Annotated in this window: 104 protein-coding genes (2 of these 104 only partly in view); 62 read left to right on the forward strand and 42 right to left on the reverse strand. The window is 73.0% G+C overall.

Annotated features, from left to right (window positions below; genetic code table 11):
* Both H958_RS0105925 and H958_RS0105930 read right to left on the reverse strand, forming a co-directional pair.
* Positions 1-109, reverse strand: the start of a protein-coding gene (locus tag H958_RS0105925) for a sugar phosphate nucleotidyltransferase (RefSeq protein ID WP_196807234.1). It extends 596 nt beyond the left edge of the window; 109 of the gene's 705 nt are visible here — the first part of the coding sequence; it begins with the start codon at positions 107-109; the stop codon falls past the left edge of the window.
* A gap of 10 nt (positions 110-119) precedes the next feature.
* The gene (locus H958_RS0105930; RefSeq protein ID WP_231379177.1) at positions 120-1,445 is read right to left on the reverse strand and encodes a GHMP family kinase ATP-binding protein; all 1,326 of its coding nucleotides are present in this window, start codon (positions 1,443-1,445) and stop codon (positions 120-122) included.
* Here H958_RS0105930 and H958_RS0105935 point away from each other — a divergent pair.
* Positions 1,329-1,676, forward strand: a complete 348-nt coding sequence (locus H958_RS0105935) for a GtrA family protein (protein ID WP_231379178.1) — start codon at positions 1,329-1,331, stop codon at positions 1,674-1,676. The two genes, H958_RS0105930 and H958_RS0105935, sit on opposite strands and share 117 nt — an antisense overlap.
* A 128-nt stretch (positions 1,677-1,804) precedes the next feature.
* Positions 1,805-3,376: a hypothetical protein gene (locus tag H958_RS0105940; RefSeq protein WP_156027725.1), complete on the forward strand. Its 1,572-nt coding sequence runs from the start codon at positions 1,805-1,807 to the stop codon at positions 3,374-3,376.
* Positions 3,377-3,385: 9 nt separating this feature from the next.
* On the opposite strand, the gene H958_RS42860 is transcribed toward H958_RS0105940, so the two are convergent.
* Positions 3,386-4,390, reverse strand: a complete 1,005-nt coding sequence (locus H958_RS42860) for an FkbM family methyltransferase (protein WP_156027726.1) — start codon at positions 4,388-4,390, stop codon at positions 3,386-3,388.
* A 9-nt stretch (positions 4,391-4,399) separates the two neighbouring features.
* Here H958_RS42860 and H958_RS48120 point away from each other — a divergent pair, with 9 nt between their 5' ends.
* Positions 4,400-4,624 (forward strand): hypothetical protein, encoded by a 225-nt coding sequence (locus H958_RS48120; RefSeq protein ID WP_156027727.1) that lies wholly within the window; start codon positions 4,400-4,402, stop codon positions 4,622-4,624.
* Positions 4,625-4,677: 53 nt separating this feature from the next.
* Here H958_RS48120 and H958_RS0105950 read toward each other — a convergent pair whose 3' ends face one another.
* On the reverse strand, positions 4,678-5,280 hold the full coding sequence (locus tag H958_RS0105950; RefSeq protein WP_028057994.1) for a class I SAM-dependent methyltransferase: 603 nt from the start codon (positions 5,278-5,280) through the stop codon (positions 4,678-4,680).
* Positions 5,277-5,435 carry a hypothetical protein gene (locus H958_RS45950; RefSeq protein WP_156027728.1) on the reverse strand — a complete coding sequence of 53 codons (159 nt, stop codon included), beginning with the start codon at positions 5,433-5,435 and terminating at the stop codon, positions 5,277-5,279. Before H958_RS45950 ends, H958_RS0105950 begins: the two co-directional genes overlap by 4 nt.
* A gap of 383 nt (positions 5,436-5,818) precedes the next feature.
* Between H958_RS45950 and H958_RS0105960 the strand changes: the two genes are divergently transcribed.
* From H958_RS0105960 to H958_RS35330, 3 genes are read left to right on the forward strand one after another with little or no spacing between them, the layout of a single operon-like run.
* A complete protein-coding gene (locus H958_RS0105960; protein WP_081685645.1) occupies positions 5,819-9,961 on the forward strand; it encodes an FkbM family methyltransferase in 4,143 nt (1,380 codons plus the stop codon).
* A gap of 19 nt (positions 9,962-9,980) precedes the next feature.
* On the forward strand, positions 9,981-11,216 hold the full coding sequence (locus tag H958_RS42865) for an ABC transporter ATP-binding protein (RefSeq protein WP_051323876.1): 1,236 nt from the start codon (positions 9,981-9,983) through the stop codon (positions 11,214-11,216).
* Positions 11,213-12,073, forward strand: a complete 861-nt coding sequence (locus H958_RS35330) for an ABC transporter permease (protein ID WP_051323877.1) — start codon at positions 11,213-11,215, stop codon at positions 12,071-12,073. The genes H958_RS42865 and H958_RS35330 overlap by 4 nt, the downstream gene beginning before the upstream one ends.
* On the opposite strand, the gene H958_RS35335 is transcribed toward H958_RS35330, so the two are convergent.
* The gene (locus tag H958_RS35335) at positions 12,070-12,963 is read right to left on the reverse strand and encodes a glycosyltransferase family 2 protein (protein WP_051323878.1); all 894 of its coding nucleotides are present in this window, start codon (positions 12,961-12,963) and stop codon (positions 12,070-12,072) included. The two genes, H958_RS35330 and H958_RS35335, sit on opposite strands and share 4 nt — an antisense overlap.
* Before the next feature lie 73 nt (positions 12,964-13,036).
* Between H958_RS35335 and H958_RS42870 the strand changes: the two genes are divergently transcribed.
* Together H958_RS42870 and H958_RS35345 are read left to right on the forward strand one after the other, a co-directional pair.
* Positions 13,037-15,073, forward strand: coding sequence for a glycosyltransferase (locus H958_RS42870; protein ID WP_051323879.1), 2,037 nt, complete (start codon positions 13,037-13,039; stop codon positions 15,071-15,073).
* Positions 15,070-16,836: a glycosyltransferase family 4 protein gene (locus H958_RS35345; RefSeq protein WP_051323880.1), complete on the forward strand. Its 1,767-nt coding sequence runs from the start codon at positions 15,070-15,072 to the stop codon at positions 16,834-16,836. The genes H958_RS42870 and H958_RS35345 overlap by 4 nt, the downstream gene beginning before the upstream one ends.
* Before the next feature lie 14 nt (positions 16,837-16,850).
* Here H958_RS35345 and H958_RS0105990 read toward each other — a convergent pair whose 3' ends face one another.
* Positions 16,851-19,229 carry a hypothetical protein gene (locus H958_RS0105990; protein ID WP_156027729.1) on the reverse strand — a complete coding sequence of 793 codons (2,379 nt, stop codon included), beginning with the start codon at positions 19,227-19,229 and terminating at the stop codon, positions 16,851-16,853.
* A 109-nt stretch (positions 19,230-19,338) separates the two neighbouring features.
* Between H958_RS0105990 and H958_RS35350 the strand changes: the two genes are divergently transcribed.
* The 6 genes from H958_RS35350 (at position 19,339) to H958_RS0106020 (ending at position 24,855) form a co-directional block, all read left to right on the forward strand.
* Complete coding sequence (locus H958_RS35350) at positions 19,339-20,091, forward strand: glycosyltransferase family 2 protein (RefSeq protein WP_051323881.1); 753 nt, start codon at positions 19,339-19,341, stop codon at positions 20,089-20,091.
* The gene (locus H958_RS35355) at positions 20,091-20,510 is read left to right on the forward strand and encodes a DUF2304 domain-containing protein (protein WP_051323882.1); all 420 of its coding nucleotides are present in this window, start codon (positions 20,091-20,093) and stop codon (positions 20,508-20,510) included. Before H958_RS35350 ends, H958_RS35355 begins: the two co-directional genes overlap by 1 nt.
* Position 20,511: 1 nt before the next feature.
* Entirely contained in the window at positions 20,512-21,576 is a 1,065-nt protein-coding gene (locus tag H958_RS35360; protein WP_051323883.1) for a glycosyltransferase family 2 protein, read from the forward strand.
* A gap of 98 nt (positions 21,577-21,674) precedes the next feature.
* The gene (locus tag H958_RS0106010) at positions 21,675-23,087 is read left to right on the forward strand and encodes a DUF2142 domain-containing protein (protein WP_028057997.1); all 1,413 of its coding nucleotides are present in this window, start codon (positions 21,675-21,677) and stop codon (positions 23,085-23,087) included.
* 16 nt (positions 23,088-23,103) lie between these two features.
* A complete protein-coding gene (locus H958_RS0106015) occupies positions 23,104-23,760 on the forward strand; it encodes a hypothetical protein (RefSeq protein WP_028057998.1) in 657 nt (218 codons plus the stop codon).
* Positions 23,761-24,855, forward strand: a complete 1,095-nt coding sequence (locus H958_RS0106020; RefSeq protein WP_028057999.1) for a glycosyltransferase family 4 protein — start codon at positions 23,761-23,763, stop codon at positions 24,853-24,855. It abuts the gene before it with no gap.
* On the opposite strand, the gene H958_RS35365 is transcribed toward H958_RS0106020, so the two are convergent.
* Positions 24,845-25,675, reverse strand: coding sequence for a hypothetical protein (locus H958_RS35365; RefSeq protein ID WP_156027730.1), 831 nt, complete (start codon positions 25,673-25,675; stop codon positions 24,845-24,847). The two genes, H958_RS0106020 and H958_RS35365, sit on opposite strands and share 11 nt — an antisense overlap.
* A 39-nt stretch (positions 25,676-25,714) precedes the next feature.
* Here H958_RS35365 and H958_RS0106030 point away from each other — a divergent pair, with 39 nt between their 5' ends.
* On the forward strand, positions 25,715-26,893 hold the full coding sequence (locus H958_RS0106030; RefSeq protein WP_028058000.1) for a glycosyltransferase: 1,179 nt from the start codon (positions 25,715-25,717) through the stop codon (positions 26,891-26,893).
* Here the strand turns inward: H958_RS0106030 and H958_RS42875 are convergent.
* The 3 genes from H958_RS42875 to H958_RS0106045 are packed head-to-tail and all read right to left on the reverse strand — an operon-like array spanning position 26,886 to position 30,060.
* Positions 26,886-27,497, reverse strand: a complete 612-nt coding sequence (locus tag H958_RS42875; RefSeq protein ID WP_051323885.1) for a class I SAM-dependent methyltransferase — start codon at positions 27,495-27,497, stop codon at positions 26,886-26,888. The two genes, H958_RS0106030 and H958_RS42875, sit on opposite strands and share 8 nt — an antisense overlap.
* Entirely contained in the window at positions 27,494-28,591 is a 1,098-nt protein-coding gene (locus H958_RS35375; protein ID WP_051323886.1) for a glycosyltransferase family 4 protein, read from the reverse strand. The genes H958_RS42875 and H958_RS35375 overlap by 4 nt, the downstream gene beginning before the upstream one ends.
* Positions 28,588-30,060, reverse strand: a complete 1,473-nt coding sequence (locus H958_RS0106045) for an oligosaccharide flippase family protein (RefSeq protein ID WP_028058001.1) — start codon at positions 30,058-30,060, stop codon at positions 28,588-28,590. Before H958_RS0106045 ends, H958_RS35375 begins: the two co-directional genes overlap by 4 nt.
* A 131-nt stretch (positions 30,061-30,191) precedes the next feature.
* On the opposite strand from H958_RS0106045, the gene H958_RS35380 reads away from it, so the two are divergent.
* The 8 genes from H958_RS35380 to H958_RS0106085 all read left to right on the forward strand — a co-directional run bounded on the left by H958_RS35380 (position 30,192) and on the right by H958_RS0106085 (position 37,715).
* Complete coding sequence (locus tag H958_RS35380) at positions 30,192-31,004, forward strand: WecB/TagA/CpsF family glycosyltransferase (protein WP_081685650.1); 813 nt, start codon at positions 30,192-30,194, stop codon at positions 31,002-31,004.
* 161 nt (positions 31,005-31,165) lie between these two features.
* On the forward strand, positions 31,166-31,777 hold the full coding sequence (locus tag H958_RS0106055) for an FkbM family methyltransferase (RefSeq protein WP_028058002.1): 612 nt from the start codon (positions 31,166-31,168) through the stop codon (positions 31,775-31,777).
* A 14-nt stretch (positions 31,778-31,791) separates the two neighbouring features.
* Positions 31,792-33,036, forward strand: a complete 1,245-nt coding sequence (locus tag H958_RS0106060; protein ID WP_028058003.1) for a nucleotide sugar dehydrogenase — start codon at positions 31,792-31,794, stop codon at positions 33,034-33,036.
* Complete coding sequence (locus tag H958_RS35385) at positions 33,033-33,980, forward strand: DMT family transporter (RefSeq protein ID WP_051323887.1); 948 nt, start codon at positions 33,033-33,035, stop codon at positions 33,978-33,980. Before H958_RS0106060 ends, H958_RS35385 begins: the two co-directional genes overlap by 4 nt.
* Positions 33,977-34,948 carry an NAD-dependent epimerase/dehydratase family protein gene (locus H958_RS0106070; RefSeq protein ID WP_028058004.1) on the forward strand — a complete coding sequence of 324 codons (972 nt, stop codon included), beginning with the start codon at positions 33,977-33,979 and terminating at the stop codon, positions 34,946-34,948. Before H958_RS35385 ends, H958_RS0106070 begins: the two co-directional genes overlap by 4 nt.
* A gap of 21 nt (positions 34,949-34,969) precedes the next feature.
* Entirely contained in the window at positions 34,970-35,503 is a 534-nt protein-coding gene (locus H958_RS0106075) for a hypothetical protein (protein WP_156027732.1), read from the forward strand.
* Positions 35,504-36,460 (forward strand): GDP-mannose 4,6-dehydratase, encoded by a 957-nt coding sequence (gene gmd, locus H958_RS0106080; RefSeq protein ID WP_028058006.1) that lies wholly within the window; start codon positions 35,504-35,506, stop codon positions 36,458-36,460. It begins immediately after the preceding gene.
* Between the two features lie 10 nt (positions 36,461-36,470).
* A complete protein-coding gene (locus H958_RS0106085) occupies positions 36,471-37,715 on the forward strand; it encodes a nucleotide sugar dehydrogenase (protein ID WP_051323888.1) in 1,245 nt (414 codons plus the stop codon).
* Here H958_RS0106085 and H958_RS0106090 read toward each other — a convergent pair whose 3' ends face one another.
* The 3 genes from H958_RS0106090 to H958_RS0106100 are packed head-to-tail and all read right to left on the reverse strand — an operon-like array spanning position 37,716 to position 40,189.
* Positions 37,716-38,531: a hypothetical protein gene (locus tag H958_RS0106090; RefSeq protein ID WP_028058008.1), complete on the reverse strand. Its 816-nt coding sequence runs from the start codon at positions 38,529-38,531 to the stop codon at positions 37,716-37,718.
* A gap of 27 nt (positions 38,532-38,558) precedes the next feature.
* On the reverse strand, positions 38,559-39,662 hold the full coding sequence (locus tag H958_RS0106095) for a glycosyltransferase family 4 protein (protein WP_028058009.1): 1,104 nt from the start codon (positions 39,660-39,662) through the stop codon (positions 38,559-38,561).
* A gap of 14 nt (positions 39,663-39,676) precedes the next feature.
* Complete coding sequence (locus H958_RS0106100; RefSeq protein WP_051323889.1) at positions 39,677-40,189, reverse strand: cupin domain-containing protein; 513 nt, start codon at positions 40,187-40,189, stop codon at positions 39,677-39,679.
* Between the two features lie 139 nt (positions 40,190-40,328).
* Between H958_RS0106100 and H958_RS42880 the strand changes: the two genes are divergently transcribed.
* The 5 genes from H958_RS42880 to H958_RS0106130 all read left to right on the forward strand — a co-directional run bounded on the left by H958_RS42880 (position 40,329) and on the right by H958_RS0106130 (position 46,984).
* Entirely contained in the window at positions 40,329-41,981 is a 1,653-nt protein-coding gene (locus tag H958_RS42880) for a glycosyltransferase (protein ID WP_196807237.1), read from the forward strand.
* A 121-nt stretch (positions 41,982-42,102) separates the two neighbouring features.
* On the forward strand, positions 42,103-43,230 hold the full coding sequence (locus tag H958_RS0106115) for a glycosyltransferase (RefSeq protein WP_037409311.1): 1,128 nt from the start codon (positions 42,103-42,105) through the stop codon (positions 43,228-43,230).
* Entirely contained in the window at positions 43,227-44,300 is a 1,074-nt protein-coding gene (locus H958_RS42885; RefSeq protein ID WP_051323891.1) for a glycosyltransferase, read from the forward strand. The genes H958_RS0106115 and H958_RS42885 overlap by 4 nt, the downstream gene beginning before the upstream one ends.
* A 13-nt stretch (positions 44,301-44,313) precedes the next feature.
* Complete coding sequence (locus tag H958_RS0106125) at positions 44,314-44,922, forward strand: hypothetical protein (RefSeq protein WP_028058012.1); 609 nt, start codon at positions 44,314-44,316, stop codon at positions 44,920-44,922.
* Positions 44,897-46,984: an O-antigen ligase family protein gene (locus tag H958_RS0106130; RefSeq protein WP_028058013.1), complete on the forward strand. Its 2,088-nt coding sequence runs from the start codon at positions 44,897-44,899 to the stop codon at positions 46,982-46,984. The genes H958_RS0106125 and H958_RS0106130 overlap by 26 nt, the downstream gene beginning before the upstream one ends.
* Before the next feature lie 13 nt (positions 46,985-46,997).
* Here the strand turns inward: H958_RS0106130 and H958_RS35400 are convergent, their stop codons facing one another.
* From H958_RS35400 to H958_RS0106150, 4 genes are read right to left on the reverse strand one after another with little or no spacing between them, the layout of a single operon-like run.
* On the reverse strand, positions 46,998-47,585 hold the full coding sequence (locus tag H958_RS35400; protein ID WP_051323892.1) for a class I SAM-dependent methyltransferase: 588 nt from the start codon (positions 47,583-47,585) through the stop codon (positions 46,998-47,000).
* A gap of 13 nt (positions 47,586-47,598) precedes the next feature.
* Positions 47,599-49,074 carry a DUF4153 domain-containing protein gene (locus tag H958_RS35405; RefSeq protein ID WP_051323893.1) on the reverse strand — a complete coding sequence of 492 codons (1,476 nt, stop codon included), beginning with the start codon at positions 49,072-49,074 and terminating at the stop codon, positions 47,599-47,601.
* A gap of 37 nt (positions 49,075-49,111) precedes the next feature.
* Entirely contained in the window at positions 49,112-50,125 is a 1,014-nt protein-coding gene (locus tag H958_RS0106145; protein ID WP_028058014.1) for a sensor histidine kinase, read from the reverse strand.
* The gene (locus tag H958_RS0106150) at positions 50,122-50,799 is read right to left on the reverse strand and encodes a response regulator transcription factor (protein ID WP_231379179.1); all 678 of its coding nucleotides are present in this window, start codon (positions 50,797-50,799) and stop codon (positions 50,122-50,124) included. The genes H958_RS0106145 and H958_RS0106150 overlap by 4 nt, the downstream gene beginning before the upstream one ends.
* A gap of 131 nt (positions 50,800-50,930) precedes the next feature.
* Here H958_RS0106150 and H958_RS0106155 point away from each other — a divergent pair, with 131 nt between their 5' ends.
* Positions 50,931-51,686: an MBL fold metallo-hydrolase gene (locus H958_RS0106155; protein WP_028058016.1), complete on the forward strand. Its 756-nt coding sequence runs from the start codon at positions 50,931-50,933 to the stop codon at positions 51,684-51,686.
* Positions 51,687-51,694: 8 nt separating this feature from the next.
* Here the strand turns inward: H958_RS0106155 and H958_RS0106160 are convergent, their stop codons facing one another.
* The 3 genes from H958_RS0106160 to H958_RS44850 are packed head-to-tail and all read right to left on the reverse strand — an operon-like array spanning position 51,695 to position 54,468.
* Positions 51,695-53,221 (reverse strand): sugar transferase, encoded by a 1,527-nt coding sequence (locus H958_RS0106160; RefSeq protein ID WP_231379180.1) that lies wholly within the window; start codon positions 53,219-53,221, stop codon positions 51,695-51,697.
* A 57-nt stretch (positions 53,222-53,278) separates the two neighbouring features.
* The gene (locus H958_RS0106165) at positions 53,279-54,220 is read right to left on the reverse strand and encodes a UDP-glucuronic acid decarboxylase family protein (protein WP_028058018.1); all 942 of its coding nucleotides are present in this window, start codon (positions 54,218-54,220) and stop codon (positions 53,279-53,281) included.
* Positions 54,221-54,255: 35 nt separating this feature from the next.
* On the reverse strand, positions 54,256-54,468 hold the full coding sequence (locus H958_RS44850; RefSeq protein WP_081685653.1) for a hypothetical protein: 213 nt from the start codon (positions 54,466-54,468) through the stop codon (positions 54,256-54,258).
* Between H958_RS44850 and H958_RS0106170 the strand changes: the two genes are divergently transcribed.
* Together H958_RS0106170 and tenA are read left to right on the forward strand one after the other, a co-directional pair.
* The gene (locus tag H958_RS0106170; RefSeq protein WP_028058019.1) at positions 54,467-55,000 is read left to right on the forward strand and encodes a ferritin; all 534 of its coding nucleotides are present in this window, start codon (positions 54,467-54,469) and stop codon (positions 54,998-55,000) included. The two genes, H958_RS44850 and H958_RS0106170, sit on opposite strands and share 2 nt — an antisense overlap.
* Positions 55,001-55,079: 79 nt before the next feature.
* Positions 55,080-55,778 carry a thiaminase II gene (gene tenA, locus H958_RS35410; RefSeq protein ID WP_051323894.1) on the forward strand — a complete coding sequence of 233 codons (699 nt, stop codon included), beginning with the start codon at positions 55,080-55,082 and terminating at the stop codon, positions 55,776-55,778.
* On the opposite strand, the gene selB is transcribed toward tenA, so the two are convergent.
* Positions 55,732-57,207, reverse strand: a complete 1,476-nt coding sequence (gene selB, locus H958_RS35415; RefSeq protein WP_037409314.1) for a selenocysteine-specific translation elongation factor — start codon at positions 57,205-57,207, stop codon at positions 55,732-55,734. The genes tenA and selB overlap by 47 nt on opposite strands.
* A gap of 249 nt (positions 57,208-57,456) precedes the next feature.
* On the opposite strand from selB, the gene ilvB reads away from it, so the two are divergent.
* Entirely contained in the window at positions 57,457-59,127 is a 1,671-nt protein-coding gene (gene ilvB / locus H958_RS35420; RefSeq protein ID WP_037409317.1) for a biosynthetic-type acetolactate synthase large subunit, read from the forward strand.
* An 8-nt stretch (positions 59,128-59,135) separates the two neighbouring features.
* On the opposite strand, the gene H958_RS42890 is transcribed toward ilvB, so the two are convergent.
* Together H958_RS42890 and selA are read right to left on the reverse strand one after the other, a co-directional pair.
* On the reverse strand, positions 59,136-59,906 hold the full coding sequence (locus H958_RS42890) for a G1 family glutamic endopeptidase (RefSeq protein WP_051323895.1): 771 nt from the start codon (positions 59,904-59,906) through the stop codon (positions 59,136-59,138).
* 41 nt (positions 59,907-59,947) lie between these two features.
* Complete coding sequence (gene selA / locus H958_RS0106195; protein ID WP_028058020.1) at positions 59,948-61,234, reverse strand: L-seryl-tRNA(Sec) selenium transferase; 1,287 nt, start codon at positions 61,232-61,234, stop codon at positions 59,948-59,950.
* 23 nt (positions 61,235-61,257) lie between these two features.
* Here selA and H958_RS0106200 point away from each other — a divergent pair, with 23 nt between their 5' ends.
* The 4 genes from H958_RS0106200 to H958_RS0106215 are packed head-to-tail and all read left to right on the forward strand — an operon-like array spanning position 61,258 to position 69,081.
* Positions 61,258-62,883: an acyl-CoA mutase large subunit family protein gene (locus tag H958_RS0106200; RefSeq protein ID WP_028058021.1), complete on the forward strand. Its 1,626-nt coding sequence runs from the start codon at positions 61,258-61,260 to the stop codon at positions 62,881-62,883.
* Between the two features lie 14 nt (positions 62,884-62,897).
* Positions 62,898-64,883 carry a RecQ family ATP-dependent DNA helicase gene (locus tag H958_RS0106205; RefSeq protein ID WP_028058022.1) on the forward strand — a complete coding sequence of 662 codons (1,986 nt, stop codon included), beginning with the start codon at positions 62,898-62,900 and terminating at the stop codon, positions 64,881-64,883.
* Positions 64,884-64,927: 44 nt separating this feature from the next.
* Positions 64,928-67,501 (forward strand): hypothetical protein, encoded by a 2,574-nt coding sequence (locus H958_RS0106210; RefSeq protein WP_156027733.1) that lies wholly within the window; start codon positions 64,928-64,930, stop codon positions 67,499-67,501.
* Positions 67,502-67,512: 11 nt separating this feature from the next.
* Positions 67,513-69,081, forward strand: a complete 1,569-nt coding sequence (locus H958_RS0106215) for an acyl-CoA carboxylase subunit beta (RefSeq protein WP_028058024.1) — start codon at positions 67,513-67,515, stop codon at positions 69,079-69,081.
* On the opposite strand, the gene H958_RS45955 is transcribed toward H958_RS0106215, so the two are convergent.
* The gene (locus H958_RS45955) at positions 69,078-69,233 is read right to left on the reverse strand and encodes a hypothetical protein (protein ID WP_156027734.1); all 156 of its coding nucleotides are present in this window, start codon (positions 69,231-69,233) and stop codon (positions 69,078-69,080) included. The two genes, H958_RS0106215 and H958_RS45955, sit on opposite strands and share 4 nt — an antisense overlap.
* A 239-nt stretch (positions 69,234-69,472) precedes the next feature.
* On the opposite strand from H958_RS45955, the gene H958_RS0106225 reads away from it, so the two are divergent.
* Positions 69,473-70,465 (forward strand): Dyp-type peroxidase, encoded by a 993-nt coding sequence (locus H958_RS0106225; RefSeq protein WP_028058025.1) that lies wholly within the window; start codon positions 69,473-69,475, stop codon positions 70,463-70,465.
* Between the two features lie 10 nt (positions 70,466-70,475).
* Positions 70,476-71,531: a non-homologous end-joining DNA ligase gene (gene ligD, locus H958_RS0106230; RefSeq protein ID WP_028058026.1), complete on the forward strand. Its 1,056-nt coding sequence runs from the start codon at positions 70,476-70,478 to the stop codon at positions 71,529-71,531.
* An 8-nt stretch (positions 71,532-71,539) separates the two neighbouring features.
* Here the strand turns inward: ligD and H958_RS0106235 are convergent, their stop codons facing one another.
* Together H958_RS0106235 and H958_RS35430 are read right to left on the reverse strand one after the other, a co-directional pair.
* Positions 71,540-71,767 (reverse strand): hypothetical protein, encoded by a 228-nt coding sequence (locus tag H958_RS0106235; RefSeq protein WP_028058027.1) that lies wholly within the window; start codon positions 71,765-71,767, stop codon positions 71,540-71,542.
* A gap of 62 nt (positions 71,768-71,829) precedes the next feature.
* Positions 71,830-72,672: a lytic transglycosylase domain-containing protein gene (locus H958_RS35430; RefSeq protein WP_051323896.1), complete on the reverse strand. Its 843-nt coding sequence runs from the start codon at positions 72,670-72,672 to the stop codon at positions 71,830-71,832.
* Between the two features lie 461 nt (positions 72,673-73,133).
* Here H958_RS35430 and H958_RS0106245 point away from each other — a divergent pair, with 461 nt between their 5' ends.
* Positions 73,134-73,547 carry a hypothetical protein gene (locus H958_RS0106245; protein WP_028058028.1) on the forward strand — a complete coding sequence of 138 codons (414 nt, stop codon included), beginning with the start codon at positions 73,134-73,136 and terminating at the stop codon, positions 73,545-73,547.
* Positions 73,548-73,551: 4 nt separating this feature from the next.
* On the opposite strand, the gene H958_RS0106250 is transcribed toward H958_RS0106245, so the two are convergent.
* Positions 73,552-74,709 (reverse strand): alpha/beta fold hydrolase, encoded by a 1,158-nt coding sequence (locus H958_RS0106250; RefSeq protein WP_081685654.1) that lies wholly within the window; start codon positions 74,707-74,709, stop codon positions 73,552-73,554.
* A 131-nt stretch (positions 74,710-74,840) separates the two neighbouring features.
* Between H958_RS0106250 and H958_RS0106255 the strand changes: the two genes are divergently transcribed.
* From H958_RS0106255 to H958_RS0106265, 3 genes are read left to right on the forward strand one after another with little or no spacing between them, the layout of a single operon-like run.
* A complete protein-coding gene (locus H958_RS0106255) occupies positions 74,841-75,623 on the forward strand; it encodes a hypothetical protein (RefSeq protein WP_028058030.1) in 783 nt (260 codons plus the stop codon).
* A 25-nt stretch (positions 75,624-75,648) separates the two neighbouring features.
* The gene (locus H958_RS35435; RefSeq protein WP_051323898.1) at positions 75,649-77,343 is read left to right on the forward strand and encodes an alkaline phosphatase D family protein; all 1,695 of its coding nucleotides are present in this window, start codon (positions 75,649-75,651) and stop codon (positions 77,341-77,343) included.
* The gene (locus H958_RS0106265; RefSeq protein WP_028058031.1) at positions 77,340-77,537 is read left to right on the forward strand and encodes a hypothetical protein; all 198 of its coding nucleotides are present in this window, start codon (positions 77,340-77,342) and stop codon (positions 77,535-77,537) included. Before H958_RS35435 ends, H958_RS0106265 begins: the two co-directional genes overlap by 4 nt.
* Before the next feature lie 140 nt (positions 77,538-77,677).
* On the opposite strand, the gene H958_RS0106270 is transcribed toward H958_RS0106265, so the two are convergent.
* Positions 77,678-78,250 carry a histidine phosphatase family protein gene (locus H958_RS0106270; protein WP_028058032.1) on the reverse strand — a complete coding sequence of 191 codons (573 nt, stop codon included), beginning with the start codon at positions 78,248-78,250 and terminating at the stop codon, positions 77,678-77,680.
* Between the two features lie 11 nt (positions 78,251-78,261).
* Between H958_RS0106270 and H958_RS0106275 the strand changes: the two genes are divergently transcribed.
* The 4 genes from H958_RS0106275 (at position 78,262) to H958_RS35445 (ending at position 84,509) form a co-directional block, all read left to right on the forward strand.
* On the forward strand, positions 78,262-80,019 hold the full coding sequence (locus H958_RS0106275; protein WP_028058033.1) for an acetyl/propionyl/methylcrotonyl-CoA carboxylase subunit alpha: 1,758 nt from the start codon (positions 78,262-78,264) through the stop codon (positions 80,017-80,019).
* 76 nt (positions 80,020-80,095) lie between these two features.
* Positions 80,096-81,388, forward strand: a complete 1,293-nt coding sequence (locus tag H958_RS35440) for a M20/M25/M40 family metallo-hydrolase (RefSeq protein WP_051323899.1) — start codon at positions 80,096-80,098, stop codon at positions 81,386-81,388.
* Between the two features lie 170 nt (positions 81,389-81,558).
* Positions 81,559-84,180: a M1 family aminopeptidase gene (locus tag H958_RS0106285; RefSeq protein WP_028058034.1), complete on the forward strand. Its 2,622-nt coding sequence runs from the start codon at positions 81,559-81,561 to the stop codon at positions 84,178-84,180.
* Positions 84,181-84,284: 104 nt separating this feature from the next.
* Positions 84,285-84,509: a DUF1059 domain-containing protein gene (locus tag H958_RS35445; protein ID WP_037409318.1), complete on the forward strand. Its 225-nt coding sequence runs from the start codon at positions 84,285-84,287 to the stop codon at positions 84,507-84,509.
* Between the two features lie 62 nt (positions 84,510-84,571).
* Here H958_RS35445 and H958_RS35450 read toward each other — a convergent pair whose 3' ends face one another.
* The 4 genes from H958_RS35450 to pdxR form a co-directional block, all read right to left on the reverse strand.
* On the reverse strand, positions 84,572-85,420 hold the full coding sequence (locus tag H958_RS35450) for a putative metal-binding motif-containing protein (RefSeq protein ID WP_037409320.1): 849 nt from the start codon (positions 85,418-85,420) through the stop codon (positions 84,572-84,574).
* A gap of 10 nt (positions 85,421-85,430) precedes the next feature.
* Entirely contained in the window at positions 85,431-86,633 is a 1,203-nt protein-coding gene (locus tag H958_RS0106300; protein WP_028058035.1) for an MFS transporter, read from the reverse strand.
* Between the two features lie 113 nt (positions 86,634-86,746).
* The gene (locus tag H958_RS0106305) at positions 86,747-87,766 is read right to left on the reverse strand and encodes a substrate-binding domain-containing protein (protein WP_028058036.1); all 1,020 of its coding nucleotides are present in this window, start codon (positions 87,764-87,766) and stop codon (positions 86,747-86,749) included.
* The gene (gene pdxR, locus H958_RS0106310; protein ID WP_028058037.1) at positions 87,763-89,196 is read right to left on the reverse strand and encodes a MocR-like pyridoxine biosynthesis transcription factor PdxR; all 1,434 of its coding nucleotides are present in this window, start codon (positions 89,194-89,196) and stop codon (positions 87,763-87,765) included. Before pdxR ends, H958_RS0106305 begins: the two co-directional genes overlap by 4 nt.
* A gap of 54 nt (positions 89,197-89,250) precedes the next feature.
* On the opposite strand from pdxR, the gene H958_RS0106315 reads away from it, so the two are divergent.
* Both H958_RS0106315 and H958_RS45960 read left to right on the forward strand, forming a co-directional pair.
* The gene (locus H958_RS0106315) at positions 89,251-90,237 is read left to right on the forward strand and encodes a hypothetical protein (RefSeq protein ID WP_028058038.1); all 987 of its coding nucleotides are present in this window, start codon (positions 89,251-89,253) and stop codon (positions 90,235-90,237) included.
* On the forward strand, positions 90,234-91,154 hold the full coding sequence (locus H958_RS45960) for a DMT family transporter (protein WP_028058039.1): 921 nt from the start codon (positions 90,234-90,236) through the stop codon (positions 91,152-91,154). The genes H958_RS0106315 and H958_RS45960 overlap by 4 nt, the downstream gene beginning before the upstream one ends.
* On the opposite strand, the gene H958_RS0106325 is transcribed toward H958_RS45960, so the two are convergent.
* Positions 91,151-91,933 (reverse strand): MBL fold metallo-hydrolase, encoded by a 783-nt coding sequence (locus H958_RS0106325; protein WP_028058040.1) that lies wholly within the window; start codon positions 91,931-91,933, stop codon positions 91,151-91,153. The two genes, H958_RS45960 and H958_RS0106325, sit on opposite strands and share 4 nt — an antisense overlap.
* 10 nt (positions 91,934-91,943) lie before the next feature.
* Entirely contained in the window at positions 91,944-92,624 is a 681-nt protein-coding gene (locus H958_RS0106330; protein ID WP_028058041.1) for an HAD-IA family hydrolase, read from the reverse strand.
* 77 nt (positions 92,625-92,701) lie between these two features.
* Here H958_RS0106330 and H958_RS0106335 point away from each other — a divergent pair, with 77 nt between their 5' ends.
* The 4 genes from H958_RS0106335 to sucD are packed head-to-tail and all read left to right on the forward strand — an operon-like array spanning position 92,702 to position 96,039.
* The gene (locus H958_RS0106335) at positions 92,702-93,151 is read left to right on the forward strand and encodes an NfeD family protein (protein WP_028058042.1); all 450 of its coding nucleotides are present in this window, start codon (positions 92,702-92,704) and stop codon (positions 93,149-93,151) included.
* Positions 93,148-93,996 carry a slipin family protein gene (locus H958_RS35455; RefSeq protein ID WP_196807238.1) on the forward strand — a complete coding sequence of 283 codons (849 nt, stop codon included), beginning with the start codon at positions 93,148-93,150 and terminating at the stop codon, positions 93,994-93,996. The genes H958_RS0106335 and H958_RS35455 overlap by 4 nt, the downstream gene beginning before the upstream one ends.
* Before the next feature lie 14 nt (positions 93,997-94,010).
* Positions 94,011-95,150: an ADP-forming succinate--CoA ligase subunit beta gene (gene sucC / locus H958_RS0106345; RefSeq protein ID WP_028058043.1), complete on the forward strand. Its 1,140-nt coding sequence runs from the start codon at positions 94,011-94,013 to the stop codon at positions 95,148-95,150.
* A 1-nt stretch (position 95,151) separates the two neighbouring features.
* Positions 95,152-96,039 (forward strand): succinate--CoA ligase subunit alpha, encoded by an 888-nt coding sequence (sucD, locus tag H958_RS0106350; RefSeq protein WP_028058044.1) that lies wholly within the window; start codon positions 95,152-95,154, stop codon positions 96,037-96,039.
* Positions 96,040-96,110: 71 nt separating this feature from the next.
* On the opposite strand, the gene H958_RS0106355 is transcribed toward sucD, so the two are convergent.
* Positions 96,111-97,772 carry an Ig-like domain-containing protein gene (locus H958_RS0106355; protein WP_156027735.1) on the reverse strand — a complete coding sequence of 554 codons (1,662 nt, stop codon included), beginning with the start codon at positions 97,770-97,772 and terminating at the stop codon, positions 96,111-96,113.
* Positions 97,773-97,870: 98 nt separating this feature from the next.
* Here H958_RS0106355 and H958_RS0106360 point away from each other — a divergent pair, with 98 nt between their 5' ends.
* On the forward strand, positions 97,871-99,175 hold the full coding sequence (locus H958_RS0106360) for a hypothetical protein (protein ID WP_231379182.1): 1,305 nt from the start codon (positions 97,871-97,873) through the stop codon (positions 99,173-99,175).
* On the opposite strand, the gene H958_RS0106365 is transcribed toward H958_RS0106360, so the two are convergent.
* Positions 99,153-100,460, reverse strand: coding sequence for a pyridoxal phosphate-dependent decarboxylase family protein (locus tag H958_RS0106365; RefSeq protein ID WP_196807239.1), 1,308 nt, complete (start codon positions 100,458-100,460; stop codon positions 99,153-99,155). The genes H958_RS0106360 and H958_RS0106365 overlap by 23 nt on opposite strands.
* Before the next feature lie 11 nt (positions 100,461-100,471).
* Between H958_RS0106365 and H958_RS0106370 the strand changes: the two genes are divergently transcribed.
* From H958_RS0106370 to H958_RS0106390, 5 genes are all read left to right on the forward strand, one after another.
* On the forward strand, positions 100,472-101,572 hold the full coding sequence (locus H958_RS0106370) for an aminotransferase-like domain-containing protein (RefSeq protein WP_407641130.1): 1,101 nt from the start codon (positions 100,472-100,474) through the stop codon (positions 101,570-101,572).
* Entirely contained in the window at positions 101,556-102,227 is a 672-nt protein-coding gene (locus tag H958_RS35460; RefSeq protein ID WP_037409322.1) for an alpha/beta hydrolase family protein, read from the forward strand. Before H958_RS0106370 ends, H958_RS35460 begins: the two co-directional genes overlap by 17 nt.
* Entirely contained in the window at positions 102,218-103,483 is a 1,266-nt protein-coding gene (kynU, locus tag H958_RS0106380) for a kynureninase (protein ID WP_028058049.1), read from the forward strand. The genes H958_RS35460 and kynU overlap by 10 nt, the downstream gene beginning before the upstream one ends.
* A gap of 265 nt (positions 103,484-103,748) precedes the next feature.
* Positions 103,749-104,027: a DUF6597 domain-containing transcriptional factor gene (locus tag H958_RS45965; protein WP_028058050.1), complete on the forward strand. Its 279-nt coding sequence runs from the start codon at positions 103,749-103,751 to the stop codon at positions 104,025-104,027.
* A 35-nt stretch (positions 104,028-104,062) separates the two neighbouring features.
* Positions 104,063-104,905: a YihY/virulence factor BrkB family protein gene (locus H958_RS0106390; protein WP_028058051.1), complete on the forward strand. Its 843-nt coding sequence runs from the start codon at positions 104,063-104,065 to the stop codon at positions 104,903-104,905.
* Between the two features lie 153 nt (positions 104,906-105,058).
* On the opposite strand, the gene H958_RS0106395 is transcribed toward H958_RS0106390, so the two are convergent.
* A complete protein-coding gene (locus H958_RS0106395; RefSeq protein WP_028058052.1) occupies positions 105,059-106,138 on the reverse strand; it encodes a calcium:proton antiporter in 1,080 nt (359 codons plus the stop codon).
* Positions 106,126-106,794, reverse strand: a complete 669-nt coding sequence (locus tag H958_RS0106400; RefSeq protein ID WP_037409324.1) for a haloacid dehalogenase type II — start codon at positions 106,792-106,794, stop codon at positions 106,126-106,128. Before H958_RS0106400 ends, H958_RS0106395 begins: the two co-directional genes overlap by 13 nt.
* Between H958_RS0106400 and H958_RS0106405 the strand changes: the two genes are divergently transcribed.
* Positions 106,793-109,141, forward strand: a complete 2,349-nt coding sequence (locus H958_RS0106405; RefSeq protein WP_051323901.1) for a beta-glucosidase family protein — start codon at positions 106,793-106,795, stop codon at positions 109,139-109,141. The genes H958_RS0106400 and H958_RS0106405 overlap by 2 nt on opposite strands.
* Positions 109,141-110,013 carry a LysR family transcriptional regulator gene (locus H958_RS0106410; RefSeq protein ID WP_028058054.1) on the forward strand — a complete coding sequence of 291 codons (873 nt, stop codon included), beginning with the start codon at positions 109,141-109,143 and terminating at the stop codon, positions 110,011-110,013. The genes H958_RS0106405 and H958_RS0106410 overlap by 1 nt, the downstream gene beginning before the upstream one ends.
* Here the strand turns inward: H958_RS0106410 and H958_RS0106415 are convergent.
* The 3 genes from H958_RS0106415 to H958_RS0106425 form a co-directional block, all read right to left on the reverse strand.
* Positions 110,010-112,130, reverse strand: coding sequence for a heavy metal translocating P-type ATPase (locus H958_RS0106415; RefSeq protein WP_051323944.1), 2,121 nt, complete (start codon positions 112,128-112,130; stop codon positions 110,010-110,012). The genes H958_RS0106410 and H958_RS0106415 overlap by 4 nt on opposite strands.
* 55 nt (positions 112,131-112,185) lie before the next feature.
* Positions 112,186-112,386, reverse strand: a complete 201-nt coding sequence (locus H958_RS0106420) for a heavy-metal-associated domain-containing protein (protein ID WP_028058056.1) — start codon at positions 112,384-112,386, stop codon at positions 112,186-112,188.
* Between the two features lie 73 nt (positions 112,387-112,459).
* On the reverse strand, positions 112,460-112,774 hold the full coding sequence (locus H958_RS0106425; protein WP_028058057.1) for a thioredoxin family protein: 315 nt from the start codon (positions 112,772-112,774) through the stop codon (positions 112,460-112,462).
* Positions 112,775-112,897: 123 nt separating this feature from the next.
* Between H958_RS0106425 and H958_RS35465 the strand changes: the two genes are divergently transcribed.
* The gene (locus H958_RS35465; RefSeq protein ID WP_196807241.1) at positions 112,898-113,689 is read left to right on the forward strand and encodes an arsenate reductase/protein-tyrosine-phosphatase family protein; all 792 of its coding nucleotides are present in this window, start codon (positions 112,898-112,900) and stop codon (positions 113,687-113,689) included.
* A protein-coding gene (locus H958_RS0106435) for a VOC family protein (RefSeq protein ID WP_028058058.1) crosses the window boundary here: on the forward strand, positions 113,682-113,706 show its 5' end (the start). It continues 359 nt past the right edge of the window; the window shows 25 of its 384 coding nt (coding positions 1-25); the start codon lies at positions 113,682-113,684; its stop codon lies off the right edge, out of view. The genes H958_RS35465 and H958_RS0106435 overlap by 8 nt, the downstream gene beginning before the upstream one ends.

The following is a 113,706-nucleotide window of genomic DNA, read 5'->3' on the forward strand; positions in this document are numbered from 1 at the left end:
AGCGTAGTTGGTGGTCGGCGAACGGCTTGCCGGCGACGGACAGCAGCGCCTTCGGGATCGTCTCGGTCGCCGGCCGCATGCGGGTGGCCAGGCCGCCGGCGAGGATCACGCACTGCATGTCAGTTGCGGACGATGACGGTCGAGCCGTCGTGGTCGAAGGTGAAGCGCGTCTCGGTCAGGCCGTGTCCGCTCATCGCTGCCCGCAGCGCGGGCGGATCCGCCGCGTAGAACATCAGGAAGCCGCCGGTGCCGGCGCCGACGAGCTTGCCCCCGATCGCACCGTTGCTCACGCCGGTCGCGTACCAGCGGTCGATGTCGTCGTTCGTCATGCCGGAGGAGCGCGCGCGCTTGCGCTGCCAGTGCTCATCCATCATGCGGCCAAAGTCCTCGGGCCGCCCGGCCTCGAGCGCCTCGCGGATGCGGAGCCCCAGTTGCTTTGTCTGTCGCAGGTTCTCGAGCATCTGCGCATCGCCGCGCTCCGAACGCGTCCGCTGGTCCGCGAGGATCGAGCCGGCCGAGCGCGAGTAACCGGTGAAGAACAGCAGCAGGCGTTCCTCGAGATCGTGCACGGTCTCTTGCGAGACGGCGAGAGGGCTGACCGCCACGCTGTCGTCCGCGCGGAACTCGAAGCACGTCAGCCCGCCGTGGGCAGCGATGTACTGATCCTGCTTGCCCACCGGCTCGCCCAGCACGTCGATCTCGATCCGCGCCGCCTCCTCGGCCAGCGCCTCGGCCGCGATGTGCTCGCGCTTGTGTGCGTACACGGCGCGCAGCAGGCCGACCGTGAACGCGCCCGACGAACCGAGGCCGGTGCCGGACGGGATGTCGGCTAGGGAGACCATCTCGAGGCCGGGCTCGAGATCATGCGCCTCGAACACGGCGCGCACGATCCGGTGCTCGATGTCGGCCACCGAGCGGCGCCGCTCCAGTTGCGAGTACTTGATCAGGTAGTCGTCGGTGAACGTCCGATTCAGCCCGATGAACATGTATTTGTTGATCGCGGCCGAGATCACGAAGCCGTCGCACTCACGGTAGAAGGACGGCAGGTCGGTCCCTCCGCCGCCGATCGAGATCCGTAGCGGTGTGCGGGTGATGAGCATGCGCGGGAGGACGGCGGGCGAGAGCGATCGTGGGCCCGGCACGACCGAAGGCGGGAATCCTAGCGGCCTTCGTCCCGCGGATTCGCGGTGCGCAGGAGCCCCTAGACTTGGGCACCACAGATGGCAGGACTGCCCGCCAATCCTCCTGCGCTGGCTCGATTCGTGCTGGCTCGGCCCGAAGCTCGGTTCCTGATCACCGGCGGGGCCGTCGCGGTCGTGTACATCGGGTTGACGCTGCTGCTGTCGACCGTCGCCGGACTGCCGATGCCAGCGGCGGTTGCGATCGGCTACGCACTCGCGGTCGTCCTGCACTTCTCGATGCAGCGATGGTTCGTCTTCCGCCACGTGGAGAGCTTCGCCTTGCGTCCACATCGCCAGGTCCTCCGGTACGCGATCGTGGGTGTGATCCAGTACGCAACGACATTGGCGGCGACTGAACTGCTTGCGCCGAGCCTCGGTATCTCGCCGCAGATCGCGTTCCTGGGCGTTGTCGCGGTGACGTCGACCACGGGGTTTCTGATGCTCCGCCACGGGGTCTTCCACGCCGAGTCGGAGCCCGCCGGAGACACCGCGTGACCGACCTCTCGCTGCGCGAGCGCCCAACGCGGCGTCCGTCCGCGCTGACGGAGCGGGTCCCGCAGGTCGTCGCCTTCGCGCCCCGGCTCGGCCTCCCTACCGCCATCGCGGTCGTCGTGGCGTCCGTCGTGGTCGTGACCTGGCGCGCATTGGAGCACGGAGGGCCCTTCTTCGAGGACTGGAGGCTCCGAGCGATCGGGCTGTACAACGGGGGGCCCGAGCGGCTCGGGTTCTTCCACTGGTGGGACGGCATCTACTCGGTCTCGCAGTACCGGCCCCTCAGCGTGCCGTATGTGATGGTGTGGGTCGGATTCGTCGGAGACAGCCCGTTCCGTCACCAGCTCTGGGTGTCCGTGTTCCTGGCCCTCACCGGCTTCGCGTTGTTTGCGGCCCTGCGTGTCGCGCGCTTTCCATGGCTGTTCGCGGTCGTCGCGGCGACGCTCTTCGTCGCGTTTCCGTTCACTTCCTCGGCGAAGTTCTGGTCGACGGGATCGATCTTCGACTTTGCCGACGCGCTGGTGCTGGCAGGGCTCGCGCTCGGCGGGATCGTCCTGCGCCACTGGCCGGCGCGCAGGCGCTGGGGCCTGCTCGCCGCCTCGGTCGTACTGTTCGCCTTGACCGCCGGCTTCTACGAACTTCCCCTCCCGCTGCTGGCTTTGGCGCCGATCTATTACGCCGCGGCATGCGACGGGTGGCGGCGCGCGGTCTTCGTGAAGACCGGGGCGGACATCCTGGCGGCGGTCGTGATGCTGGCGGTCTTCAGGACCCAAGGTCGGACCGAGACGTCCGCGGCGGATACCTGGTGGCCGCATGCACGGCAGATCGTCTCCGAGGCCTGCCGGCTATTCTTCGACGCGCTCACGCCGTCGGGGCGCTGGGACATCGCGATCGTGGTCATTCTCGTTGCGATCGCCGCAGGCCTGGGTCTGCGATTCGTCGTCGAGCGAGAGGCAACGCTTCGCGACCTCCGGGATGCCCGGCCGCGATTCGCGCGGTACGCGGTCGTCGGCCTGCTCGGGCTAGTCGCCGCGCTGCTCGCCTATCTGTTCCTCGTCCCAGCTCTGTGGTACCGGCCGCTGATGCCCGGGCAGGGCGACCGCAGCAACGCGGCGGCCGCCATCGGCTACGCGGTCGCGTATACGGCGCTCCTCGCAGTGCTCGCGACGCTCGCCGCCTGCGCCGTCCCAAAGCGGCGGGCGGCGATCGCGGGCTTTGCCACCATGAGCGCGCTGGCACTCGTGTACGCCGGTGCGTTCGCGGCTCAAAGCCGCGGGCAGGGCGACCTCTACATCAAGGCTTGGCAGGGCTCACACAAGCTCGAGCAGGCTATGCACGCGACGCTGCGGACACCGCTGCCGCCGGGCACGCTCGTGCTCAGCTTCGGGTCGACCATGTACGTGGCGCCGCTGATCAACCAGATCGGCGACTACAACGACTTTGACGCCGCGGTGAAGTTCGCGGTGGACAACGGCACCGTGCGCGGCGCGGCAATCTTCGCGCCGCAGCCGGTCGTCTGCGGTCCGACGAAGGTCGAACTGCCGCGTCGGCCGGGTATCGGGCCGCTCTTCGGACCCGCCTGGAGGGCGCGGTACGGCAAGGTCATATTCATGCAGCCGTACGAGCACCGGACCGAGCGCATCGACTCTCAAGCCGGCTGCCAGGCGGCGCTCACGCGGTTCACACCTGGCCCGCTGGCCTGAGGCGAACCGCTACGGCTCCAGCAGGAGCGTGACGAAGCCGCCGAACGGCGCCGGACGCTGATCGACGCGCGCTACGAGTTCCTCGTCGGCGACCGCGTCGAGCTCAGACGCCTCGAGCACGCGCAGGCGGTATCCAAGCTCGCGGTAGAGGTGCAGCGCATCGAGCGGGTCGTCGCCGAGCTCGCGGATCCCTGCTGGCCAGAACTCGGTCAGCACGACCGGTCGGCAGCGCTCGAGCACGCGCCTTGCGCCGCACAGCGCGACGTGCTCCGTCGCCTGCGTGTCGAGTTTGAGGACGTCGACCTGGGTGTCGCCGAGCACCTCGTCCAGGGTGAGTGCCGGAACCTCCAACCACGGCCGCTCCTCGAGTACAGGACCGACACGATGGTCCCCGGTGTTGGTGGCGCACGCGGACAGCTTCACGGCTCCGGATCGATCCCACGCCGCGCCGGCGACGACGTCGACGTGCGCGAGTCCGTGGCGAGCGACGTTGGCCCTCAGAAGCCGCAGGTTGTCAGGATGCGGCTCGATAGCGACGACGCGTCCCTCCCGTCCGACGATGCGCGCACCGAGAAGCGTTACATAGCCGACGTTCGCGCCGACGTCGACGAGCGTCGCACCAGGGCGAAGGACGTTGCGCAGCGCCTCTGTCTCGTCGGAGTCCCAGCCGCCGCGGTCTCGGAGGATCGGCGTCACGACCTCGTCCTCGGCGTGTAGGTACATGCGGCCGACATCCGTCGCGGCGTCGGTCGCGGGAGGCAGGCCCCTGCGCCGGCCGGCCGAACCGAGGCGCTTCGCCGGGACACCACCGACGACCGTGCCCGCGGCGACGTCCCCAGTCACCACGGCACCAGCCGCGACCACGGCGTCAGCGCCGATCCGGCACGGGCCGAGCACGACCGCCCGGCTAGAGACCGATGCGCCGCTCTCGATCACCACGTCGCGGCCGGCCGCCAGGATCGCGCCGCTCCCGGCGAAACCGACCTCCGCGATGTCGTACGCGCCCGTGAGCACGGCTACGCCATGGCCGAACAACGCATGCGCCTTTACGGTGATGGTCCCGGACACAGTGTTGAACAGCGCGTCGTTGACCTGCGCCGTCGGATCGACGCTCAGGCGCTCGGTCGGACCGAAAACCTGCGGAACGCGCAGCGCGTCGTGCCGCACGCGCTCGGCGACCTGAGCCTCGATCGCCGGGAGCCGGCGAGCGAGGCGCTCCTCAACGCGGCTGTCGATGAGGGCGTGTAGGCGCCGGCCGAGCGCTGCCCGAGCGGGCCGGAGCACGCGGGAGCGCGCGAGGCTCACGACGCGTGGCGGCGGAAGCGGAGCAGGCGCAGGCCGCCCCAGGCGACCTCGTTGCCGTCGGCGTCCGGCTGGTCGGGCGAGGAGTCCACAGAGACCAGGCCCGCATCCACCAGCGTCGGATGGCGGCGGACAGCGTCGTCGATCGCCTCGCGGACTTCGAAGTAGTGGGCGTCGTGGAAGACCAGATGCGCTTCTTCGGCGAGCGTCGGCAGCGTTGCCTCGATGTCGCGCTCGACCCCGGCGCGTGTGTGGTCGCCGTCGATCAGCGCGAAGTTGAAGCCGGCGCCCGCCACCTCGGCGGCGCTCGCCAGCGCTTCCGGCGAGGGTTCGGCGACCATCGTCGCGCGGTGCTGCACGCTGTCCCAGTCCTCCGGGGCCACGCGCGGGTTCGGATCAACGCAGACGATCCTGCCGTCGGCGTCCAGATCGTCCAGCGCGGCGCACATCACCAGCGTCGAGCCGCCCTTGAAGGTCCCGATCTCCACGATCCGCTGCGGCTGGAGCCCAGCGACGAGGCCGTACAGCAGGACCCGCTCGTGCATGGACATCCACGCCGGCGTGGTGTGGACGATGTGGAAGCGCTGCGCGAGAAAGGTCACGTGCGCCCAGCCGCGTCGCGGACGCGATCCCTGGCCGCTTGGGCGACGATCCCGAACTCGGGAGACAGGCCGTTCTGCCAACGCTCGGTCACGACCTCGATCCGGTCGAAACCGGCCGACGCACGTAGCGCCGACAGCGACTCGGGGGTGTACATCGCGAAGTGGTGCTCTCCTGAATAGTCCTGCAGGCGGAAGGTGACCGCTTCAGATCGGCATAGGCGAACCCGCCTGCATTGAGTTGCTCGATCATCACGGCCCAGTTCGGGGAGATGATACGAGCACGCCATCGGGTGGCGCGGACCTGAGCTGGTCCTGCGAGCCCTCTTCCAAGTCAGTCGGCGCCGACGACCACGTCCACCGGGGCATCGGCGGACAGAGCCACGCGACTGCGCACCGCCATTCGTGATTCGCGGGGCGCCGCGACGCCGGCGCGCCGCGTCCCAGGTCGGCCGAACACGGCAGCGAAGGCCAGCAACTGGCCCTTCGAGCGGCGCGATGGCACTTTCTATGATGCGGGCTCCCCACGGGAGGTTCTCGCTTGCGCGTCAGCGTCGTCATCGCCACAGCCAACCGGGCGCCGAGCCTTCGTGTGACGCTCGACGCCCTCCGTCATCAGACCTACACGGACTTCGAGGTGATCGTCGTCCAGGGCCCGTGCGAAGACGAGACGCCGGAGGTGCTCGCTCGCTACGCCGGCCAGGTCAAGGTCGCGTCGAATTCGGAGCGGAATCTCTGCAAGTCGCGCAACCTTGGGATCGACCTCGCGTCCGGAGATGTAGTGGCGTTCATCGACGACGACGGGATCCCGGAGCCTCGCTGGATCGAGGATCTCGTCGCCGCATACGACGACGAGCGGGTCGGCGGCGCCGGCGGCCTCGTGTACGACCAGACCGGCGTCAACCTGCAGTACCGCTACGCGGTATGCGACCGCGTTGGCCGTACGGACTTCGACCGGCAGCCTCCGTTCGACGAGTTCACCGTCCCGGGCGCCGATCCGTTCCTGTATCTGCAAGGAACGAACATGAGCTTCCGGCGCCAGGCGCTCGAGGGCATCGGCGGCTTCGACGAGAACATCGAGTACATCTGGGACGAATCCGACCTCGCGCTGCACCTGATCGACGCGGGCTGGACGCTGCGCCCGCTCGACGGCGCCGTGGTCCACCACAAGATGCTCCCGAGCCATCTGCGGCGCAGCAAGGGACTGGTCACCGATCCGTACGTGCCGGTCAAGAACCGCAGCTACTTCGCGGTCCGCAACGGAAGCGGCCATCGCCCGATGGAGGAGATCTTCCGGAGCCTCACCGAGTACGTCGACATGCAGCGCCACTGGGCGGCCGACTGCGAGATCCACGGCCGTTTCACCTCGGGCGAGGCGAGCCGGTTCGTCGAGCGCGTCGCCGAGGGCTTCGAGGCCGGCCTCCTGCAGGGCATGGAGCAGCCACGTGCGGGCCGCGCGCTGGCCGCCAAGGACCCGGACGCGTTCCTGCCGTACCCGGTGATCGCGCCCGAGGGCGAGCGGATGTCGCTTTGCCTCGTGTCGCTTGACTATCCCCCCGCGCCGATGGGCGGCATCGCCCGCTACACCGCCGACCTCGCCCGTGGACTCGCCGCCGTCGGCCACGACGTGCACGTCGTCACGCGTTCGCAGCCGCCGTTCCGTCTCGACTACGAAGACGGCGTCTGGGTGCACCGCCACCCGGAGGGCGAGCGGCTACTGCCGCACCTCGACGGCCATCCGCTGCGAGACAACCTCGCGCATGTGACGGCCGTCTGGCAGGCCGTCCGCACCGTGCACGAGCGGTTCGGCGTCGACGTCGTCGCCGGCAACGTCTGGCTGGCGGAGACCCTCCTCTGCGCGGTCGACCCGCGCTGGCCCACCGTCATGACCTGCAGCACGCCGATCCGGACGATCGCGTCGACGCAGCCGGCAGTCGCCGCTAAGAGCCACACCGCGTGGCAGGTCAAGCTCGAGGACGCCGCGCTCGTGCGCGCGCAGCATCTAATGCCGGTGTCGCACGCGAACCTGCAGACGCTGCGCGCGGCGACGCCCGCGGCCGCGGACGTGCCCGCAACGGTCGTCTGGCACGGGATGGTCGACCGCGCGGGAGGTCCACTCCCACCCGCATCGGAGGACGGCGAGACGGAGATCCTATTCGTCGGCCGGCTCGAGCCGCGCAAGGGGATCGACACGTTGCTCGACGCCGCCATCGAGCTGCTGCGGGAGCGCCCGCAGGCTCGCCTGCGGATCGCCGGCGCGGACAACCCGTACGCCGCCGAGGACGCGCGCAGCTACCGCGAACGCGTCGACGAGCGGCTGGCGAACGAGCCGGGGATCCGCGACCGGATCGTGTTCGAGGGCGAGGTCAGCGATGAGGTCCTCGATCAGCTCCTGCGCGACTGCCACATCTTCTGCGCGCCGTCGCGCTACGAGTCGTTCGGGCTCATGAACCTCGAGGCGATGATGTTCTCGCGCCCCGTCGTCAGCACCACGGCCGGCGGCATCACCGAGGTCGTCGCCGATGGCGAGACGGGTGTGCTCGTCGGCGTCGACGATGTCGCGGCCCTGCAGCGCGCGCTGCGAGAGCTCGTCGACGATCCGGAACGGCGCGCGCGCATGGGTGCGGCAGGGCGGGCCCGGTTCGAGCGGGAGTTCGACAACGCCGTCGCAGTTGCCCGAACCCTGGCGGTCTACCGTGCCATCGCCGGCCAGGGCGGCGCGGTCGACGGCGAAGCAGCCGTCCGCGCGGGACTTCGCGACGTCATGCGGGAGTTGGGAGACGTCGCCGACCCGGAGGCGGCGACGGACGAGTTGCTCGTTCCCCACGCGTTTCCTCATGACTATCTGGCGGCCTTCGAACGGCTCGCCCGTGCGCCCGCGCGCGACTTTGTATCCGGGCTCTACGACGCGATCCTCCAGCGCCCGGCCGAGCTGCAGGGGCTCGACACCGCGACCGAGCGGCTCCTCTCGGGCGCGGTCACGCGGGAGCAGTTCACGCGTGAGCTCGCGACCAGCGACGAGGCCAGGATGCTCGGCGTCGATCCTCGCTTCCTCGACACCATCGGATCAGGTGTGCCGCAAGAGCTGGAGCGCCGCGTTCGCGATGCGTTCTGGCGTGACGACGCCACGTTCGCACGCCTGCTCGCGGGGTCGCTGCTCGGCGACGACCGCGCAGCGGCAAGCGCACCGGAGATCGTCGCCGCCCTGGCGAACGGCTGCGACCGGCACGACGTCCTCAGGAAGCTGGTTGCCGACGACGAGGTCCGGGCGCGCGTGCCGGGAGCCGGCAAGCTGCTGGAGTTTCGGTTCCTGTCTCCCCGGGAGCTGCACGAGGAGCTTCTGTCACTCAGCAAGGCCGACGACGCCGAATTCGTCGCCGGCGCCTACCGGCTCCTCCTGGGCCGCGAGCCCGACCCCGCGGCCGCCGGCAACCTGGCACGCCTCCGGAGCACCCCGCGCAGGCGCGTCCTGGCTGACATCGCGTCTGCACCGGAGGCGGCGAGCCGAGGCATCGACGCCGTCGTGGTCGACACTCAGGCCGCGACGATCTCGAGCCTGGGCCAGGCACCGCAGGGCAGGGTCACCCGGATCCCCGGCCTGCGCCGGGCGCGCGGAGTCGGCCACAGAGTCCTACGCGACCGGCGCGTCGGCGGTCTCCAGCGCTCGTTCGAGCAGCTCCGCGCGGAATCGAACGAGCTGTCGGCGCGGACTGCCAGGATCGTGGACGCGCAGGTGAATCAGGAGCAGGCGATCGGTCGCTTGGAATCGCAAGGGCGAAGCCTGGAGCGCCTGATCGACGAGCTCCGCGACGAGATGCACCGCGGTCTCCGCGACCTCGAGGGCTGGCTCGAGGCGATCGGGCAGCGGCTCGACGGGATGCCCTCCGAGGGGACGCACGGGGCCTACCTGGGCGACGGGAAGGTCCTCGTCAACACCGTCTGGGGCGGGAAGCTCCTGCTCGCCGCCGACGACCGCAGCCTCACTCCTGAGCTGGTCGCCAACGGCATCTATGAGGCACCGTTCTCGCGCTACCTGCTGCGCAGGCTGCAGGAGGGCCAGAAGGCCGTCGACATCGGCGCCAACATGGGCATGCACACGGTGCTGATGGCATCCCGCGTCGGCGACTCGGGTCATGTCTTCGCCTTCGAGCCCAATCCTCGGGTGCGCGAGTTCCTCGAAGAGAACCTGACGCTCAATTGGATCCGCAACCGCGTCACCGTCCATGCGGCGGCCGTGGCGGACCTCCAGGGCAAGCTCACGCTGCACGTGACCGAGCGCTACATGGGCAACAGCTCGCTTCGACCGCTCGACGCGAGCTACACGCGCGACGTGCCGAGCGACACGGTCAGCGACATCGAGGTCGAGGTCGAGCCACTCGACGCCCGCTCCAGCGAGCTGGGACACGTGGACCTCGTCAAGATCGATGTCGAGGGGAGCGAGCACCGCGTCTTGAAGGGGATGGCCGGCATGCTCGACCGCAACCAGATCGACGTCGTGACGTTTGAGGTCTTCAAGGACCGCATGGGCGACGAGTGGACGCCCTTCTGCGACCTTCTCCGCGGCTACGAGAACGGCGGCTGGCGATTCAACGACGTCAACGACGACGGGGTGCTCAAGCCCCTGCGACTGGACGACATTCTCCGAGTAGGGAGGTCCGCCCAGGTGGTCATGACCCGCAGTTGAGGCTGCCATCATGGACGCAATGAGCGCACCGGCGATCGTCGTCGACGGCGTGAGCAAGCACTTCCGCCGCCCGCACGAGCAGATGCATACGTTCAAGGAACGTGCGCTGCATCCGTTCCGTCGCCGGAGCCATGACGAGTTCGTCGCGGTCCGCGGTGCCAGCTTCACCGTCGAGCGCGGCGAGTTCTTCGGCATCGTCGGTCGCAACGGCTCCGGTAAGAGCACGCTGCTGAAGCTCATCGCCGGGATCTATAAGACTGACGGCGGCGAGATCTGGGTCAACGGCCGCATGTCGACCTTCATCGAGCTGGGCGTTGGTTTCAATCCCGACCTCGCGGCTCGCGACAACGTCATCCTCAACGGCATCATGCTGGGGCTGACGCCCGGCGAGGCGCGGGCGCGCTACGAGCGCGTGATCGACTTCGCCGAGCTGCGCGAGTTCGAGAACCTGAAGCTGAAGAACTACTCGTCAGGCATGCACGTGCGGCTGGCCTTCGCCGTGATGGTCCAGGTGGACGCGGACGTGCTGCTGGTCGATGAGGTCCTCGCGGTCGGGGACGCCTCGTTCCAGCAGAAGTGCTTCGACGAGTTCAACCGCCTGCGCGACGAAGGCAAGACGATCATCCTCGTCACGCACGACATGAGCGCCGTCCGGCGTTTCGCGCACCGTGCGATGCTGATGGAGCGCGGCGACGTGGTCACCGTGGGCGACCCGGAGCTCGTCGGCAATCAGTACCTGCAGATGAACTTCAACCGCGACACGGGCAGCGGGACGCCGGCGCCGACCTTGCGCTTCGGCAACGGGCGTGCGCAGATCACCGACATCTGGATCGAGGACGCCGGCGGGAACACGACGAACGCTATTCCGCATGGCGAGGAGATGACCGTTCGCGCGCTGATCGACTTCCGCGAGCGGATGGAGCACCCGACCGTCGGCCTGGCCGTCGAGACGCATGAGCAGGGCACGGCGTTCGCCACGAGCACGCTCTGGGCGGACGAGTACACCGGCGTCTTCGAGGCCGGCGAGAGCGCCACCTTGACCGTCCGCTTCCGGAACGTGCTCTCGCCAGGGCACTTCTATCTCTCTCCGTCGGTCTCGTCGCGCGGAGGGCTCGAACTGGCCGACCATCGGCCCAGGACGCTCCCGTTCTACTCCACCGGCACGCTGTCGACGGGTGGGTTCGTGGATCTCGACCACGAGCTGCGACTCGAGCACGGTGTGACGGCCCGTCCGGCCGCCGAGATCGCGTCGTGAGCACGGATATCGAGGCGATCGCCGCTTCCGGCGGCGAGCGCATCACCGGACCGGGGGCGCTCAGCGGCGGCTGGCGCCGGATGCTGCACCTCGCGTGGACGCTGGCGTACCTCGAGTTCCGCCTCAAGTTCTTCGGCTCTGCGCTCGGCTACATCTGGCAGCTCGCCCGTCCGCTGCTGCTCTTCGGTGTCTACTACATCGTCTTCACGCAGTTCGTCCAGCTGAGCGCGGGCGTCAAGTACCACCCGCAGCTGCTGCTGATGGGCATCATGCTCTACCAGTTCTGGGTCGAGGTCACGGCAGGCTCCGTGCGAGCGGTGCTCGACCGCGAGAACCTCGTGCGCAAGATCCACTTCCCGCGCATCGTGATCCCGGTCGCCGTCACGATGACGGGACTGCTGAACCTCGCAGTGAACCTCATCGCCGTGGTCGTCTTCATGATCATCGCCGGCGTGCCGTGGACCGTGCGGTTCCTGGAGTTCATCCCGCTCCTCGGCTTCCTCGTGGTTTTCGCGTTCGGCCTGGCGATGCTCCTGTCCGCGCTGTTCGTGCGCTACCGGGACATCCAGCCGATCTGGGAGGTGGTGACGATGGCAGCCTTCTACGCCACGCCGATCATCTACACGCTCGAGGTCGTCAAGATCGATTGGGCGCGGCAGCTGATCATGTTCAACCCGCTCGCCGTCGTGATCCAGCAGACACGCCACGCGCTCTTCGATCCGAGCGTGCCGAGCGCGAAGGACGCGATCGGCGGGGTCACGCATCTGCTGGTTCCGATAGCGATCGTCCTCGGCACGGCGGTCGTCGGCTTTTGGTACTTCAACCGCGCCGCCCCGCACGTCGCCGAAGAGCTCTAGACCCCGGGCCAGCGCGAGCGTGACCCGGCCGCCGCGGTGACGGCGCGTCCGGCGTGGTAGACGAGCGAGCGCCACGACTCGGCGCCGAATCCGCGCTCGCGGGCGTAGCGGCGGTCGGCGCGGACCTGGGCGCGCACGTGCCCCGCGAGCCGGCGCGGGTGCGCGTCCGCGACGTGGCCGAAGACCTCGCGCAGCGCGCGAAACTCGTCGTAGTGGCGGCGCATCTGCTCGAGCGCGCCGTAGCGGTGCGAGTGCAGGACGGCAGCCTCCGGCACGAAGGCCTTCGCGTACCCGGCCCGCAGTACGTCGAGTGCGAGCAGCTGGTCCTCCGCGTACGGCACGGCGCGGAACGGGACCTCGCGCCAGACCCCCTTGGCGAGCGCGCCGTCGGCGTCGGAGTGATAGGTCGCCAGGCCGGGGCGCGGCGGCTCGCCGGCGTCCGCCAGCCGGTAGACGCGCGGGCCGCCGGCCAGCGCGTCGAACATCTCCGTCAGCTCGCGCCGGACGGGGAGCGGAGCGTCGGGCCGCGGCAGGTACGGGCCGGTGACGAGCGCGACGTCGTCGGCCAGCTCGAAGCCGCCGAGCAGCGCCGCGAGCCAGCCGTCGTGCGCCGGCGTCGCGTCCTGGGTCAGGAACGCGACGTGCTCGCCGCGCGCCTCGGCGGCGAGCAGGTTGCGGGTGCCGCCGTGGGAGAACTCGCCGCGCGCGATGCGCAGGACGCGGGCGCCGGCGCGCTCGGCCGCCTCGGCGCTGCCGTCGGTCGAGCCGGAGTCGCAGACGAGCAGCTCGACATCGCGGTCGAGCCGCTGCGCGTTGACGGCGGCGAGCACCTCCAGCAGCAGCGGGCCGCCGTTGAGCACGGGGATCGCGACGGTCACGGCGGCGGCCACGGGCCGGGCAGGATAGATCGCCGGCCTCGCTAGAGTCTTGCGCTCGCCGGGGGCGGTCCGGCCTCTCGTCTCAATGCTGCCGACCGTTGCTTACGCACTTCGCCGCCTGCGCCGGCTGTTCGCCGGGCTACCGCGGCGCGCCTACCTGACCTACCGCTACCACGGCCCGCGCGAGTTCGCGTTTCGAGTTGTCACCTTCCCGCTGCGGCTGACGCCGGTCGGCGCGCGGCTCGGGCTCGCGGCGCGGATGTCCGACCCGTCGGCGCCGGCACGCCGCTGGTATCGCGAGAACGCCCGCCCGGTCGCCGTCGTGATTCCGACCTTCGGCGACCCGGCGGTGACCCGCAAGGCGGTCAAGAGCCTGCGGCGGACGACCAACCGCCACCGCGTCCGCATCATCGTCTCCGACGACGGCTCGGGGCCCGAGCATCTTCCCGGGCTCCGCGAGCTCGAGTCGCGCTTCGGCGTCGAACTGGTGCTCGGCGACGCGCAGCGCGGCTTCGCCGGCAACTGCAACCGCGGCATGGCCGCGGCGCGGCCCGAAGAGGACGTCGTGCTGCTCAACTCCGACGTGATCGCGCACGCCGGCTGGCTCGAGGTCCTCCAGCACACCGCCTACACGTGCGACGCGGGGGTCACCGGCGGTCAGCTGCTGTATCCGGACGGGACGATCCAGTTCGCCGGCATGGTCCGCAACCCGTATCACCCGGAGTGGTTCGACCACCGCTACCGCGGGCGCCAGGGCGACCTCGGCGAGGCCGCCGTGACGCAGGCGACGCTGGCCGTCACGGGCGCGTGCATGTACGTGACGCGGCACACGCTCGACGACCTCGGCCTGCTCGACGAGGGCTACGAGATGGCCTTCGAGGACGTCGACTACTGCCTACGCGCGTGGGAGCGCGGCCACCGCGTCCTCTACGCCCCGGCGGCGGTGCTCACGCACGCCGAGTCCAAGACGCGCGGGCTGATGCAGGGCCCCCGCGAGCTGCGCTCGCAGGCGCGCTTCTGGTCGCGCTGGGGTGACGTCTTCGACCGCCGCGAGGTGCGCACCGAGGACGGCGCGGTGAGGATCGTCTACGTGACGCTCGACACCGGCGTCGGTGGCGGCCACCGTGTGATCTTCACGCACCTCAACGGCCTCGCCGAGCGCGGGCACGACGTCGAGCTGTGGACGCTCGCCGCATCGGGCCCGGACTGGTTCGACCTGCAGGTGCCGGTGCGGACGTTCGAGGACCGCGAGGCGCTGATCGAGGCGCTGTCGCCGCTCGATGCGGTCAAGGTGGCCACGTGGTGGGAGACGGCGGACTGGGTCTTCGAGGCGTCGATCCTGCACGGCGTCCCGGTCTACTGGGTGCAGGACATCGAGACGTCCTACTACCGCCATCACACCGACCGCGCGCGCGTACTCGCGTCCTACCGGACGGAGTTCCGCTACTTCGCCGGCTCCGAGTGGATCCAGGATCAGCTTTCGCGCATGGTGCCGTCCGACGTCACGACCTTCACGCCCGGGATCGACGTCGAGCGCTTCCGCGAGCTGGAGGGCGTCGAGCGGCGCGAGGACGTGGTGCTCGCGCTCGGCCGCAGCAACCCGCTGAAGGACTTCCCCCTCACGCGCTCGACCTACGAGGCGCTGCCGGAGCCGGTCCCGGAGCTGTGGCTGTTCGGCATCGAGCCGGAGCTGGCGGAGGGGCTCGGCCCGCGCGCGAGCTACATCGAGCGGCCCACCGACGAGCGCGTCAACGAGCTCCTCAACGAGGCGACGATCCTGCTGCAGACCTCCAAGCACGAGGGCTTCTGCCTGCCCGTGCTCGAGGCGATGGCCGCCGGCGCCGCCGTCGTCTGCACCGACGCCCACGGCAACCGCGACTTCTGCGAGCACGGGGAGAACTGCCTGATGCCGCCGGACCGCTCGCCCGCGGCGCTGTCCTACGCCATCCACCAGCTGCTGGCCGATCCCGCGCTGCGCGAGCGGCTGGTCGCCAATGGCCGCGTCACCGCACGGGCCTACGCCTGGCCCGCCAAGCTCGACGAGCTCGACCGCCACTATCGCGCGCTTGCCGAGCAGGCCGCCAGCGGCACGCGCGAGCCGGTCCCGCAAGACCTCGCATGAGTCGCGCGCGCCGGATCGCCCTGCGCGCCTACCTCACCGCACGCCACCCCGGGACGGCCGCGTGGCTCGAACGCCGCCTGGCCGCACGAATGCCGAGCAGCGCGTGGGCGCAGCGGCGCGAGCGCGAGCGGCGCCGGCACGACCTCGCGGTCCAGGCGCGCGAGTGGTATCGGCGCTCGGCCCGGCCGGTCCTCGTCGCCGTCGTCGGGCCGGGCGCGGACGCGCGCGCCACCGCTCGGGCCGCCCGGCGCACCACGGCGGCGCCGGTCACCCGAACGGTCGTCGTGCCGGATCCGGCCGCGGCGCGCACCGCGCTGCGCCCCGGCGAGGACCTCGTGCTGCTGCGCGCCGGCGTACGGCCTCGAGCCGGCTGGTTGCCACCGCTGCAGCTCGCCGCACACCAAGCGAGCGGGAGCGTCGTCGGGCCGCGGCTGCTGGACGCCGACGGCACGCTCGCGTCGGCCGGCGTGGCGCTCACGCCGGACGGTCCCGAGCACCGCTGGGCCGGGCGCCCGGCTAGCTGGCCACCGGCAGCGCCGCTGCAGCCGGCGCTCGCGCTCGACGGCGCCTGCCTCTACGTGCGCGGCGACGCGGTCGCGGCGTTCGCAGGCGCGTTCGCCGGCACGCTCGACGACGCCGCCGAGGCGCTATGCGCGCAGGTCTGGGCCGGCGGCCGCCGGGTCCTGCTGGCGCCTGCGTCGTCGGTCGTCGCCCGGCCGGCGCCGCCGCGCGCGAAGCCGACCGAGCCGCGCGGCACTCAGAAGATCGTCTATGTGACCCAGGACACCGGCATCGGTGGCGGGCACCGCGTCATCTACACGCACCTCAACGGCCTCGCGGCGCGCGGGCACGACGTCGAGCTGTGGACGCTCGCCCCGTCGGGGCCGGACTGGTTCGCGCTGGACGCGACCGTCCGCCGCTTCTCCGACTACCCGACGCTTGCGGCGGCGCTCGCGCCGCTGGACGCGATCAAGGTCGCGACCTGGTGGGAGACCGCCCCCTGGGTCTGGGAGGCGTCGCGCACTGCCGGCGTGGCCGTCTACTGGGTGCAGGACATCGAGACGTCGTACTACCCGAACGACGTCGCCGCGCATGCCGACGTGCTCGCCTCCTACCGCCCGGAGTTCCACTTCTTCGCCGGCTGCGAGTGGATCGCCGGTCAGCTGCGCGAGCTCGGCATCCGCGACGTGACGGCGTTCACGCCGGGCCTCGACGAGCGCGCGATCCGGCCGCTGGAGGGCATCGAGCGGCGCGCAGACGTCGTGCTCGCGCTCGGTCGCAGCAACCCGCTGAAGGACTTCCCGCTCACGCTCGCCACGTACCAGGCGCTCGGCGACCTCGCTCCCGAGCTGTGGCTGTTCGGCATCGAGCCACAGCTCGTCGATGGCCTCGGCCCGCGCGCCCGCTACATCGAGCGCCCCAGCGACGAGGAGGTCAACCGGCTCCTCAACGAGGCGACGATCCTGCTGCAGACCTCCAAGCACGAGGGCTTCTGCCTGCCCGTGCTCGAGGCCATGGCCGCGGGCGCCGCCGTGGTCTGCACCGACGCCCACGGCAACCGGGACTTCTGCGTCCACGGCGAGAACTGCCTCATGCCCGCCGACCGCTCGCCCGCCGCGCTGGCATCCGCCATCCACCAGCTGCTCGCCGACCCCGCCATGCGCGAGCGCCTCAGCGCCAACGGCCGCGCCACCGCCGCCGCATACGCCTGGCCCGCCAAGCTCGACGAGCTCGACCGGCGCTACCGCGAGATCGCAGGCTAGACGCCCGCGGCGGGCTACTGGACGCGCTCGATCCAGTCCCACGCCCGTCCGCACAGACGGCGCGCGTCGTGGGCATCGACGGTGACCAACCGGGGTTCGGCCGGCACAGGTTGAAAGACGAGGCGCCCGATGATGCCGGGGTTCCCGTCGCCCGGCGCCAGGCCGCCGCCCGGTCGGCGCAGGACGACGGTGTGCCGGCCGGGCGTCAAGGTGACCGTACCCGCCGGGAGGAATTGGCCGGGCGTATTGACGCCGCTCGCCCTTCCGACGACGCGGCCGTCGACCGAGACCGTGAGCGGCCGCTCTGCGCTCCCCCGGATCCAGGCCTCGTAGCGCCCACCGGAGAAGGGCAGCTCCGCTCGGATCAACCCCTCGCTGCCCGGGATCAGCGCGTCCGGAACCGGAGCCCTGCCCCAGCCGCGCGGCGTGTAGCGCGGGGACGGCACGTCGAGCGTCGGCGCCGCCGGCGCCATGGCGGCGACCAGCCGCTGGCGGCCCCGCGTCCGCCGCGCTATCGCGGTCACGGCCTCGCAGCTCGGGCGGCCTCCGAGCGCGCCTGCGGAGCCGAGGGGAAGGTGCTCGAGCACCGCCGGCCGTCGCGGATCCCGCCGCCACAGCTCGTAGTAGGCGTTCTCGTAGATCTTGCTGAAGTTCAGGGGCGGGCGGGACGCCACCGGGGAACGCCTGACGACGAGTCCGCCGAAGTGCTCGAGGTAGCCCAGGGTGACTTCATCGACATCGAAGCTGCGGTTGAAGATCGCCCCAGGAGAGCGCAGTTGCGGATAGGTGACGTATCCCTCGGGCCCCACGTCGAGGTCGATGTCGCGTCCGATGAACTTCGCGTACTCCTCCCATTCCGACAGCATCCAGGTTCCGGAGCCCGTGTGATGGAGGGCGTCGTCGAGCGCCTCGAGCCTCCCCGTTGGAGCGATCTGGGTGTAGTGGTAGGCCATCGCGTCCGTGCCGAGCACCCCGGCGGCCAGCACCGCCGCCGCCACCCACCCCGCAGGCCGGAAGCGCCGGATCAGCCACCAGGCGCCGACGGCGGCGGTGAACACCGCCATCGGCGACAGGATCACCAGCATCTTGGCCTGCCCGTACGGAGACAGCAGCGACGCGGTGGCGAGCGCGACCGCGAGCGTCGGCACCAGCGCGAGCGTGGCGCCCCAGCGCCGGGAGTGGACCTCGCTCGCGATCCCCGTGATGATGAGCGCGGCGGCGACGATAAGCAGCACGACCGTCAGCGTCTTCAGCGGGCCGGGCTCCAGCGGATAGCGATAGTCGTCGCGAAGCCAGATGCCGAGCGACTGGGTGAGCGGGAGAGGCCGGAGGAGCTGGCCGAGCACGGACGGCGAGTTGGTGGTCCCGCTGCCGTACTGGTCGCCGGCAGCTTGGCCGAAGACGATCGTCTCCTTGAGGAACGGCGCCATGGCCACGAGCAGCACGCAGCCTCCTACGAGCGCCGCCCGGGCGATCGTGCGGGTGTCAGGGCGCCGCTCGCCTGCGAACGACGTGATCAGCAACACGAGCGCGAGCGCGGCCGCGTACCCCGCCGCGACGGCCGAGATGATCGCGATCGCCGCTGCGAGCGAGATCGCGATAAGCGAGACGGTCCCAGCGTGCAGGCGGGCGTCGAGCGCGACCCGGGCGAGTCCGGCCGCGGTGGCGATGCACGCCACGACGGCGATCTCCTTAAACGCCCCCTGGAGCCCGTAGTTGTAAGTAAGGCCAGCACCCAGGGCGAGAACCGCGGCCCCGACGGCCGCCCACGCCGGCAGCTTGCATGCGCGCCCGAGCTCGGTGAAGGCCATCGCGGCGGTCCCAGCGAGGAAGGCGATGTACGGCTGGTAGGCGGCGGGCAGCGTCACCGGAACCAGCCAGTCGAACGTCGCGAGCAGGCTATGGACGCCCAGCGGATACGACACGCCCAAGGTCCCCTTGATCACCGCATGCGCCGTCGACAGCGGCCCACTCACCGCGCTGTCGCCGGAGTGCGCGATGTGGTCGGTCATCAGCATGTTGACCGACGGGTCGTTGACGAAGTTGTACCCCGTCCACGTCCAGTGGCCGGTGAGCAGCACCGGCGCGAGGTAGAGCAGGTAGACCAACAGCGCGGCGAGCGCGGCGGGGGTGGTGACCGGGCGAAGTGGGTTCGCGCGGGCGGCGATGTAGCCCGCCGCCGTCACGACCACGAAGAGCAGGGCCGGCGCGGGGGCGCCCGCTCCCAGGAGGTAGAACGGAAGCCCGAGCAGGACGAGCACGCACGTTCCGACAGGGACGATCAGACCATTGGGAAGATGGGCTCCGCTGACGGTCTCGGCAAGCAAGCCAGTCCCGCCGGCTCCTACGAGCAGGGCGAACGGAAGCAGCACCCATGCGGCGAACGTCGCCATGCGGCGGACCACGTTAGCCGAGGGTCGGGCCGGCTCCGGGAACCGCGACGCTAGCCTACGGCGGGACCTGCACCGCAACTTCCGCGGGTCATCTTCGTCTGCTTTCACGATGAACCGGCATCTCGCCATCGTTCCCGCCTACAACGAGGCCGGCGCTATCGCCGCCACGATCGCCGACGTCCTGGCGCACACCGACTTCGACGTGCTAGTGGTCGACGACGGCTCGACGGACGGCACCGCCGCGGCTGCCGCGGCCGCCGGCGCCACGGTGCTGTCGCATCCGTTCAACCTCGGCATCGGGGGAGCGGTCCAGTCCGGGTACCTCTACGCCCTCCAGCACGGCTATGACGTCGCGGTCCAGGTCGACGGCGACGGGCAGCACGACGCGCGCCACATCCCTGAGCTGCTCGCGCACCTCGAGGACACACGCGGACTGAACATGGTCACGGGCTCGCGGTTCATCGAGCGCGTCGACGGCGCGTATCGCTCCTCGGCCTCGCGCCGCCTCGGCATCCGCGTGTTCGCGACGATCCTCTCGCGCGTGACCGGCCGGCGGATCACCGATCCGACGTCGGGCTTCCGGATGGTCGACCGGCGCGGCATCGAGCTGTTCGCCCGCGACTATCCGCACGACTACCCCGAGGTCGAGGCGGTTCTGCTGCTGCACTTCCACAAGCTCGACGGCGCGGAGCTGCCGGTTCGCATGCGCGAGCGCCGGAGCGGCATCTCGTCCATCAACGCGCAGCGCTCGATCTACTACATGATCAAGGTGCTGCTGGCGATCTTCGTCGGGCTCCTGCGCGCGCGGCCGGCGGTCGAAGCGGGTGATCGCGCACCGGTGACGGCGGAGTCGACGATCTGATGGAGACGCGGATCCAGATCGTCGCGATCCTGGTCACGGCCGGGTTGTTCGTCACCGTCTTCGAGCTGGTGCGCCGCCGCGCGCTGATGGAGCGCTACGCCCTCCTGTGGCTGTTCGCGTCGGCACTCCTGCTCGGGCTCGCGGTCTGGCGCAACCTGCTGGAGAGGATCGCGTCGGCGGTCGGAATCTTCTACGCGCCGTCCGCGCTGTTCGTGATCGCGTTCGGCTTCGTGCTGGTCATGCTGCTGCACTTCTCGCTCTCGACGTCGCGGCTCGCTGAGCAGAACAAGGTGCTCGCCCAGCGGCTCGGCCTGCTGCAGCAGCGGGTCGAGGAGCTGCTCGCCGCGAACGAGGAGCCCGGCGTGGACCCGCGCGAGGAGAAGGACGCCCCCGAGCGGGCGAAGATTGCGGCACCCTGAGATGGCGTCGGCCGCGCTCGCGATCGTCATCGTGACCTATGACAGCGCGGGGCACATCGGTGCGACGCTCGATGCCCTGCGCCCGCAGCTTGAGCCGGGCGACGAGCTGTGCGTCGTGGACTGCGCGTCGCCGGCGGGACCGCCGACGGCCGAGGTCGCGCGCCATGCACCCACCGCCCGGCTGATCGCGCTGGCCGAGAACGCGGGCTTCGCGGGCGGCGCGAACGTCGGCGCGGCAACGACGACCGCGCCGCTGATCCTGCTGCTGAACCCGGACTGCGTCGCGCAGCCGGGGGCCCTCGCGGCGCTGCGCGCGTCCGCCGAGGCGCAGCCGCGCTGGGGCTGCTGGCAGGCGCTCGTGACGCTCCCCGGAGGCGGCGAGATCAATACCTCCGGCGGCATCACCCACTGGCTCGGCTTCGGCTGGACAGGCGAGTACGGCGCCGCCGTCCCCCCGGCGGGCGCGGCGCTTCGCGAGGTGTCGTTCGCGTCCGGCGCCGCGTGCGTCGTGCGGCGCGAGGCGTGGGACGCCGTCGGCGGCTTCGACCCGGACTACTTCATGTACGCCGAGGACGTGGACCTGTCGTTCCGGCTGCGGCTGGCCGGGTGGGGCGTCGGCGTGGTCCTGGACGCGCGCGTCGAGCACGACTACGGGTTCACCAAGGGCGATTACAAGTGGTTCCTGCTCGAGCGCAATCGCTGGTGGACCGTCCTTGCGACGTATCCCTCGGCGCTGCTGTGGCCGCTCCTCCCGGCGCTCCTGGGAACCGAGCTGGTGGTGCTCGTCGTGGCGGCGCGCAGCGGCTGGCTGCCGGCGAAGCTTCGCGCGCAGGCCGCGGTGCTCCGGAGCCTGCCGCGCGCGCTCGCGCGCCGGCGCCGTGTCCAGGCGACCCGCCGCATACCGGCGAGTGCGTTCGCCGGGTACCTGAGCGCCCGCCTCGACTCGCCGTTCCTCGACGCAGCGGCGGCTGGACGCCTTCCGCAGACGTTGCAGGCCGCCTATTGGCGTGTCGTCGTGCGCTGGGCGGAGCGGTCGCCTAATAGCCTGGCTCGCCGATCCGCATGACCGCATCACCGACCGGAACCACGGTCGGCCGGCCGGCGTCCGCGCCTTCGGCGACCGCTACGAGCCGGCGACCACGTCTGACGCCGCTCGCCGCCGTGATGATCGCCGCGCTGCTGCTGGGCCTGACGTGGGTGTTGGTCACCCCGGCCTTCCAGGCGCCCGACGAGAACGCCCACTTCGGGTACGTGCAGTCGCTCGTCGAGAGCGGCGACCTGCCGGGCGACGTCGCCAAGCCGCCGTACTCGAGCGAGCAGGAGGCCGCGATGACGGTCTCGAACTCGAACCAGACCGCCGCCGTCCTGGCCACGAAGATGGAATGGAGCCGGCGGACCTGGGAGCGGTGGCTCGACCGCGGCGACCCGTCGTTCGGGCACGCCGGGCGCGCCGATACCGGCGGACCGAACCCGGCGGCGTTCAACCCTCCGCTCTACTACGTCTACGACAGCCTCGCCTACCGCGCCACGTCGAGCGGCAACCTGTTCTCCCGGCTGACGGCGATGCGCATGCTCTCCGTGCTGTGGCTGCTCGTCACCGTCGCGGCGGCGTGGCTGCTGGCGGGCGAGATCTTCAACCGGGACAAGCTGCTCGGGCTCGCCGCGGCGGGACTCGCCGCGTTCGCGCCGATGGTCTCGTTCGTATCTGCGTCGGTCTCGCCGGACGCGATGCTGCTCGCGACGTGGACCGTCGCGCTGTGGCTCGGGGTGCGGATCCTGCGGCGCGGGATCACGGCGGCCAACGCGGCCGTGTTCTTCGCCGTGGTGGGCGCGGCCACGATCGTGAAGGCGACCAGCTTCGCGCTGCTGCCCGGTGCGCTGCTGGTGCTCGCCATCGGCCTCCACCGCCGCCGGCCTCTCCCGCTCCAGCGTGCGGCGCGCCTGGCCGGAGCCGCCGCCGGCGCGCTCGTCGTCACCGCCGGCGCGTGGTTCGCCGTCGCGCACGCGCTCTCACGCCCTGCGGCGGCGCAGGTCAGCAGCGCGTCGACGACGGCCGGCACGAGCATCCGCGAGCTGTTCTCGTACGTGTGGCAGTACTACCTGCCGCGGATCCCGGGCCAGAACGACTTCCCGACGGCGGCGCACACGCTGCCCGCCTACGACATCTGGTTCAAGGGCGTCTGGGCCTCGTTCGGCTGGACCGAGGTGGTCTTCCGCAACCGCGTCTACATCGTGCTGCTCGCGTTGACGCTCGTCGTGATCGTCGCCGCGTCGTCGGAGCTGTGGCGGACCCGCACGACCGCCGACCGGGCAATCGGCGCGTTCCTCGCGCTCGTGACGCTGTCGCTGCTCGCCGGCCTGCACTGGAGCGACTACCGCATCATCAAGGGCGGCGGGTCGTTCAACCAGGGGCGTTACCTGCTGCCGCTGATCGGGGTCGCCGGGCTCGTGCTCGCGCTCGCCGTCCGGAGGCTCGCTCCGGCACGGCGGCCGCTCGCCGTGGCGGGCGTCTTCGGCGGTCTGATGCTGCTCCAGGTGCTCTCGATCGCGCTGATGGTCCAGAGATACTATGCGTAGGCCGATCGCAGTCCTGGTGGGAATCTGCGCAGCGGCGGCGCTCGTGCTCGTCGTGCTGGCGGCGACCACGAACGAGCGGCGCGCGTTCACGCTCGGCGTGGTACCGGCCGGCCCGGTCATGAGCCTCGCCCCGACCGGCGAGGTCTGCCAGGCGCCGGTCGCGCTCCCCGACGGCGAGTCGGACTTCGACCGCGTCGCGTTCGTCGTCGGAACCGTCGGCGGCCGCCCGGGACCGCAGCTCGACGTCACACTCGCCACCACCGGCGGCACGCCCGTCGCGCACGGCCGCGTGCCCGGCAGGTATGCGTTCTCCACCCGCCCGATCCCGGAGGCGGTGTCGGTGGGTCACGTGACGTCGCGCGAGCCGTTGCGTGTATGCCTGCGCAACGCCGGCAGCTCGACGGTCGCCATCTTCGGCAACGGCGACCTCGCCTCGCGCACGTCGACCGCCGCGCTCAACGGCAAGCCGCTCGGCATCGACGTCGCTCTCAGCTTCGAGCACGCGAAGCCGCGCTCGGCGCTGTCGATCCTCCCGGCGCTGTTCGACCGCGCGGCGCTGTGGCGCGCCGGCTGGATCGGCGGGTGGACGTACTGGCTGCTCGGCGCCGTCGTCCTGCTCGCGGTGCCGGCCCTGATGGTCGTCGCGCTGCGCGGCGCGCTCGACGATCACTAGATGCATCTCGGCCTCGACCTGCTGTTCCTCGTGCCCGCCGAGACCGGCGGACGCGAGGCCTACTCGCGCGAGCTCCTGGCGGCGCTACGGGCGGCGGAGCCGGGGCTGCGCGTGACGACCTTCCTCAACCGTGAGACCGCGCAAGCCCCGGGCTGGTGGTCCGACGCAGCCGACCGCGCGGTCGTGCTGCCGCGCGTGTGGGCGCGCAGGCCCGCCGGGTGGGCGCTCGGCGAGGCCGTCTCGCTCGGACGCGCGGCCGCTGCCGCGCGCGTGGAGGTGCTGCACTCGCCGGCGAACTTCGGCACGGCGTGGGGCCCCTTCGCGCGCGTAGTCACGCTGCACGACCTGATGTACCGCGGGAGCCCGGGCCTCGTGACGCGCGCGACGCGCCTCGGTACGGACGCCGTCCTCGTGCCCGCCGCCCGCCGCGCGCACCGGCTGATCACGGCCACCGAGGTCTCGCGCGCGGAGATCGCCGACGGCCTCGGCATCGCGCCCACGCGAATCTCTGTCGTGCGGCACGGGGTCCACCCGCCGCCGGAGCGCACCGCGCGTCCCGTCGACACCGGCGGCCGGCGGCTCGTCCTCGCCGTCGGCACGAACGTCCCGCACAAGAACCACGAGGCGCTCCTCGCCGGGCTCGCACGCCGCGAGCAGCGCCCGCTGCTGGCGATCGCCGGGCACGGGACCGAGGCGCTGGCGCCGCGCGCCGCCGAGCTCGGCGTGAGCGACGACGTGAGGCTCTACGGCGCGGTGGACGCCGACACGCTCGAGGACCTCTACGCCGCCGCGGACACGTTCATCACCGCGACGCGGCACGAGGGGTTCGGACTGCCGGTGATCGAGGCGATGAGCCGCGGCGTGCCGGTAGCCGCATCCGACATCCCCGTCCTGCGCGAGGTCGCCGGCGAGCTCGCGACCTGGTTCGACCCCCACGATCCGGACGCGGTCGCCGCCGCGCTCGGACCACTGCCCGACCGCGCCGCCGCCGGGCGCGCGCGCGCAGCGCGCTACACGTGGCCGGCGACCGCCGAGGCGACGCTCGAGGTATACGCGCAGGCGCTGGCGGCAAAGGCGAGCGGGCTCACCACGTGAGCTCGTACGTGTCGCCGCGGTTCGGATGGCGCTCCGCGAAGAAGAGACTCGCCTCCTCTGGCGACAGCCTCTGCATCGGCTCCAACTCGGCGTTCCACGGCAGCCGCTCGAGCCGGTCCGCACGACCGAGGTAGCCGCGCTGGTAGGCCTCCTCCGGCGTCAGCGCGGCACCGCCCGCGCGCTCCGCCGGGACGAGGAACGCGTTGTTGTAGAACAGGTCGACGATCGCGTAGCCGTGCTGGTGGGCGAGCTCGCCGAGCGCCCCGATACTGAACCCGTGCAGGTGGTCGCCTGCGTAGCTCCACTTCGGATCCCACTTCACGCGAAACCGCAGCGGCGGCGGGAAGCTCTCGTTGATCTCCACGCAGATGAGGGTGGGCCGGAAGTCGGCCAGCAATGCGTCGAGGACGAAGTAGTCATACCCATCGATGTCGAGATCGAGGAAGCCGAACTCAGTCGGGATGCCGTAGGCGCGCAGTAGCGGTACGACGTTCACCGGCGTGACGCCACAGCGCGCCAGGCCGACACCCTCGCTGGACGCCAGCACGCGCGAGAGGAATGCAAAACGGCGCGGCTCCGCCTCCACCGCCAATCCTTGCCAGCCGGCGCGGAACAGCCCGAGCGTGTTCGAGCCTTCCACGCCGTCGCCGGCCCCGAAGTCGACGCAGAACCGCTCCGCCGGCGGGTGCGCGACGAGCAGACGCGCGATGACCTCCTCCTCGCCGAAGTGCGAGAAGCGCACCTCACGCCCGAGGCGAGCGAGGAGGAGCTTGCGCGTCGACAACGCGGCACGGCGGAGGTCAGATGAGATGGACGGCATCGGCTCATGAGCCTAGCCACCCGCTAGCCTGCGCCGCCGATGTCCGAGAACCCGAAACGCGTGCTGCTCGTGCGCGGGCATCATCCCACCGTCTGGGGTCTGCGCGCCTACGAGCGGCTGCCCGAGCGGTTCGACGTCCGGCTCGTCACCACGGACCGCCTGCGCTTCGACATCACCGGCCTCGACCTTACGACCGTCAAGCTGCCGACGCTACGCGACCGGCTGCCGCGTGGCGTCCTCGGCGACTACGCGTCGCTGGCGCTGCGGGATCGCTTCCGCGGCGGCGACGACGTCTTCGGCTCGACCGACCTCGTGCACGCTGAGGAGCTGTCGCTGTGGTTCAGCGCCGACGTCGCGCGGCTGAAGCGCCGCCACGGCTTCCGGCTCGCGGTCACGGTGTGGGAGACGATCCCTCTGCTGGAGGCGTACCGCAGCCCGCATGCCCGTGCCTGGCGCCGCGAGACCCTCGCCGAAGCTGATCTGTTCATCGCTTCGACCGATCGCGCCCGCCACGGCTTGTTGCTGGAGGGAGTGCCGGACGACCACATCGTGGTCTCCTACCCGGGCGTTGACGTGCACCGCTTCGCGGCCGCGACCGCCGGGGCGCCGCACGACGGCCACGTCATCCTCTCGCCTGGGCGGCTCGAGTGGGAGAAGGGGCACCAGGACGTGCTGCGCGCGGTTGCGCTGCTTCGGAAGGGTCACGTCCCGCTCCCTGCCGACGTCGCGCGTGGGCTTCGCGTACGGCTTGTCGGCAGCGGGCCGGAAGCCGACCGCCTGCGCCGCTACGCGTCCGAGCTCGGCATCGCCGACGCCGTCGAGTTCCGCTCAGTGCCATACGAGGAGATGCCCGGGCTCTACGCCGAGGCGTCGTGCATGGTGCTGGCCAGCCTGCCGCGGAGCGGCTGCGCGCTGCACCCTGGCGACATTCCGCGGTGCTTCTGGGAGGAGCAGTTCGGCCTCGTGCTCGCCGAGGCGATGGCAGCCGGGCTGCCGCTGCTCGTCAGCGCTTCGGGCGCGATCCCGGAGGTGACTGGCCCCGAGGCCACGTTCTTCACGCCGGGCGACTGGATCGGACTCGCACAGGCGCTCGCTTCCGGGCCGCTGTCGGAGTCGCCCGGGGCGCGCCGGACGTATGACGCCGCACGGGTCGATCGTTATTCGATCGAGCGGTCGACCGAACGCATCGCCGCCGCGTACGACCGCGTGCTCACTTGAGCACCTCGAGCTCAGCGCGGATGTTCATGGCCGGGAAGCGGAACGCGAACAGCGACTCGTAGGGTCCCTGGAAGCGGTTCGCGAGCGCCGCCACGCCGATCCAGCGCAGAGGGTCCCAGAAGTCCAGCCGCAGGTCGACCACGCGCAGGCCCACGGCGAGGTAGTGACTGAACAGCGACTTCTCGAACGTGCGGATCGCCAGCGCCGAGAAGATGTGCTCGTGCGTCACGTCGCCATAGGCGAGCACCGAGGAGAAGTGGGGCGTGCGCAGGTGGATGCGCGCGCCTGGCGCCGCAACGCGGTGTAGCTCGGCGATGAAGCGCAGCGGCTCCCGCACGTGCTCGATCACGTCCTGACAGAGGATCTGAGAGAACGCGCCGTCCTCGAACGGATACGGGTACTCGTTCAGATCGGCGACGACGTCGGCCTGCGTGTCGGCGGAAATGTCCAGGCCGACGGCCCCTGGGTACTTCGCGTTCCCGCACCCGACATCCAGGATCGGGCCAGGACCCGACGGCGTCAGGCGGTAGTGCTCGGGCTTGCGCAGCAGGCGCCGGCGAAGCTGCGCGGCGAGGGAGTTCGGCTTGGGGATCACGGCGCTCATTCTGCCCGGGCCACCGCGCGATAGACGTCGAGGGTCTCGCGCGCACAGCGCTCCCAGCTGAACTCCGCGCTGCGCGCCAAGCCCGCCTCGGTCAGCCGCCGTGAGAGCTCTGGGGACTCGAGTATGCGGGCCAGCGCGTCCTCCAGGCCCTCGGAGTCTCGCGGGTCGGCGATCAGCAACGCCGCGTTTCCGGCCACCTCGGCGAGCGACGTGTTGTCGCTGGTGACCACCGGCGTCCCGCAGGACATCGCTTCCAGGACGGGAAGGCCGAAGCCCTCGCCCAGCGACGGAAAGGCGAAGCACGCCGCGCCGGCGTAGAGCGACACCAGCTCGTCGTCGGTGACGAACCCGAGCACGCGGACGCGATCGCCGACGGCGCTCAACGTCCGCTCGAGCTCAACGCTGCGCCATCCCCGGCCGCCGGCCAGCACGAGCTCGCAATCGTTCACCCGCGCGGCGAGGCGCTCGAACGCCGCGAGCAGGGTCGCGAGGTTCTTGCGCGGCTCGCGCGTGGCGACGGCGAGCACGTAGCGTTCCCGCACGCCGAACCGCTCGCGCAGCCAGCCGCGGTCGACGTCGCGCGGCGCAAAGCGGGGATCGGCCGCGAGCCACGCGACGCGCACGCGCCCCGGGTCGACCCCCAGCCGGTCGATCACCTCCGCGCGAGTGTGGTGGGAGTCGGCCAGGACGCATGACGCGCGACGGATCGCCGGCAGGCTGAGACGGTGATACGCGCGGACCGGCACCGTGAACAGCTCCGGCATCTCCATCCACAGCAGGTCGTGGACCGTGATCACCGCCGGGACGCCCGGCGCGTACAGCGGCACCGGCGCGGGACAGTGGACGACCTGGGCGCCGGCTTGGCGCGCCGCTCGCCCGAGTCCGACCGGGTAGTACGCCGCGTCGCGGCGCGTGATCTCCACCAGCTTCGGCAGCCGGCCCCGGCCGCCGATGCCCGGCGCACTGAACCCCGTCAGCGCCAACCCGTCGGTCTCCCGCAGGCGAAGGAGCAACTCCGTCGCGTAGCGCCCGACACCCGTCCGGTTGATGCGCTCCTGGGTGACGTCGAAGGCGACGTGCAACTCGGAGCTCACCGTCTGCGACCCGCTCGCAGGGCCGCGGGCAGCTCCTCGGGGATCACTCCGAGGACGAGCGCCGCGCCGGCGAACAGCGCGATGCCCGCGAGCGCGGCCGCGGGCTCCCACAGGCCGGGTACGAACCCCGGGGTCAGCGCGACTGCGGTCGCGGCGAGCACGCGCCAGGCGAAACCGAAGCGGAGCCGCCCCGCCGGCCCGGCCCCGCGTAGGCGCCACAGCAGCAGGCCGGCGAGCAACAGATCGCCGAGCACGCTCGCCAGCGCGCCGCCCTTGGCGCCCCAGCGCGGGATCAGCACGGCGGCCAAGAGCCCGAGCCCAACCAGCGCCACGCCGTTGACCGCGATCAGCTCTCGCTGCCTGCGGAGAGCGATCAGCGCCGAGCTCCAGAACTGCGAGAGGAAGATCCCGAGCAGCGCGCAGGCCTGAATCCGCAGAACGTCGGCTGCCGCGGCGTACTGCGAGCCGCCGAGCACGACGACGATGCTGTCCGCGGCCAGTGCCGTTACCACCACGATCAGAGCGGCGCACAGCGTTCCGACCTCGGTGAAGCGCTGCAGCGCGTAGCGCAGACGTTCGTGATCGTCGCGCGCCGCGGCGGTAAGCAGGGGCAGCGCGATGCCGGCCAACAGCGTGGGGATCTGCGTCAGCGACTCGAGGATCCGGAACGAGGTGCCGAATAGACCGGTCTCGTGCTCGGACGAGATCAATGACATCAAGACGACGACGACCCGCAGATACAGCGTGACGAGCACGAACGCCGCCGCGATCGGCAGCGCCTCGCGGATCAGCGGCCGCCAGACCTCGCGCTCACGGCGCGGCAGCATGAGCGCCCCGCGGCCGAGCAACGGGCGCGACAGCGCCACGATCGCGACGCCGACGAGGATCGGAACCGCGAAGAACGGCGTGAGCGCGGCGCCGGCCGCAGCGAGTACCGCGATGCCGAGCACGGTCAGCACCTGCTTGGCGACCTCGACCAGAGTCACCCGGCCATTGCGGAGCTCGACCATCGGCCCCAGCATCAGCGTCCCCTGCCAGGTGGTGAGCATCAGCCCGAAGCCGGCCAGCAGCGTGCCGAGCACCATCGAGCCTGGATAGCCGGCGAGCGCGGCGAACACGACCGCGCCGGCCACGCCGAGCGGCGCGACCACCATCCGCACGCCCAGGATGTTGCCCAACAGTCGGTGGCGTGCCTCACCCGGAGGCAGGAGCGCGAGCTCGCGACTGCCCACCACCGTAAGCCCGGCGTCGGCGATCGTGCTGGCGACGGCGACGATCGACATTACGGTGACGTACTGGCCGAACCGCACGACGCCGAGGTGGCGCAGCAGCACGACGGACGCGGCGGCCAGGAGCACGATGCCGGCGCCATAGCCCACGACGCGCAGAACGCTGCCGCGGATGATCAGCCCGCCGGCCTGTGGCGTGCTCAGGACATCGGGGGTTCCGAGGTCTGCGTCGGCGCTCATGACGGCTCAGTCTGACGCGCTCGCTGCAGCCGCCCGCCCACAGGCGCGCCGCGCAGTCTCCTACGATACGTCGCGACTTCCGCCACGTTCGGGCGTTGGAGTCGGTGTGCCCCCACGGCGCACTTGCAACCATGACGACGCTTCCCACCTCAACCCGTGACGACATCGAGGTCGCGAGCCCTGCGACCGCCGACGTGCTCGGCGTCCCGCTCGCGATCACCGACTACGAGCGCACGCTCGACTGGATCGATGCCGCCGTCGAGGCAGGCGCGCGCAGCTACATCTGCGTCGCTGCGGTCCACACCGTGATGGCGAGCGCCGAAGACCCGACACTGCGAGCTGCGGTGCTCGGCGCCGACTTCACCGTGCCGGACGGGCAGCCGCTGGTGTGGGCGCTCAACCTGCTCGGCCACCGCCTGGGCGATCGGGTCTACGGCCCCACGTTGATGGACCGTGCGTTCGCGCGCGCCGCGGAGTCCGGGCGGCGCTTCTACCTCTACGGCGGTCGCGACCAGGCGGCGCTGGACGAGCTGAAGCGCGTTCTGAGCGAGCGCCATCCCGGCGTCAACATCGTTGGCGGGTACGCGCCGCCGTTCCGCGAGCTGACCGACGCTGAGGATGACGCGGTCTCCGAGGACATCCGCCGCTCCGGCGCCGACGTCGTGTGGGTCGGTATCGGCGTGCCGAAGCAGGAGAAGTGGATGTCTCGCATGCGAGACCGGCTAGAGGCGCCGGTGCTGATCGGCGTCGGCGCCGCGTTCGACTTCCACGCGGGACTCGTTCCGCAGGCGCCGCGGCGGATGCAGGAGCTCGGCCTCGAATGGCTGTTCAGGCTGAGGCAGGAGCCCGGGCGCCTGTGGCGGCGCTACGCCCGCTACAACCCGCGCTTCGTGCTCGGATTCGCTCGCCAGTACCTCGCGCGGTCTGGCGCGAGCGGCCGCTGACTCGCGTGTCGCCGCGCGCCGCCGTTGCCCGGGCGATCGTCGCCCTTCCCACCCCCGTCCGGAGGTCGCTGTGGCGTGCTCGTCGCGCGTGGGATCGCGCCCGGCGCCGGAGGCTCGAGGCCCAGGGCGACTTCTCGCGGTCGCGGCCGGCGCTGCACGACATGGACGCGAAGCTGGCGCGCCATCTGGACCTCGACTGGGGCTTCTTCGTCGAGGCGGGCGCCAACGACGGTTACGACCAGTCCAACACCTACTGGCTCGAGCGTGGACGCGGCTGGCGCGGCGTGCTCGTGGAGCCGATGGCCGAGCTGTCTCGCGAGGCGGCCCGCGAGCGCCCCGGCGCGCGCGTGTTCAACTGCGCGCTCGTCGCGGAGGACCACCCCGGCGCGACCGTCACGCTGCGCTACGGCGGCCTGATGACGACCATCGCGGGGTTCCGCGAGTCCGAGCAGAGCGACCGCGAGTGGGTCGCCGACGCCCACCGGCTCGTGCAGGAGGAGCCCGAGCACGAGTTCACCGTGCCGGCACGAACGCTCTCCTCCGTGCTCGACGAAGCGCGCGCGCCGGAGATCGACCTCCTGTCGCTCGACGTGGAGGGCTTCGAGCCGCAGGTGCTCGCGGGCCTCGACCTCGATCGTCATGCGCCGCGCTTCATGCTGGTCGAGATCCGCGACATGGAGACCGGCCGCCCGGCGATCGAGGCCGTCCTCGGAGACCGCTACGAGCCCGTCGAGGCGCTCTCCCCGTACGACATGCTCTACGCCCGTCGCTAGCCTGCCCGTTGCGTATGCGCTACGACGTCTCCGTCATCGGACTCGGCCGTATCGGCCTCCCCCTCGCGCTCAGCTTCGCGGACGCCGGGCTCTCGGTCCTCGGCGTCGACAACGACCAGGAGCGGCTCGCGGCGCTCCGCGAGCGCCGGATGCCGTTCAAGGAGCCGGGCACCGACGAGCTGCTCACGCGCGTCGACATCGGCCTCTCCACGCGCGCGACCGACGCCGCGCAGGCCGGCGCGATCGTGCTCACGCTCGGCACCCCCGCGATGTCGCACATCGAGATCGACATGGGCGACATCCGTGCGGTGCTGGACGACCTGCTGCCGGTGCTGCGCGAGGACCACCTCGTCGTCCTGCGCTCGACCGTCGCGCCGGGGACGACCGAGTTCGTCGCCGGCTACCTGGAGAAGCAGCGCGGCTTCCGTGTCGGCGAGAACCTCTTCATCGCGCACGTGCCCGAGCGGATCGCCGCCGATCGCTTCATGGAGGAGATCGGCACGCTGCCGTGCATCGTCGGCGGCGTCGGCGAGGAGTCCGGCGAGCGCGCGGCGCGGCTGTTCGGGCCGCTCGGCGCGCCGATCGTGCAGACGACGCCGGTGCAGGCCGAGCTCGCGAAGATCTGGACCAACATCCTGCGCTACGCGACGTTCGCGCTCCCGAACCTGCTGATGATGGACTGCGAGCGCTACGGCGCGAACGTCTTCGACGTGATCGAGCTGATCAACCGCGACTATCCGCGCGGCGGGATGAAGATGCCGGGCCTGACCGCCGGCACCTGCCTGCGCAAGGACTTCGCCTTCTCGGAGGAGCGCTCGAGCGCCCCGGGCATGCTGCTGGCCGTCTCGCGGGTGCACGAGACCGTGCCGCTGTTCCTCGTCGACGGCATCAAGCGCCGGCTCGGCGGCGGCCTGCGCGAGCGCCGCGTCGCCGTCCTCGGGCTCGCCTTCAAGGCCGACACCGACGACGAGCGCGACTCGCTGTCGCACAAGCTGATCCGGCTGCTCGAGCGCGAGCTGGCCGACGTCTCGGTCCACGACCCGGTCGTCGCGAGCCCCACCTCGAGCTTCGAGGACGCGGTGGGCGGCGCCGACGTCGTGATCGTGGCGACCAACCACGGCGAGTACTCGACGCCCGAGGCGCTGCGCTCGATCGCCGAGCTGGCGGGCCCGGACTGCCTGCTGGTCGACCCGTGGAACGCGCTCGGCACCGCGCAGGTGTTCGCCTACGTCGCCGAAGTCGCGGCGCTGCGCGCATGAGCACGCGCGGCTGGGCGGCATTCGCCGCGATGTCGGCCGTCTGGGGCGTGCCGTACCTGTTCATCAAGGTCGCCGTCGACGCCGGCGTGTCGCCGGCCTTCGTCTCCTTCACGCGCGTGGCGATCGCCGCGGCGGTGCTGCTCGCGCTGGCCGCCCAGGCCGGCGTGCTCGCCTCGCTGCGCGGCCGCTGGCGCTGGCTGGCCGTGTACGCGGTCGCCGAGATCGCGCTGCCGTTCCCGCTGATCGCCGCCGGCGAGCAGCGCGTGTCGTCCTCGCTGGCGGCGATCCTGATCGCCTGCGTGCCGCTGATGGTCGCGCTGATCGCGCTGCGCTTCCTCCCCGACGAGCGTGCCACGGGCGTCCGGCTCGTCGGCCTGTTCGTCGGCCTCGCCGGCGTCGTCGCGCTCGTCGGGATCGACGTCGCGGGGGACACCGACGAGCTGATCGGCACGGGGCTGATCGTGCTTGCCGCCGCCGGCTACGCGGTCGGCCCGCTCGTGCTCAAGGCGCGGTTGAGCGACATGGACCCGCGCGCGGCGATGGGCGGGAGCCTGCTCGTCGCGGCGATCGTGCTCGCTCCTGCGGCGGTCGCGACGGCTCCCTCGGAGATGCCGTCGGGCGACGCGCTGCTCTCGATGGTCGTGCTCGGCCTCGTCTGCACCGCGCTGGCCTTCGTGATCTTCAGCGTCCTGATCCGCGAGGTCGGGCCGGGGCGCGCGCTGGTCATCACCTACGTGAACCCGGTCGTCGCCGTCGCGCTCGGCGTCGCGGTCCTCGGCGAGCGGCCGGGCGCGGGCGCCGTCGCCGGCCTGCTGCTGATCCTGGCCGGCTCCTGGCTCTCGACCGACGGGCGCGTCCCGCCGGGCATCACGCGCGCGATCGCGCGGCGGCGCGATCGCGAAGCGCGGCTGGACTCCCCGGGCGTCGAGAGCGCGATCGCATGAGCCGCGTGCTCGTCACTGGCGGCGCCGGGACGATCGGCGCCGCGGTCGTCCGGCGCCTGCTCCGCGATCCCGACTTCGAGGTCCGCGTGTCCGACCAGCGCGAGGCGCCGGTGTGGATGCGCGAGGGCTGCGAGGTCCACACGGGCGACCTGCGCCAGCTCGACGAGGCGCGCAAGGCGATGCGCGGCTGCACCCACGTCATCCACCTGGCCGCGATCGTCGGCGGGATCGCGAACTTCCACAAGCTCCCGCACACGCTGACCGAGGTCAACAACGCGCTCTACAACGCCGTCTTCCGCGCGGCGCTGGACGAGGACGTCGAGCGCTTCACCTACGTCAGCTCGAGCATGGTGTTCGAGCAGGCCCAGCAGTACCCGACGCGCGAGGACTACCTGGCGGAGTGCCCGACGCCGGTCTCGGCCTACGGCTTCTCGAAGCTCACCGGCGAGGTCTACTGCCGCGCCGCGCACGCCGAGCACGGACTGCCGTTCACCATCTGCCGGCCCTTCAACGCCTACGGCCCGGGCGAGATGCCGGAGGACGAGCCGGGCATCGCGCACGCCGTGCCGGACCTGATCCGCAAGTCGCTCCAGCGGCTCAAGCCGCTGCCGATCTTCGGGACCGGCGAGCACACGCGCACGCTCACGCACGTCGACGACATCGCCGACGGCATCGTCGTCGCCACCGGCCACGAGGCGGCGCTGAACGAGGACTTCAACATCTCCGCGAGCGAGGAGCTGAGCGTCGCCGAGATCGCGAGCATCTGCTGGGAGGCGTGCGGCAACGACCCGGGCGAGCTCGAGTTCGAGCACCTGCCGAGCTTCGAGGTCGACGTGGTGCGGCGCTGGCCCTCGGTGGAGAAGGCCGAGCGGCTGCTCGGCTGGCGCGCGCAGATCGGCGTGCGCGAGGGCATCGAGCACACCGTCGAGTGGCTCCGAGAGCAGCCGCTAGCCTCGAACGCTTCCTAAGAACCGGAGGTCATCGCCATGATGAAGCCGAATCTTGGACGGGCGCTGAGCGTCGTCGGCGCGATCGTGATCGCCGTCTCGCTCGCACTGGTCTGGTACCACATCGACCGTCTTCCCTCGCAGGGGGACACGAGCTCGACGGGCTGGGACTCGTTCCCGCGCCTGCGGATCATCCTGCTCGCCGGCGCGCTGCTGACGGTCGCCAGCGCGTTCCCCAGCCAGCGTCGCCCGATGCTGATCGCGCGCAGCCTGCTCGGCCTGCTGCTGGCCGCGCTGGTCCTGCGCCGCATCGTCGACCCGCCGGACCTGTCGGCCCCCGTGATCGCCCAGCCCGGCGTGTTCGCGGGGCTGCTGGGCGCGATCGCCGTCGCGCTCGGGGGTCTCGTCGACACCGGCCGCCGCGCCGCGGAGGCGTACCCCGGACTCGGCCTTCGCCCGAGCCGTTCGCTCCCCCCAGGCGGCGGCGCACGCGTGCGGCCGCGGCCGGATGACATCGACGCGCCCGGCGACGGCACTGCCGTGCGCGTTCCCAACCATGCGATACGAGGACGGTAGATGCCGCGCGCGCTCATCACGGGAATCACGGGCCAGGACGGCTCCTATCTGGCCGAGCTGCTGCTCGAGAAGGGCTATGAGGTGCACGGCATGGTGCGCCGGGCCTCGACCGAGAAGTTCGACCGGATCGAGCACCTGCGCGACCGCCTCACGCTCCACCAGGCCGACCTGCTCGACCACCGGTCGCTCGTGGACGCGCTGCGCGCCGCCAAGCCGCACGAGGTCTACAACCTCGCCGCGATGTCCTTCGTCGCCGTCTCCTGGATCCAGCCGACGCTGACCGCCGAGTTCACCGGCGTGGGCGTGACGCGGATCCTCGAGGCGGTGCGCGAGGTCTGCCCAGAGACGCGCTTCTACCAGGCGTCGTCGAGCGAGATGTTCGGCAAGGTCCTGGAGACGCCGCAGACCGAGAAGACGCCGTTCTACCCGCGCTCGCCGTACGGCGTGGCGAAGGTCTACGGCCACCACATCACGGTCAACTACCGCGAGTCCTACGACCTGCACGCCAGCTCCGGGATCCTCTTCAACCACGAGTCCGAGCGCCGCGGGCTGGAGTTCGTGACGCGCAAGATCACGTGGCACGCGGCGGCGATCAAGACCGGCAAGCGCGACTCGCTGCAGCTCGGCAACCTCGACGCGCGGCGCGACTGGGGCTATGCGAAGGACTACGTCGAGGCGATGTGGCTGATGCTGCAGCAGGACACGCCCGACGACTTCGTGATCGCCACGGGCGTGACCAACACGGTCCGCCGCTGCGTCGAGGTCGCGTTCGACGAGGCCGGGCTGAACTGGGAGCAGTACGTGCAGATCGACGACTCGCTCAAGCGGCCCGCCGAGGTCGACCTGCTCGTGGGCGACGCGAGCAAGGCCGAGCGTCAGCTGGGCTGGAAGCCGCAGACCAGCTTCGAGGAGCTGATCCGGCTGATGGTCCGCTCCGACGTCGCCCTGCTCTCGTAGGCTGGACGGCATGAGAGTCGGGATCGTCGGGCTGGGCTATGTGGGCCTGCCGCTCGCGGTCGCATTCGCCGAGGCGGGCTGCGACGTGGTCGGCGTGGACATCGACGCGGCCAGGGTCGCCGCCCTCGGCGAGGGGCGCTCGCACGTCGAGGACATCGCCGGCGCGCGCCTGCAGCTGGTGCTGGACCGCTGCGAGTTCACGACCCGCTTCGTCGAGCTCCACGAGGCCGACGCGATCCTCGTCTGCGTCCCGACGCCGCTCACGCGCAACCGCGAGCCCGACCTCGGGCCGCTGCTCGGCGCCGCGCGCGACCTCGCCGGCGTCGTGCGGCGCGGCCAGACGGTGATCCTCGAGTCCACGACGTTCCCCGGCACGACGCGTGAGCACATGGTGCCGCTGCTCGAGGAGTCGGGCCTGCAGGCCGGCGTGGACTTCGCGCTGGCGTTCTCGCCTGAGCGCGTCGATCCGGGCCGCACCGATTACACGCTGCGCACGACGCCGAAGGTCGTCGGCGGGCTTACGCCGGCGTGCACCGAGGCCGCGGCCGGCGTCTACGGAGCGGTCTGCGACCACCTGGTGCCGGTCTCCACGCCCGAGGTCGCGGAGCTGTCAAAGCTGCTGGAGAACATCTTCCGCTCGGTCAACATCGCGCTCGTGAACGAGATGGCGGTGCTTGCCGATCGCATGGGCATCGACGTCTGGGAGGTCGTCGAGGCCGCGTCGACGAAGCCGTACGGCTTCATGCGCTTCGAGCCGGGCCCGGGCATGGGCGGCCACTGCCTGCCCGTCGATCCGTTCTACCTGACCTGGAAGGCGCGCGAGTACGACCTCTCGACGGAGTTCATCGAGCTCGCCGGCAAGGTCAACCAGCAGATGCCCTACTTCTGCCTGGAGAAGGCCGAGCGCGCCCTCAACGACGCGGGCAAGCCGGTGCGCGGCGCACGCGTGCTCGTGCTGGGCGTCTCCTACAAGGCGGGCGTCGGCGACATCCGCGAGTCGCCGGCGCTGAAGATCATCCGCCTGCTGCACGAGCGCGGGGCCGACCTCTCCTACCACGACCCGCACGTGCCCGAGCTGCCCGAGCTCGGGCTCGCGAGCTCACCCCTGCCGGCGGCCGCCGACGGCGTGGACCTGGCGATCATCGTCACCGCGCACCCGTCGGTCGACCACCGCGACATCACCGAGCGGGCCCAGCTCACGCTGGACCTGCGCGGTGTCACGCGCGGCCTCGGCGCGGCCGCGCTCCAGCTGTGATCAGCCCTTCTTGAAGGCGGTGAACGCCGGGCGCTGCTCCCCGCTGTTGTCGAGCAGGCCGGTCTTGGGGATGCGGCCGTCGGAGCCGACCTCGTCGGTGTCGTAGAGGCCGTCGTAGCCGAGCGTGTAGACGTAGGCCGCCTTCTTGACGGTCTTGAGCGCCGAGGCGATCGTCTTCGCCGCCGCCGAGCCGCCGGTGTTCAGCGTCCAGCCGGTGAGGAACAGGCTCTTGCCGGCGCTGTCGTGGAGCTTGGACAGGTCGGGCAGCTTCTTGCCGTCGGCGGGGGTGTAGCCGTAGAGGTCGTAGTTCGCGCCCTTGACGGTCTTGGCCGCGCGCGGCTGGGCGACGACCAGGTTCTTCTTGCTGCGCGCCTTGAGTGCGCTGTAGACGCCGCCGAGCGCGGTGCGGAACTTCGAGGCCGACGTCGAGGTCGACTGCGGGAGCACCCACAGGTGCACCGAGGGGAAGCGCCGGGCCGCGGCGGTCGCGAAGCCGGCGTCGGCGCCCTTGATCGTCAGCGCGATCTGCATGTGGTAGTTCGCCGCCTCGCTGACGGCCTCGTCCATGTCGGCCGGCCACTCGTAGCCCGGATCTTCCGGGTCCTTCGGGTCCTCCGGGTCCTGCACCGCGACGGTCTTCTCGTCGAGCGTCGCGACGTAGATGCCGGCGCCGAGCGCCGCGTAGGCCGGGAACTGCGACTCGCCGTCGAACTCGACGGGGCCGGCGATCGCCTTCTTGTGCGAGACCGCGGCGTTCGCGCCGGCGGCGGGCACCAGCGCGAGGATCAGGAACAGCGGGACTGAGCGTCGGATCACGTGGGATTGGAGCACGGTGGCGGCACGTTAGTTGCGGTCGTACACCTCGCGCAGCGTGGCCGCGATGACCGCAGGCGCGTAGCGCTCGCGCGCCACGGCCAGCGCGCGCTCGCCGGCCCGCGCGTCGCGGTAGAGCGCGGTCAGCCGCTGCGCCAGCGCCTCGACGTCGCCAGGCGGGTACAGCCCCTCCTCCGGCACGGCCTCGGCGAGCCCGCCGGTGCGTGCGGCGACGGTCGGCAGGCCGGCGGCAATGGACTCCAGCGCCGCGAGTGGGAGGATCTCGGCATAGCGGCTGGGGACGACGGCGACGGCGGCTCTCGCGCGCAGGTCCGCGAGCGCGGAGGGCGAGACGCGGCCGAGGAAGCGAATGCCGCTCCCCTCGCTCGCCTTCAGCGCGGCCAGCTCGGGCCCGTCCCCCGCCACGACCAGCGGGAGGCCGGCGAGCTTCGCCGCGCGCACGGCGTCCGCGAATCCCTTCTCCGGCGTCAGCCGTCCCGCGGCGAGCACGTACTCACCCTCCCCCGCGCGCGAGCGCTCTGCGATCTCTCGCTGGACCGACGGCAGCACGCGGGCGCCGTCGACCGGCGCGCCGAGCTGCCGCAGCCGCTCGAGCGCGAACGCGCTCGGCACGACGATCGCGTCCGCCGCTCCCGCCAGGCGCCGCTGCCAGAGCGCGAGCGCGGCGGCGTAGGTGACGGCCTCGGCGCGCGAGCCGCGGCAGTTCAGCCGCACACCCGGCCGCGTGTCGCGGCCGTGGCAGCGGGTGCAGTCCTCGCCGTGCGTGAAGCACGTCCCGACGGCGCAGACGAGCCGGTAGTTGTGCAGGTGCAGCACGACGCGCGCTCCGGCCTCGCGGGCGGCGGCGAGCGCGCGCCAGCCGAGCGTCGGGTTCGTGTTGTGCGCGTGCACCACGCGCGCGCCGCTGCGCCGGACTGCGTCGGCGACCTCGCGCGGCGCGAGGCCGCCGGCCAGCATGCCGAGCGCCGCGCGGCCGCGGCCGACGGCGTCGGACTCGCGCTCGAGCACGGTCACCTCCTCGCCGAGCTCCGTGCGGATCAGCCAGGCGAGGTCCGCGACGGCGCGCTCTTCGCCGCCCGGGTGGCGGTAGCGGTGGTGCAGCTGCAGGATCAAGCGCCAGAGGCTATTCAGCCCAGGCGCAGCCCGACCGCCGCGTTCTCACTCGCGGTCGCGATCCAATGGCCGTAGCGGCGCGAGACCTCCAGGAATCGCTGCAGCAGCTCGTGCGCCGGCGGCCACGCGCCCGTGCTGCGCGGATCGGCCGGCAGGCCCGAGTCGCGGAAGAACCGCGCCATCCGGTTCGTCGTCGCGACGTACGCGACGGCGGGGTCGTGCGAGCGGTTGCGGAACGCGTGCTTGGCGTTGCGCGGCACGTGGAAGACGTCGCCGGGGCCGAGCCACAGCCATTCGTAGCCGTGCGCGGTCTGGACCAGTCCCTCGAGCTGGCCCGACAGCGGGAGGTAGGTCTCCGGATCCGGATGGCTGTGGAGCGGGACGATCGCGTGCGCAGGGATCGTCCCGCGCAGGACGCAGGGTTGCCCTTCGTCGCCGTCGACGTTCGTCAGAACCTGGATCGTGGGGCCGATCGAGTCGAGGATCTGCGCGCTTCGCGAGTCGACGAGGTGTGCGACGGAATCCACACCGGCAGGTGCTGGCATGTGTCTCTCCGGAGCCGGGGACGGCGGACTCGCCCGAACCTAGACGTGTGCGTGCGTGAGGTCCGCGCGCGGCTCGCGCATCGGCCCGTTCGGGCGGGTGGCGCATAAGCTGGGACGCCGCGTGGCCGTCAGAGCGAGCATCTGCTTCCCGACCCGGCGCCGCCGCGACTACCTCGCGGTCGCGCTCGCGTCGGTGGCCGGGCAGGCCGCCGCGCGCGGCTGCGAGCTGATCGTCGTCGAGGACGATCCGCACGACGCCCAGACCGCGGCGCTGGCCGCGCGCTACGGCGCGCGCTACATCGCGCACGGGGCGCCGCGCGGGTTGAACGCCGCGCGCAACACCGCGATCGATGCGGCAGCAGGCGAGCTCGTGTGCTTCCTCGACGACGACGTCGAGGTCTGGCCCGGCTGGCTCGACGCGCTGCTCGCCGGCGTGGCCGCCGCGCCGGAGCACGGCGTGTTCGGCGGCCCGATCCGCGCGCGCCTTGAGGGCTCGCGGCTGCGCTCGTGCGGGCGCGAGCCGCTGCCGGTGACGACACTCGACCTCGGCGCCGCGGACACCGACGCCGAGTTCGCCTGGGGCGCGAACCTGACGCTGCGCCGCGGCGCGCTGGAGCTGACCGGGCGCTTCGAGGAGGCGCTCGACCTCTACGGCGACGAGGAGGACTGGCAGCGGCGCTTCAAGGCGGCGGGAGGCCGCGTGCGCTACGTCGCGGGCGCCGGCGTCGACCATCGCCGCACCGGCCGCGACGCGCGTGTGGCCGGGCTGTCGCGCTCCGCGTTCCTGCGCGGCCGCAACTCGCGCCGCTATGACGTGCGCAAGGGCGTCGCGCCGTCGCCGGCGGCCGAGCTGGGTACGCTGGCCGGCTGCCTCTGGCACATCGTGCGCCGCCGGTGCGGGACGGGGATCGTGCTGACGGCGCTGACCGCCGGGCGGCTGGCGGAGATGCTCGATCTCGCGCCGTTGCCGCCGAACGCCGCCGACCCCGTGTATCTGTCGGGGCGCTCGGGGACGCTCGGGCGCCGCTCGGCGCTGGCGGGCGCGGTCCGCGACGCGCGGGCGGGGCTGCTCGCGCTGCCGGCCCGGGCGCGGGTGCGGCACGCGGCGCGGCGGGCGCCGCGGCGGCGGGTGCACGTGGTCGGCGTCGCGCGCGCGGAGCACCTGCGGACGGTCGCGCGGCTGCGCGCGGAGCTGCTGCGCTCGAGCCACGACGTCGCGCTGCACCTTGCGCCGCCGGCGCCTGGCGCGGGCAAGTGGACCAACATCAACGCGGCGCTCGCCGCCGCGCCGCTCGGCGATGCGGACTGGCTACTGATCGTCGACGACGACGTCGCGCTCCCGCGCGGGTTCCTCGACCGCTTCCTGCTGCTGTGCGAGCGCTTCGGCTTCGAGCTCGCGCAGCCGGCGCACGCGTTCGCGTCGCACGCCGCGTGGGACGTGACGCGGCGGCGGCCGGGCGTGCTCGCGCACCGGACGCGGTTCGTCGAGATCGGTCCCGTGACGGCGCTGTCGGCGCGCGCGGCGGCGGTCCTGCTGCCGTTCCCGGACCTGCGCATGGGCTGGGGCCTCGACGCCCGCTGGAGCGCGCTCGCCGCCGAGCACGGCTGGCCCATCGGCGTGATCGACGCGACGCCGGTCCGCCACCTGCGGCCCGTCGCCGGCGACTACCCGCGCGACGCGGCGATCGCCGAGGCGGAGGCGTTCCTGGACGGCCGCGCGTACGTCACGCGCGTCGAGGCGGCCGAGGTGCTCGAGGAGCACCGCTCGCTGTGAAGCGCGGACCGCGCCCTGCGGCGCCCGGCGACTGCGCGGCGCCGCGCCGCGACCTCCGCGGCGCGCCGCCGCGCATCGACCTCCGCGGCGCGCCGTCGCCTCGCGACTCTCGGGCCGCCGCATGAGGGTCGCCGTGGTCGCCGAGTATTACCCCCGCCGCGCGGACCCGTCGCTCGGCGTCTGGGCGCATCGCCAGGCGCTCGCCGCGCGGGATGCCGGCGCCGACGTCGAAGTGCTGGTGCTGCATCGCCCCGTGCCGTCGCTCTCCGCGCTGCGCTCCGGCCGGCCACACGCGCTGCTCGAGCCGCTGCGGCAGCCGCTGCGCGGGCGCCTCGACGGGATCCGCGTCACGTACGTCCCGTTCCTCGCACCGCCGCGCCCGCGCTCGTACGCGGCCTGGGGCAAGTGGGCCGCGCCGTCGCTCGCCGCCGCCCTGCGGCGCCGTGGCCGGTTCGACCTCGTCCACGCGCACTATGCCGCTCCCGCGGGCGACGCCGTGCGGCGCGCGCGCCCCGGGGTGCCGCTCGTGATCAGCGTCCACGGCGGCGACGTGCTCGGCGTCGCGGAGCGCTGGCCGGGCGGGCGCGACGCGGTGTCGCGCGCGTTCGGCGCCGCGCGGCTCGTGCTCGCCAACTCGGCCGCGATCGCGCAGCGCAGCCGCGCGCTCGGCGCCCGCGACGTGCGCGTCGTCCACCTCGGCGCGGACGTTCCCGCGACCGCGTCGGCCGGCACCGCGCTCGTCACGGTCGGGAACCTGATCGCGCGCAAGCGCCACGCCGACGTCCTGCGCGCGCTCGGGCGCCTCGACGCGCCGCCGCCGTGGATCGTCGTCGGCGACGGACCGGAGCGGCCCGCGCTGGAGCGGCTCGCCGCCGAGCTCGGCGTCGCCGCCGAGTTCCGCGGCCGGCTCGCTCCCGCCGAGGCGCTGCGCGTCTCCCAGAGCGCGGGCGCGTTCGTGCTCCCCAGCGCCGAGGAGGCGTTCGGCGTCGCCTACATCGAGGCGATGGCCGCCGGCGTGCCCGCGATCGGCGCCCGCGGAGAGCCCGGGCCCGAGGAGATCGCCGCGTCCGGCGGCGGGATGACGCTCGTCCCGCCGGGCGACGCCGAGGCGCTCGCCGCAGCGATCCGCACCGTGCTGGCGGACCGCCAGGCGCTCGGCGCCGCCGCGCGCGCGAACGTGGAGGCGAGCTTCACGTGGGAGGGCTGTGGCCGCGCGACGGTCGCGGCGTACGAGGAGGCGCTGCGATGAAGGCGGCCCGCGCGCGCGACCCGCGGCCCGTCCTCTTCGTCACCAACCACGCCCCCGCGTTCCGCGTCGGCGCCTTCGCGGCCCTGCACGACCGCGAGAACGTCGTCTTCGCGCTGATCGGGGGCGGCGTCCGCCACGGCGGCGGCGCCGGGGGCGGCGAGCTGCCGTTCCCCGTCGTCCGGCCGCCCGAGCGCGGCGTCGCGCGGCTCGCCGCGTCCGGGCGCTTCCGTGCCGTCGTCGCCGGCCTCTCCGGCCGCGTCGCGCTGCCCGCCGCCTACGCGGGAGCGCGCGCCGCGCGCGTCCCCTTCGTCCTGTGGGCGACGATCTGGCGCCACCCGCGCACGCCCGCCCACGCGGCGTCCTATCTGCCGCTGCGGCACATCTACCGGCACGCGGACGCGATCGCGACCTACGGGCCCCACGTCAGCGCCTACGTGCGCTCCAAGGGCGCCGCGCAGCCGATCTTCGAGGCGCCGCAGGCCGTCGACGCCGCCTTCTGGGAAAGCGCCGCCGCGCCAGATCGGCGGGCGCCGTTCCAGGCGCTGTTTGCAGGCCGGCTCGAAGGGGAAAAGGGGGTGTCGGTCCTTCTCCAGGCCTGGGGTGCCTCAGGTCTGCAGAAACCGGAAGGCGCGCTGGTCATGTGCGGTGACGGCCCGAACCGAGCCCGGGCCGTCGCCGCCGGCGCGCTGGCGCTGGGCCCGCGCGATCCCGTCCAACTGCGCAACTCGTACGCGGGCAGCGACGTTGTGGTCGTACCGTCGGTCCCCACGCGCGACTTCCTGGAGCCATGGGGGCTGGTCGTCAACGAAGCCTTCCATCAGGGAGTTCCCGTGATCGCCACAGACGCCGTCGGAGCCGCCGCGGGCGGCCTGGTCCAGCACGAGCGCACCGGACTCGTCGTCCCCGCCGGCGACGCCGGCGCGCTCGCCGCCGCGCTGCGCCGCCTGCATGACGACGCGCCGCTGCGCGGGCGCCTCGGCGCCGCCGCGCGTGATGCCGTCAAGCCGTACTCCCAGCAGGCGTGGGCGGCCGGGATGTCGCGCGCGCTCGCCGCGGCGGAGCGCTGCTAGCGTGATTGCGCCGATGCGACGGACCATCTTCCTGGCCCTGCTCGCGACGCTCCTCCTCATGGTCCCCGCCGCCCGCGCGGCCGACCCGACCACGGTCATCAAGGACTGCGAGGACGACAGCGTGCTGCAAGGCTCGTACACGCTCTCGGAGCTGCGGCAGGCGCGCAGCCACCTCCCGAGCGACATCGACGAGTACTCCGACTGCCGTGACGTGCTCGGCCGCGCGATCGCGGCGAAGACGTCGACGCCGAGCTCCAACGGCGACAACAACGGTGGCGGCTCGAGCTCGGCCGGCGCAGGCGGCGGCGCAGGCGCAGGCGGCACCGGCGGCGGGACGAGCGGCGGCGCCGGCTCCGGCGCGTACACGCCGCCGATCAGGATCCTGCCCACCACGCCGCAGGACCACGCCGCGCTCACCCAGGCCGCCAAGCAGGGCGACCGGCCCGTGAGCCTCGACGGCAAGGCCGTCATGCCCGGGGGGGCGTCGCGGCTGGCCGCCGAGGTCGGGCGCAACACGCTGCCCACGACGCTGGTGCTCGTGCTGATCATGTTGGCGCTGGCCGCCGTCCTCGGCGGCGGGCTGCGCATCCGCAACCGTGTCGTCACTCACCGGCAGCCGTAGGACCTACGTCGCTCCGCGTGGCGGCCTGCGCCGCCGCGTCCGGCGGATCTCGATCCCGATTCCGGCCGAGTCGGGACCGGCGCTCGCGCTCGGCCTCGCCGCCGCGATCATGGCGTCGGCGTTCGTCGCCCGCGGCGGCTCCCAGCTCGAGCGCACGACGTGGACCGAGGTCGGCCTCATGCTCGGCGGCGCGGCGCTGGCGGCGCTCGCGCTCGTGCTGCCGCGCCGCGCCGGGACGCCGGAGCGCCTGCGCGGCGTCTGGGCGCTCACGGCGTTCGCGCTGCTCGCGGCCTTCACGACCGCGTCGCTGAACTGGTCCCTGACGCCCGACGACTCCTGGCAGGAGTCCAGCCGCACGCTCGCCTACCTCGCCACGATGGTCGCCGGCGCCGCGCTCGCGCGCCTGGCCCCGCGGCGCTGGAGCGCGCTGCTGGGCGGCGTGCTGCTCGGCTCGCTGGTGATCGTCGGCTGGGCGCTGCTGACGAAGGTCTTCCCGGCCGCGCTCGCGCGTGACGAGCCGTTCGCGCGCCTGCGCCCGCCGTTCGACTACTGGAACAGCGTCGGGCTCGCCGCGGCGCTGATGATCCTGCCGCTGTTGTGGCTCGCCGTCCGGCGCTCCGGCCACGCCGCGATCAACGCCCTCGCTTGGCCGGCCCTCGGACTGGCGATCGTCTGCATGCTGCTGTCCTACTCGCGCGGCGCGCTGCTGGCCACGGGCATCGCCCTCGCGCTGTGGCTGGCGATCGTGCCGCTGCGGCTCGCGTCGGTCGTCGTGATCGGCGCGGTGACCGCCGTCACCGTGCCCGTCGTCGCGTGGGCCTTCGCGCAGGACGGCCTCACGCTCGACAACCCGCCGCTTGCGCTGCGCGTGGACGCGGGCCTGGAGCTCGGCGCGCTCCTGCTGCTCCTGATCGTCGCGCTGCTCGTCGCCGGCCTGGCCGTCGGGTTCCTCTCCGCGCACCATCCGCCGGGGGAGCGCATGCGCGCCCGCGCGTCCCGCGTGCTCGTCGGCGCACTCGTGGTGGTGCCGGCGGTCGCGATCCTCATGCTCGCCAATGCGCCCGGCGGGATCGACGGCCAGGTCTCGAAGGCCTGGAAGCAGGCGACCGACCCGACCGCCAACACCCCGTCGAACACGCCGTCGCGGCTGACGGCGACCTCTTCTGTGCGCTCGCGCTACTGGCGCGAGGCGCTCGACGTGCACGCCAGGAACCCGTGGCTGGGCGGCGGCGCCGGCTCCTACGGAACGCTGCGGCTGCGCTACCGCAAGAACGACATCGCCGTCCGTCACGCGCACGGCTACGTGGTGCAGACGCTCGCCGACCTCGGTTGGGCCGGGCTCGCGCTGTCGCTGCTCGCGACGTTCGCCTGGCTGTGGGCCGCGGCGCGCACGCTCGGCCTGCGCCGTCGCGACCGCGGACTCCCGTGGGACGCCGAGCGCGTCGCGATGGCCGCGGCCGCCGGCGTGGTGATCGTCTTCGGCGTGCACTCGGCGGTCGACTGGACCTGGTTCGTGCCGGGCAACATCGTGCCCGCGCTGCTGTGCGCGGGCTGGGTCGCGGCGCGCGGCCCGCTGCGCGAGCGCCTGTCCCCGCTCCCGGCCGAGCCGGAGCGCGTGCGCAACGCCGGTCCGCTCGCGGCCGGCGCGCTGGTCGCGGCGGTCGGCGTCGTCGCCGCCTACTCGGCGATCCAGCCGGTTCGCGCCGTGCACGCGGAGAACGCGTCCTACCAGCGGCTCGCCGAGGGCCAGCTTCCGCAGGCGATCTCGATCGCCCGGGTCGCGCACGAGCGCGACCCGCTGGCGCTCGATCCGCTGTTCGACATCGCCGCGCTCGAGCAGCAGCGCGGCAACAACACGGCGGCCCGCTCCGAGCTCGAGGCGGCCGTCCACCTCGAGCCCGCCAACCCGGAGCCGTGGCGGCGGTTGGGCGAGTTCCGCCGCAAGGCGCTGCACGACCCGAAGAGCGCGTTGGAGGCCTACCAGGCGGCGTACTTCCTCGATCCGCACTCCGTCCAGAGCGTGGAAGACCTCGTGGTCGTCTCGCGCGAAGCGGCGAAGTGAGCTGCGTCCCCCTCTAGCGAGAGGCGCGCGCCACGAGCATTCCGCGCACCCGCCGCACGCTGAGGTCGCTGAAGCCTGCGTGCTCGAGCGCCGCGGTCAGCGACGTGCGCGTGAAGAAGCGCACGTGCTGGCCGAGCGGGTCGAAGTGGGCGTCGAAGCGCGTGAGCGCGATCGCGGCGGCCTGGACGCGGCCGTGGTACGGGACGGTGAGCAGGACGCGCCCGTGGCGTTTGAGGACGCGCCGGACCTCGAGCAGCGCGTGTCCGGCGTCCGGGATGTGCTCGAGCACCTCCGAGCACCACACGAGGTCGATCTCGCCGTGCCCGAGCGGGAGCGAGCCGTCGCGCTCGAGCACCCGCACGTCGGCGCCGGGCACGTTCGCCCGCGCTCGCGCGGCCGCCGCCTCGGCGATCTCGACGCCGACGGGCTCGGCGCCCGCGTCGCGCAGCGCGGCGAGGAAGCGCCCCGCGCCGCAACCGAGGTCGAGCACGCGCTCCCCCGGCCGCGTCTCGCCCAGCAGCAGTGCACGCCGGCGCTCCCACTCGTACGGCTCGGGATCGGCGGGCGCGTCGGCCCAGAACGACTCGTAGAACTCGCGCACGGCCGCGGCGACGCTAGCGGATGTCCCACGGCGCGCAGATCTCGCTCGTGTCGAGCGTGGTGCGCCGCGCCCGCTCGCGCGCGACATTGAGGCCGAGGAAGCCGTCGCCGTCGCCCAGCCGCGCGCGGATCCGCTCCGCCGCGCAGCGCACGCGGGGGCGGCCGGAGAGCGCCGGCAGCGCGTCGGCGCTGAGGCCGGCGAGGTAGCCGGCGTCGACGCGACCGCTGTCGAGGTTGCGCTCGGCGATCCGCCGGTCGGGATCGGAGAGCGCGAACAGCAGGATCGCGGCGCCCGTGACCGCGACGGCCGCGCGCGGCAGCCAGGCGCCGCCGGTCGCGCCCGCGAGCATGACGAGCGCGAAGAGCGCGCCGAGCCAGAGCAGGATCGCGTCGGCGGTCAGGCGCAGGCGCGTGAAGCCGTAGGTCTGCTCGTACAGGCCGAGGCGGCGCAGCGCGGACGCGAGGACCACGAGCGCGAGCACGCACAGCGCGGCGAGCAGCGCGCGCAGCAGCCGACCGCCGTCGCGCGCCCAGCGCGTCGCGGCCACGATCACCGCGAGCGTGAGCGCGGCGACGACGAGCATCTGGGCGAACCCCGTGCGCGCGTACTCGGCGTAGGTCAGGCCGGCCGTCTCGAGCACGTGGCGGTTGCCGCCGAACAGCGTCGCGAGCTGGGTCGCCACGAACGCGGCGAGCACGGCGACGAGCGCGCAGAGCGGGAGCGCCCACTCCGTCCGGCCGAGCTGCAGCCGCGGGCCGCGCCGGACGCGCGGGCGGGCCCGCGCGGCGGCGTCGAGCACCGCGCCGCCGGCACCGGCCACCAGCAGCGCCACGGAGACGCGCGCCCCGGGCAGGTCGACGCCGCCGGACGGCACGACGCGGCCGAGCAGCTGGGCGAAGGCGGCGTCCGCGCTCAGCAGCAGCGGCACGACCAGCGCGAGCAGGCCGGCCGCGATCGCCGTCCCGCGCAGTGCGGGCAGGGCGCCGCGCACGTCGCCGCCGTCCCACGCCGCGCGGCCGGTTCGCCAGGCGCCCAGCGGCGCTCCCGTCGCGAGCGGCCGCACGCGACCACACACGGCGAGCGCGGCGAACGCGGCGGCGAACGCGACCGCCGGCACGACGACCCACGTCGCGGCGCGCAGGACGGGGACGAACGCGAGCGCGGCGGCGAACGCCCACCACACGCGCCGCCACGGGTCCCGCCGCGGCGACGGCGCCTGCTCGGCCGCGCGCAGGTCCAGCACCGGCGCGGCGGCCGGCACGGACGCCGGCGCCACCGCGCACCCGAGAGCGAGGAGCACGAGCGTCAGGCCGGCGCCCGCCGGCGGGCCGACCAGCGCGACGCCGGAGAGCGCGGCGAGGCCGAGCACGCCGCGCGCGGCGCGCGGGGAGATCGCGAAACCAGGCGGCTCGGCGGCCACCCCGTGGGGGTCGTCCGGGCGCGCGTCATCGTCGCCGGCGCGATCCGCCGGCCGCTGTTGCGGGTCCATCTCTACCTCCTGGTCGGGTCGCCCCCTGAGGGCGCGGTCAGGGTGTGCGGGGAAGCTCCACGACGACGCGGCAACCGCTCGGCTCGCGCTCGCGGATCCGGATCGTGCCGCCGTGCGCGTCGACGATCCAGCGCGCGATCGCCAGACCGAGGCCGGTCCCGCCGTCGCGCGCGGCGCGCGCGGCGTCGACGCGATGGAAGCGCTCGAACACGCGATCGCGCTCGCCGGCGGGGATGCCGGGGCCCTCGTCGGCGACCTCGATCGTCGTCACGCCACTCGTCGCGGCGTGCGCGCTGAGCCACACGCGGCCGTCGGCCGGCGAATGGCGGACCGCGTTCTCGAGCAGGTTGGCGACCACCTGGTGCATCCGCTCCGGATCGCCGGTCGCGCGCAGGTCGCCCGGCTGCACGCTCACCTTCAGCCACACCGGGTGCGAGCTGAACGCCTCGCCGAGCGAGCACTCGCGCGTCGCCTGCTCGAGCAGCTCTCGGACGGGGAACGGCTCCTCGTGCAGCGTCAGCGAGCCGCTCTCGAGCTTGGAGAGGTCGAGCAGCTGCTCCACGAGCCGGCCGAGCCGCTCCGTCTGGAACAGCGCCGTCCGGAGCGTCGCCGGCGCCGGCGGCTCGACGCCGTCGGCGAGGTTCTCCAGCAGCGCCTGCAATGCGCCCAGCGGGGTCCGCAGCTCGTGCGAGACGTTCGCGACCAGCTCGCGCCGCATCCGGTCCACATCCGCGAGGTCGGTTGCCATCGCGTTGAACGCGCGCGCCAGCTCGCCGACCTCGTCGTGCGAGCTCGCGCGCACGCGGCGGTCGTAGTCGCCGCGCGCCATCGCCGACGCGGCGGACGCCATCTCGCGCAGCGGCGACGTCATCCCGCGCGCGAGCACCTGGACCATGATCAGCGAGGCGGCGGAGGCGATCGCGACACGGACGCCCCACGAGAGCCCCAGCCGATGCCCGGCGAGCAGTACGAACATCGTGCCCCAGACGGTCGCGACCACGACGACGCCGAGCTTGACCTTGATCGAGCCGAGCCGGTCGAGCGGCCTCATCGGCGCGCCTCCAGCGCGTAACCGACGCCGTGGACCGTGCGCACGAGCTCGGAGCCGAGCTTGCGCCGCAGCCCGCGCACGTGCGAGTCGACCGTCCGCTGGCCGGAGCCGTCGCGCCAGCCCCAGACCTCGGCGAGCAGCTGGTCGCGGCTGTAGACGACACCGGGGCGGGCGGCGAGCAGCGCGAGCAGCTCGAACTCGGTGGGCGTGAGGTGGACGTCCTCGCCGCCGACGCGGACGCGCCGGGCCGCGCGGTCGATCTCGAGCGGCCCGATCTCCAGCGCCTCGCCCGCCGGCGCAGGCCGGCGCTCGACGCGCCGCAGCAGCGCCCGTACGCGGGCGACGAGCTCGCGCGGGGAGAAGGGCTTGGTGATGTAGTCGTCGGCGCCCACGGCGAGCCCGATCAGCAGGTCGCTCTCCTCCGCGCGCGCGGTGAGCATCAGCACGGGGACGGGGCGGTCGCGCTGCAGGCGCCGGCAGACCTCGAGGCCGTCGAGGCCGGGCAGCATCAGGTCGAGCACGACGAGGTCGGGGCGGACGCGATCGCACAGCGCGACGCCCGCGGGACCGTCGTGCGCGACCTCGACGGCGAAGCCCTCGGCGCGCAGGCGAGCCGCGACGGCGGAGGCGATCACCTCCTCGTCCTCGATCACGCAGATGAGCGAGCCCGTCACGCCGCCGAGTGTGCCACCGGTTTGTGGGATCGCCGGGGGAATCCTGTGCAGATCCCGTGCAACTCGCATCGCCCGGCGGGCGATGCTTCGGAGTACACCACGGTGCCCGGGAACTCCCTAGTCTCCGATCCGTGCACCTGACCCTCGTCCGCAACGCGACGCTCGAGATCAGGATGGCGGGCCTGCGTCTGCTCGTCGATCCTCAGCTGGACCCCGCCGGCGCACGCCCCGCGGTGCCGGACACGCCGAACCCGCGGCGCAACCCGCTCGTCGACCTGCCCGAGCCGCTCGAGGCGCTCGTCGCGGGGCTGGACGCGGTGCTCGTGACGCACATGCACCAGGACCACTTCGACGACACGGCGCGCCGCCTGCTCCCTCGTGGCATCTCGATCCTCTGCCAGCCCGAGGACGCGGCGCGCCTGCGCGACGACGGCTTCACCGACGTGCGCCCGGTCGCGGACGAGGCGCGGCTCGGCGATGTGGCGATCTCGCGCACCGGCGGCCGCCACGGCACGGGCGAGATCGGACGGGCGATGGCGCCCGTCTCGGGCTTCGTGCTCGACGCCCCCGGCGAGCTGAAGCTCTACATCGCCGGCGACACGATCCTCTGCGACGAGGTCCGCGACGCGCTGGCGCGCCACCGGCCCGACGTCGCCGTCGTCAACGCGAGCGCCGCGCGCTTCCTCGAAGGCGATCCGATCGTGATGAGCGCCGACGACGTCGTCGCGCTCGCCCGCCACGCGCCGGACCTGCACATCGTCGCCGTCCACCTCGAGGCGATCGCCCACGCGACCGAGACCCGCGCCGACCTGCGCGCCCGGCTGCAGGCCGAAGGCCTCACCGACCGCGTCGCCGTCCCCGAGGACGGGAGTGAAGTCCCGCTCTAGCCGCCCGGCTAGAACGCGCCGCGCTTGGACAGCACGGCGGGAACCGTCTTGAGCAGGATCGCAAGGTCGAGCCCGACCGACCAGCGCTCGAGGTAGAGGAAGTCGAGCCGCACGAGGTCGTCGAAGTCGAGCTCCGAGCGTCCCGACACCTGCCACAGGCCCGTCAGCCCCGGCAGGACGAGGTAGCGCTTCTTGTGCCACTCCTCGAGCTGCTGGAAGTCGCGCTCCGGCAGCGGCCGCGGCCCGACGAGCGACATCTCGCCGCGGACGACGTTCAGCAGCTGCGGCAGCTCGTCGATCGACCACCGGCGCAGGACGCGCCCGACCGGCGTCAGCCTCGGGTCGCGGCGGATCTTGAACAGCGGCCCGGTCGCCTCGTTGAGCGACTCGAGGTCCGCCTGGCGCTGGTCGGCGTCGGTGAACATCGTGCGGAACTTGAAGCACGCGAACGGCTCGCCGCCGATTCCCGGCCGGTAGGAGCGGTAGATCACCGGCCCGCGCGAGGAGAGCTTCACGAGCAGCGCGCTGAGCGCCAGCACCGGCGAGAGCAGGATGAGCAGCACGCACGAGACCGCGAGGTCGAACGTGCGCTTGAGGACGTAGTCGAAGCCGTCGAAGACCGGCGGGCGCAACTCGAACAGCGGCACCGACGCGCCCGGCACGAACTCCGCGCGCTGGACGAGGATCTCCATCGTCGACGGCGCCACGCGCACCGTCACGCCCCGCCTGTGACACGTGTCCACGAGCTCCACCGCGCGCTCCTGCGGGAAGTCGGGATCGGCGATGATCACCTCCTGCACGCGGTACGCGTCGAGCACCTCGGCGAGCTGCTCGATGCGCCCGAGCGAGCGCAGGCCGTTGTCGGGGCGCGGCGTGAGCGAGATGAAGCCGACCATCTCGACCGGCGCGTGCACCTCGTCGGTCAGCGCGTGCGCGACGTCCTCGATGTGCCGGCCGGAGCCGACGAGCACGGCGCGGCGACGGTAGCCGGCGGCGCGCAGCAGTGCGCCCGTGACGTGCTCGTACGCCCACCGCAGCACCCCGATGATCGCGATCGCGAAGACCAGCGTGCCGTAGAAGATGTAGTAGCTCGAGTATTGCTCGCCGTTGATCAGCGCGAAGATCAGCGCGACGACGGTGGTCTGGAACAGCGACCCGACGATCCGCGACAGGCCCGGCCGCTGCGCGCGCTCCGCGTACAGCGAGGAGCGGGCGAAGAGCAGCGCGGTGACGAGATAGGCGAACGCGATCGTGTGTCGCGCCTCGGCGAAGGTCGCGTGCCAGGCCCACTCGCCGTTGCGGATGACGGCCTTGACCATCAGCGCCATCCACAGCGCGGCGAACAGCCCGACGAAGTCGAGCGCCAGCAGCGAAGCCATGCGCGACGCGCGGCGCAGCGTCTCCATGCGCAGAAGGAACGAGAGCACCGGCGGTCGCTTGCGGCGCACGTCGACGTGCGGCAGCGCGAGCGGCTCGCGGCCGGAGGGCCGCGAGCGTGTCGGTGGCTCGGGGGTCTGTGTCGGGGCGTCAGCCAAAGGACAACTCTCGTCGCCCTAACGGGCGGCAACGCGATTTGTCGCGCGCTTCCCGGCTCAAGTACCGGTCAGCGCCTCTACGCCGGACGCGTCCAGCGTCCGCTGCAGGCCGTCGCGCAGCTGCACTACCGGCTCCCAGCCGAGCAGCTGCCGCGCCAGCGTGATGTCGGGCTGGCGGACCTGCGGGTCGTCGGTCGGCAGCGCCTCGAAGACGATCTCCGAGCGCGAGCCCGTCACCTCGATCACCGTCTTGGCCAGCTCGAGCAGCGTGAACTCGTTGGGGTTGCCGATGTTCACCGGGTCGTGGTGCGCCGACTCGGCGAGCCGGATGATGCCCTCGATCAGGTCGTCGACGTAGGTGAACGAGCGCGTCTGCGAGCCGTCGCCGAAGACCGTGATCGGCTTGTCCTGCAACGCCTGGCGCAGGAACGTCGGGATCGCGCGGCCGTCGTGCGGGCGCATGCGCGGGCCGTAGGTGTTGAAGATCCGCACGATCGCCGTGTCCACACCCTGCTGGCGGTGATAGGCCATCGTCAGCGCCTCGGCATAGCGCTTGGCCTCGTCGTAGACGCCGCGCGGGCCGATCGGGTTGACGTGGCCCCAGTAGGTCTCGGGCTGCGGATGCACCTGCGGGTCGCCGTAGACCTCGCTGGTCGACGCGGTCAGGAAGCGCGCGCGGTGCAGCTTGGCCAGGCCGAGCGCGTGGTGCGTCCCGTAGGACCCGACCTTGAGCGTATGCAGCGGCAGCCGCAGGTAGTCGATCGGCGACGCCGGGGAGGCGAAGTGGTAGACGAATTCGACCGGCTCGTCGATGAAGAACGGCTCGGTGACGTCGGCATGCAGGAACAGGAAGTCCTGCGAACGAAGGTGGTGGATGTTGGCCAGCGACCCGGTATCGAAGTTGTCGATGCAGATCACGCGATTGCCGCGTGAGAGCAGCTCATCGCAGAGGTGCGAACCGAGAAAGCCGCTGCCACCAGTCACTAGGCAGGTGGCCATGAAGACGGCAGCATAGCCCGATCGGGCCGGGTCGCTCAGCCGCGTGCGGCCTTGTAACGCTTCTTAGTCAGGTCGACTGAAAGCAAGTAGCGCCCGTCGGGCAGCCGTTCCGCGAGGTCGTGCTTGGCGAGCCGCTTGCACACCACGGGGCACTTCTTGCACCGAGGCCGGCTCTTGCAGCAGCGCTTCTTCGGCTTGACGATCCGCGCAGAAGACACGGCGCGAGCTTCTATAGCATCCGCGCGCATGGCCGCCGACGCCTTTGTCACGCAACTCAACGAGCAGATCGCGTACGAGTACGCGGCGCACCAGCAATACGTGGCGATCGCCGTCTATTACGACGCCGAGACGCTCCCGCAACTCGCCCGCTTCTTCTACCGCCAGGCGCTCGAGGAGCGCGACCACGCGATGATGATGGTCCAGTACCTGGTCGACGCCGACGAGCGCGTCGTGATCCCCGGCGTCGCCGCGCCGCAGGTGGAGTTCGCCAACCTCGTCGAGCCGGTCTCGCTCGCGCTGCAGCAGGAGCGGCGCGTGACCGACCAGATCAACGCGCTCGCCGGAACCGCTCGCGCGGAGGGGGACTACACGAGCGAGCAGTTCATGCAGTGGTTCATCAAGGAGCAGGTCGAGGAGGTCTCGACGATGTCCGACCTGCTGCGAGTGGTCGAGCGCACGCGCGACGACCCGATGGAGGTCGAGAACTTCATGGCCCGCGAGCACTCCGGCTCCGAGGCCGAGGATCCGACGGCGCCCAAGGCGGCGGGCGCCGGGGCGTGAGGGGCGACGGCTCGCCCGGAGGGCTCGCGTCGCTGGGAGCAATCGCCCAGGGGGCGATTCTCCCGGGCGAGGTGACGCGATGAGCTTCTCTGCAGAGCTGCGCGAGGCCGCCGACCCCGTCTGGTCGGCGATCCACGCGCATCCGTTCGTCCGCGGGATCGGCGACGGCACGCTGCCCGAGGCGGCGTTCCGGCATTACGTCCGGCAGGACTACCTGTTCCTGATCGACTACGGGCGCCTGCTCTCGCTCGGCGCCGCGCGGGCGCCGCGGCTGACGTGGATGCGGCGCTTCTCCGCGCTCGCCGAGTCCGTGCTCGAGACCGAGATGGAGCTGCACCGCCGGTACGCGGCGCGCTGGGGCGTGTCGGTCGAGGAGCTCGAGTCCGAGCGCACCGCGCCCGCGACCGACGCCTACTGCGACTTCCTGCTGCGCACCGCGTCGCTGGGCGACTTCGGCGAGCTCGCGGCCGCGCTGGCGCCGTGCATGTGGGGCTACGCGGAGATCGGGCAGCGGCTGGCGGCGGCGGGCGAGCCGGGGCACGAGGGCTACGCGGAGTGGATCCGGATGTACGCGTCCGACGAGTTCGAGCAGCTCGCGGCGTGGGCGCGCGAGCTGGTGGACGCCGCCGCGGAGGGCATGGGCGACGCCGGGCGGCAGCGGATGCTGGCCGCGTTCATGGCGTCGAGCGAGCACGAGCTCGCGTTCTGGGAGAGCGCGTACAGCGCGGCGGTCAGCGCCGGCGGCGCAGCCGGCGCGCGTCCCCGACCCGCAGCGTGAGCCTGGCGGCGTCGAAGTGCTCCAGCAGGGCCTGCGCGTACTTGCGCGAGGTCCCGAGGTCGTCGCGCAGGCCCGCCAGCGTGATCTCGCCCGCCTCGCCGAGCGCGACGACCCGCGCCTCGACGCGCGCGAGCGCCTCCGGGTGGATGTGCATGTCGCGGCCGAGCCGGACCGCGCGCCCGTGCGCGCGCAGTGCGGCGAAGGCCTCGGCAGACCCGAGCTCCGCGTCGGCCGGCGGCTCGTGGCCCGCCGCCTTCAGCCGCTCCTCGAGCTCCGGGTCGTAGTCCGGCGGCGCGACGGGCTCGGGCTCCGGCTCGGGGGCGACGACGGGCTCGGGCTCCGGTTCGCCGCGCTCCAGCCGCACGAGCCGCGCGAGCAGATCGCGCGAGGGCCCGTGACGGCGCGGCGCGGGATCGAGGACGACACCGCCGCCAAGCGTGTCGGGAGGCGCGAGCGAGCGGATGACGACGCGATCGCCGTACGCGGGCACGATCGGCTCCTCGAGCCGCAGCTGGAAGAACCGCCCGCCGAGCTCGGCCAGCCGCGCCGCCGTCTCGCGCGTCCCGTGATGGACGCCGACGCGCGCGCCGCCGTCGGGCCGCGACTCGGGCGTGGCCCACGCCAGCGCGACGTCGACGCGATAGCTCGCCGCGAGGTCCGCGCCCGCGTCGCCGGCCACCACCACAGCTCCGCGCGCCACCTCGTCGCGGTCCAGGCCGGCGAGGTTCAACGCGACCCGCTGCCCCGCGCCCGCGCGCTCGACCGCCTCGTCGTGGACCTCCACCCCGCGGATCCGCGCGCGGCGCCCCGAGGGCAGGATCGCCACCTGCGCGCCGCTCACGGCCTCGCCGGACCACAGCGTGCCGGTCACGACCGTGCCGGCGCCGCGGATGCTGAACACGCGGTCGACGTGCAGGCGCATGACGCCGTCGGCGGCCCGCGGGACGACGCGCTCCGCCGCCCGGTCCAACGCGTCCCGCAGCTCGGCGAGCCCCGCGCCCGTGACCGCCGACACGGCGACCGCCTCGGCCCCCGGCAGCAGCGCCGCCGCCTCCGCCAGCGCCCGCGCCGGGTCGGCGACGTCGGCCTTCGTCACCGCCACCACGCCGGCGTCCACGCCCAGGGCCGCCAGCACCGCCGCGTGCTCGCGCGTCTGCGGCATCACGCCGTCGTCGGCGGCCACGACCATCAGGAAGAAGTCGATCCCCGTCGCCCCCGCGACCATCGTCCGTACGAAGCGCTCGTGTCCGGGCACGTCGACGACCGACACGCGCCCAGCGGCCAGCTCCAGCGGCGCGTACCCGAGCGCGATCGAGATGCCGCGCCGCTTCTCCTCCGGAAGGCGGTCGGTGTCGATGCCGGTCAGCGCGCGCACGAGCGCGGTCTTGCCGTGATCGATGTGGCCCGCGGTCCCGAGCGTCAGCGGCATGGGGACGCAGCGTGACACGCCGATCCGCGTCTGGCATCATCCGCGGCGTGACCGCTTCGCACGCCGCCTTACGAGTAGCCCCCGGCGTGCCCTCGCGCGCCGCGTAGTCCCGCGTCAGCGCGGTCCCTCCCGCCGGCTCCGCCGGCCGCTCACGGCGCACCCGCGCCGCCGAACCCACCCAGCGAAGGAGCTCCCCATGCTCGTACTCACCCTCGTCCGGACCACCCTCGTTCCTGATCGGCGGCAGCGATGCGCGGCGCCGACGCCCTAGCCCGCGCGCTCGAGCGCGCCGGCGTCGACACCGTCTTCGGCATCCCCGGCGGGGCGTGCCTGCCGGTCTACGACGCGCTGCACGACAGCCCGATCCGCCACGTGCTGATGCGCCATGAGGCGGCCGCCGGGCACGCCGCCGAGGGCTACGCGCGCGCCACCGGGCGCGCCGGCGTCGCGATCGGCACCAGCGGGCCCGGCGCGACCAATCTGGTCACGCCGATCGCGGACGCCAACATGGACTCGGTTCCGACCCTGTTCATCACCGGCCAGGTGAAGACGGCGCTGCGCGGCACCGACGCCTTCCAGGAGGCCGACGTCATCGGCATCACGCAGCCGATCGTCAAGCACTCGATCGCGGTCGAGCGCGCGGACGACATCGCCCAGGCGGTGCGCGACGCGCTCGAGCTGGCCTGCACGGGCCGGCCGGGACCGGTGCTGATCGACCTGCCGTCGGACATCGCCGCCGCCCCGGCGCGCGACGAGAGCCACCCGCCGTACCTGCCCGGGCACCGCCCGCGCACCCGCCCCAACGGGCGCCAGGTGCGCTGGGCGGCCCAGGCCATCGCCGCCGCGCGGCGCCCCGTGCTCTACGCGGGCGGCGGAGTCGTGCAGGCCGGTGGCGCGGCCGAGTTGACCACGCTCGCACGCGTCGCCGGCCTGCCGGTCACCACCACGCTGATGGCGCTCGGCGCGTTCCCGGCGAGCGACCCGCAGTGGCTGGGGATGCTCGGCATGCACGGCACACGGGTCGCGAACTGGGCGATGGACGAGGCGGACCTGATCGTCGCGGTCGGCGCGCGCTTCGACGACCGCGTGACCGGCGCGCTGAGCGAGTTCGCCCCGCACGCCAAGGTCGTCCACATCGACATCGACGCGACCGAGATCGGCAAGAACGTCGCCGCCCACATCCCGATCGTGGGCGACGCGAAGCTCGCCCTGGAGGGGCTGATCCGCGCGTACGGCAAGGAGCAGCCGGACCCGGACCGCCACGCCGAGTGGTGGAGCCGGATCCGCGGCTGGCGGGCGGCGCATCCCGCCCGCGAGCCGGAGCCCGCCGAGGGCTGCGTGGCGCCGGAGACGGCGCTCGACGCGCTCGCGGCGCAGCTCGGCGACGCGATCGTGACGACCGACGTCGGCCAGCACCAGATGTGGGCGGCGGGCCGCCTGCGCTTCGAGGCGCCGCGGCGCTGGATCACGTCGGGCGGGCTGGGGACGATGGGCTTCGGCCTGCCGGCCGCGCTCGGCGCGCAGGCCGCGCGCCCGGACGCGGCCGTCGTGTGCGTCTCCGGCGAGGGGTCGTTCCTGATGAACGTGCAGGAGCTCGCGACGGCGGCGGTCGAGCAGCTGCCCGTGAAGGTGCTGCTGCTCGACAACGCGTCGCTCGGCATGGTGCGCCAGCAGCAGGACCTGTTCTACGGCGGCCGGCGCATGGCGGTCGACCTCGGGGCGAGCCCCGACTGGGAGCTGCTGGCGCGCGCGTTCGGGGTCGCGGCGCGCTCGATCGGCGACCCCGAGCAGATGGACGACGCGCTCGCCGAGACGCTCGCCGAGGACGGTCCGGCGCTGTTGCACGTCCGGATCGCCCCCGAGGCGGACTGCCTGCCGATGTTCCGGCCGGGCGGCGCGGCGCGCGAGATGATCGGCTGATCAGCCGTCTAGGCCGCCGGCGCGTAGGACACCGTGAACCAGGCGCCGGAGGCCGAGAGGCCTCCGGCCGTCGCACCTGCGGTGCCGTCGCCGGTGTCCTCGGCGTCGCCGATCGTCAGCGTGGTGGCGCGGAGGTCGATCGGCGACGCGGCCCACGCCGGATCGCCGATCACGCCCTGGTGGCCGCTCGCCGTCACCGCGCGCGCGGCCGTGAACTTCATCGCGCCGAAGTTCGCCAGCGGCAGGACCCTGCACGGTCCGAGCAGCCCGTCGCACTGCGACGGCGCCTCGACGATCCACTCGGCCGAGGTCGTGTCGATCGCGGGCGCCGTGAGGGTCTTGCGGTAGACGGACCCGCGCGTGACGTCGCGGATGCGGACGATCGCGCGCGCGCCGTGCACCGACACGCGGGCGGCAATCTTGTCGCCTGGCTGCACGGCAAGGGGGAGCGGGACCTCGGCGTCGGGCACGAGCTCGTACCAGGCGCCGTAGTGCGGGATCCCGTGGCGGCAGTCGGCCTCGGTGCCGGTCTGCTCGAGGGCGGCGGAGGAGGAGTGGTAACCGCCGAGGCCGATCCAGGCGGCCGAGTACGTCTTGCGAGGGATCGAGCAATCGACGGCGGGAACCGTCCACGCGCCGCGGACGGTCCGGAACTTGGCATGGGGAGCGTGGGCGACGTAGCCGGCCCAGTTGGAGCTGGTGGCGGCCGCGGCGCGCGCCGGGAGGACGAGGCTCGCCGCGACCAGGGAGAGCGCGGCGAGACGGGAGCGGGGAGGCATACCCCGAGTGGAGTCACACCCTCCACCGCCTGACCCGGGCTTCAGCCGCGGGCGGCACGAATGGCAGCGGCCGCCGGCTCCACCTCGTCGTCGGCCAGCGTGCGCGGGTCGAGCAGCAGGCGGCCGTCCTCGATCCGGCCGATGAGCGGCGGATCGCCGCGACGCAGCGCGGCGGCCAGCGCCTCGGCCGGATCGGGCAGCGCGACCGCCGGGCCGGGGAGCTCGAGCAGCGGCAGCGCGCCGCCGCCGACCTTGGCGACGGCCTGGACGAGCTCGGCACCCGCGATGCGCTCCGCGAGCGCGCGCGCCCGCGCCTCGAGCCCGTCTCCCTCGAGCATCGCGAGCACCGGCACGTCGCCGCCGTCGCGATGCGCCCGCAGCGTCGCCTCCAGGGCCGCGAGCGAGAGCTTGTCGATCCGCAGGGCGCGCGCGAGCGGATGGCGGCGCGCGAGCTCCACCGCGTCCGCGCGGCCCACCAGCAGCCCGGCCTGCGGCCCGCCGAGCAGCTTGTCGCCGGAGAAGCACACGAGCGCGGCTCCCGCGGCGACCGAGCGCCGCACCGGCGGCTCGTCGTAGACCCGGCCGAGGGCGCCCGATCCGACGTCGTCGATGACCGGCACGCCGAGCTCGCACAGCGCCTCGACCGGGACGTCCTCCACGAACCCGAGCTGGCGGAAGTTGGACTGGTGCGCCCGCAGGATCGCGCCGACACGATCCCCACTTGCCCGCAGCGCGGCCCGGTAGTCGTCCAGCCTGGTGCGGTTCGTCGTCCCCACCTCGACGAGCCGGGCGCCCGCCTGCGCGATCACGTCGGGGACGCGGAAGCCGCCGCCGATCTCAACGAGCTGCCCGCGCGAGACGACGACCTCGCGGCCGGGCCCCGCCAGCGCCGCGGCCGCCAGCAGCGCCGCGCCGGCGCCGTTGTTGACCGCCAGCGCAGCCTCGGCGCCGGTCAGCTCCCGCAGCAGCGCCTCGACATGCGCGTGCCTCGAGCCCCGCGTGCCGGAGTCGAGATCCAGCTCCAGGTTCGAGTAGCCGCGCGCCGCCTGCGCGACCGCCTCGCGCGCCTCGCGCCCGAGCGGCGCCCGTCCCAGGTTGGTGTGCACGATCACGCCGGTCGCGTTCAGAACGTGCCGCAGCGACGGCGCGACCGCGGCGCGGGCCCAGTCGCGCGCCCGCTCGCCGAGGTCGGCGTCGCCGGCCGCGCCGCCGAGCAGCTCCTCGCGCCGCTGCGCCAGCACGGCGCGCGCCGCCGCCAGCGCGACGGCGCGCGGCGCGTCGACCTGCGCGGCGAGCGCGTCGACCGGCGGAAGGTCGCGTAGGGACATGCTGCGGAGACTAATCTGCGGTCATGGCCATCGAGGACAAGGACACGGCCGCCGACCTCTCGGTCGCGCCCGTCGTCGGCCCCGAGGACCCGCGGCGCTTCACGGACTCGGGCATCGAGGTCAAGACGCTGTACACCAGCGAGGACCTGCCGGCGGACCTGGACCTCGGCCGCCCCGGCGAGTACCCGTACACGCGCGGCGTGCACGCCGAGATGTACCGCAAGCGCACGTGGACGATGCGCCAGTACGCCGGCTACGCGTCGGCGAAGGAGTCCAACGAGCGCTACAAGTACCTGCTCGCCCACGGCTCGACCGGCCTGAGCATGGCCTTCGACCTGCCGACGCAGCTCGGGCTGGACTCCGACGACCCGCGCAGCCTCGGCGAGGTCGGGCGCACGGGCGTCGCGATCGACACGCTCGACGACATGCGGACCGCGTTCGACGGGATCCCGCTCGGCGAGGTCTCGACGTCGATGACCATCAACGCGCCCGCAGGCGTGCTCCTGCTGCTCTACGAGCTGGTCGCCGAGGAGCAGGGCGTCGCCTCGGAGTCCCTGCGCGGAACGGTCCAGAACGACATCCTCAAGGAGTACATCGCGCGCGGGAACTTCATCTTCCCGCCCAAGCCGTCGATGCGGCTCACGACCGACCTGTTCGCGTACTGCAAGCAGCACATCCCGAAGTGGAACACGGTCTCGATCTCCGGCTACCACTTCCGGGAGAAGGGCGCCAGCGCCGTGCAGGAGGTCGCCTTCACGCTCGCGTCCGGCATGGCCTACGTGCAGGCGGCGCTCGACGCCGGCCTGAAGGTCGACGACTTCGCGCCCCGCCTGGCCTTCTTCTTCAACGGCCACAACAACGTCTTCCAGGAGGTCGCGAAGTTCCGCGCGGCCCGCAACATGTGGGCGCACGCGATGAAGGATCGCTTCGGCGCGCAGGACCCGCGTTCGCTGATGCTGCGCTTCCACACGCAGACCGGCGGCGTGACGCTGACCGCCCAGCAGCCGCTCAACAACGTCGTGCGCGTGGCGCTGCAGGGCTTCGCGGCGGTCTGCGGCGGCACTCAGTCGCTGCACACGAACGGCTTCGACGAGGCGCTCGCGCTCCCGTCCGAGCGCGCCGCCAAGCTGGCGCTGCGCACGCAGCAGGTGATCGCGCACGAGTCGGGCGCGACCGACACGGTCGACCCGTTCGCCGGCTCCTACTACGTCGAGTCACTCACGGCCGAGATCGAGAAGCGCGCCTGGGCGCTGATCGAGAAGGTCGACGAGCAGGGCGGCTCGGTCAACGCGATCGCGTTCATCAAGAGCGAGATCGAGGAGTCCGCGTTCGGCTACCACGAGCGCTACCGCGTCAAGCAGGACGTCGTCGTCGGCGTCAACGAGTTCGTCGAGGACAGCGCCGAGGTGGAGGAGATCCTCTCCGTCGACCCGGAGTCCGAGCGCGCGCAGCTCGAGCGCCTGAAGGCGTTCAAGGCCGGCCGCGACCAGGCGCTGACCGACAAGCGGCTCGAGGAGCTGCGCGAGGGCGCCCGCGGCAGCGACAACCTGCTGCCGCTCATCCGCCAGGCGCTCAAGGACAGCGCGTCCGTCGGCGAGGTCTGCGGCGCGCTGCGCGAGGTCTTCGGCGAGTACCAGCCGGAGATCTAGCTACGGTCGAGGGCGTGCAGCGCGCCCTCGCCTCTCTCGCCGCCGTCTTCGCCGACCCGGGCGCCCCGGACGCCGCGACGGCCTTGGACGAGCTGCGCGCCCGCTGGCACGAGCTCAGCGGTGACGAGCGCAGCGCGCTGACCCCGCTGGCGCGGCTGGCCGCGGAGCGCGTCGCCGCCGCGCCGAAGCCGGACCCCGATCCGGACGGCTATTGGGCGCACCTCGCGGAGATCGCGCCGGAGGAGGAGCCGGCCGAGGCCCCGCCGCCGCCGGTCGCCCGCGCGCCGCGCGCGGACGTCACCCCGGAGGGCCTGCTCTCGCTGCTGGGGCTCACCGCGTTCCGTCCCGGCCAGCGCGACGCGGTCCAGGCCGCGCTGGACGGCCGCGACGCGCTCGTGGTGATGCCGACGGGCGGCGGCAAGAGCCTCTGCTACCAGCTCCCGGCGCTGGCCGGCGAGGACCTCACCGTCGTCGTGTCGCCGCTGATCGCGCTGATGCGCGACCAATGCGCGCGGCTCACCGATCTCGGCCATCCGGCCGTGATGCTCGCCTCCGGCGGCGACGGCGAGACCAACCGCGCCGCGCTGGCGGACATCGCGGAAGGGCGCGCGACGGTCTGCTTCGCGGCACCTGAGCGCTTCGCCTCGGCGGCGTTCCGCGGCGCGATCGCACGGCGCGCGATCGCGCTGTTCGTCGTCGACGAGGCGCACTGCGTGAGCGAGTGGGGCCACGACTTCCGCCCCGACTACCTGCGCCTGGCGTCGGTCATCGACGAGCTCGGCCACCCGCCGGTGATGGCCTGCACGGCGACGGCGACGCCGAAGGTCGCGGAGGAGATCGTCGGCCGCCTCGGGCTGCGCGAGCCCGAGCGCGTCCGCTCGGGGTTCGACCGCCCGAACCTCTCCTTCGACGTGCTGGCGTTCGACGGCGATGGCTCTGTCGCGCGCAAGCGGTCCACGCTCGTCGCGGGCCTGTCGCTGGACGAGAGCCGTCCCGCCGTCGTCTACTGCGGGACGCGCAAGAGCACCGAGGAGATCGCGGCGCTGCTCGCCGGTGAAGGGCTGAAGGTCTCCAGCTACCACGCCGGGATGCCCGCCGGCGCGCGCTCCGCGGCGCAGGACGCGTTCATGCGTGGCGAAGCGGAGGTCGTCGTCGCCACCAACGCGTTCGGGATGGGCGTCGACAAGGCCGACGTGCGCTCGGTCTGGCACTGGGCGCTTCCCTCCAGCCTCGAGGCCTACTACCAGGAGGCCGGGCGGGCCGGGCGCGACGGGCTGCCGGCGCGCGCCGTGCTGCTCGCCTCGCGCTCGGATCTCGGCCGGCTCGTGCGCTTCATCCGCGAGGCCGAGGTGACCGTGGACCAGGTCGGCGCGCTGGTCTCGCGCATGCGCGCGCAGGGCGGAGGCGGCGAGCTCGAGGCCGGCGACGATCGCGACCGGATCCTGCTCGCCGTCGCCGAGCGGGCCGGAGCGCTGAAGCTCACGCCCGGCGCGGGCGGCCGCATCCACGTCGAGCTCGCCGGCACGCTGGACCGCGCGCGCACCGCCCAGCTCTGCCGGGCCGCCACCGACCGCCGCTGGCAGTCGTACCGCTCGATCGAGCGCTACGCGAGCAGCGAGGGCGTCTGCCGCCGCCGGCAGCTGCTCGATCACTTCGGCGACTCCACGCCCGGCCGCCCGGCCGGCCGTTGCTGCGACGTGCACGACCCGCCGGACTGGATCCCCCCGGTCGTCGTGGCCGCCAAGCGCCGCGGCTCGCCGCCCGCCGACGACGGGCCGCCGGTCTCCGACGCCGAGCTGGCGCCGCTGAAGGCGTGGCGCCGCGAGCGGGCCGACGGCAAGCCGGCATACACGATCGCCAGCGACGCCACGCTGCGCGACGTCGTCCGCCGCCGGCCGCGGACGCCGGACGAGCTGCTCGAGATCAAGGGAATCGGCCCCTCGTTCGTCGAGAAGCACGCGGGCTCGCTGCTGGCGCTGCTGCAGCAGCCCAAGACGTAACCAACTGCGACACCGAGCGGCGTCGCGCCCTAGCGTTGCGCGGCGTGAGGAGAACCTTCGTCGCCATCGCCGCCTTCTTCGCCTTCGCCGCGCCCGCGCAGGCCGACTTCAGCGTCACGCCTTCGACCACGCAGGCGGGCGCGCCCGCCGACGTCGCCATCCACGCGGACTTCGCGACCTCGCCTGCAAGCGTCGCGCTGCACCTGCCGCCCGGTCTGGTCGGCGATCCGAACGCCGCTGCCCGTTGCCCGCTGCAGACGTTCCGCACGGGCAGCTGCCCCGGCCCGTCGCGGGTCGGCGACGCGTCGGCGACGACGGTCCTCGGCCCGCTCAGCGGCGGCGTCTACAACCTCGAGCCCGAGCCCGGCGAACCGGCGCGCCTGGGCATCGCGATCGAGCTGCTCGGGCTGATCCCGCTCGTCCGCAACGAGGCGGCGATCACCCTGCGACCCGACGGCGGCCTCGACTCGACGATCGCGCAGCTGCAGAACGGTGGCTTCGACATCAGCGCGCTCGACCTCACGCTCGACAGCTCGTTCATGACGCTGCCGACGTCGTGCATCCCTGCGACGACGACGATCGAGGCGCCGCCGAACGCGCCGCAGACGGCCTCCTTCACGCCCACCGGCTGCGATCGCGTGCCGTTCACGCCGTCGGTCAGCGCCAGCCTGGAGACCACGCAGCGCGTCGTCCCCAGCGGCGCGACGGTCGCGCTCTCGCTCCCGGCCGGCCAGTCGCACGTGCGCCGCGCCGAGATCGTGCTGCCGCAGGGCACGACGCTCTCGCCGGGCGTCGCGAACGGGCTGGAGGCGTGCACCGCGGCGCAGTTCGCCGGCGCCGGTTGCCCGGCGGGCTCGGAGATCGGCGCCGTCAGCTTCGTCACGCCGCTGCTCGGCAAGCTCGGCGGCACGGTCTACTTCGGCGACGGCTTCCGCCTCTACATCCTCGTGGCGGGCAGCGGCGTGAGCGTCAAGCTCGCGGGCGACGTGCGGCTGGACCCCGCCACCGGCCAGATCACGACCGTGTTCGACAACCTGCCGCAGGTCCCGTTCACGTCCTTCGCGCTGACGTTCCAGGGCGGCGCGCACGCGGTGCTCGCCAACCCGCCGACGTGCGGGCCGAAGACGGTGTCGGCGCTGCTGACGCCGTGGAGCGGGACGGCGCCGAAGACCGCGACCGCGAGCTTCACGATCGACGGCTGCGCGACCGCGCCCGCCTTCGCGCCCGCGCTGCGCGTCGCGGCCGGCTCGACCGCGGCGGGCCGGCCGGCCGGCGCCGTCACGCTCGACGTCTCGCGGCCGGACGGCTCGGAGGACATCTCCCGCGTCACCACCCAGCTCCCGCCCGGACTGGCCGGCAGCCTGAAGAGCGTGCCGGTCTGCGCCGACGGCGCGGCCGATGCCGGCAGCTGCCCGGCCGAGACCCGCGTCGGCTCGGTCACCGCGCTCGCGGGAAGCGGCGCCGCGCCGGTCACGCTCGCCGGCACCGTCTCGCTCACCGGCCCCACCGACGGCGGCCTGGCGGGCCTGGCGATCGCGATCCCGGGCAAGGTCGGCCCCGTCGATCTCGGCACGGTCGTGGTGCGCGCCGGCATCGCGCTGCGCGCCGACGGCGGGCTGACCGTGCGCACGCGGCCGCTGCCGCGGCTCGTCGGCGGCGTCCCGGTCTCGATCCGGGAGCTCGCGCTGACGCTCGACCGCCCCGGCTTCATCCTCAACGCCTCCAGCTGCGCCGCCCAGCAGGTGACGGCGATCCTCGACGGCGCCGGCGGCTCGCAGGCGACGGTCGCGGCGCCCTACCAGGCGACCGACTGCGCCGGACTGCGCTTCGCGCCGCGCCTGGAGGCGACGGTCGGCGCGCGCGGGAAGACCGGCAAGGGCGCCGCCGCGCCGCTGCACGCCGTGATCACCGTGCCCGACGGGCAGGCCTCGACGGCGAGCGCCGACGTGGCGCTGCCGAAGACGATCGGCATCGCCGGCAAGCGGCTCAACAACTATTGCGAGGCGCCCAAGCTCGCCGCCGGCGCCTGCCCTGCAAGCTCGCGGATCGGCTCCGCCGTGGCCACGACGCCGCTGCTCGCGGCGCCGCTCACCAGCGCGGTCACGCTCGCGGCGCAGAACGCCGGCGACCTGCCGGGGCTGTCGCTGACGCTGACCGGGCCTGTGACGCTGCCGCTGTTCGGCAAGGTCATCCCGCCCGGGGCCGACAGGCGCATCCACAACGTGTTCGCCGGCATCCCCGACGTCCCGCTCGAGCGCTTCGACCTCTCGTTCACGAGCGCGGCGCCGCTGACCCTGCAGAGCGACGCCTGCCACGGCGCGCGGCAGAGGGTCAGCGGGACGATCGCGGCGCACAGCGGCGCGATCGTCAGGATCAGCGCGCCGCTGAAGGTCGCCGGCTGCCCGCCGGTGGTCGCGCTGACGCGCCGCGGGAGCCGCGTCACGCTGCGGGTCACCCGCGGTCGCGACGCCCCGGCGGTCAAGCGCGTGACGCTCAACGGCCGCCGCGCGAAGACCCGCACGACGACCGTGCGCACGGCGCGCCGGACGTTCCGCGTCGTGGTGCGCGACGCCGGCGGCCAGACCTGGACGTTCAAGCCGAAGCCCAAGCGCCGTTAAAGTCGTCGCTGATGCGGCAGAAAGCTCCTGAGACATTCGCGGAGCGGCTCGCGCAGCTCGAGGAGCTGCGCACCGCGGCCGTGCACCACGCCTCCGAGAAGGCGGTCGAGAAACAACACGCGAAGGGCAAGTACACGGCCCGCGAGCGGATCGAGAAGCTGCTCGACCCGGGCTCGTTCCAGGAGCTCGACACCTACGTCCGCCATCGCACGTCCGAGTTCGACATGCAGAAGAACCGGCCGTGGGGCGACGCGGTCGTGACCGGCCACGGCACGATCGACGGCCGCCGCGTGTGCGTCTTCAGTCAGGACTTCGCGGTCTTCGGCGGCTCGCTCGGCGAGGTGATGGCCGAGAAGATGTGCAAGATCATGGACCTGGCGGCCAAGATCGGCTGCCCCGTGATCGGCATCAACGACTCGGGTGGCGCGCGGATCCAGGAGGGCGTCGTCTCGCTCGGCGCGTACGGCGACGTGTTCCTGCGCAACGTCCGGGTGTCGGGCGTGATCCCGCAGATCTCGCTGATCATGGGCCCGTGCGCGGGCGGCGCCGTCTACTCGCCCGCGATCACGGACTTCGTGTTCATGGTCAAGGAGACCTCGCACATGTTCATCACCGGCCCCGACGTGATCAAGACGGTCACGGGCGAGGAGGTCGAGTTCGAGGAGCTCGGCGGCGCGATGAGCCATTCGACGAAGTCCGGCGTCGCGCACTTCGCGGCCGAGGACGAGGACCAGTGCCTCGAGGATGCGCGGTACCTGTTCAGCTTCCTGCCGTCGAACAACCTCGAGACGGTGCCGCGGGTCCAGCCGTCCGACGACCCGACGCGCCAGGACGCCGAGCTCGACGGGATCGTCCCCGACAGCGCCAACAAGCCCTACGACATCCGCGACGTCGTCCGCTACGTGGTCGACGACGGCGAGTTCCTCGAGGTCCACGAGCACTACGCCCGCAACATCGTCGTCGGGTTCTCGCGGCTGAACGGCTACGCGATCGGGGTGGTCGGCAACCAGCCGAAGGCGATGGCCGGCGTGCTGGACATCGACGCCTCCGCCAAGGCCGCGCGCTTCGTCCGCTTCTGCGACGCGTTCAACATCCCGATCCTGACCTTCGTCGACGTCCCCGGCTTCCTCCCGGGCACCTCGCAGGAGTGGGGCGGCATCATCCGCCACGGCGCCAAGCTGCTGTACGCCTACGCCGAGGCGACCGTGCCGAAGATCACCGTCATCACCCGCAAGGCGTACGGCGGCGCCTACGACGTCATGGCGTCCAAGCACCTGATGGCCGACTTCAACTTCGCCTGGCCGACGGCCGAGATCGCGGTGATGGGGCCGGAGGGCGCGGTGAACATCATCCACCGCCGCGACATCGCCTCCTCACCGACGCCGGACGAGCGCCGCGCGAAGCTGATCGACGACTACAAGGCGACGTTCGCGAACCCCTACACCGCGGCCGAGCGCGGCTACGTCGACGACGTGATCATCCCGCACGAGACGCGGCCGAAGGTCATCGCGGCGCTGGAGACCCTGCTGACCAAGCGCGAGCCCGGGCCGAAGCGAAAGCACGGGAACATCCCGCTCTAGCCCTCGATCCCGCACCACACGCGGCGCACGGCCACGAGGTCGGTGAGCGAGCACCAGATCTTGCGGTCGGGCGAGAGGAACTGCGGCAGCGTCGTCTGCGGGCTCACCGCCCAGCGGGTCGCGGTGATGCGGGTGCCGTTCCAGTGCCACACGCGCGTCTTGGACAGCGAGGGGAAGCAGTGCGGATCGCTCGGGAGCGCGCGCCCTGCTTCTCGCGCAGGTCCGAGCCGGCGCGCGAGAGGCTCGCGCCGTGGCGCTGGGTCAGCACGCGCCGCCAGCTGCCGCGCTGGCGCCTGGGCGAAGCGCACGGCGGGCACCTCCGGGCTGGGCTTGGAGGCCGACCCTATCCGCGGCACGCCCGCGGCGGCAAGCTCGATTAGGCTTGGACGCCGTGCCCGAGGCTGAGCCGCAGCGGATCCTGACGCCGTTCACCGAGGCCGCGATCTTCCTCGTCCTGCTCGTGGAGGAGGGGGCCGACGATGACGTGCGCGACGTGCTGGCGGACGTCCAGGGACTGCGCCGCTCGGTCGGCTTCCGGATCCCCGAGGCGGAGCTCAGCTGCGTCACCGGCATCGGCGCCGAGCTGTGGGACCGCCTGTTCGGCCGCCCCCGGCCGGCCGGGCTGCATCCGTTCCTGGGGATCGAGGGCGACCGGCACACCGCGCCGTCGACGCCTGGCGATCTGCTGTTCCACATCCGCGCGCACCGGATGGACCTGTGCTTCGAGCTCGCGCAGCACCTGGTGGAGCGGCTGTCCGGCGTCGCGCGCGTGATCGACGAGGTGCACGGCTTCCGCTCGTTCGACCAGCGCGACCTGCTGGGCTTCGTCGACGGCACGGAGAACCCCGAAGGCCCCGACGCGTTCGACGCGGTCGTGATCGGCGAGGAGGACGCGGCGTTCGCCGGCGGCAGCTACGTCCTGATCCAGAAGTACCTGCACGACCTCGAGGCCTGGGATGCGCTGCCGGTCGATGAGCAGGAGCGCGCGATGGGCCGCACCAAGCTCAGCGACATCGAGATGGCCGACGACGTCAAGCCGCCCAACTCGCACATCGCGCTCACGGTGATCGAAGGCCCCGACGGCGAGGAGCTCCAGATCGTCCGGTACAACATGCCCTTCGGCCGGGTCGGCGCGGGGGAGTTCGGCACGTACTTCATCGGCTACGCGCGCACCCCCGACGTGCTCGAGGAGATGCTGTCGAACATGTTCCTGGGCAAGCCGCCGGGCACCACCGACCGCATCCTGGACTTCTCGACCGCCGTCACCGGGAACCTGTTCTTCGTGCCCGCGGCGGAGTTCCTCGACGATCCGCCGCCGGGACCCGCGCGAGCGGCCGCGACGGCCGGCGAGGGGTCGCTCGGCATCGGCGCGAACCGTCGGTAGGTTTGCGCTCATGCCGGCGACCGCCGTAGAGATCGACGCGGGCGGGCAGGCGCTGCGCGTCACCAGCCCGGAGCGCGAGATCTTCCCGGCGACCGAGCGCACCGGTCCGGTCACCAAGCTGCAGGTGGTCGAGTACTACCTCGCCGTCGGCCCGGGGATCATGCGCGCGCTGCGCGAGCGCCCGGTCACGCTCGAGCGCTGGCCCAAGGGCGTGCACCCGGGCATGGTGCTGTCCACGCGCGAGCAGCGCAGCGGGGGCGACGCGTTCTTCCAGAAGCGCGTCCCGAAGGGCGCGCCGCCGTACCTGGAGACCGTGCGGATCCAGTTCCCCTCCGGCCGCTCCGCCGACGAGATCTGCCCGACGGAGATCGCGGTCGTCGGCTGGGCGGCGCAGATGGGGACGATCACGTTCCACCCGTGGCCGGTGCGGCGCACCGACGTCGACCACCCCGACGAGCTGCGGCTGGACCTCGATCCCCAGCCCGGCACCGACTTCGCCGACGCGGTCCGCGTCGCCGCGACCGCCCGCGAGCTGCTGGACGAGCTCGGCTTCACCGGCTTCCCGAAGACGTCCGGCGGCCGCGGGCTGCACATCTACGTGCGGATCGAGCCGCGCTGGACGTTCACCGACGTCCGCCACGCCGCGATCGCGTTCGGGCGCGAGCTCGAACGGCGCCGGCCCGGCGAGGTCACGACGAAGTGGTGGAAGGAGGAGCGCGGCACGCGCGTGTTCGTCGACTACAACCAGAACGCCCGCGACCGCACGATCGCCTCGGCCTACAGCATCCGGCCCAAGCCGGGCGCGACCGTCTCCGCCCCGCTGGCGTGGGACGAGCTGCCCGATGTCCAACCGGAGGACTTCACCGTCGCGAGCATGCCGGCGCGCTTCGCCCAGGTGGGCGACCTGCACGAGCGCATCGACGACGCCGCGCACTCGCTCGAGCCGCTGCTGGAGCTCTACGAGCGCCAGGGCGACGTCGACATGCCGTATCCGCCCGACTACCCGAAGATGCCGGGCGAGCCCAAGCGCGTGCAGCCGAGCCGCGATCGCGACCGAAAGGCATGAAGCGCCGGTCAAGCGCGCTGGCCGCGGCTCTTGCCGACCACGATCAGCAGGACGAAGCCCATCAGGAGCGTGTGCTTGAGCGTCAGCATCTCTTGCGCCCAGCCGGGCAGCGCAACCGACGGCAGGTCGATCGCTGGAAGCGGCACGACGCGGAGGAGCATGTTCAGGAGGATCGCCAGGACAACGGCCCCGGCGACGGTCCGCGCGGGCGAGCGGGCAGGTCGGTCGTCGGTCATTGGATCATGGTGGAACCGCGCCGGGCCGCCTGCACCGGCCGCGAGTCGGTGCATGACCAGACTTAAGGATGAGGCGTGCCCGGTCCGGTGACGCGCCGGGGGCCGACGTACACCTGCCACGCGTAGTACGCGAGGAACGAGCGCTCGTCGGCCCGCATGCGCGCGGCGAAGCGGCGCACGGCGCCCACGTAGGCCGTCGAGTGGTTGTAGGCGTACAGCGCGCCGTCGAGGTCGCGCCGGGCGCCGGCGTGCTCGAGCAGGTTCGCCGCGCCGAGGATGGCGTCGTGCGGATCGTCGATGTCGCCGCCCATGCCGTAGCGCCGCCAGGTCGCGGGCAGGAACTGCATCGGCCCGCGCGCGCCCGCCGCGCTGGCGCTGCGCACGCGTCCGAACGCGGACTCGACGAAGTTGACGGCCGCCAGCACCGACCAGTCGACGCCGAACCGGCGCTGCGCCTCGGCGTAGGCGGAGCGGAGCACGGCGGCGGGGGCTGCCGCCGCTACCTTCACACGCGGCGCGCGGCCCGGCGAAGCCGGGATCGCCGCGAGCCGGCGCCGCGCGACGACGGTGTCGCGCGCCTCGCCGCGCACCTCCTCGGCGACGCGCGCCAGCGCCGCGTCGCCGAGCCTCCGGCTCGAGCCCATGAGCCGGAGCATCCGCTGCTGATAGAGCGCGAGGTAGGTGACGTCGTCAGGGACCTCGGCGGCCGGGTCCCAGCCGTCGATCGCGGCGCGCAGCCGGCGGGTCGTGACCGTCAGCGTGGAGGCCAGCGCCGCAGGGTCGCGCGGGATCGCGGCATCGGGGGCGGGCAACGGCTCCGTGAGCCCGGGCTCGAGCGACTCGCGCGCCGCGGCGGCCGGGACGAGGGCGGCAAACGCGAGCAGAACGGCCGGCGCGCGTCTCACTGAACCCAGGCTAGCCGCCTACGTGCCGCCGGAGGGCCCGCGGAGGATCTGCTCGAGGCATCCGCGAGCGCCGGTCGACGGCCGGCCACGTCCCATGCTGACTATGCGCCGTAGTCGTCCGGCATCCGGGCGTCCTCATCCCGGTATACCGGAGGCTCCGCCCGGGGGGAGAACCGCGCGGGACTCACGTCCTTGTAGAGGCCCCGACATCGTCAAGCTCAACCAGATCGGCACAGCTTCGGCGGCCACCCGATCGGCCTCGAGCACACGGGGCGGGGTCGACAGCCGCACGCTGCTCTGGTCGCAGGCGTCGCGCAAGGGGGACTGACGCCCTGGGAGGGCGGCGCCCCGGCGCCGCCCTCGATGGGCCGCCGCCTTCGCCGTCACCGGACCGCCGCTGCGCGCTACGGTCCAGTCAGAGGAGAGCGGTCGCGTTGGGCTTCTTGCACCGTCGGCGGGCAGTGGAGGTGGAGATCCGGGCCGCGGAGGACCCGCGCGACGCGCTGCGGCGGATCGTCGACCAGGCGGTGCTGCTGCAGGGATTGGCGGAGGACCTGCTGGAGGGCATCCGCCGGCGCCGGTCGCTGGCGGAGCTCGCCCGCCCCGGCGGCGCGCTCATCAGCCGCTTCTGCGACCTGCGCGCCGCCGTCCCGCAGCCGGCCGACCCGCAGCTGCGCGCCACCGCCCGCATCGTGTGCGAGACGCTCGACCACCACGCCCTGATGCTCTCCTACTCGCTCGCGCTGCTCGGCGACCTGCGGCCTGAGCGCGTGCAGCAGCAGCTCGACACGCTCGACGGCCTCGGCCCTCCGGCCGAGCGGCTCCGCGCGATCCAGCACGAGCTGACGCGCCAGGCCGGCTACGCCGCGCCGTGAAGCGTCAGGAGAGCGCGGCGACGTCGCGCATCATCGGCCGCCAATGCTCGCGCAGCGCCTCGCGGCCCATGAACAGCCCGAGGTGGCCGGCGCCGCAGAGCCGGCGCGCGACCTGCTCCGGCGGGGTCGACGTCGCGCCGTCGAGCGCCCACACCTGCTCCGGCGGCGTGATGTGGTCGCGCTCGCCCGCCAGCAGGAACAGCGGGCAGTCGATCTTGCGCAGGTCGACGCGCTCGCCGCCGACCTCCAGGCGGCCGGTGATCAACCGGTTGTCGTGGAAGAGCTTCTCGACGATCCAGAGGAAGAAGGCGCCCGGGATGTCCTGTGTGTACTTGAACCAGTCCTCGAACTGGCGATAGCGCTCGACGGCCGTCTCGTCGTGGATCTGCGCGAGCAGCCGGAACTGGCGCCCGACCTCGTTCTGGGGACCGATCAGGACGAAGCCGTGGAGCATATGCTCGCCGCGCAGCACGCCGCCGCCGGAGGCGACGAGCCCCTCGTAGAACGCCATCGAGCCATGCGGCGTGCAGGCGTCGACCCATTTGGCGATCGCGCCGTCGCCGGCGCGGAAGTCGATCGGGGCGCCGGCGATCGTCAGCGTGTTCACCGCGTCGGGACGCAACGCCGCCCACAGCGTGGCCAGCCAGCCGCCCTGGCAGTCGCCGACGAGGTTCACGCGACCGCCGGCGAGCTCCACCGCGCGATCGAGCACCGCGACGTAGTCCTCGACCGTCGCGTCCTTGGTCGCCTGCGTGGCGCCCTTCCAGTCCAGCGCCAGCACGCGCTCGAGCCCGGCGTCGCGGATCTCGCCGATCTGGCTCTGGGCGGGCGCGTAGTCGACGATGCACGAGTCGTGCCCGGCCTGGGGTGGGAGCACGAGCGTCGGCACGACGCCTTCCCCCGCGCCCAGCGAGAAGTCGCGCAGGCGCGCGATCGGCGTCTCGAGCACGACCTGGTTGGGCAGCGACCAGCCGGGCCTGCGGCGCCGCGTCGTCGCCGACCACCAGCGTGCGCCGTCATGCGCGACGCTCGCGGGGGTCGCTCCGCGGCGCGCCGCAGCGCGCCAGTACTCCGCCAGTCCGTTCAGGCCAGCTGACCAGGCCGCCATCCCGTCGTCCAGCAGCGCTGCGCCGGCGGGGCTTACCCGAAAGTGGTACGTCATGGTCAGACATCTTGCTATACGCGCCGGTCGGGTTCATTAGACCCGCCCCAGCCGGCCGTGAGCACAGTGTGCGCGAGCCTGGCGCGGGCGGAGATTTGAGCCTCGGAATCCGACGATGCGCAGGTGAAGCGATGCATCGATCCCCTCATGGACGCGCGCTCGCGCTGGGCACGGGGCTGCTCATCGCGTGCGGGCTCGCCGTCCCCTCGGCCGCCCACGCGGCGATAGCGGCCTTCCCGATGCGTCCGGTGGTGACGGTCCTCGGCGACTCAGTCATCGCGACCGGGCTGCCGTCGGGGCATACGACGCTGACGGCGACGCGTCCGGACGCGCTGACCGGCAGGCCCGTCTCGATCGGCAGGTTCGTCGCCGGGGCGTCGCCGTTCTCCTCCTTCACGGTCAACACGACCGGCGCGTCGTTCATGCGACCGGCCGGGGACTGCTGGCAGAAGGGCGCGCTTCAGTCGCCGGTGACGCCGGACCTGCTGCAGGGCGACAAGCTCGTCTTCGCCGCCACGGGGCTGTTCGGCTCGGCGTGGACCACGACCGTGACGGTCGGCGCTCCGTTCTCGGGAGCGAGGCCCGGAGCGGTCCCGGCGTGCGCGAGCCTCGCGCCGTGGGCGCGCAACGAGATCACCGGGCTGCCGGACGGCGCCAGCGGCGCCTCGGCAACGACCTCCGGCGTCGCGCAGAAGCTCGCCACAGGCGTGTCGCTGACCGCCACCGACGGGTCGGCGACGACCGATGCCGTCCACGTCGCGCCGGATGCGGACGGCAAGTGGAGCGCGACGCTCGACCTAGGCCCGCTCGCGAGCGGCCCGATCACGGTGACGCCGGTGTTCACGGTGCCCGACGTCGCCACGGGGGACGCCGTCCACCTCGCGGGGCCGCCGGCGACGCTCACCAAGGGCTAGACCAGGGCACCGGCTCGCCCCGGCCGTGCCGCTCGACCGCCGCCGGACGAGCCGGCGCGGCGAGCGCCGCTCGGGCTCCTCGGGACCGCCGAACACGATCATCGTGCCCGGTACTCTCGCGCTCATGCTCACCCGCCGCCAGCTGCTTCGCCGCTCGGGCGCCGCAAGCGCCGTCGCCGTGCTCGCGCCTCAGACGGCGCTCACCGCCGTCGCGTCGCCGCGGGCGCGAGCGTCCGCGCTGCTGCGGGGCGGCACGTTCTCGCAGGGTGTGCTGTCCGGCGATCCGACGCCGAACGGCATCACGCTGCTGACGCTGCTCGACGACGTCGCGGGCGCGGGCTCGGTGCGGCTGGAGGTCGCCACCGACCGGGACTTCCGCAGGGTCGTGGCGAGCAGGTCGATCGCCACGAGCGGGGCGCGCAACCACTCGGTGAAGGCGCGGCTGAAGGGCCTCAAGCCGCACGAGCGCTACTTCTACCGCTTCGAGACACGTGACAAGCACTCGCCGGTGGGCCGCTTCCAGACGGCGCTGCCGGCGGACTCCACGCAGCCGGTGCGGTTCGCGTTCTTCTCCTGCGCCGACTACACGCACGGCTACTACAACGCCTACGAGCTGATGGCGCGCGAGGACGTCGACTTCGTCGTCAACCTCGGCGACTACATCTATGCCGAGGCCTACCACACGCGCAAGGGCGGGACGGGCGTGCGCGACGACAAGACGGCGCGGACGCTCACGGGCTACCGCGACAAGTACGCGCTGTACCGCTCCGACGCGGCGCTGCGCGACGTGCACGCGAGGTTCCCGATCGTCTCGATCTGGGACGACCACGAGGTGCAGGACAACTACGCGGGCGCCGCTCCCCGCGGCGGTTTGGCGCCTGACAAGCACTACAGCGCCGCGCGCCGCAAGGCCGCCTACAAGGCCTTCTTCGAGGCGATGCCGTTCTTCCCGCAGGGATCGAGCCGCATCTACCGCGACCTCACGTTCGGCAAGACCGTCGACCTGATCATGCTCGACCAGCGCCAGTACCGGGCCGATCAGCCGTGCGGGGACGCGACGGCCGGCCCGGCGTGCGCCGACTTCGCCGCCCCGCGGCCGTTCCTCGGCGGCACGCAGATGGCCTGGGCCAAGCAGCGGCTGCAGTCCTCGCAGGCGGCCTGGAAGGTGATCGGCAACGAGGTGATGATGATGAACACGAAGGTGGGCCCGGCCACCTACCTCAGCTTCGACTCCTGGCAGGGCTACCACGCCGAGCGCGAGGAGCTGCTGGCCCACATCCAGGCCAAGGGCATCAGGGACGTGGTCTTCGTCACCGGCGACATCCACACGTTCTTCGCGGGCGACGTGCGCACCGCCGACAGCACCGGCCAGACCGTGGCGCTCGAGTTCGTCGGCGGCTCGATCACCTCGCAGGGCCTCGGCGAGACCGACCTCGACCTCGGCGGCGGGAACGTGCTCAAGGGCAACGACCGCAGGCCGGCGACGCCGCCGGCCGTCATCGACGCGCTGCGCGGCCTGAACCCATGGGTCGACCAGGCCGACTTCGACCACCACGGCTACGGCCTGGTGACCGCGACGCAGACGAGCTTCGACGTCACCCTCAAGCGCGTGCCGACGATCAAGAAGCGCTCGCGCGCGGCGCTCCCGAGCCTCGGGTTCACCTACTCCGTGGCGCGCGGGCAGGCGTCGATCAAGGGCGTCAACGGGCCGCCGGCATGAACCGCCGCCCGCGTCTGGAGCTGCGCGGGAGCAGCGCTTCGCCCGAGGAGGCGGCCGCGGTGATCGCGGCCGTCGAGCGCTTCATGCGCGACACCGCGCCGCCGCCCGCGCCGCCCGCGAGGCGGCCGAGCCCGTGGATCCGCGCGGCGCTGCTGGAGGGCGTGAACCGCGACCCGTGGGGATTCACGGGGTAACCGGCCGGCACGGCGGCCCCATTGTGCCGGCCGGCCGGTTCCCGCTCGGACTGAGCTTTCGCTCAGCTGCCACCCCCTCGAAGGCCCCAGGATGAGGGCGGCGTAGAGCACCAAACGCCGCCCTCGCGGAGAACTTGCGGTCAGCTGACTGACAGTTGCGGCGTCCAGGCGTACGCGAGCAGCCGGTGGCGGGCGACGACGGTCGCGCTGCAGTTCGCCGGCCCGGCGAGCCGCCGCGAGTCGACGCCGGTGAGGTGGACCACCGCGGCCCGCACCACGCCGCCGTGCGCGACGACCAGCCAGCGCCCGCCCGCGGCGAGCAGCTCGTCGACCACGACGCCGACGCGCTCCACCAGCTGCGCCCACGTCTCGCCGCCGGGCGGCGTGAGCGGGCCGCCGCGCCAGCTCGGCTCCGAGCCGGACGGGAAGTCAGAGATCGGCCGTCCCTGCCACTCGCCGACGTCGATCTCGCGCAGCCGCCGGTCGGTCGGCGCCTCCGGGTGCCCGAGCAGCGCGGCGGTCTCCTGCGCGCGGATCAGGTCCGACGCGATCACCCGGTCGGGCGCGACGCCGTCGAGGGCGTGCGCGAGCGCGGTCGCCTCCTGGCGGCCGAGATCGGTGAGGGGCGGATCGGCCTGGCCTTGCAGCCGGGCCTCCGCGTTGTAGGTCGATTCCCCGTGCCTGACGAGGATGATGCGATCACGAGCTAGCATGCCGCGGCCTGATGTTCGCAAAGGTGCTGGTCGCAAATCGCGGCGAGATCGCCGTCCGCGTCATCCGCGCGCTCGATGAGCTCGGGATCGCGTCCGTCGCCGTCTACTCGGAGGCCGATCGCGACGCGCAGCACGTCAAGCGCGCAGGCGAGGCCTACCTGCTCGGGCCGGGTCCGGCCGCCGAGTCCTACCTCAAGATCGACAAGCTGCTCGAGGTGCTCGAGCGCTCCGGCGCCGAGGCGGTCCACCCCGGCTACGGCTTCCTCGCCGAGAACGCCGCGTTCGCGCGCGCGCTCGAGGAGGCCGGCGTCACGTTCATCGGGCCGCCCGCCTCGGCGATCGAGGCGATGGGCTCCAAGACCCGCGCGCGCGAGCTGATGCAGGGGGCCGGCGTGCCGATCGTCCCCGGGACGACGGAGCCGGTGGAGACGGTCGAGGACGCCGCGAGGATCGCGGAGGAGATCGGCTACCCGGTCGCCGTCAAGGCGGCGGGCGGCGGCGGCGGGAAGGGCTTCCGCGTCGCGCTGGAGGCGGACAAGCTCAAGGAGGCGTTCGAGGGCGCGGCGCGCGAGGGCGAGAAGTTCTTCTCGGACGCCACGGTGTACCTCGAGCGCTACCTCCCGGACCCGCGGCACGTCGAGGTGCAGGTGCTGGCCGACGCGCACGGCGGCGTGGTGCACCTCGGCGAGCGCGACTGCTCGATCCAGCGCCGCCACCAGAAGCTGATCGAGGAGTCGCCGGCGCCGCTCGTGGACGACGAGCTGCGCGCGAAGATCGGCAGGATCGCCGTCGACGCGGCGCGCGCGGTCGACTACCGCGGGGCGGGGACGATCGAGGGCCTGCTGCAGGACGGCGAGTACTACTTCCTCGAGATGAACACGCGCGTGCAGGTCGAGCACTGCGTGACCGAGGCGGTCACCGGCGTGGACATCGTGCGCGAGCAGATCCTGATCGCCGCCGGCGAGCCGATGGCGTTCGGCCAGGACGACATCCGCTGGCACGGGCACGCGATCGAGTGCCGCATCAACGCCGAGGACGCGGCGAAGAACTTCGCGCCCGCGCCGGGGAGGATCGCGCACTACCGCGAGCCGTCCGGCCCCGGCGTGCGCGTGGACTCCGGCGTGCTGACGGGCTCGGAGATCACGCCGCTGTATGACCCGATGGTCGCCAAGCTGATCGTCTGGGACGCCGACCGCGAGAAGGCGACGCGGCGGATGTCGCGCGCGCTGGAAGAGTTCGAGATCGAGGGCCTGAAGACGCTGATCCCCTTCCACAAGGCGATCATGGCGTCCGAGCAGTGGGCCAAGGGCGAGACCTGCCGCGACCTGATCGAGGACCGCTCGTGGCTCAAGCAGCTCGCGTTCCCCAAGGTCGAGAAGCAGGACGGCGACGCGCCGGAGCTGATCGAGCGCGACTACGTCGTCGAGGTGAGCGGCAAGCGCTTCGAGGTCAAGGTGCACGGCGAGGCGGCCGGCGCGCCGGCTCCGGCGGCGGGCACCGACAACACCCGTCCCGCGCCCAAGCGCGAGGCGCGCCGGGCGCCTGGCGGGGGCGGCGGCGACACGCTCGTCAGCCCGCTGCAGGGCAACGTCTTCAAGGTGCTGGTCGAGCAGGGCGCCGAGGTCGAGGAGGGCGCGCTGATCGCCATCATCGAGGCCATGAAGATGGAGAACGAGATCACGGCGCACAAGGCCGGCACGATCAAGGAGCTGCCGATCAAGGAAGGCGGCTCCGTGACGGCCGGCGACACCATCGCGGTCATCGCATGAGCGGCGAAGCCTCGCCCTTTGGGCTCGTTTCGCCGGGAGTGTTCGCCCTGCGGGCGAAACTCCCCGAGGTGTCGCGATGAGTCTGCTCGAGGAGCTGGTCGAGTGGCTCCGGATCCCGTCGGTCTCGGCAGGCGCGCGCGACGAGGCGGCGCTGGCCGCCGCGGCGGAGTGGGCGGCCGAGAAGGTGCGCCGCGCCGGCGGGACGGCCGAGCTCGTGCCGACGCCCGGCGGCGCGCCGCTGGTGGTCGGCGAGCTGCGCAGCGAGCGCGTGAACGCTCCGACCGTCCTGATCTACGGCCACTACGACGTCCAGGATCCGGGCGATCTGTCGAAGTGGACGTCGCCACCGTTCGATCCGACGATCCGCGACGGGCGCCTGTACGCCCGCGGCGCGTCCGACGACAAGGGCAACTTCTTCCCGACGCTCTACGCCGCCTGCGAGCTGGCCGCGGCGGGCGAGCTGCCGCTGCACGTGCGCGTGCTGGTCGAGGGCGCCGAGGAGACCGGCTCCGACGACGTCTACCAGTGGGTGCTGGCCGACGAGCGCGGCGCGGATGCGGCGATCGTCTTCGACTCCGGCATGGTCGACGCCGACACGCCCGCGCTCACGCTCGCGACGCGCGGCATGGTGTTCGCGAACGTCGAGGTCCGCACCGGCGCGCGGCCGGTGCACTCGGGCATGTACGGCGGGGCGGCGCTGAACGCCTTCCACGCGCTGCACGCCGCGCTCGGCGCCGTGCTGCCGGGGCCGGACGGGCGCCTGCCCGAGCCCCTGCGCGCGGGGCTGATCCCGCCCGCCGCCGAGGAGGTCGCGGGCTGGGGCGCGCTGCCGGACGGCAGGGCGTCGCTGGCGGAGGTCGGCGCGCGCCCCTCCGACGCGACCGCCGAGGCGCAGTTCTGGACGCGCACCGGCGCCGAGCCGTCGATCGACGTCAACATGATCGCCGGCGGCGAGGTCCGCACGATCGTGCCGGAGCTGGCCCGCGCGACGGTCTCGGTCCGGCTCGCCGCCGGGCAGTCGAGCGCCGAGATCGGGGCCGCGCTGGAGCGGCTTTTGCGCGACGCGCTGCCCGCCGGCGCGGAGCTGAGCTTCAAGTACGACGGCGCCGAGCCCTCGCGCTTCGATCCGGCGCTGCCGGCGCTGCAGGCCGCGCGGCGCGCGCTCGGCGAGCCCGCGCTCGTGCGCTCCGGCGGCACGCTGCCGATCCTCGCGGCGTTCGGTCAGCGCGGCATCCCGGCGATCGTCGGCGGCTTCGCGCTGCCCGACGACCGGATCCACTCGCCCGACGAGTCCTACCGCCTCGCCGGCCTCGACCAGGGCGCCGAGGCGGCGCGCGCGCTCTACCGGGAGCTCTCGGCGCTCACGTAGCCATGCTTCGCGGCCGGCTCGCCGCCCCGCGGCGAGCTGCGGCGCGTTGACCGATCTCCACGGCCGGTTCGCGGCGACGGGCCCGTTTCTCATCGTCGTCCCATCCGGTTTCTTGCAGCGTGGCGCGCTTCTGGGTCTGGGCACGCCGTGCCCGCAAGAGGGGGTTGCATATGGAGGGTCGGAAGGTGCGCGCCACGGGCGCGGCACTGCTCACGCTTGCTTTGTCGGGACTGGCGGCGGGACCGGCGTTAGCCGCGCCCGGGGTCTCCGTCTCCACGGTCAGCTCGCTGAAGGGGGGCGCGACGGCGGGGACGCTGACGGGCACGGTCCTGAACCGGACGAGCCGCGCGACGACCGCGACAGTCACGGTGCGGATCATGCGCTACGGGACGAAGGCGCCGGCGGTCGGCAGCACCGCGGTGCGGGTCGGCGCCAACGGCGCGGCGGCCTATCGCGTCGCCGTCAAGCTCCCGTCCCGCCTGAGCCGCGGGAACTACTACCTGTCCGCCTGCACGCCGTCGGGCACCGGAGCGGGCGAGCTCGGCTGCGCGACCTCGGACGCCGACGTGCTGATCAAGGGCGGGACCGCGATCCGCGGCCCGAAGGTCCAGCTGCCCGCGCTGCGCAGCGGCGCCAAGGCCGCGGCCGAGGACTGCACCTCGGGCGCGCACACGCTGGCCGCGCCCGGCGAGCGCGTCTATCCCGAGGCCGGCAACGGCGGCTACAAGAGCATCCACACCGACATCTACACGGTGTACGACGCGATCGCCAACCTGCTGCTGCCCGGCACGCACGTCGACCTGCAGCAGCGCTCGTCGCAGTGCCTGAGCGACTTCAGCCTCGACTTCGACGCCCACAACGGGCTCACGATCGGCGGCGCGCCCGGCACCGACATGACCGTCTCGTCGGTGGCCGTCAACGGCCAGCCGGCGACGTTCAAGCTCGTCCAGCCGACCTATCCGGGCGACCCGAAGGGCCAGGACGATCCCGATCCGCTGGCGCACCGCTCCGGGCTCAACATCCCGATCAGCGCGACCAACCCGAACCCGCCGGCCTGCGCGCCGTCGGTGTCGGGCACCGCGGGCCTGGACCAGCCGTGCCCGGCCACCAAGCTGGTGGTCACGCCGTCGGCGCCGATCCCGAGCGGCACCGACTTCACGGTGACGGTGAGCTACACGGGCCGGCCCGGCATCCGCGCGCAGGGCGACGGCCGCTCCGAGGGCTGGTTCCGCAACGCCACGCCGGGCGGCGAGGGCGCGATGGTCACCTCCGAGCCGCTGGGCACGATGGCCTGGATGCCGCTCAACGACCACACCCGCGTGAAGCCGACGTACGACGTCTATGACACGGTCACCAAGGGCAAGGTCGCGATCGGCAACGGGCGCCTGATCAGCAACGGCGACAACGCGCCGGACGCGAACTTCCCTGGCGGCTCGACGAGCTGGCACTGGAAGTCCTCGGAGCCGGTCGCGGCGTACCTCGTCGAGAACAGCATCGGCAGCTTCGACTGGAACGAGCGCGTCGGCGCGAACGGCGTCGTCTACTTCGAGGCGCAGGACTCGGCCATCGCGCCCGCGCGCAAGGCGCTCAACAAGGTCGCGATGGACCAGCAGGAAGACATCACGCACTTCCAGGAGCAGTTCAACGGGCCGTTCCCGTTCAACGCCGACGGCATCGTCGTCGCGCTGCCGAACGCGAGCTTCGAGGAGGAGATGCAGACGAAGATCGTGTTCGTCGGCGGCACGATCGGCGGCAACCAGGGCACGAACGTGGGCACGTTCGCGCACGAGAACATGCACCAGTGGTGGGGGGACAACGTCTCCTACTCCGACCACCGGTACACGTTCTTCAAGGAGGGCCAGGCGACCACGGCGGAGTACTTCAACACCGGGCTGATCGCCGCCAAGGCGGCCGGCGGCCAGGGCACGCCGGCGGGCGACGCGGCCTTCGAGGCGAGCATCGCGAACTCGTTCAACGCGCAGTACCGCACGACCTCGAGCACGTACTGGACCGTCGCGCCGTCCAACCCGACCTCGGCGAACCTGTTCGGCAACTCGAACACGTACACCCGCCCGGGCATCTCCTACGTCGCGCTGCGCGCGATCCTCGGCAAGGACAACTACACCAAGGTCCTCCAGGACGCCCAGAAGAACTACGGCGGCGGCTCGATCACCGAGGCACAGTGGGAGGCCGAGTTCCACAAGTTCATGCCGAACCAGTCGGCCGACTGCTCGGCCCGGCTCGACGAGTTCTTCAAGCAGTGGTGGGACACCGCCTACCCGCCGGGCGGCGGCGTCAACAAGCCGTCGATCACGGGTCCCGGCCTCAACGGGACGAGCTTCTACAACTCCGCCGGCGGCTGCACGAACGGCGTCGGCGGGACGGTCCCGGCGACGCTGAGCCTGTCGCTGGGCGCGCCGGCGAGCTTCGGCGCGTTCGCCCCGGGCGTCGCGAGCACCTACACCGCGGGCATGACCGCGACGGTGATCTCCACGGCCGGCGACGCGACGCTCAGCGTCGCCGATCCGAGCACGACCGCTCCGGGACACCTCGTCAACGGCGCGTTCGCGCTGCCGTCGGCGCTCAAGGCGTCGGCGACGAGCCCGGCGGGCACCGGCGCGCCCGGCGGCGCCGTCTCCGGCACGCCGCTCAACCTGCTGACCTACACGGCACCGGTCAGCAACGACGGGGTCGCGGTCACGTTCAGCCAGGACGTCGGCGCCACCGACGCCCTGCGCACCGGGTCCTACGCCAAGACCCTGACGTTCACGCTGTCGACCACGACGCCGTAACGCGATCCGTCCGGTCCCGTCCCCGCTTCGCGCGGGGACGGGACCCGCGGGTTGACTCGCGCGCGCCCGAGGCAGAGAATCGGGGCGACCAAGGAGGTACCGCCATGGCGAGGATGATGGCCGACTGCCGTCGCTTCCCCAGCGAGTCCAACTGCTCGCTCACGATCATCGGCGAGGAGGACGAGGTCGTTCGCGCGGCCGCTGAGCATGCCGCCTCGGTGCACGGGCACGAGGACACGCCGGAGCTGCGCGAGCAGCTGCGCGGGTTCCTCGAGCCGGCCGGGCAGTACTCGAACGAGCCCCGCGAGCAGGAGGCGATGCCGGGCTAGCGTCCCTCCGGGCGCCCGCTCAGGCAAGCTGTGGCAGGCGCCGGTGCGGCACCGAACAGGGCCTAGGGGCAGCGGCGCGGCGTCTTCGCGCCGGGCGCCAGGCACAGCGTCGTGCCGACCGGCGTCTTGCCGCGCACGAGCCGGTAGCGCACCACCTTGCCCATGCGCGCCGGCGAGGTCACGCGCACCTCGAGCATCTGCCCCGCGCGGAAGCGGCGGCGGTAGCGCTCGATCGCGTCGAGCACGTTCACGCGCCCGCCGCGCGGGCGGGCGCCGTCGCGGCGCTTGACCGGGCAGCCGCGGCCGGAGCAGCGGAACTCGACCGCCATGTCGTCGCGCCCGCTGGTGATCAGCAGCCGGTCGATCGTCACCCGCTTCCCGCGCACGGTCCAGCCGGAGGAGACGTTGGCGGTGAGCTGCGGGAAGTCCGCGCGGATGCCGTCGCAGTTCTCGTCGACCGTGTTGCCGGGCTGCTCGATCGCGCCCGGATGGATCGCGGCGTCGAGGTCGTTGCAGTCCTGCCCGGCCGGGAAGCCGTCGCCGTCCGCGTCCGGCGGCGGGGCGGGCGCGGCGTCGCAGCGCGGGACCCCCTGGAGGAAGCCGGTCGTGTACGTCTTGACGTAGTGGTCGGGGACGTAGAGCCCCCCGACCCGATCCCAGATCGCGCTGCCGTACGCCTCCTCGCCGGGCGCCTGGCACTCGATCCTCACCCACTGGCCGGCGCGCAGGTAGTCGACGACGGTGCGCGGCTCGACCGTCGGCTGTGCGCGTCCGTCGACGTCCTCCTCGACGCGATACGTGTTGCCGGCCGCCCATGGCCGCAGGCTCGTCACCGGCGTGTCGGCGCGTGCCGCCGCCGGAAGGGCGACGAGCACCGCGAGCGCGGCCACCAGCGCACGAATCCCGCCCATCGCGGCGACCCTAGCGCACGGATCCCGGCGCGCCAGGTCGCCGCGCTGACGTAGGAGCCTGAGCCGCGAGCGGGCGGGCGCCCTGCGCGCGTGTGACGAAGGTCAGTCCGACCGCGGCCAGCGCGAGCGCGGCGGGGACGACGGCGAGCGCCGCGGTGATCGAGGTCGCGTCGGCGAGTGCGCCGACGGTGAGCGGCGCGAGCAGGACGGCGGAGGACGTCACGAGCGCGATGCGCGCGCTGGCCAGCTGCGCATGGTCCGGCGCGAGCCCGACGGTCACCGAGAGGCCGAGCGGGAACAGGTTGCCGAGGCCGAGGCCGACGATCGTGAGGCCGGCGAGCGCCACCGCGGGGCTGGTCGCCGGCCAGAGGACCGCGAAGCCGAGCGCGGTCAGCGCGAGCGCGCCCGCGAGCAGGCGGTAGGCGGCGTAGCGCCGGGCGAGCGCGCTGCCGGCGATGCGCCCGGCGAGCACGCCGGCGAAATACCCGCCCATCAGCGTCACGCCGGTGTCGGTGGAGACGCCGGCGGCGTCGCGGACGAAGCTCGCTCCCCAGCCGGTGACGCACCACTCCGCGCCGGTCGTGAAGAACACCATCGCGGCGGCGACCCAGAAGCGGGCGGGAAGCGTCCCGTGGTCGCGCGGCGGCGGGGGCGGAGCCGTCAAGGGCTCGCGGCGGGCGAACAGGTACCCGGCGGGCGGCAGGAGCAGCACCGCGAGCAGCGCGGCGCGCCAGCCCAGGCTGAGCGCCGCGGCGAGCGCCAGCCCGCCGATGAGGACGACGTAGGCGGCGCTGGCGGCCACGTTGGCCTCGGTCAGCGCGATCGTCCGCAGCTCGCCGTGGCGGTCGGCCAACAGGGCCTGGACCGTGATCAGGAGCAGTCCGCCGCCGATGCCCATCACGAGCATGGCGGCCAGCGTGACCGCCTCCACCCGCCCGGCCGTCAGCAGGGCGGCGCCGGCGCCCATGGCGACGGCGGAGCACCAGAACAGCGGCTTGCGCCCATAGCCGCGCTCGAGCGGGCCCGCGATGAAGCCGGCGAGCAGGCTCCCGGCGGCGAACCCCGCCACGTGCAGGCCGCCGGCCGAGTAGCTCAGGTGCAGCTCGTCGCGCAGGTGGGGCACGATCATCCCGGGCGCCGCCTGCAGGTACGCGAACCACGCGAGCATCGCGTACGCGATCCACGTCATCCGGTCGCGGCGGAACTCGTGCATCCGGTCGGTATATCGATAAACAAGCCGCGATTCAAGGCATCTCGGACGATCGGGAACGGCCGCGCGCGTCGAGGCGGTGAGGGGCGGACGAGCAGGGTTCCGGCGGCTGCCGCTCAGCGGGCGCGCGGCGTCGAGTCGCGCACGACGAGGCGCCACGGCTGCAGGTGCACGCCCGGCGCGGCGGCGGCGCCCTGCGCCGCGAGCTCCGCGCACCGGCGCCCGTGGTCGTGCAGCGACTGGTGGATCGTCGTCAGCCGCGCGCGCTCGGCCTCCTCGGTGTCGTCCCAGCCGACGACCGCGATCTCGCGCCCGCGCGCGGCGGCCGCGCGCAGGGCGCCGATCGCGAGCTCGTCGCTCATGCACGCGAGCGCGGTCGGCGGCTCCGCGGCGTCGAGCAGCGCGCCCGCCGCCCGCTCGCCGTGCTCGCGCGAGTTCGCGACGACCTCGCGGACGGCGATCTCCGGCGCCGCGGCGCGGTAGCCCGCGAGGCGGCCGCGGGTGACGCGGTGGGAGGCGACGGCGTCCGGGGGCACGTCGCGGTCGCCGCGCGTCTCGAACTCACCGAGCGGGATCGCGATCGCGCCGAGCCGGCGGTGGCCCAGCGCGAGCAGGTGCTCGACCGCGGCCGCCGCCGCGGCCTCCTCGTCGACGGACACGAGCGGATGCCCCGGCAGCGCCGGCCCGCCCTCGACGACGAGCGGGACGTTGCGCTGCAGCAGCGCGTCGATCATCGGGTGCCCATCCGGCAGCGCGAACAGCACGAACGCGTCGACGACCGCGTCGAGCACGAGCGCGGGATCGCCGGCGCGGCCGCCGGCCGGCACGAGGTGCAGCGCGGTGCCGCTGTCCACGCCGGCGCGCGCCAGCCCGCGCAGGAACTCGACCGCGGCGGGGTCCTCGAAGGCGTACGGCAGCGTCTCGCCGAGCACGACCCCGAGCGCCCCGGCGCGCCCGCGGCGCAGCGAGCGCGCCGTGGGATGCGGTCCGGCGTAGCCGAGCTCGGCCGCCGTCGCCAGCACCCGCCGGCGCAGCTCCTGGGAGAGCTTCTCGGGCCGGTTGTACGCGTTCGAGACCGTCATCGGCGACACCCCGAGCGCCTCGGCGACCGTCGCCAGCGTCACGCGCTTGGTCATCCCGCCGCCCCGATCGCGTCGCGGAGGGCATCGGCGACCGCGTCGATCGACGCGAGCGGGAGGCGCCCGTAGCCGACGACGAGCGCCGGCCCGTCCCCGGCGGGAGACCCGGCGGCGCCCGCCTCCTCCAGCGCCGCCAGGCGGTAGCCCGCAAGCCCGCGGATGCGGATCCTCCGCTGCTCCAGCGCGGCGACCGCGGCGTCCTCGTCCGCTCCCGGCGGCAGGCGCAGCAGCAGATGGAGCCCGCCCGACTGGCCTTCGACGCGGCAGTCCGGCAGGCGCTCGCGCAGCGCGGCGACCAGGCGGTCGCGGCGGAGGTGGTACTCGCGGCGGGTGCGGCGGATGTGGCGGTCGACCTCCCCGGCGGCGAGCATGGCGGCGAAGGCGCGCGCGGCGATCGCCGGGCCGCCGGAGTCGACCGCCCAGCGCTCGGCGGCGATCGGCTCCACGAGCTCCGCGGGAGCCGCCATCCAGCCCATCCGCAGCGCCGGCGCCAGCGTCTTGGACGCGGTGCCGAGGTAGATCACGCGCTCGGGCGCGAGCCGCTGGAGCGTGCGCACGGGCGGGCTGTCGTAGGCGTACTCGGAGTCGTAGTCGTCCTCGAGCACGTGGCGGTCGCCCTCGGCCGCCCACGCCAGCAGCGCGCGGCGCCGTTCGGGCGAGAGCAGGGCGCCCGTCGGGAACTGGTGCGCGGGCGTGACGAGGAACGCGTCCGCGTCGAGCCGCGGATCGATGCGCGCGCCGTCGCCGTCGACGGGCACGCCGACGAGCTCCAGCCCGGCGGAGCGGATCGTCGCCCGTGAGTCGTCCAGCGAGGGATCCTCCACGGCGACGCGCCGCGCGCCGCGGCGGGCGAGCGCTCGGCAGGCGAGCCACAGCCCCTGCGTGTAGCCGCCGGTGACGACGACCCGCTCCGGCGCCGCCGCGACGCCGCAGACCCGCACGAGGTACGCCGCGAGCACCGTGCGCAGCTCCTCGTCGCCGCGCGGGTCGGCGTAGTCGAGCGCCGCGTCCGGCATGGCGGCGAGCGCCCGGCGCGTCCCCGCCATCCACGCGCGGCGGGGGAAGCGGGCGAGATCCGGCGCCGTGGCGGTCAGGTCCAGGCGCGGCCGGGCGGGGGAAGACGGGCCCGCGGCCTCCGCGCGGCCTCGGCGCGGCAGCGGCGCCGCGACCGCCTCGGCCCGCACCACCGGCGCGCGGCCGCGGCGGATCTCGATCCAGCCCTCGGCGGCGAGCTGCGCGTACGCCTCGCTGACCACGCCGCGCGAGACCCCCGCCGCCTCCGCGAGCAGCCGCGACGCCGGGAGACGATCCCCCGGCCGCAGGCCGCCGCCGGCGATCGCGTCGCACACCGAGTGCTCGAGCTGCGCGCGCAGCGGCGTCCCGTTGCCGCGGTCCAGCTCGGTGAAGAGTTCGGTGGCTCGGTTCATCGGCGTCGAGGTGGCCCTGTCAACCGGGCCACCAGGAAGGTACCGTGCTCCCCCATGAGCGAGACCCCCGAGCTGCGCAGCGGCCCTCCGTGGGCGATGGAGGAGATGATCCTGGACGAGCCGGGCCTCGTCGGCCCGATCCTGGCGTCGCCCGCGATCGCCGAGGCGGCGGCGCTGGTCCGCACCTCCGGCGATCCGCTCATCCTCACCGGCTGCGGCACGAGCGAGCACGCCGCCATGGCCGGCGCCGCGCTGCTCGGCGGCGGCGCGCGCGACGCGTTCGAGGCGAGCCTGGAGCCCCAGCGCGGCGGCGTCCTGATCGCCGTCTCGCACGAGGGCGAGACGCCCGCGACGCTGGCGGCGCTCGCGGCCTGCGACGCGGCGACGATCCTCGTCACCGCGCGCCCCAGCCCCGCGCACGACGTCGACCTCGTCGTCGAGACGCCGCTGCGCGACGCGTCCTGGTGCCACACCGTCGGCTACCTCTCGCCGCTGCTCGCGTTCACCGCCATCGCCGGGCACGTCGATCCCGCGCCGGTCATGGCCGCCATCGAGGGCATGCTCGAGCGCCGCGAGGTGCTGGCCGACTACGCCCGCCTGCTCGCCGGCTGCGACCGCCTGCTCGTCGCCGCCGGCGGCGTGGACATGGTGACCGCGCACGAGCTCGCGCTCAAGATCGAGGAGGGCGTGCACATGCCCGTCACGCCGCTCGGGCTCGAGAAGGTGCTGCATGGCCACCTGCCGGCCGCCGATTCGCGCACCGGCCTCGTCGTGATCCGGCTGGATCGCCGCGAGGGCGACCGCCGCGACGCCCGCGCCCGCGATCTCGTCGCCGCCGCGTCCGAGCTCTCGATGCCGACCGTGGTCCTGCACGATCCGCCCGAGACCTCGCTCCCGCCCGTCCCCGCCGCGCTGCTCGGCGGCGCGCTGGCCGCGCAGCTGCTCACGCTCGAGCTCGTGCTCGAGGCGGGCACCAACCCGGACCTGATCCGCCGCGAGGAAGCGCCCTACCGCGCCGCCGCGGCAGCCGCCTCGACGTGAACGGCGTCCCCGCAGCGCTGTCGGCCTCGCTGCTGTGGGGCACCGCCGACTTCCTCGCCGGCCGCGCGACCCGCCGGCACCCGGTCATGCTCGTCGCGTTCATCGGCCAGTTCGCCGGCCTCGTCGCGCTCGCGCTGATCCTCGCCTTCCACGGCGTCGATCGCCACGCGCTCGCGCCGGGCGCGCTGTCCGGGGTGATCGGGATCGTCGGCGTGACGGCGCTGTACTCGGCGCTCGGGCTGGGGACGATGAGCATCGTCGCCCCGATCGGCGCCACGAGCGCGATCGTCCCCGTGCTGTGGGGGATCGGCGGCGGCGAGCGGCCGGGCCCGCTGCAATGGGCGGGCATCGTGCTCGCGCTGGGCGGCGTGATCCTCGCCGCCCGCGAGCCGTCGAGCGAGGGCTCGAAGGACGCCCGCGCGGCGATCCGGCTGGCGCTGCTGGCGGCCTTGGCGATCGGGTTCTCGCTCGTGTTCCTCGACAAGGCCGCCGCGCACGACTCGCTCAGCGGGGTCGCGGCCGCCCGGGCCGTGGCGGCCCCGGCGCTCGCCGCCGCGCTGTGGTGGACCACCGCGCGGGCGAGCACGGTGCGCCCGGACGCCGTGGTGGCGGTCGGCGCCCATCCGCCGGCGGTGATCGCGGAGCCGGGCACCGTCGCGACGTTCGCCGGCACCTGGCCCGGGGGGCGCACGATCGCCGCCCTCGCCGGCATCGGCCTGCTCGACACGGCCGCCAACTCGGCGTTCGCGATCGCGACGACCGGCGGGCTGCTGAGCCTCGTCGCCGTGCTCGGCGGCCTGTTCCCCGTCGTGACCGTCGCGCTCGCATACTTCCTGCTCGGCGAGCGGCTTGCGCCGCCCCAGCGCGCGGGCGTCGTGCTCGCGCTGATCGGCATCCCGCTGATCAGCGCGGGCTAGTGTCGCGAGACCCGCTCGGCGTTCTTGGCGTGGATGGCGCGCTGTGCTCCCGTGCGGCGCGCCAGCGGGAGCGGCGCGCCGGCGCCGCGCTCCAGCAGCGCCTCGAGGTAGGCGCGGTCCTCGCGCAGGATCGCGAGCGCACGCTCGCCCTCGATCGCGCCGCCGTGCCCCGGCACGACGTGCGCGGCCTGCGCGACAAGCGGCTCCAGGCGCGCGAGCGTCGCGAGATAGGCGGAGGCCGAGCCGCCCTCGGAGATCATCGGGATCTCCACGGGCGACAGGTAGTCGCCGGCGATCAGCACGCCGGCCCAGGGCGCCCACAGCGCCATGCCGTCGACCGTGTGCCCCTCGGCCGGGTGCAGCTCGAGCTCCCTGGAGCCGACGTCCACGTGCCCGGGCACGGGCAGCTGCTGCGCCCCCGGCAGCGAGAGCGGCCGCGGCCGCGTGACGTACAGCTCCTCGTCGAACGCGCGCAGCTCGCGCTGCGGCGTGCCGACCTCCGAGATCAGCCGCGCCGCGGTCGACTCCGCCGCGCCGAGCGGCGCGTCCGGGAACGCGTAGCCGCCGAGCAGGTGGTCCCAGTCGCCATGCGTCGCGAGCAGCCCGACGACGGGGAACTCCGCCTGCGCCGCCACCGCCGCGAGCACGTCGAGCTCGTCGGGGAACACCGGCGAGTCGATCAGGAACGCCTCGTCGCCGCCCCGCACGAGCACCGCGGCCGTCGCATACGCCCGCGAGGTGACGACGATGACGTCGGGATGTAGCCCGACGGCCCGCATCAGTGGACCACTAAGCGACGCCGAGCAGCTTCGCCGCTTCCAGCAGCGTCCGCACCTCGGCGGTCGGCTTCTTCTGCGACGGGTCCAGCGGCTCCTTGTGGCGGTTGACCCAGATCACCGGGATCTTCGCCTTGATGCACGGCTCGACGTCGTAGTAGTACGACGACGCCACGTGCACCCAGCCCTTCTTGGAGCCCATCCGCCGCTCGCATTCCTTGAAGTGCGCCGGATCCGGCTTGTACGAGCGCACCTGCTGCGCGGTCACGACGAGGTCGAAATCGGCCTTGAAGTGCCGGCGCGTCTCACCGAGCAGCTTGTCGTCGATGTTCGAGATCAGGCCGAGCTCGTACTTCTTGGCCAGGCGCTCGAGCTGCGTGTTGGTCTCCTTGAACGGAGGCCAGCGCTTGACCGAGTCCGGCAGGAAGCCGGAGCGCGAGGGCTCGAGCGGCCAGCCGAGCTGGCGCGAGATCTGGACGGCGGTGCGGCGCAGCACCTCCGCGTAGAGCTCGTACGACCCGCCCTTGATCTCCTGCTGGATCTCGAGGAACAGCGGGACGAGCTCGTCACGGGAGAGCGTGTATCCGTCCTTCTCCGCCTCTTTGGCGAACGCGTCGTACGCGCCGGACTCCCAGTCGATCAGGGTGCCGTAGACGTCGAAGGTGACGAAGGAGATTTCCTTGGGCAAGGGCATCGCGGCCGTGCATTGTGACATTCGGTCGCTCGAATCGGCGTCAGCCCAGGAGTAACCTGGGTTTAGAGGAGCAACAGATGTCCGCGCTCGGCCTACTGCTCGTGCTCGTGGGCGCCACGCTCGTGGTGGCGGAGGCGCACTTGCCCAGCCACGGCGTACTCGGCTCTGCGGCGGTCCTTTCGCTTGCGCTGGGCGTCGCCCTCGCCCTCTCCGGGGCGGGCACGGGCGTCGGCGTGTCGCTGGCCGCCGGGGTCGGCATCGGCCTCGCCGGAGCGCTGTGCGTCTGGATCCTCGTCCGCAAGGCGCTGGCCACGCGCCGCCTGCTCGCCCGCAACGGGCTCATCGGGCGCGTCGGCACGGTCAGGGACTCCGGGCAGGTGTTCGTCGACGGCGGACTGTGGCGCGCCCGCGTCTGGGACCTGCAGGAGGAGCCCGCCCTGCGGCCCGGCGACGCCGTCGTCGTCGAGCACGTCAACGGACTGACTTTGACGGTCCGACACGCCGAGGAATGGGAGGTGGCGCCATGATCACCGCCATCGTGGTCGCGCTCGTCGCGATCATTGCCGTCCTGCTGGTCGCCGCCGGAGCGTCGGTGCGCGTGCTGCGCGAGTACGAGCGCGCCGTCGTGTTCCGGATGGGGCGCCTGGTCGCGACCAAGGGACCGGGCCTCGTCCTGCTCGTTCCCGCGATCGACCGGATGGTGCGCGTGTCGCTGCGCACCGTGACGCTCAACGTGCCGCCGCAGGACGTGATCACCCGGGACAACGTGCCCGCGCGCGTCGACGCCGTCGTCTACTTCCGCGTCGTCGATCCGAACTGCGCCGTCGTGCAGGTGGAGAGCTTCCTCAAGGCGACCTCGCAGATCGCCCAGACCACGCTGCGCTCGGTGCTCGGCAAGGTCGACCTCGACTCGCTGCTGAGCGAGCGCGAGGAGCTCAACGAGGAGCTGCAGAAGATCATCGACGACCAGACCGAGCCGTGGGGCGTGAAGGTCACGACGGTCGAGATCAAGGACGTCGGCATCCCGCAGGCGATGCAGAAGGCGATGGCGCGCCAGGCGGAGGCCGAGCGCGAGCGGCGCGCGAAGGTGATCAACGCCGAGGGCGAGTTCCAGGCCGCCGCGCGCCTGTCGCAGGCCGCCGACGTGATCAGCGTCAATCCGGCCACGATGCAGCTTCGCTACCTGCAGACGCTGAGCGAGATCGGCATCAACCAGAACACCACGGTCGTGTTCCCGCTGCCGATCGATCTCGTCAAGCCGCTGCTCGAGGCGACGAAGACCGAGACCCCCCAGGCCGCGCTCGACAAGGGAGCCAACGGAACCACCCCGCTGCTCGGCGAGCCGCGCGAACGGGAGCCGCAGGGGCGCTAGAGTCGCCCCCGCGCATGGACCTTCTCGAATACCAGGGCAAGCAGCTGTTCGCCCGCCACGGGGTCCCGGTGCCGACCGGGACGCCCGCCACCACCGTCGAAGAGGCCGTCGCCGCCGCGGATGAGATCGGCTACCCCTGCGTCATCAAGGCGCAGGTGCAGATCGGCGGCCGCGGCAAGGCCGGCGGCATCAAGGTTGCCCAGAACCGGCAGGAGACCGAGGAGCACGCGACCGCGATCCTCGGCATGGACATCCGCGGCCACACCGTCCACGAGGTATGGGTCGAGGCGGCCTCGGACATCGCGTCCGAGTACTACGCCTCGATCGTCTTCGACCGCGCCGCCAAGCGGCCGCTCGTGATGCTCTCGACGCAGGGCGGCATGGACATCGAGGAGGTCGCCGACACCAACCCGGACGCGATCGCCCGCCTGCACGTGGACCCGCTGCTCGGCTTCCAGGACTTCCACGCCCGCCGGCTCGCGTTCGACGCCGGCGTCGACGCGGACGTCGTGCGGCCGATCGGCGCGCTGCTGAGCCACCTCTACGACGCGTTCGTCGCGGAGGAGGCCATGCTCGTCGAGGTCAACCCGCTGATCGTCACGCCGGAGCGCGACGTCAAGGCGCTCGACGCCAAGGTCACGCTCGACGACAACTCGCTCTTCCGCCACCCGGACAACGCCGCGCTGCGCAACGTCGCGGCCGAGGACGACCAGGAGCGGATGGCGCGCGAGCGCGGGCTGACGTTCGTCAAGCTCGACGGCAACGTCGGCATCCTCGGCAACGGCGCCGGGCTCGTGATGTCGACGCTCGACGTCGTGGCCCAGGCCGGCGGCCGGCCCGCGAACTTCCTCGACGCCGGCGGCGGCTCGCGCGCCGAGGCGATCACGCAGGCGGTCGAGGTGATCCTCTCCAACGAGAACGTCACCGCCGTCCTGTTCAACATCTTCGGCGGCATCACGCGCTGCGACGAGGTGGCGCGCGGCCTGATCGAGGCGTTCAACCAGATCAACCCGACGGTGCCCTTCGTCGTCAGGCTGGACGGCACCAACGATGTCGAGGGCCGCAAGCTGCTCGCCGACGCGAACCTGCCCAACGTGCACACCGAGTCCACCATGCTCGGTGCCGCCAAGAAGGTCGTGGAGCTAGCCGGCTGACATGAGCATTCTCGTCGACAACGACACCAAGCTGGTCGTCTCCGGCATCACCGGCCGCGAAGGCACGTTCCACGCGATGAACAACCGCCGCTACGGCACCGACGTCGTCGCCGGCGTCACGCCGGGCAAGGGCGGCCAGGACGTCGAGGGCGTCCCGGTCTTCAACACGTTCCACGACGCGGTCGCGCGCACCGGCGCCAACACGGCGATGATCTTCGTCCCGCCGCGCTTCGCCGCCGACTCGATCCTCGAGGCCGAGGACGCCGGCATCTCGCTGATCGTCGCGATCACCGAGGGCATCCCGGCGCACGACGAGCTGCGCGTCTACAACCACCTGGCGGGCAACCCGAACGTGCGCCTGGTGGGGCCGAACTGCCCCGGCATCCTCTCGCCGGGCAAGGCCAACGTCGGCATCATCCCGGCCGCGTTCTTCAGCGAGGGCAACGTCGGCGTCGTCTCGCGCTCGGGCACGCTGACCTACCAGATCGGCAACGAGCTGGCTCAGCGCGGGTTCGGCAACTCGAGCATCGTCGGCATCGGCGGCGATCCGGTCCCGGGCTCGAGCTTCATCGACATCATCGCGCTCTTCGAGGCCGACCCCGAGACCGAGCTGATCGTGATGGCCGGCGAGATCGGCGGCTCGGCCGAGGAGGAGGCCGCGGACTACATCGGCTCGCACGTCTCCAAGCCGGTCGTCGCCTACATCGCGGGCTTCACCGCCCCGCCCGGCAAGACGATGGGTCACGCGGGCGCGATCGTCTCCGGCACCGCCGGGACGGCGAAGGCCAAGGCCGAGGCGCTCGAGGCCAAGGGCGTCCGCGTCGGCCGCACGCCGACCGAGGTGGCGGAGATCGCCGCCGAGATCGCCGGCTCGCTCAAGCCCGCCTGAGCAACTCCGGCGGAGCGTGCCCGTTCTGAACGGGCATGCTCCACCCCCGGTTCTGCTGCCCGCCCGGCCCGCTAGTGGACCTTGAGGATCGCCGGCTTCAGCGAGCTCGCCTTGTAGGACGAGCCCGTCTTCGGGACGAACCTCGCCTTCACGCGCCACGTTCCGGGCTTCTCGAAGCGGTACGTGAACCTGAACGGCGACTTGGCGCCCTTGCTGAAGCGCGACGTGCCGATCCACTTGGAGCCATGCTTGCGCTCGAACGTGATCTGCGTCTTCCCGGAGACTGAGGCAAGCTTCTGCGCCGGGATGACCCTGCCGCGGACCGTCAGCTTGCGATGAGCGACCTTGCCGAGCGCGAGGTCGATCTTCGTGGCGATCGCGATCTTGTACTTGCCGCCGCCCGCCTTCGTGAACCTGACGGTCGCGGTGCCGGTGTTCTTGGCCTCGTCGCGGGCCTTGGCGACGAGCGTGTGCGGGCCGTAGGCGAGCTTCTTCGCGCCCTGCCACTCGAGCGACACCTTCGCGGCGGTCGCGCTCTGCGACTTCGTGACGACCGGGATCTCCTTGCCGTCGACGAACACGTCGACGTTGCGGACGCCGTGGTCGTCGTCGGCGCTGACGGCGATCTTCAGCGCCGCGAGGTAGATCGAGCCGGCGGCCGGCGCGGTGATCCGCACCGTCGGCGCGGTGGTGTCGACCACGCCTCCACACGCGATCGGCGCCGCCGCGCCCGCGCCCTGGAAGGTGGCAAAGGCCGGCTTCGGGTTCAGCGCGCTGTCCATCAGCCCGAGCTGGTGGTCGTAGGTCGGGTTGCTGGAGTCGGCGTCCCAGAGCGAGAACCACATTCCCTGCCCCACGTACGGGTCGTCCGCGAGGCAGCCGTACGCCTTCGCGAGGAAGTCGGCCTGCTGGGCCGGGGAGACGCCACCGGGCTTGGTGCCCGCACGGTCGCCGACGTTGCAGGTCGCGCCCGTCGTCGACCAGCCGAGCTCGGTCATCCAGATCGGCTTCGCATCGCCGTTGGCCGCCATCGTCTGGCGCACCTCGCGGTAGCCGGTGAACGAGTAGCGCCCGATGCGGCCGCTCGGCTCGCGGTAGTACTCGCGCGGATCGGCCGTCAGGCACGCCGTGTCGGTGTGGATGCCGACGGCGTCGAAGGAGCCCTTGGCGCCGTTGGCGTACAGCGACTGGAGGAAGTCGTAGTCGTTCCCGACCAGGCCGCCGGTGACGACGGCCGCCCCGGGGTCGCCGCCCTTCAGCGCCGGGTAGGCGGCCCTGAGCAGCGCCGCGTAGGCCGCGGGATCGGGCCCGCCGCCCCAGTACGGCGAGTCGTCGGGCTCGTTCCAGACCTCGTAGCCGATCACGCCGGTCCCCTTCAGCGCCTGCGCCAGCTCGCCGGCGACGCGGGCGTAGGCGGCCGGGTCCGGCGGCGTGTTGGAGCCGGGCGCGCCCAGGAGCGTGATCAGCGTGCCGATGCCCATCGAGCTCGCGCGCTGAGCGAACGCCTTGTACTGGTCGATGCGCCAGCCGGTCAGGACGCCCGGGCTGTCCTCCACCCAGGACGTGAACGCCCATACGCGCACGGACTTGGCCCCGGACGCCTGGAGCTTTGCCCACTGGGCATCGGAGAGAGGCACCGACGTGACGGTCACGCCGGGCGTGGCGGCAGAGGCCGCCGTGACATGCACGAGGCCGGCGGTGATCGCCATGACAAGGAGGAGGAGGCGTCGCATGGTTCGCTTGATGCAACGGCATGGGAGCGCAGAACTTGAGGGTTGACGCCGCACCGAACCCCCTTCAGGCGGGTTGGAGCAGTCCCATGCTCCGCACCATGAGCGCGGCCGCCGCGCTGCTCCTGCTCGCCCCCGCCGCCGCGCATGCCCGTCCGGGGGATCCCGACCATGCGTTCGGGCACCGCGGCTCGGTCACGCTGAAGGCGACCGGCGCGGACGCCGTCGGCGGCGCGGTGAAGGTGATCGCCGGCCACAAGGTGCTCGCGGGCGGCAGCGCCGCCGGCAAGCTGGTCGTGCTGCGGCTGCGCAGGACGGGCTCGCTGGACTCCGGCTTCGGGACCCGCGGCCAGGTCGCGCCGTCGCTGCCGGGCACGACCCTGGACGGCGTGCGCTCGCTCGCGACGTTCCGCGACGGCCGGATCGTCGCCGCCGCCACGCTGCAGACCGCCGCGGGCTCGCAGATCGCGCTGGTCCGCTTCCTGCCCGACGGCGAGATCGACCCCAGCTTCGGCGGCGGCCTCGGCTACGTGATCACGGGGCCGCCGGGCTCGACGCTGGGGGCGATGACCATGGACCGGACCGGCGACATCATCGTCGCCGCCGGCCGCACGTCGGCCGGCGGGGAGATCCCCTACGTGCTGCGGCTCGCGCCCGACGGCTCGCCCGATACGACGTTCGGCGCCGGCGGGACGGTCGACGGCGCGAGCCTGCAGCTCGCCGGCCGCGCGACCGGCGTGCTGGCCAAGCCCGACGGCACGATCGTCTTCTGCGTCGGCGCCGGCGGCGACCGGTCCGGCCCCGCGACGTTCGTCGTCGGCCGCCTGCTCGTCAACGGCGCGCCCGACCCGAGCTTCGGCGGCACCGGCGTCGTCTCGCTGCCGCTGACGCCGTTCAGCGGGCTCGGGGCGGGCGCGGCGGCGGTCCGCGGCGGCCCGTCGAACACGCTGCTCGTGGCCGGCACCGACGTGACGCCGAAGGGCACGCTGCGAGGCGTCGTGCTGCGCCTGAAGCCCGACGGGACGCTCGACCCCCGCTTCGGCCGCGACGGCATCGCGCGCATCTCGCGCGCCGGCCGCGACCTGCGCGTGACGGCGTTCACGCGCGACGGCAACGGGCGCATCGTCGTGACCGGCACCGGCGATCCGCCCGACTCGCTGCTCGTGCGCCTGCGGGCGAGCGGCCGCCGCGACACGACCTTCGGCAACCGCGGCCTGACCTACCCGAAGCTGGGGCGGCCGCCGGGCGGCGACCCGATCTACACGACGCTCGACGCGATCGACAACGACGGGTCGAAGCTGCTGGTCGCCGGCTCGGCCGCCGGCCCCGGCGCGCTCACGCGCTCGCCCGCCGGCCCGGCGGCGTACGGCGGCCGCTTCGCGCTCACCGTGTCGCGGCTGCGGTGAGCGCTTCGACCCGCTCGTGCAGCCACGGCACGTGCGGCTCGTGCTCGGGCTTCATCAGCACGCTGCGCAGCACGCGGTGCTCGCCGGTGTGCAGCGTGCTGAGGTAGACCGGGTCCTCCGTCGCCATGCCGTCCTCGAGGATGCGCTGGACGGCCGCGTCGATCGCCTCCGGCGAGCCGGCGCACGGGTGGAAGCAGAGGATGTCGAGCTCCGGCCGCGTGTAGAGGTCGAGCAGCTCCGAGGCCTCGATCAGGTCCGCCCACGCGTTCGCCGCACGCACGCCGGCGGCGAGGATCGGCGCGAGGTCGAGCGCCCGCAGCGTCAACCACAGCGCCGCGGCGGCCGCGCCGGCGCGTGAGCACTCGAGGCTGATCTCGCCCAGGTGCAGCTCGGCGGACGTGAAGTACGTGTACGGCGAGTCGTGCTTGTAGAGGGAGCCGACCGACGGGTCGCGGAACAGCACCGCGCCGCAGCCGTACGGCTGCAGGCCGTGCTTATGCGGATCGACCACGACGCTGTCGCAGCCGGCGATCGCGCGAAACGGCGCGACGTCGATCAGCGTGTCGTCCAGCAGCGCGAAGAACCCGCCGTAGGCGGCGTCGACGTGCAGGCGCACGCCGTGGCGCTCGCGCAGGGCCAGCGCCTCGTCGACCCGGTCGACGGCGCCGATGCCGGTGGCGCCCGCGGTCAGGACGACGGTCCCGACGTCGTGCGCGCGGCACAGCGCGTCGACCGCGTCCAGGTCGAGCCGGCCGTCCGCGCCCGCCGGAGCCGCGAGCCCGGTGATGCCCAATACGCCGCACATCCGCTGATGGGTGTAATGCGCGTTGGCGCCGTACACGACCGCCTTGCCGGGATGCAGCTCGCGCGCGATCCACAGCGCCTCCAGGTTGGCGATCGTGCCCGAGGCGGTCAGGTGGCCCAGCGCGTCGCCCGGCAGCCCGAACATCGCGGCGAGGTCGCGCACGACCTCCTTCTCCATCTCGCTCGTCGCGGGGCCGCCGTCGAGCGCGTGGTTGTTGGTGTTGATGAGCATCGCGGCGGCGTAGGCGGCGGCCGCCACGGGGTGCGGCGGCTTGAGCATCTGCCCCGCGTAGCGCGGGTGGGCGAACGGGTAGTTGGTCTGCATCCGCGCGGCGAACTCGCCCCACGCGGCGTCCAGCCGCAGCGGGTCGGGCTCGAGCGCCGGGTGGCCGGGAGCCTCCCCCGCCTGCGCCTCCCAGGCGGCCGCGAGGTCGAGCGCGCGCGGGAGCAGCGCGCGGAGCTGTGACTGTCGCTGCGACACGGTCTCCTATCCTGCCAGCCATGGCCACGATCTCCTTCGCCCGTGGGGCGCCGTCGCTGGACATCGTCGACGTGGAGGGCCTGCGCGAGTCCGCGCGGCTGGCCTTCGACAACGATCCGGCCGGGACGACGGCCTACGGAACGTCGGTCGGCTATGTGCCGCTGCGCGAGTGGATCGCCGAGCAGCACGGCGTGGCCGCCGAGCAGGTGCTCGTGACCAACGGGTCGATGCAGGCCGACGCGTTCCTGTTCGAGCTGATGGTGGGCGCCGGCGACGGCGTCGTGGTGGAGTCGCCGACCTACGACCGCACGCTGCTGAACCTGCGCGGGCGCGGGGCGGACATCCACATGTTCGACCTCGAGCGCGACGGGATCGACGTCGAGCAGCTCGCCGGCGCGCTGGGCCAGGGCTTCCGCCCCAAGCTCGCGCACATCATCCCGAACTTCCAGAACCCGGCCGGCTACACGCTGTCCGCGGCCAAGCGAGGCCGGCTGCTGGAGCTCGCGACCGAGCACGACTTCACGATCTTCGAGGACGACCCGTACGTCTCGATCCGCTTCGAGGGCGAGCCGCTGCCGACGATGCTCTCGCAGGACGACGCCGGCAAGGTCGTCTACGCGTCGTCGTTCTCGAAGACCGTCTGCCCGGGCATCCGCGTGGGCTACCTCGTCGGGCCGCAGGCGGTCATCAAGCAGATCCAGACGCTCGCCACCAACACCTACATCTCGCCGAACATGGTCGCGCAGTCGATCGTGAACCAGTTCGCCCGCTCCGGGCGCATGGACGGCGCGATCGAGACCGTCAAGACGGCGCTGCGCGCCCGCCGCGACGCGCTCGTCGCCGCGCTCGAGCGCGAGCTCCCCGAGGCGCGCTTCCAGGCGCCGCAGGGCGGCTACTTCATGTGGGTGGAGCTGCCGGAGGCGGTCGACGTGGCGGAGCTCGAGCGGGCCGCCGCCGCGCGCGAGGTGATCTTCGTCAAGGGCACCGACTTCCTGCTCGAGGGCGGCGCGAACACGCTCCGGCTCGCCTACTCGGGCGTCAACCCGGAACAGATCGACGAGGGCATCACGCGGCTGGCCGAGGCTGTGCGCTCCCTTGGCGTCGCGGCATAGATACGGCGAGGACGCCTCGCAGTTCGGGGACCTCCACGAGGGCGGCGACCGCGGGGTCGCCGTCCTGATCCACGGCGGCTTCTGGCGCGACCGCTACGACCTGACGTTGATGGACCCGCTCGCCGCCGACCTCGCCGCGCGCGGCTGGACCGCGTGGAACGTCGAGTACCGGCGGCTCGGCGGAGGCGGGGGCGTTCCGGCCACGCTCGACGACGCGGCCGCGGCGATCGATCACCTGGCGGAGCTCGACCTCGACCTGTCACGCGTCGTCGCGATCGGGCACTCGGCCGGCGGCCACCTGGCGGCCTGGGCCGCGACGCGCGAGGATCCGCGCGTGCCCGTCACCGGCGTCGTCTCGCAGGCCGGCGTGCTCGACCTCCGCCGCGCGTGGGAGCTCGGGCTCTCGAACGACGTGACGCGAGAGTTCCTGGGCGGCGACCTGGAGCGCTGCGCGGAGGCCTCGCCGATCGAGCGGCTGCCGCTCAGCGCGCCCGCCCTGCTCGTGCACGGCTCGCGCGACGACACGGTGCCGCTGGAGATCAGCGAGCGCTTCGCCGAGCTGTCGGGCTCGCGGCTCGTGGTCGCAGACGAGGACCACTTCGGGCACCTCGATCCGTCCAACCGCATGTGGAAGGCGGTGATCGAATGGCTCTGACGCGCGACGAGGCCGCCGCGCTCGACGCGAAGGACCCGCTGGCGCACTTCCGCGAGCGCTTCACGGTGGCCGACCCAGAGCTGATCTACCTCGACGGCAACTCGCTCGGGCGGCTCTCGGTCGACACCCGCGAGCGGCTGCACGAGGTCGTCGAGCAGTGGGGCGATCGGCTCGTCTCCGGCTGGCACGACTGGATCGACGCTCCCACGCGCGCCGGCGACCTGCTGGCGGAGGCGGCGCTCGGCGCGCGGCCCGGCGAGGTGATCGTCTGCGACTCGACGACGGTCAACCTCTACAAGCTCGCCTGCGCCACGCTCGACGCGTACTCGCTCTCGGCCCAGCGCGCGCTCGTGACCGATCGCGACAACTTCCCCACCGACCGCTACGTGCTCGAGGGGATCGCGGAGCAGCGCGGGCTCGAGCTGCGGCTGCTCGAGGCCGAGGACCCGCTGCACGGGCCGCAGCCGGCGGACCTCGAGCCGCTGCTCGCGGACGGCGCGGTCGCGCTGATCGTCCTCAGCCACGTCGCCTACCGCTCCGGCGCGCTGGCCGACATGGAGGCGCTGACGCGCCTCGCCCGCGACTACGACGCGCATATCGTCTGGGACCTCTCGCACTCGGCCGGCGCCGTGCCGGTCCGCCTGCGCGATGCCGGCGTCGAGCTCGCCGTCGGCTGCACGTACAAGTACCTCAACTCGGGCCCGGGCGGGACCGCGTACCTGTACGTGGCGGAGGAGCTGCAGGCGGGTCTGCGGTCGCCGATCTGGGGCTGGTTCGGGCAGGCCGAGCAGTTCGCGATGGAGCGGCCGTACGAGCCCGCCGAGGGCATCGGCCGCTTCCTCGCCGGCACGCCGCCGATCCTCAACGTCGCGGCGGTCGAGGCCGGCGCCGGGCTGACCGCCGAGGCCGGCATCGAGGCGATCCGCGAGAAGTCGGTCGCGCAGACCGAGCTCGTGATCGCGCTGCATGACGAATGGCTGGCGCCGCTCGGCTTCGAGCTCGGCACGCCGCGCGACCCCGCCCGGCGCGGCTCGCACGTCTCGCTGCGCCACCCCGAGGCGTGGCCGATCTGCCGCGCGCTGATCGAGCGCGCGGCGGTCGTCCCGGACTTCCGCGGGCCGGACTCGATCCGGCTCGGGGTGGCGCCGCTCTACACGTCCTACGTCGACGTGTGGGACGCGCTGGACCGCCTGCGCGGGCTCGTCGAGCGCGGCGAGCAGCGCGCGGTCGACGCCGCGCGCGCTCGCGTCACGTAGCCGTGACCTCCTCCATGCGGCGCTGCATCTCCTCGTCGCTCATGTCCTCGGTGTGATGTGCGTCGCGAGCATCCAGCGGTGGCCGAACGGGTCGCGCAGCGAGCCGGCGCGGTCGCCGTGGAACTGGTCGGCGACGCGCGCGCCGCGGGCCCGTCGCCGACCACGAGCGACGGGGTGAGCGTGTGGAATCCCTCGGGAATCGGCTTGGTCATGCGGCCAACCTACGAGGGCTCCGGGCGGCCGTATCGTAAGAACGCGACAGCCGATGGAGACGACCACGAGCCACCGCGGGGTCCTCGATCCGGAGGCGGCGGCGCGCCACTTCCGCCTCGCCCGATACGCGCCGTCGCCCGATCTCGCTCACCTGGTCGAGCGCCACTGGTTCGTCGAGTGGCACCCGCGCGAGCCGTACACGCAGCGCGTCGTCACCCACCCGAGCGTCAACCTCGCCTTCGAGCCGCACTACGCGCTCGTGTTCGGCGTGGTCGGCCGCGCGCCCACCGAGTGCGCGGCCATGTGCGCCGGCCCGGCGCTCGCCGCCTGATGCGACGGCGCACCCCGGCCGGACCGCGTCGTCTCATGGGTTGGGCGCGGGCGCTGACTCGCGGCTTCGAGGAGCACAACCTCCTCACCTACGCGAGCGCGATCTCCTTCCGCGTCTTCTTCGCGCTGATCCCGCTCAGCCTCTTCGCACTCGGGCTCCTGGGATTCCTGCATCTCGACGGCGTCTGGCGCCACCACGTCGCACCCAGCATCCGCCCGAACGTGTCCCCGGCGGCCTTCAGCGTCATCCAGAGCACCGTCGCCGAGGTGCTCGGGCATCGCCGCGCGTTCTGGCTCACCTTCGGCGCGGCGATCGCGATCTGGGAGGTCTCCGGCGCGATGCGCGCGGTCATGGGCGCCTTCAACGCCGTCAACGGGCTCGAGGACCGGCGCTCGCTGCGCCGGCGCCTCGCCGTCTCGTGCGGCCTCGCGGTCGTGGTCGGCGCGCTGGTGATCGCCGCGGCGGCCCTGGTGTTCGCCGGCGGCCCCGCCGTCGGCGCCCTGCTCGGCTCGGGCACGCTGGTCGCGCTCGCGGCCTTCGCGCTGCGCTGGGGCGCCGCAGCGGCGCTGCTGCTGCTGATCGTCGCGATCCTCGGCCGCTTCGCGCCCGCGGAGCGCCAGCCGGTCCGGTGGGCAGGCCTCGGCGCGTTGCTCGTCGTGGTCGGCTGGGCGGTCACCTCGGCGCTCTTCGGCTGGTACGCCCGCTCGGTCGCCGACTACGGCTCCGTCTACGGCGGGCTCGCCACCGTGTTCGTGACGATCGAGTACCTCTACCTGTCCGCGACCGTCTTCGTCACGGGGATCGAAGTCGACGCGCTGGTCCGGCGCCGGGTGGAAGGGGGTTCGGGCCGCCGCGCTGGTCAGGCGCAGCGGCCCTGAGGTGCGTCCGGCCGGCGAGCGTCGGGAGGGGAGAACAGCCCGGTGGCCTTCGCGTCGATGAGGTGGTCAGCCTCTCTGTGGGAGTAACTATCGCGACAGGGCGGTTCTGTGACCATCGCCCTAAGGGATGAATCGCATCACCCCTTCCTCCGTTCACGGGCTGAAGATCAGCACGAGGTAGACGAAGAACACGAGCAGGTGCACGGCGCCCGCCAGTACGGTCGTGCGCGGGCCCGAGAACGTGACGACGCTGAGCAGCAGGGTCAGCGCGATCAGGACGATCCCGCTCGGGTCGAGCCCGAGCAGGACGTCGCGGCCGGTGATCAGGCCGATCGTGAGGACGGCCGGGAGCGTGAGGCCGACCGTCGAGAGGCAGGCGCCGAGGCAGAGGTTGACCGTGCGCTGGAGCTTGTTGGCATACGCCGCCTTGAGCGCGCTCACGCCCTCGGGCGTGAAGATGATCAGCGCGATCAGGACCCCGCTGAGCGCGACCGGCGCGCCGATGTCGTGGATGCCGTGCGAGACGACCTTGTCGAGCCGCTTGGCGAGCAGCACGATCGGGAGCACGGTCGCGACGAGCAGGACCGTGTGCCGGGCGATCGCGCGCGGCGAGCGCTCCTCCGGCCTGTGCTCGTCGCCCTCCTCCAGCGTGAACAGATCCCGGTGCCGGCCTGTCTGGATGATCAGGAAGATCGCGTACAGGGCGGCGGTCGCGAGCGAGAAGAGGATCGCCTGCGTCGTCGAGAGCGTCTCGTCGGACGTCGACCGCGTCACGCTCGGCATGATCAGCGCGATCGTCGCGAGCGGGATGATCACGACGAGGTAGGCGGACGCGCCCTCGAGGCTGTATTCCTGCGTGTGGTGCCGGATCCCGCCGATCACGAGCGAGAGCCCGACGACGCCGTTGAGGACGATCATGATCACGGCGAACATCGTGTCCCGGCCGACCGTCGGCGATCCCCCGCCGCCGAGCATCACGGCGCTGATCAGCATCACCTCGATCACGACGATCGAGAGCGTGAGGATCAGCGTGCCCAGCGGCTCGCCGAGCATCTCGGCGAGGTGATCGGCCTCGACGACGACGCCGAACGCGCACCACAGGATCACGCCGAGGATCCAGGCGAACAGCAGCACCTCGAGCGGCCACTTGTCGAGCGTCGACTCCGAGAGCAGGTCGCCGCCGAAGAGCGCGAAGGCGAGAACCGTGCCCCAGCCGGCGATCAGGCGCCGCATTGCGACGCCAGATCGAGGAAGTCCGCGGCGACCACGTCCCAATCGCCGCCCGGCGCGGCGTCCTCGGTCGGGCGGGAGACGAACGCGGTGCGCAGCCCGAGCGCCGCGGCGGCCGCGAGGTCCGCGTTGTGCGCCGCGACCATCATGACCTCTCCCGGTTGCAGCCCGAGCGCCGCCACGCTGCGAAGGTACGCCGCAGGCTGCGGCTTGTAGGCGTGCGCAAGCTCGGCGCCGACGATCGCGTCCCACGGCAGTCCCGCGTGCCTGGCCATGTCGACGAGCAGCGCGATGTGGCCGTTGGAGCACGGGGCGATCACGCAGCGCCGCTTGAGGCGCGTGAGGCCCTCGACCGTGTCCGGCCACGGATCCAGCCGGTGCCAGACGCGCGTGAGCTCGTCCGGATCGGCGACGGCGAGCCCGCGCGCGGTCAGCAAACGGTCCAGGGCCTCGCGGTGCAGCCCGTCGAGATCGGTCCACTCGCGCTCGCCCGACCGCACGGTCTCCAGCTGCGGCTGGTAGGCACCGCGCCAGGCGTCGGCGAGCTCCGCGGGCAGTCCCCGCCGCTCCAGCTCCCGCGTGACGGTGCCGCGCCAATCGACGCACGTCCCGAATACGTCGAAGAGCATCGCGTGCACGAGACTCATACTGACGGTCATGGAGGAACTGCTGCGCGCGCGCTTGGCCGAGCTCGACCTGGAGCAGAAGGTGCGACTGCTCACGGGTGCCGACTTCTGGGCGCTGTACGACGAGCCGGCGGCCGGCCTGCGCCGCCTGGTCACGTCCGACGGGCCGGCCGGCGTCCGCGGCGAGCGCTGGGACGAGCGCGAGCCCTCGGCCAACGTGCCGTCCCCGACGGCCCTGGCCGCGACCTGGGACGAGGGGCGGATCGAGCGCCTGGGCGGCCTGCTCGCCGCCGAATGCCGGCGCAAGGGCGTCGACGTGCTGCTGGCGCCGACGGTCAACCTCCACCGCACGCCGTACGGCGGGCGCCACTTCGAGTGCTTCAGCGAGGACCCGCTGCTGACGGCGCGGATCGGCATCGCGTACGTGCGCGGGCTCCAGGACGCAGGCGTCGGCGCGACCGTCAAGCACTACGTCGCCAACGACTCCGAGACCGAGCGCTTCACGCTCGACGCGCGGGTGGACGAGCGGACGCTGCGCGAGCTCTACATGCGGCCGTTCGAGGAGATCGTCGAGGCGGCGCATCCCTGGGCGGTGATGGCCGCCTACAACAGGGTCAACGGGCACACGATGACGGAGTCGCCGCTGTTGCGGGAAGTGCTCAAGGACGCGTGGGAGTGGGACGGGCTGGTGATGTCGGACTGGTTCGCCGGCCGCTCGCTCGACGCCGCCGCGGCCGCCCTCGATCTCGTGATGCCGGGGCCGGGCGGCCCATGGGGCGACGCGCTGGTCGCGGCAGTGCGCGCGGGCCGGGTGAGCGAGGCGGCGATCGACGACAAGGTGCTGCGGATCCTGCGGCTCGCGGCGCGCGTGGGCGCCCTGGAGGGCGTGGACGCGCCGGCCGCGCCCGCACAGTGGGACATCCCCGCCGAGCTGCGCGCGACGGCCGCCGCCAGCTTCGTGCTCGTCCGCAACCACGGCACGCTGCTCCCGCTCAACGGCCCGTCGCTGAAGAAGGTCGCCGTGATCGGCCCGAACGCCGCGGTCGCCCGCACGCTCGGCGGCGGCAGCGCGACGGTCTTCCCGCCCTACACGGTCTCGCCGCTCGAGGGCCTGCGCGCGGCGCTGCCGCACGCCGAGGTGACGTACGCCCCGGGGGTGCGCACGCACGAGCGTCTGCCCGTCGCGGCGGACATGGACGTCGTGCTGCACTACATCGGCGCCGACCTGGAGCCCGAGCCGCGGCGCGCCGGGGACTACCACTGGAACGCGCTCCCGGCCGGGACGACGGCGGTCGAGGCGCACGCGACGTTGCGAGCGGACACCGCCGGCGAGTACGTGATCGGCGCGTCGGGGACCGGGCGCCTCCGGTTGTCGCTGGACGGGAAGATCGCGTTCGACGAGCTGCTGGCGCTCGGGCCGGACGCCGATCCCGCCGAGGCGCACATGTTCCCGCCGCAGAAGGGCGCGCCGGTGACGCTGGCGGCCGGCGAGGAGGTCGGCATCGTCCTGCGCTACGACGTCGCCGACGGCGCGGGGTCCTCGTTCGACTCGCCCGCGGCGCTCTTCAAGCTCAACGTCGACCGGCCGCACGGGACGCCCGAGGCGATGCTCGAGGAGGCGGTGGCGGTGGCGCGCGAGGCCGACGTGGCGATCCTCGTCGTCGGCACGACCGAGGAGGTCGAGAGCGAGGGCTTCGATCGCTCCACGCTCGCGCTGCCAGGCCTCCAGGACGAGCTCGTGCGCCGCGTCAACGAGGCGTGCGCGCGGACCGTCGCGATCGTCAATGCCGGCGCGCCCGTGCTGCTGCCCTGGGCCGACCGAGTGCCCGCGATCCTGCTGTCGTGGTTCCCCGGCCAGGAGGCCGGCAACGCGCTCGCCGACGTACTGCTCGGGGCCGTCGAGCCCGGCGGGCGGCTGCCGACGACGTGGCCGGCGTCTGAGGCGGGCCTGCCGTCCTCGCGCCCGGTGGACGGCGTGCTCGAGTACGCCGAGGGCACGGCGATCGGCTACCGGCGCCCCGGCGAGGTCCTGTACCCGTTCGGCCACGGCCACGGCTACACGTCCTGGGACTACCTGGGGATCGAGCCGTTCGACGGCGGCGTGCGCGTGCGCGTCGTGAACAGCGGCACGCGCCGCGGGCGCGACGTGGTGCAGGTCTACGCCGCCCGGCCGGAGCTCAGGCTCGTCGGCTTCGCGGGCGTCGAGGCGGAGCCGGGCGAGCAGGTCGACGTCGAGATCGCGGTGCCCGAACGCGCGCTGGCGCGCTGGGACGGCGGCTGGGTCGTCGAGCCGGGCGACTACGAGCTGTCCGCGGGCCGCTCGGTCGCCGACCTGCGCGTGAGCACCACGATCGCGGTCGCGGGCTCCGTCGCGCACTGATGGAGCTGCGGCAACTCGAGTACTTCGCCGCCGTCGCGCGGCACCGCCACTTCACGCGCGCGGCGGAGGAGCTGTACGTCACCCAGCCGGCGCTCTCGCAGCAGGTGCGCCGGCTGGAGGCGGAGCTCGGGCTGGCGCTGCTGCGCCGGACGTCGCGCGGCGTGGAGCTGACGGCGGCCGGCGAAGATCTGCTCGCCCACGCGCAGGCGGTGCTCGCCGAGGTGGCGCGGGCGCGTGCGCAGATGGACCGGCACGCAGGTGTCTCGCGCGGCGTCGCGCGAGTGGCGGCGACCGCGGCCGACGCGCCGCGGCTCCCGGACGCGCTGGCGGACTTCCACGCCGGCCACCCGCGGATCCAGATCGCCCTGCGGCAGGGCTCCGCCGCGGAGGTCGTCGCGCTCGTCCAGCGCGGCTCGGTCGACGTCGCCGTGCTCGCGCTCGCGGGCGAGCCGCCGTCGGGCGTCGAGACGACGCCGCTGACGGACGAGCCGCTGCGCGTCGCGGTCCCCGCCGACGACGAGCTCGCCGGCGCGACCGTCACCCTGGAGGACCTCCGCGGACGCCCGTTCATCCTCGCCGAGCCGGGCACCGCGCTGCGCGAGACCGTGATGGCGGCGACGCAGGCGGCCGGCTTCAGCCCGCTTCCGCTCGTCGAGGTCGGCGACCCCGGCACCGTCCGCCACCTCGTCCGCGCAGGGCTCGGCATCAGCCTCGTCCCGGCGTCCTGGCTCGAGCGCCCGGGCCCCGTCGTCGCCGCCGCCGACCTCGACCGCCCGCCGCGCCACCGCCTCTCCCTGCTCACGCCGGCGGCCGGCCCATCCCCGGCCGGACGCCTGCTCTACGAGCGCCTGAAAGCCCTTAGAGGCCTTTAGGATCGGCCGAAGCGGCGGAGGCGGAGCGCGTTGCCGACGACCGACAGGCTCGAGAGCGCCATCGCGAGCCCCGCGATGACCGGGTTGAGCAGCCCGAGCGCGGCCAGCGGGATCGCGGCGACGTTGTAGCCGAACGCCCAGCCGAGGTTCTGCCTGATCGTCCGCAGCGTCGCGCGCGAGAGGCGGATCGCGTCGGCGGCGGAGCGCAGGTCGCCGGAGACCAGCGTCAGGTCGGAGGCCTCGATCGCGACGTCGGTCCCGGTGCCGATCGCCAGGCCGAGGTCGGCCTGGGCGAGCGCGGGGGCGTCGTTGACGCCGTCGCCGACCATCGCGACCACCCGGCCCTCGGCCTGCAGGCCCGCGATCACCTCGGCCTTCCCGGCCGGAAGCACCTCGGCGATCACCTCGTCGATGCCGACCTCGGCGGCGACGGCGCGGGCGGTGGCCGCGTTGTCGCCGGTCAGCAGCACCGGGCGCAGGCCGAGCGCGCGCAGCGAGGCGACCGCCTCGCGCGAGGTCGGCTTGACCGTATCGGCGACGACGAGGACCGCGCGCACCGCGCCGTCCCACGCGGCGAGCACCGCCGTCCGCCCCTGCGCTTCAGCGTCGCGCACGGCCTGGGCGAGCGCGGCCGGCGGATCGCCGGCGAGCGCCGCGCGCCCGGCGACCACGTGCGTCCCGCCGACGACGCCTTCCACGCCGAGGCCGGCGTGGTTGACGAAGTCCGTCACCTCGGCGTCCCCGCCTGCGATCGCACGGCCGACCGGGTGCTCGGAGAACCGCTCGAGCGGGCCGACGAGCCGCAGCGTCTCCTCGGGCCCGACGACGTCCACGAGGCTCATCCGGCCGGTCGTCACCGTGCCGGTCTTGTCGAGCACGACGGTGTCGACCGCGCGCGTGGACTCCAGGACCTCAGGCCCATTGATCAGCAGGCCGAGCTGAGCGCCGCGGCCGGTGCCCACCATCAGGGCCGTCGGCGTCGCGAGGCCCAGCGCGCAGGGACAGGCGATGATGAGCACGGAGACGGCCGCGGTGAACGCGAACGTCGCCGTCTCGCCCGTCCCGAGCCAGAAGCCGAGCGTGCCGAGCGCGAGGACGATCACGACCGGGACGAACACGCCCGAGATGCGGTCGGCGAGCCGCTGCACCGGCGCCTTGCCGTTCTGCGCGGCCTCGACCAGCCGCGCGATCCGCGCCAGCGCCGTGTCCGCGCCGACCGCGCTCGCGCGCACGACCAGCCGGCCGCCGACGTTGACGGTCGCGCCCGCGACGCTCGCCCCCGGCTGCACCTCGACCGGCACCGACTCGCCCGTGAGCATGCTCATGTCGACCGCGCCGGCGCCGGACTCGACCACGCCGTCGGTCGCGACCTTCTCGCCGGGGCGCACGATGAAGCGATCGCCGACGGCGAGCCCGGCGACCGGCACGCGCCGGCCGTCGAGCAGCTCGACGTCCTTGGCGCCGAGCTCCAGCAGCGCGGTCAGCGCCGCGCCCGCGCGCCGCTTGGCGCGCGCCTCGAAGTAGCGCCCGGCGAGCAGGAACGTCGTCACGACGCCCGCCGTCTCGAGGTAGATCTGGTTCGCGCCCTCGCCGGAGCGCGGGATCAGGTCGAAGGTCATGCGCATCCCGCTCATCCCGGCGTCGCCGAGGAACAGCGCATACAGCGACCACAGCCACGCGGCGAGCGTCCCGACGCTGATCAGCGTGTCCATCGTCGCGGCCCCGTGGCGCAGGTTCGCCCACGCCGCGCGGTGGAACGGCCAGCCACCCCAGACGACGACGGGCGACACGAGCGCGAGCGAGAGCCACTGCCAGTTGTCGAACTGCAGCGAGGGGATCATCGCCAGCACGAGCACGGGCAACGAGAGCAGCGCGGAGAGCATGAGCCGCTGCCGCAGCGCCGACGTCTCGTCGCCGGGCGCGGCAGGCGCGTCCGGCAGCGCGGGCAGCGTCGCGTGGTAGCCGGCCGCCTCGACCGCCTCGACGAGCCGCCCCGGCTCGACCGAGTCCTCGTACTCGACGCGCGCCTTCTCGGTCGCGTAGTTGACGGTCGCGCTGACGCCGTCGAGCTTGTTCAGCCTGCGCTCGATCCGGTTCGCGCACGACGCGCACGTCATGCCCGTGATCGGGAGCTCGAGCGCGTTCACCGCCGGCCGGGCCTCAGCGCCGGGATCACGCCGGCACCGCGTCGTAGCCGGCCTCGTCGATCGCCGCGACCACCGCCGCGTCGTCGACGCCGGTGCCGCGGACGCGCACGAACCCGATCTCGGCGTCGACCTCGCTCACGCCCGCGACCTTGGCGACCTCCTCGGTCACGGCGACCTTGCAGTGGTCGCAGCTCATGCCGGAGACGGCGTAGGAACGGATCGTCATCGGGGGCGGCTCCTTCTCGATACCAGGGGAGGGTACTCCTCCAAGCGTATCAGATACCCCTAGGGGGTAAATGTCAGAGCACGCCGGCGAGCTCCCGCTCGAGCCGCTTGCGCGGGCGCGAGCCGACAAGCGTCAGCACCGGTGCGCCGTCGCGGAAGAGCATGAACGTCGGCATCGAGAGCACGCCGTAGCGCGCAGCGGTCGCCTGGTTGGCGTCCACGTCGATCGTCACGACGCGCAGGTCGTCGCGCTCGGCCTCGAGCTCGGCGAGGATCGGCTTCATGACGCGGCACGGCGGGCACCAGGCCGCCGTGAAGTCGACGAGGACGGGCGTCTGTGACTCGAGGACCTCGGCGGTGAACGCGTCGTCGGTCGTGGTGGTCGGCATGCCCATGACCCTCGCAGTGCGTGGCGGGGCGGCCAAGTGGAATCCGTGATGGCGACGATCAGCGCCGCTGCGCGGTGGCTGCCGGCTAGACGCATCAAACCAGGTTGATGTATTGTTCGCCGGGTGATCGCCACGGCGGCAGATGGCGAGAGTTCACCGCCGCGGTTTCTGCGGTTGGCGGGCCACCCGTTGCGGTGGCGGCTGCTGAGCGAGCTGGCGCGCAGCGACCGGCGCGTGGGCGAGCTCTGCGCGCTGGCAGGCCGCCACCAGAGCCTGGTCTCGTATCACCTGCGCCAGCTGCGCGACGGTGGCCTTGTCTCGATGCATCGCAGTGCCGCGGACGGCCGCGACAGCTACTACGTCCTCGATCTGCCCCGCTGCGGCGAGCTGCTGGCGAGCGCCGGCGTGTCGCTGCACCCCGGCCTGGCGCCGACTCCGCGCGCGCGGGCCGAGCGCCGCTCCGCGCTCGCGCGGGTGCTCTTTCTATGCACGGGCAACAGCGCGCGCTCGCAGATCGCCGAGGCGCTCTGCGAGCAGCTCTCCCGCGGCGCGGTGAGCGCCGCGAGTGCGGGCAGCCATCCCAAGCCCCTGCATCCCAACGCGGTGCGGGTGATGCGCGAGCGCGGCATCGACCTCGCCGGGCGTCGTTCCAAGCACCTGAGCGAATTCAGGCACCGGCGCTTCGACTACGTGATCAGCCTCTGCGATCGCGTGCGCGAGGTCTGTCCCGAGTTTCCCGGCGGACCCGAGCTGATCCATTGGAGCATCCCCGACCCGGCGCGCGAGCCCGGAAGCGACGAGGAGACCCTTCCTGCGTTCGAGCGCACCACCACCGCGCTTTCAACCCGCATCGACTTTCTCATCGAGGCAATCGAAACGACCACCACCACCCGGGAGGTGACCGAGCGTGCCTGACGAGCTCGTGAACGTCC

Source organism: Candidatus Solirubrobacter pratensis, assembly GCF_000425945.1.
GTDB classification, from domain to species: Bacteria; Actinomycetota; Thermoleophilia; order Solirubrobacterales; family Solirubrobacteraceae; genus Solirubrobacter; species Solirubrobacter pratensis.

Coding starts and splice junctions, on each gene's coding strand:
- H958_RS0106010 (WP_028057997.1), top strand. CDS start 21,675: ATGATCGCCGCGCTGCTGCTGGGCCTGACGTGGGTGTTGGTCACCCCG.
- sucD (WP_028058044.1), top strand. CDS start 95,152: ATGAGCATTCTCGTCGACAACGACACCAAGCTGGTCGTCTCCGGCATC.
- H958_RS35380 (WP_081685650.1), top strand. CDS start 30,192: ATGACGACGCTTCCCACCTCAACCCGTGACGACATCGAGGTCGCGAGC.
- H958_RS0106030 (WP_028058000.1), top strand. CDS start 25,715: ATGTCCGAGAACCCGAAACGCGTGCTGCTCGTGCGCGGGCATCATCCC.
- H958_RS0106125 (WP_028058012.1), top strand. CDS start 44,314: ATGCGACGGACCATCTTCCTGGCCCTGCTCGCGACGCTCCTCCTCATG.
- H958_RS44850 (WP_081685653.1), bottom strand. CDS start 54,468: ATGCGCGCGGATGCTATAGAAGCTCGCGCCGTGTCTTCTGCGCGGATC.
- H958_RS35440 (WP_051323899.1), top strand. CDS start 80,096: ATGAGTCTGCTCGAGGAGCTGGTCGAGTGGCTCCGGATCCCGTCGGTC.
- selB (WP_037409314.1), bottom strand. CDS start 57,207: ATGCCGCTGACGCTCGGGACCGCGGGCCACATCGATCACGGCAAGACC.
- H958_RS35445 (WP_037409318.1), top strand. CDS start 84,285: ATGGCGAGGATGATGGCCGACTGCCGTCGCTTCCCCAGCGAGTCCAAC.
- H958_RS0106355 (WP_156027735.1), bottom strand. CDS start 97,772: ATGCGACGCCTCCTCCTCCTTGTCATGGCGATCACCGCCGGCCTCGTG.
- ligD (WP_028058026.1), top strand. CDS start 70,476: ATGCCGGCGACCGCCGTAGAGATCGACGCGGGCGGGCAGGCGCTGCGC.
- H958_RS0106145 (WP_028058014.1), bottom strand. CDS start 50,125: ATGAGGCCGCTCGACCGGCTCGGCTCGATCAAGGTCAAGCTCGGCGTC.
- H958_RS0106425 (WP_028058057.1), bottom strand. CDS start 112,774: ATGCCGACCACCACGACCGACGACGCGTTCACCGCCGAGGTCCTCGAG.
- H958_RS45950 (WP_156027728.1), bottom strand. CDS start 5,435: ATGTACACCCCCGAGTCGCTGTCGGCGCTACGTGCGTCGGCCGGTTTC.
- H958_RS35350 (WP_051323881.1), top strand. CDS start 19,339: ATGAACCGGCATCTCGCCATCGTTCCCGCCTACAACGAGGCCGGCGCT.
- H958_RS0106255 (WP_028058030.1), top strand. CDS start 74,841: ATGCATCGATCCCCTCATGGACGCGCGCTCGCGCTGGGCACGGGGCTG.
- H958_RS0106060 (WP_028058003.1), top strand. CDS start 31,792: ATGCGCTACGACGTCTCCGTCATCGGACTCGGCCGTATCGGCCTCCCC.
- H958_RS42885 (WP_051323891.1), top strand. CDS start 43,227: ATGAAGGCGGCCCGCGCGCGCGACCCGCGGCCCGTCCTCTTCGTCACC.
- H958_RS0106235 (WP_028058027.1), bottom strand. CDS start 71,767: ATGACCGACGACCGACCTGCCCGCTCGCCCGCGCGGACCGTCGCCGGG.
- sucC (WP_028058043.1), top strand. CDS start 94,011: ATGGACCTTCTCGAATACCAGGGCAAGCAGCTGTTCGCCCGCCACGGG.
- H958_RS35365 (WP_156027730.1), bottom strand. CDS start 25,675: ATGCCGTCCATCTCATCTGACCTCCGCCGTGCCGCGTTGTCGACGCGC.
- H958_RS42865 (WP_051323876.1), top strand. CDS start 9,981: ATGAGCGCACCGGCGATCGTCGTCGACGGCGTGAGCAAGCACTTCCGC.
- H958_RS0106400 (WP_037409324.1), bottom strand. CDS start 106,794: ATGACCGTCAGTATGAGTCTCGTGCACGCGATGCTCTTCGACGTATTC.
- H958_RS35385 (WP_051323887.1), top strand. CDS start 33,033: ATGAGCACGCGCGGCTGGGCGGCATTCGCCGCGATGTCGGCCGTCTGG.
- H958_RS0106055 (WP_028058002.1), top strand. CDS start 31,166: ATGGACGCGAAGCTGGCGCGCCATCTGGACCTCGACTGGGGCTTCTTC.
- H958_RS0106335 (WP_028058042.1), top strand. CDS start 92,702: ATGTCCGCGCTCGGCCTACTGCTCGTGCTCGTGGGCGCCACGCTCGTG.
- H958_RS35405 (WP_051323893.1), bottom strand. CDS start 49,074: ATGGACCCGCAACAGCGGCCGGCGGATCGCGCCGGCGACGATGACGCG.
- H958_RS35355 (WP_051323882.1), top strand. CDS start 20,091: ATGGAGACGCGGATCCAGATCGTCGCGATCCTGGTCACGGCCGGGTTG.
- H958_RS0106330 (WP_028058041.1), bottom strand. CDS start 92,624: ATGCCCTTGCCCAAGGAAATCTCCTTCGTCACCTTCGACGTCTACGGC.
- H958_RS0106070 (WP_028058004.1), top strand. CDS start 33,977: ATGAGCCGCGTGCTCGTCACTGGCGGCGCCGGGACGATCGGCGCCGCG.
- H958_RS0106200 (WP_028058021.1), top strand. CDS start 61,258: ATGGCCATCGAGGACAAGGACACGGCCGCCGACCTCTCGGTCGCGCCC.
- H958_RS0106165 (WP_028058018.1), bottom strand. CDS start 54,220: ATGGCCACCTGCCTAGTGACTGGTGGCAGCGGCTTTCTCGGTTCGCAC.
- tenA (WP_051323894.1), top strand. CDS start 55,080: ATGAGCTTCTCTGCAGAGCTGCGCGAGGCCGCCGACCCCGTCTGGTCG.
- H958_RS35360 (WP_051323883.1), top strand. CDS start 20,512: ATGGCGTCGGCCGCGCTCGCGATCGTCATCGTGACCTATGACAGCGCG.
- H958_RS42870 (WP_051323879.1), top strand. CDS start 13,037: ATGCTGCCGACCGTTGCTTACGCACTTCGCCGCCTGCGCCGGCTGTTC.
- H958_RS35345 (WP_051323880.1), top strand. CDS start 15,070: ATGAGTCGCGCGCGCCGGATCGCCCTGCGCGCCTACCTCACCGCACGC.
- H958_RS0106265 (WP_028058031.1), top strand. CDS start 77,340: ATGAACCGCCGCCCGCGTCTGGAGCTGCGCGGGAGCAGCGCTTCGCCC.
- H958_RS0106390 (WP_028058051.1), top strand. CDS start 104,063: ATGGGTTGGGCGCGGGCGCTGACTCGCGGCTTCGAGGAGCACAACCTC.
- H958_RS42875 (WP_051323885.1), bottom strand. CDS start 27,497: ATGAGCGCCGTGATCCCCAAGCCGAACTCCCTCGCCGCGCAGCTTCGC.
- kynU (WP_028058049.1), top strand. CDS start 102,218: ATGGCTCTGACGCGCGACGAGGCCGCCGCGCTCGACGCGAAGGACCCG.
- H958_RS0106115 (WP_037409311.1), top strand. CDS start 42,103: ATGAGGGTCGCCGTGGTCGCCGAGTATTACCCCCGCCGCGCGGACCCG.
- H958_RS0106270 (WP_028058032.1), bottom strand. CDS start 78,250: ATGCTAGCTCGTGATCGCATCATCCTCGTCAGGCACGGGGAATCGACC.
- H958_RS0106325 (WP_028058040.1), bottom strand. CDS start 91,933: ATGCGGGCCGTCGGGCTACATCCCGACGTCATCGTCGTCACCTCGCGG.
- H958_RS0106250 (WP_081685654.1), bottom strand. CDS start 74,709: ATGACGTACCACTTTCGGGTAAGCCCCGCCGGCGCAGCGCTGCTGGAC.
- H958_RS0106020 (WP_028057999.1), top strand. CDS start 23,761: ATGCATCTCGGCCTCGACCTGCTGTTCCTCGTGCCCGCCGAGACCGGC.
- H958_RS0105990 (WP_156027729.1), bottom strand. CDS start 19,229: ATGGCGACGTTCGCCGCATGGGTGCTGCTTCCGTTCGCCCTGCTCGTA.
- ilvB (WP_037409317.1), top strand. CDS start 57,457: ATGCGCGGCGCCGACGCCCTAGCCCGCGCGCTCGAGCGCGCCGGCGTC.
- H958_RS0106300 (WP_028058035.1), bottom strand. CDS start 86,633: ATGCACGAGTTCCGCCGCGACCGGATGACGTGGATCGCGTACGCGATG.
- H958_RS0106085 (WP_051323888.1), top strand. CDS start 36,471: ATGAGAGTCGGGATCGTCGGGCTGGGCTATGTGGGCCTGCCGCTCGCG.
- H958_RS0106215 (WP_028058024.1), top strand. CDS start 67,513: ATGCGGCAGAAAGCTCCTGAGACATTCGCGGAGCGGCTCGCGCAGCTC.
- H958_RS0106305 (WP_028058036.1), bottom strand. CDS start 87,766: ATGACCAAGCGCGTGACGCTGGCGACGGTCGCCGAGGCGCTCGGGGTG.
- H958_RS0106075 (WP_156027732.1), top strand. CDS start 34,970: ATGAAGCCGAATCTTGGACGGGCGCTGAGCGTCGTCGGCGCGATCGTG.
- H958_RS0106275 (WP_028058033.1), top strand. CDS start 78,262: ATGTTCGCAAAGGTGCTGGTCGCAAATCGCGGCGAGATCGCCGTCCGC.
- gmd (WP_028058006.1), top strand. CDS start 35,504: ATGCCGCGCGCGCTCATCACGGGAATCACGGGCCAGGACGGCTCCTAT.
- H958_RS0106405 (WP_051323901.1), top strand. CDS start 106,793: ATGGAGGAACTGCTGCGCGCGCGCTTGGCCGAGCTCGACCTGGAGCAG.
- H958_RS0106315 (WP_028058038.1), top strand. CDS start 89,251: ATGAGCGAGACCCCCGAGCTGCGCAGCGGCCCTCCGTGGGCGATGGAG.
- H958_RS0106420 (WP_028058056.1), bottom strand. CDS start 112,386: ATGACGATCCGTTCCTACGCCGTCTCCGGCATGAGCTGCGACCACTGC.
- H958_RS45965 (WP_028058050.1), top strand. CDS start 103,749: ATGGAGACGACCACGAGCCACCGCGGGGTCCTCGATCCGGAGGCGGCG.
- H958_RS35450 (WP_037409320.1), bottom strand. CDS start 85,420: ATGGGCGGGATTCGTGCGCTGGTGGCCGCGCTCGCGGTGCTCGTCGCC.
- H958_RS0106395 (WP_028058052.1), bottom strand. CDS start 106,138: ATGCGGCGCCTGATCGCCGGCTGGGGCACGGTTCTCGCCTTCGCGCTC.
- H958_RS0106170 (WP_028058019.1), top strand. CDS start 54,467: ATGGCCGCCGACGCCTTTGTCACGCAACTCAACGAGCAGATCGCGTAC.
- H958_RS0106415 (WP_051323944.1), bottom strand. CDS start 112,130: ATGACGTGCGCGTCGTGCGCGAACCGGATCGAGCGCAGGCTGAACAAG.
- H958_RS0106360 (WP_231379182.1), top strand. CDS start 97,871: ATGAGCGCGGCCGCCGCGCTGCTCCTGCTCGCCCCCGCCGCCGCGCAT.
- H958_RS42890 (WP_051323895.1), bottom strand. CDS start 59,906: ATGCCTCCCCGCTCCCGTCTCGCCGCGCTCTCCCTGGTCGCGGCGAGC.
- H958_RS0106285 (WP_028058034.1), top strand. CDS start 81,559: ATGGAGGGTCGGAAGGTGCGCGCCACGGGCGCGGCACTGCTCACGCTT.
- H958_RS0106410 (WP_028058054.1), top strand. CDS start 109,141: ATGGAGCTGCGGCAACTCGAGTACTTCGCCGCCGTCGCGCGGCACCGC.
- selA (WP_028058020.1), bottom strand. CDS start 61,234: ATGTCCCTACGCGACCTTCCGCCGGTCGACGCGCTCGCCGCGCAGGTC.
- H958_RS0106045 (WP_028058001.1), bottom strand. CDS start 30,060: ATGAGCGCCGACGCAGACCTCGGAACCCCCGATGTCCTGAGCACGCCA.
- pdxR (WP_028058037.1), bottom strand. CDS start 89,196: ATGAACCGAGCCACCGAACTCTTCACCGAGCTGGACCGCGGCAACGGG.
- H958_RS35455 (WP_196807238.1), top strand. CDS start 93,148: ATGATCACCGCCATCGTGGTCGCGCTCGTCGCGATCATTGCCGTCCTG.
- H958_RS48120 (WP_156027727.1), top strand. CDS start 4,400: ATGGCCGAACAACGCATGCGCCTTTACGGTGATGGTCCCGGACACAGT.